This is a genomic window from Pelagimonas varians (assembly GCF_003208435.1).
Classification (GTDB): domain Bacteria; phylum Pseudomonadota; class Alphaproteobacteria; order Rhodobacterales; family Rhodobacteraceae; genus Pelagimonas; species Pelagimonas varians.
The window spans coordinates 1-109,549 of the sequence record NZ_QKMF01000017.1; the positions used below are offsets into that span (position 1 = coordinate 1).

Consider the following 109,549-nt stretch of genomic DNA (forward strand, 5'->3'; position numbering starts at 1 on the left):
ATCTGTTGCCGTGGCAATTGTGCCAATCCCGGTAACAACGGTGCCGCCTGCAGAGGAAGAAATCGTATAGGCATACGTCGCCCCGACTTCGGCATCCGCAAAGCTAAAGCTTGCTGTTGTCTGGTTTGCGACATTGATCAACAAATCGTCAAAAGACGCCGTATGGCCAGAAGGTGCCATAGTGTCCATTGTCAGACTGGCCGTTGCCTGGACCGCTGAGTTCGCCGCGTCATCTGTGACATCGGCGGTCAGTGACAAAGGTCCATCGCCTAGACCCGACAGATCGACGGTGACGGTCCAAATTCCGCCAGTGACGATTGCCGTCTGGTTTTGAGTGACCGGTGCGCCATCCGTTATCGCAATGGAAACCGTACGCCCGTCTTCCACACCACTGGCGGTGCCGGACACCACAACGGCAGATGCCTCGGCAGCATTAACCCTGTCATCGGTCGCCAAAGGTGTGTCGAACGCCAATGTCGGTGCTGTGGCATCCTTGGTGATCGTGTCAGTGACAGCTGTACTGATGTTGTCCAAAGCATCGGTCAGTGTCACAGACAGCGTCAATAGCCCGTCGTTCAGACCCGACAGATCAATGCCGTTTATCTGATCCGTACCGGTGGCAATACCGCCAGTACCCGTCACATCCGCACCACCTGCAGACGAGGAAATCGTATAGTCATAGGTTGCCCCAACTTCGGCACCAACGAAACTGAAGCTGGATGCAGACTGATTGGCCAAATTGATCACGCTGTCGTCAAAAACTGCGCCAAAGCCTACGGGAACTGTGGCATCCAGTGACAGGCTTTTGCTCGCTTGAACCGCCGGGTTTCCGGCAACATCCAACACATCTGCGGTCAACGACAGCGCCCCGTCGCCTAGACCTGACATATCAACGGTAACGCTCCAAATCCCGCCGGTGACTGTTGCGGTCTCGTTTTGTGTGGTCGGGGAGATATCGGTGATGGCAATGGAAACCGTCTGGCCATCTTCGACACCGCTGGCGGTGCCAGACACCACAACCGCAGGGGCCTCAGCCTGACTAATCAAGTCATCGGTTGCCAATGGCGTGTCAAAAACAAGAGAGGGCGCAACGGCATCTTTGGTGATTGTGTCCGTCACCGCGGTGCTGATATTGCCCTGCGGGTCGACCAGAACAACGGTCAAAGTCAACGTCCCATCAGCCAAAACCGACAGGTCAAGACCGCTGATTTGGTCTGCCGCTGTGGCGATTGCACCCGATCCAGTGACGTTGGTCCCGCCCCCAGAAGACGAAATCGTATAGGAATAGGATGCGCCCACTTCGGCAGCTGCAAAGCTGAAGCTGCCCGCGGTTTCATTCGCAACATTGATAACGCTGGCATCAAATGTGGCTGAGTGTCCCGTGGGCGCGACAACATCTTTTAACAGGCTGGCGGTGGCGTCCGCAGAGCGGTTGCCCGCATCGTCCCCAACACTTGCTGTCAAAGTCAATGCACCGTCGGCAAGCGCAGTCATGTCGATGTCCAAGGTCCATATGTCCCCGGAAACAGTGGCAGCGTAGGTTAGGCTAGTGGCCAGACTATCTACGATCGAAATGGTCACAGATTGGCCGTCTTCCGCGCCAGACGTCCGACCGGAAACGGTCACAGCCGCTTGCTCTGATGAGTTAACGATTTCATCCCCAGCAATTCCCGATGTGAAGGAAATCAGCGGTGCTTGCGTATCCTTGGTCACCGTATTGGTGACTGCCGGAGCGGCATTGCCCAAGGGATCGGTCAAAACAACCGAAAGCGTCAGAGTGCCGTCACCAAGACTGGAAACATCAAGCGAGCCAACCCATTGGGTTGCTGACGCAATAGTGCCACTTCCGGTCACATCTGTGCCGCCACCCGAAGATGAAATTGTATACGCATAGGTTGCGCCCACTTCGGCATCCGCAAAAGAGAAGCTGGCCACCAGTTCATTGGCAGAGCTGATCGCAGATGCGTCAAAGGCCACAGAATGGCCCGTTGGCGGTGTGGCGTCGATTGAAAACGCATGCGTGACCGGGCCTGCAGATGAGCCGTTGGCGTCAGATGTCGTGACAGAAAGGGTCGCCGCCCCGTCTGCCAACCCGCTCAAATCACTTGAGGTAGTCCACGCATCGCCGGACACTGTCGCAGAAAATGCATGTGAAACGGATGCACCATCGGTGATTTGAATACTGACGGTGCGGCCATTTTCAACCAATGAGGTTGTGCCAGCCAAAGTCACAGCACTAATTTCGGCGCCGGTGATAATGTTATCCGCAGTCAAAGGCGTGGTCAGCGTGATCGACGGGATTCTGAGACTCGCATTTGCGGTTCCGGAATTCCCGAGGCTGGACGTCAATTGGCCTGTGGTGTTCACCAAGGTTCCCGCAGAGGTCGCAGTTACATCCACCACAACGGTACAAACCTGCGATGCATTCACGGTGCCGCCCGAATAGCTCACACTTGAGCTGTTCGCTGTCGCCGTCAATGTCCCGCCCGAACACGTCGAGGAGGCATTTGGTGGCGTTGCAACAACCATACCTGCTGGCAGGTTATCCGAGACATTCAAGCCGGTTGCAGGCACCAATGCACCGGTGTTGTCGATCGTCAACGTCATAGCCATCGAACTATTCAGAGCCAGACTTGGCGATGCAAAGGACTTGGCAAACGTCGGCACGGGCGCAGCAGTAATTGCCAATGCCGCAGAGGACGTGCCGCTATCACCCAAAGAGGATGTCAGAGCCGAGGAGGTATTTGTTTGTCCTGACGCGGCGCTGGCCTGAACCGTCACTTCGACAGTACAGGACCCGCCAGCCGGCACGGTGCCGCCCGAATACGACAAGGATCCTGTCCCTGCGGCCGCTGTCAATGTGCCGCCCGTACAGGTTGTAGACGCATTGGGAACCGCCGCATTGAGCATCAAGGTTGGATAGCTGTTGCTAAAGCTCAAGGATGTGGCCGCGGCCGAAGACGCTGAATTGTCGATTGTAAAAGTAATTGTCGTTTCGCCGCCCTGCGCAATTGCATTGGGGTTTATGACCTGCGCAAACCCCGGCGCAGGCTCAACCGAGAAGCTGGCGGATGCCGCATCGTCCAAAGTCAAACCATTGCTGCTCAAGGCACTCGACGTGCTCGTATAACTGCCGGGGGTGGCCGAAGAGGGCACCTGAACCGTGACGTCGAAGGTGCACGACTGGCTTGCGGCCAGACTCGCGTTGGTCAGCGACAAGGTGCTTGTCCCCGAAAGAGATGATCCCGAACCGCAGACATCACTGACGGGCAAGCCACTGGCGACAAGTCCGCTGAGCGCGTCATTTAGATCATCGCTGAACTCTAGATCCGAGATCCCAGAGCCGCTATCCAAATTGGTGATGGTATAGGTCAGCGTAGTCGTGCCCGAGGCCCCAACCGCTGTTGGCGCAAAGGATTTCGCAAAACTCGCGGTAGCAGGTGCCAGAACTTCAAGACTTGCTGAAACAGCTGCGCCGGTAAGGGCTGTGCTGGCCGCAACCGTCTGCGCAGTCACAGTGGCAGTGCTACTTGTATATGTGGTTGGTGTTGTACTGGCGGGAACTTGCAATGTTGCGGTAAACGTACAACTCGCATTTGCCGCCAAACTACCATTTGACAGTTGCACAGTCCCTGTGCCGGACAACGTGCCGCCGCACGCAGATATCGGAAGGTCTGTCGCGGCCAATCCCGCAAACAGGTTGTCCACTTCGTCGGAAAACGTAATTGTATCAATCGCCTCGGACAATGTATTTGTAATTGTGTATTCGGCAACGGTTGCATCGCCAGCCTGTACCGGATCGGGCGCATAGCTCTTGGTGACAAGCAGATTGCCATCCTCGACATTCAATGTCGCTTTCAACGCCGGCAAAGAAACGGCGGCGCCGTCGAACTGTGCGGAAACTGCGCTTGAGGAAAAGAGATAATCGTCAACAGTCGGCGTCGCACCAACAGCCAGTTCAACATCAAACGTACAGATTCCACCTGCCGGAACCTCGAGCCCGGATGCAACAACTATCGAGCTCACACTTATAAACGATGACCCGGCTCCGCAGGTTACACCATTTACTGGAACAGTCGATACAGTAAGAGACGGGACTGCCGTAAAGCTCTCATTGAAACCCAATGCTGTAATAGTTGAGATGCCAGCAGTGTTGTCAAACGTGTAGCGAACAGTCAAAGGGTCGCCTGACGTGGCGACATAGGGATCTTGAAGGAATTCCTTTGACGTGACTAGAATCCCGCCCGCGAAAACAAAGATATCATCAGACACCGCAGGCGCTGTGGTCGCTTGGCCCCCGGCAGTTGCTGTCAAACCAGAAGTTGTGTTGGTGTAAGTTCCCGTTAAGGCCGAAGCCAAGTTAACCGTCACAAGGATATCACAGCTTTCGCCCGGCGCGATAGAACCGCCGCTGTAGCTTAGCGTGCTTGTTCCCGTCATCGTACCGTTACACTCATTGGTGGGCGTAGCGCTCCACACGGTACCGGTAAGAAAGGCGTTCAGATCATCGGTGAATGCGATATCAGTCGCAGTCGACACGGATTCAGCGGCACTTTCGACGGTAAACAGAATTTGGGTTTGCCCGAGCGCAGCGGCCTGATCATCAACGAAGGATTTGGTAAAGCTCAGGTTGGCACCGCCAAGAACCTGAAGCGTATCTGACGCCGTTGCCGATGCAATGGTGTTGCCATTTACGGTTGCCTCTACCTCGCCGGTACTTGAACTATAATCACCCGGCGCGGTTCCAGACGGAACCGTAGCTGTTACCGTCATTGTACAACTGGAGTTAGCCGCGACAGTCCCCCCCAAAAACGTCAACTCAACATCGAAATTGGGGTCCCCGAGACTGAACGTCCCGCCACATTGTGCCGAAAAGGCCACCGAAAGGCTGGCTGGGCTTGACAGATAATCAGTAAACGTGACCGAAGACGCCGCATCAACGGTATTTGGATTGGTCAAGACATATTCGATGGTGACCGGATCACCGGGAGCAACCGGATCATCGGTAAAGGTTTTGGTCAAGGTCACCGGAAGAAAACCGGATCCCAAGACCCTGATCGATGCACTGGCCGTGGATCCCGTATAAGACGCGCCATCCAACGTGCCGGTCAAGGCACTGGTGGTGTTGGTATAGCTGCTGTTTCCTGTCACACCAGATGGCAGGGCCACGTCGACCGAAAACTCACAGATATCGCCGGGGGCCAACGACCCGCCAGAAAAACTCAGGGTATCGGTGCCCGTGATCGAGGAACCGGGTCCGCATGGGTTTGACGGCAGCGACCCCGTAGCCACCGCACCGGTCAAAAATCCGTCCAGATCATCCGTAAACGCCAAATCTGTCGCCGAAACAGAGCGCGACGCGTTTTGCAGCCTGAACGTCAATTGAGCAGTGTCCCCTGCTGACGCTTGTGAAACCGCAAAGAATTTGTCGATTGCAACACCATCTGTGGGCAGGGATGGGACCGTCAGTTCATCGCGTAGCGTTGCAGACTGGCTTCCCGAACCGAATGAATCAAAATCAGTATCGATCAAATACGTTCCGCGATTCACGGCGCGCAAATCGAATACTATGGTACAGCTTGTTGCCAAGTTCCCGGCACTTCGGAGCCCAAAGCTTGTTCCACCGGGCACGGCAGTAAGCGTTCCGTCAATCGGTCCGTTGCACGTCGATGTGGCACCGCTTGGTGTGGCGATCACCAAACCATCGGGCAGCGTTGCGTTCAAATTGAAGCTATCAATGACGCTGCCAGGCCCCGTATAATTGTAGGTCATCCGCACCGTGTCGCCCGGTGTAGCCGTCGTCGATGACAGGCTGCTGGTGATCGTCACGCTGGCCGCCACAACTGTCAGATCGTCCGTCGCAGTGGTTCCGGTGCCGGCGTTGGATGTCAGGGCCGAAGTGGTAAGTGTATGAACGCCGACAGTGCTGGAACTGACCGGAATTTCAATTTCACAACGTTTACCGCTGCCAAGTTTGCCTTCCGCAAACGAAATCGAAGTAGCCCCCTCTGCTGCGCCCAGTGTTCCCGCGCAATCATTTGTGACATCACCCTTTGCGATCACCACAGAACTGGGCAAATTCACACTAAAGGCCAAATCATCGACTGGGACGGACCCGCCAGTCTCCTCGATCGCAAATGTCAGCGTCGAAATCGTATCCGGCAAAATATCATCCGGCGTGAACTCCGCCGTTAGTGTAGGCACAACCGCGCCTTGGGCAGTTGCTGAGGTTGCTAAAAATGGCAAGGAAAGCAGGGCACCTACAACAGACAAACGGCTCAATCGACGGATCATGTGAAATTCCAATGTCTCGTTCAAAGAATTTGTGGCTCAAAAAGCGGTCAAGCCACAGGTCGCCCAAATTACTTACGAAAAAGTGAAAAGCACAACTCTAAGGTTAACCCACGGTCACTTCACCAAAAAGTGTATCACTTTGGCACTAATGACCGGTTGCCACGTTGATTTAGTTCCGTTCGATTACGAACAGACTGCCAGTGCCTATTGGTCCATCCAGCGTTGTGGTCCCGCCATCGGGCCAACGTACAATTGCCCGCGCTGCCGATTTTTCGCGGCCCAAGCCAAAATGCGCTTGTGGCGCGTCAAAGCTCATAAAGCCGCCGCCAAGTTGCAATTCACGCGTTTGCTGGGTTCCGTCATCTGAAACAAGCGTGATATGGGCCCCGATCCCGTCGCGGTTGCCCGCCCGATCCACCAATTGAAACGCCAGTCCGGGAATTTGTGTATTGTTGCGATACACCATGAGCGGCCCATTCACCGGGTGTGTCACAATATCCAGATCACCGTCGCCATCCATATCAAACCGCGTTGCAGCGGCCGTCATCAAGTAATCTTCAAGCCCGAACGGGCCGGACGCCTCTTCGAAGCCACCCGTACCGGTGCTGTGGAAAAACAGGTTGGACGGAGACACTTCGTTCGGGACCCAAGTGCCGTTCACAATAAAGATATCCTGCCAGCCGTCGTGGTCAAAGTCGGCAATCTTGGTGTCCCAGCTCCAGCCGCCAACATCCAGCCCACGTTTGGCTGCGGTGTCCTGATAAGCCGCCCCATCCCATTCCAGCACCACATTTGACCGCAAGATTTGCTGGTGGGTTAGCTGGATTTCTTCGGCGGTTGGTTGGCGCGATGGCCTGAAATGCAGCGTGCAGTAAGCCTTGGGGATAGGCTGACTGGCCGGAATTAGATCACACAGCGATGCGTCGCGGCGTTGAATGGCCAGATCCTTGATCAACATCGCTTTGCATTCCGCCTGATAGCGGTCGGACAATGTCAGACAACGATCCGCATAAGTCGGGTCAAAACTGTTGCCGGATTTATACCACTCTTTGATGGCCATATTCTGTTCGCAGATGGCCTTGGCCGCACTGTCTTGAATCGCGTCACAGTATTTGTCCAGCCGCTGCATTTTCAGCTTTTGCGACACGCCCGAAGACCGGCCGGCAATTTGCGCCATATATAATGTCGGGCGGCCTTCGTTGAACAGATCCACCGATTTGACGGCCATCGTTGTGGTGGTGGTATGCGGGATCAGGCCTTCGGGTTCGGTGATCATGGTCATGCCGCCCTGCCCGTCCCCGAGATAGAAATAATCTGGGATGTCGAAATCATTGCCAACGATCAGGTCTTGATTGCCATCCATGTCGATGTCCGAAAACAAGATTGTCAGGGTCTCGCCGGGGATGCCGGGCAGATCAGTGTAATGACTGCCGTCCATTGTGCCGCCTTTGTTGAACACAATCCGGTTGCGCGATTCTTCACCCGGAATGCGCCGATACCAGCCCGCTGCCCAATTGCCCAAGGCAACATCCAAAAACCCGTCGCTGTCCAGATCGGCAAAGCTGAGCGCCAGCGCCAAGGGGCTGTCAGGGTTGTTGGCAGCCTGCCGCGGCGGCTCCGCGCCAAAGACCCCGTCCACATTGCGCCACCAGAAATTGCCATTCAGGTAGGTTGCCAGAAACAGGTCCGGCCAGCCGTCATTATCAATGTCAGTCAGAACCGCATTGAAAATATGCTGCTCCGCCAGCGCGCCCAAGTCCACCTCTTGGCGTTCAAACCGGCCGCTGCCGTCGTTCAGATACAGGTATAACCCCACCTCGGTCGAGGCGACGGCAAGGTCAATATCCCCGTCGCGGTCGAAATCGGCACTGGACAGGCTGCGGCCTTCCCAAAACGGCGGCCACATGTCCCGCATGGTGAATTCAACCGGCTTGTCGATGCCCAGCGTTGCGGCCTCTAATCGGGTGAACCCTGTATCAGCAGGGGCCGAAGGCGGCGCAAAGGGCACTGCAAAAACAGAAATCCGCTCAGCATCGTCGCTGGACACATGCAATGCCGGGTCCAACTCTGACGCCTGCGCGGCGCCCCACAAGGCGGGCTGGGTTTCCGTTTCGCCCAACAGCAATTCCAGCGCGCGTTTTGTTTGCCATTCGTGATAGGCGTGGGTTCCATACCCCGACGCAAAGCCCAAAACCGCAATCGACGCCGCCATCAACATGGCCGCCCGTATCCCCAAAGTCTGGTAGATAATAAAGAACGAATAGATCGAAAAACTGCCAAGCGTGAACAGCAAGGCCATGACATAACCGTGCGACAAACCTGAGGCAATCAGCGCCCCCGTCAGCACAACATCAAAGGCGATCGGCACCGGCAAGAACAACCCGACCATCGTCACCAGCGCCAAGATCCCGATGCCAAACCCAAGCCCGACAATCAAATCTTGCGGCAGCAGAACCCCGACCGCGGCACCCAGAAACCCGGCCAGCGCCATCAAGGGCACAGTCATCTTGACCAGATACCACAGGTTTTTCGCGTAGCCCGTGATCACACCCACAACCGCCGCGCCCAGCGTCTCGGGCTCTACCCCAAGTTCCTGAGCGGACCAAAGGGTTTGCTCCATCTGCGGCGCTTCAATTTCGGTTCGGGGCAACTGGCGGCAAATCAAAGGCACAACGATCAAAATCACAAACAGACTCAGCGCGATTTTTGTCACGGCCATGTAGAACGGCAGCAGACTGAACACCATCGACAAGACAATGATATTCAAGGTCGGAGAAGCCACCATCGCCGACAATGTCGTTTCGGCCCGCATCCCCGCAGAATACATGCCCCGACCAATCGGCGCGACACAATTGGCGCAGACCCCAAGCGGGGCCCCGATGGCCAACCCCAAAAATGAATTGGCAAAACCTCCGCGAAAACTGCGCTGCTGCAAATAGGACAATAGCGTCATGAATCCGGCGGCAAACAACAAGCCAAAGGTCATGCCCTTTTTGTTGGTATTGATCCAGTTCAGCGTCGAATAACCGATCTTTTCAACCACACCCATTGCTTCGGTCAGGGGGTATTTGGCCTCAAAACTCAGCGGATCTTCGAGCTGGATCGCCCCGGACATCAGCGCCTTTTCGTTCAGGGCCGGATAGCGCGATCCCGTCCAGAACAAGCCGGCCAGCACCACGACAATCAAGGCGGCCAAAAAGAACCGCTTCTGATAATGGGGCGCGATGACGTTCTGCATAGGTTCAACCTTTTCGCACGCAATGAATTCAATGTCCTAACACACGGACCATTGGCTTCATCCTGATAGACCAGTCATTCAATATTGGCAGTCATTCTAAACCGTGTTACCTGATAAATGAATACTTGAGGAGATGGCATTTGTACGAAGGCCGCCAAACCCCATGGTCGTTTTTTGACAAAATATATGTTGTCAGCTTACCGTCATCACTGGACCGCAGGGCTTATGTCGGCAGGCATCTGGCCGACCTTGGGATCGAAGGCTTCGTATATCATGATGCTTGCGGGCCCGATCACCCTGATGTCAAAAAAATTGTATCAGCTAATTTGGTGCATCAATACCCCCCGTGTTTTCGATGCGGCAAGCTGTCGTGCGGTCGCGCCGATTGCAACAATCAATTGATTGGCCCACAAGTCGCGGTCTTTGCCAGCTATCTGAACCTGTGGAAAACCATCGCCGCAACGCCGCAACGCGCTTTGGTTCTGGAAGACGACGTTCAAATTCATCCATGGTGGCCCAAAGTGCTCGACTTTTTGTCGAAGCAAGAGTCACAGGGCCGTATTGAATTCGCCCCGGACCAACCCCGATTGCTGCGACTTGGCTGGGGAATGAGCGCCGATCACGACGATACCGCCTGCCGCCTGGAGGACAAGCTGCGCATGTCCAATCCCGCCCATGCATTGACATCGGCCTACGCGCAGGCGCTGCTGGATCGGTTCGAAGGGGTCAATCATACAGCGGATGTTTTTATTCACCGCGACGCTCCAAAACCTGGCGAAGCGCTGACTGTGTTCCCTCCGATTGCGTCAGAACTCTCATGGTCTGATGGCCGCTTTTCATCACTGATCCACCCCAGAAACAGCCATGCCGCTTATCTTGAGGCCCAAGGCCAATCGCAAAAAGCATCCGCGTATCGAGACCTTGTGAAAACCCATATGACCCAAGTGGCACACACTTCAAAAGAGAACTGACCCAACGTGGCGAATTCCATTTTTATCAAATATTTTTCCGGCGACAAAAATGCCGGCGACTTGGCCAGCCCCTATCTGCTCGAAAAAATAAGCGGCCAGAAACCCACGCCGATCATCATGCAACAAGGATCGTCGCAGCAGCATTACATGGGCGTCGGGTCCACGCTAAGGCATGCGGATGAAAACACCGTTGTTTGGGGGACTGGCATAATGACACCCCTCATGCAGCCCCGTGCCGCACCGTTGAAATTCCTTGGCGTTCGCGGTCCTTTGACCCGGACCCGCCTTGCCGAACTGGGCTACAAGGACGTTCCCGTTATTGGCGACGGTGCTTTGACAATGCGCCAGTTCTACAACCCGCCAGCGACGCAAACCTATGACTTCGGGCTGATCCCCCACTACGTCGACGAACAAGAACCGTTCTGCGACGATGTCCGGCAACGCGGCGGGTCGGTGTTCTCGCCCCAGCAAGACCTTGAACCCTATCTCGATCAGCTGTTGCAATGCCGTGTGATCTTGTCTTCGTCTTTGCATGGTCTGATTTTCGCCCATGCCTACGGCGTTCCTTCGATCTGGGTCCCGCTCAGCAACCGTGTGGTCGGCGAGGGTTTCAAATTCAGGGATTACTATGCCTTTATGGGTGTCGATCAGCACGACATTCCCGTTTGGGATCCACAATCAGATTTCGCCAGCAATTTGGCCAAAGCGACCTGTCCCGACATTCCGGACATTAGCCGGCACGCCCCTGAGTTGCTATATTCCGATCTAAAAGCCCGCGACCATGTCTAAGCCGGCTGAGCAGCGATGGGATCAATTCGGAACCGATTACGACCAACCCGTTTTTGTTGGCAAACCCAAAGTATATATCATCGCCTCGTCCGGCCGGTCAGGTAGCCACCTGTTGGGGAATTTGCTATTCCAAACAGGGCAGCTGGGAAGCCCGCTGGAATACCTGCATCCAAAGCACAAGCTGCGCTGGCAAAAGGACCTGAATCAACCGGATATGCGCGGGACTTTGGAATGCCTCATGGCGCGGCGCAGCTCTGCGTCGGGGTGGTTCGGCATCAAAGCCCACTGGGGGCAGTTTTCGCAGGCCATCACCCAAGAACCCCTTTTGCCCTGGCTCGATGTGCAACGCTACATTCGGCTCAGCCGGACAGACCGGGTAGCCCAAGCTGTTTCAATGGAAATCGCGCGTCAAACCGGGGCCTGGATCAGCTGGCAAGACAGAAAGCAAGAACCGGTGTATGACCGCGATGCCATTGCATCCTCTATCCAGTCCCTAACCCAAGAAGATGAGGCATGGGACGCGCATTTTGAACAGGTCGGCGCGACACCTATTCGCGTCACCTACGAAAATCTAACTCATAACCCACACGCCACGGTTGCCTCAATCTGCCAAGACCTCGGCGTCTTGGCCCCGCAAAGCGCCGCGGACATGACAGCCGCCCCCAAGAAACAGGGCACAACGTTAAACGACGATTGGGTGCGCCGATTTCGAGCCGAGTAACCCAAGGCTCTCACCCATCAAAAAGCCCCCCGGAACATGCGCTCCGGGGGGCTTTGGAATGTCTCATACATACGACGAGGTCGGTTTAGAGGCAGTCACCCGCACCGGCCAAGGCAACCCATGCGCCCGATACGCGGGCACAAAGCGCACCAGAATCATCGTAATATATCATGCCATTACCCAATGAAACGACAGGGGCTGCGTCTTGTGGTTGAAGAACCATACCCCCTTCACGCGTAAACCGGAACTGAACACCAGACGTGTCAACTGCGCTAATTTTAAACGTATCGTTTGATGCGATCCCAGATTCCCATTTCACACCAGCCGCCGAATCGTGAAATCGAATATTCACAGCACCACTTCGTAATATGTGGATAGGAGCTTCTGGAGCAGAAGTGCCAAAGCCTACATCGTCGGTGTCTTCAATATATAGGGCATTTGTACTCGCGCCCGGCTCAATCCGGAACGGCAATGTGCTGCCATTGGAAACATCACGAATGAAAAAGTTCGTTTCATTGCTCGCCACATCAAAAGTCTGCGCGGCAAAGCCGCTGCTGCCGTCCTGCTCCAAACGCAAGGTGGGGGTGTTGCCGCTCTTTACATGTAGGTCAGCAACCGGAGAGTTCGTTCCGAATCCAACGTTACCACTGCTTGCAACAAACAGCGAATTTGCTGGCGCGCCACCTCGAATTTGGAACGGGGTAAGACCAGAGTCTATGTCTTGGACTGCAAATTTATTGTTCCCGCCATTGGCGGAATCGTTCACTTGAATTGTCCAGTCAGTTGTCGGGAAGCTGGCCGAATTTGATGTATCCGTGAAATTGATCCGCAGGTTGTTTTCTTTCAACCGAATGGTGTCAAAGCCAAAGCTTTCACCATTAACGCAGTCTTGCCCCACGCACAGGCTGCCATCGACGATTACATCATCGAGAAAAACCTGATCGGCTTGCGCGGCTACGGCCGAAAGACCCAGAACCGCAAGGCCCGCTGCCAGAGATTTGTTAACGACTTTTTTCATTTTTCTATTCCTTCCCATTAGGTGGGGGTGCCGTAGCGCGGCGACCTCTCCAAATTATTCTTCTTTAATGTCTTCGGGGGTAATGATTACGCCGCGCGACACAACAAATGATCCCGACAGATGGAACGGCAGAGCCTGTGACGTGGCAATTGATTCGCGGCCATTGTCGATCGGGTTTGCAATTTCGGCTGTTTCTTCAGTCGCTGCGTTAAGCTCGAAGCGATACACACCATCCAACACGCCGCCACGATCCAGCTCGTAGACAGGGGTTCCGGTTTGGGCAAATACCGTGTCAACTTTGCCGTTGGGCGCAGAGACAACCAGTGTGGCATTGGATAGGCCGGTCCAGTTTTCAAACCAGACCGCGTTCGAATTGTTCTGGGGAACCGGATCAACCGTGTTGGCCGCTGCAAAGCTTGCCAACCCCAGAAATGCGGTCAAAGTCGCTATTATTAAACGCATATGATTCTCCCTAAAATCGGCCCGACACATCCAAAGTTTGTGTTGCGAGCCCAAATAATGGACGCGCGCAAACGGATAGATCACGCGCATGTTAACTTAACGTTAGCGAGTTTTCGCCACCCTGTCACCCTGACACCTCTGATAGATTGGCGGTTTGACCTCTCCCGATCGGCCAAACCCGCGCGAAACAGTCGACCTGCCGCACCGCTGCGCTGGTGGTTTTGGGGCTGGTCCTTGCCAACAGCCGGTCTCATCGGACAGATTGGACTCACTGATTCGGCGATAGGAGGCGTTCAAATGTGCCAGGTATTTGCAGGCCAAAGTCCAGATGACTATCAGCCCGTCACCCGCCGGTTGCGGTTGAACGGCCAAAGCACGAGCATCCGTTTGGAACGCAGTTTTTGGGAAATCGTCGATACAATCGCGCAGGGCGAAGGCATGACCACCCCTGCCTTTGTGTCCAAACTCCACTCCGAGGTCTTGGAGCTGCGGGGCGAGGCACCGAATTTCACCTCGCTCTTGCGCTGTGCCTGTTTGATCCGGCTGGAACAAAACGCGGTCGCCAGTGCATCCGCAGGTGGTTCAATCGCCGCCGAATAGGCACCGGAAATAAAAATCACGCTGTAGTAACACGCTACTACCTAAAGCCCGGATTGGTCCGGCATCCTTACCAAACACGCAATGACTTGCGGTTTGAGAGGGAGGCATATGGCCAAATCAATACATTCGATGATCCGGGTTCTAAACGAAGACCGCTCGATCAGTTTCTACCAGACAGCCTTCGGCCTCAGCGTCGCCGACAGGCTGGATTTTGACAGTTTCACCTTGGTGTACCTGAGCAATCCGTCAACAGGGTTCGAGCTTGAACTGACAATCAACAAATCCCGAACCGAGCCGTATGACTTGGGCGATGGCTATGGCCATATGGCGTTTAGCGTCGATGATCTGGATGCGGAACATGCCCGTTTGATTGCCGCTGGCCTCGCCCCTCGCAAAATTGTCGATTTCAAACCCGGTGACCACGTCATCGCGCGGTTCTTCTTTATCCAAGACCCCGATGGCTACGAAATCGAGGTTCTGCAAAGGGCCGGACGCTACAAATAGAGACGCTACAAGTAAACGCCACCACAAAACACACTGAACTTTGGGAGGAGATCAGACCAATGCCACAGAAAAAATCAACCCTCACACGCCGCGAGCTGCTATTGCGCAGCGTCGCCGCAGGCGGTGCCTTTGTTGTCGGGGCCGGCTATGTCGCCGACAGCGATGCCGCTTGGGCGATGGAAGTTGAGCACCTGCAGCCCAAAACCATGGCGACCCTCATCCAGATGGCCCGCGATATTTATCCGCATGACCATCTGGCTGATGAATTCTATGCCGCCGCCGTCAAAGCCTATGACAGCGAAGACGCCAAAGACGCAATCGAGGCAGGCATCGCAGCCCTCAACGCCGCCGCAACCGGCAAGGGCTTTGGCAGCTACATCGACACCCAGTGGGAACGCGACCGCGTTGATATCCTGCGCGGCATGGAAAACAGCCCGTTTTTCCAAACCGTGCGCGGTGGATTGGTGACCGGTCTCTACAATCAAAAAGCGGTCTGGCCGCTGTTTGGCTACGAGGGCGAAAGCTTTTCCAAGGGCGGTTACATCGACCGCGGTTTTGACGACATCAACTGGATCTGAGGGAGGGCTGAACAATGGCTGCACCATTTGAACTGACCGACGACAGCGTTGTCGTCATTATTGGAACCGGCGCCGGTGGCGGCGTTCTGGCGAATGAACTGGCCCAAAAGGGCATCAGCGTTGTCGCGCTGGAAGCAGGCGGGCGCTATCTGCCCGAAGACTACATCAACGACGAATGGGAAAGTTTCGGCCAACTGGCTTGGCTTGACGCCCGTTCCACATCCGGCGACTGGCGCGTGGCCGACGATTTCTCGGGCCTGCCTGCATGGATCGTCAAGGCGGTTGGCGGCACAACAACCCATTGGGCGGGCGCATCCCTGCGCTTTCAGGACCATGAGTGGAAAGCGAAAACCAATTACGGAGACGTTCAGGGTGCCAACCTGCTCGACTGGCCCATCGATCCGCGCGAAATGGATGACTACTATACCAAGGCGGAAAACAAACTGGGTGTGACCCGAACCGGTGACCGCACCGGCCTGCCTGGCAACAACAACTTCAAGGTCTTCGAAGCCGGAGCCAAGGCGCTTGGCTATTCCGAAGTCCACACCGGCCGCATGGCGATCAATTCCACCGAAAACGATGATCGCATGGCCTGCCAGCAGACAGGGTTTTGCTTTCAGGGCTGTAAATGGGGGGCCAAATGGTCTGCCGCCTATACCGACATTCCGCGCGGCGAAGCCACTGGCAACCTTGAGGTCCGTGACCGGGCGCATGTCCTCAAAATTGAACATGATGACAGCGGCAAGGTCACCGGCGTTCTGTATGCCGATGCCGATGGCAACCAACACCTGCAAAAGGCGCGGATCATCTGCGTTGCAGGCAATTCCATCGAAAGCCCCCGACTGCTGCTCAATTCTGCGTCCTCGATGTTCCCTGACGGGCTGGCCAACAGCTCGGGTCAGGTTGGGCGCAACTACATGCGTCACATGACAGGGTCTGTCTATGCGGTCTTTGACAAGCCGGTGAAGATGTGGCGCGGCACCACGATGGCCGGCATTATTCAAGACGAGGCCCGCCACGATCCATCCCGCGGCTTTGTTGGCGGCTATGAGCTGGAAACACTGGCGCTGGGTCTGCCCTTTATGGCGGCCTTCCTTGATCCGGGTGGCTGGGGCCGTGAATTCACATCGGCACTGGACGGATATGAAAACATGGCCGGATTGTGGATTGTTGGCGAAGATATGCCGCAAGAAACCAACCGCATCACCCTTAACCACGATCTCAAAGACCAGTATGGCCTGCCCGCACCGAATGTGCATTTCGACGATCACCCCAATGATGTCGCCATGCGCAATCACGCCTATAAACAAGGTATGGCTGTCTATGAAGCCGTTGGCGCGACGCGGGTCTTCCCGACACCGCCCTATCCGTCGACCCACAACCTCGGAACCAACCGCATGTCGGAAAAGGCCCGCGATGGTGTTGTGAACAAACACGGGCAAACCCACGATATTGCCAATCTGTTCATCTCGGACGGATCGCAATTCACCACCGGCGCTGCTGAAAATCCGACCCTGACAATTGTGGCGCTGGCCATCCGTCAAGCCGATCACATCGCCGCCCAAATGGTCAACGGCACTTTGTAACGCTGCATGGACTGCAAAATACAAAACCCAAAGCGGGGGGCGGAAACGCCCCCCAAATGCGTTGCCAGCCCCCGATTGCTACACCACTTTGCGCCGAAAATACCGGCGCGCACCCATGTTCAGTGCTCAAAAGTGAACAGTAAATGCACAATTGTTGCATGAAGGCTGAACGCTGTATTTAATCGGGCTCGGGACGGGAGGACCAAATGAAGACCGAGATCAATCTTGCACGGCCAATGCTGGACGATCAGGGCGTTGTGGTGGATTCACTGCTGACGCCTGAAATCGCTGACAGTTGGCAGCGCTGCCTTGACCGCGGTCTTGATCCGACTTTGGCTTCTGACGATTGCGTTCTGACATTTGAAAGCTTCTACCAGCGCAAGCAGCGCGACGAACGTTTTCTGTCCCTTGCCCGCCCCGAAATGGAGCTGCTGTCCGGTCAGGTCGCTGGCCACAACTACCTGATTGCCTTTGGTGATGCAGATGGCGTTGTCTTGGATGTTCTCACCGACACGCAGGCCGAAGATTCGCAGATGGCGCAGGCCATCATTCCCGGATCCGTCTGGGACGAAGACCTGCGCGGCACAAACGCCCTTGGGCTTGTTGCCAAGCGGTACAAGCAGTTTGTTGTCTCCGGATCCGAACATTTCTTTGCCTCGAACAAGACGATTTCCTGCATTGCCGCGCCGATCTTTCGCAGCAATGGCAGCTTGGCTGGTGTACTCGATGTGACATCGCCGCTGTCGGATCGCGAACGCCACACCACATCCTTGGTCGGGCTGGCCGCGCAGAACATCTCTAACCGGTTGTTTATCGAAGACCACCGGCATGAATTGATCGTGCTGTGCCACCCGCGCCCCGAATATCTGGCCACCCAAAGCGCCGGTTTGCTGGCCTTTGACCAACACGGGCGCATGACCGGCGCAACCGCCAAAGCCCGCGATATTCTGCCCGATATCAGCGCACTTGTTGCGCCCTGCTTTAGCGACGTGTTTCAAAACGGCTACGATCGGGTGTTTGAAAGCATCCAGTCGGGTACGACCGTCCAACTGCGTGACCGGCGCGGATCAAACGTTTTTGTACAAGTGCGGCTGACACGCGGCCAAATGACCGGATTGCGCACGCCGCAGCAGCGCCGGTCCGTCGGCCTGCCCGCCGTCCATATGCAACCCGCCGCCCCGTCCAAGACCACAACGCAGATCACTGGGGATGATGTCCTGAACCAGCAAATCAAAATCAGCGCCGAAACCGCAGCCGCCCGCCTGCCTGTACGTGTGTGTGGGCGATCTGGCAGCGGCCTTAGCGAAACGGCCCGCGCCATTCATGCACACCTGCCCGACATGGATCACTGCATTGAAATTGACTGCTCCAGCGCGCAGGAAAACCCCTTGGAATTCCTGCTGCATGGGCAAGTATTGGGCAATGACGGGTTGATCAGCAATCCGCAAACCGGCTCCATGCTCGACACCGCCGGCAATGTCACGGTGATCCTCGACGGAATCGAAGGGCTGGGAAATCGCGCCTTGCCGGTGGTGAAACGGCTTTTGGCACAGCTTGATCGCAAGGCCCGCGACCAAAACGATCACAGCCGTTGGGCCTTGATCGTCACGGAACGCCATGCCCGAACCGAAGACTGCATCGCCAGTGACGGCAGTCCGGACTTCGACGATTTCTGGGGGCATTCCTTTTGCATTCCGCCGCTCAGCCAGCGCATGGATCTCAAGCCCGTCGCGCAAAGCATTCTGGCAGAGTTTTCCCCGAATGCCCGCTTTGGCGACGACGCCATTGATCTGATCCGCCAGATCGGCGATCCGCTGACATTCTACGCCATGCGCCGGTTGATCTTCCAACTGTCCCGGCGCAACAACAGCGGGGTGATCGATACCGCTAAAGTGCTGGAATTGCTTCCGCATTTGTCCAAGGACACCGCGACATGCCCGTCTTGCAAGGGTCACGTCACCCGCGAAGCCAACTGCCGCCGCATCCGCAAGACCGTGCGTGACTGCGACGGGAATATCAGTCTGGCCGCCCGCCAATTGGGGATCGCGCGCAACACCGTCTACAAACATACGCTCGACAAACAGACCGGACCGCCCACATGACCTAACGCCCTAATAAGGCGCAGCATTGCCGGCCAATCCGCCCGCTGACCCGAATTTCCAAGTTTTACCCCACCACCACCGCCCGGCCTCTGGCTGCGGCGACACGATTGGGCTGTGCAACGCGCCGCCAAATCCGCACACTATTCACGACTGAGGAGGAAACACCGTGAAAACTCTACTCTCCACACTCTCCGCAACGGCGCTTTGCGCTGGCGCGGCCTTTGCCCAAGGCGCTGACGTGCCCGACAACCTTGAAAAGCTGTCAAATTTCCAAAGCACAGGCACCACCGATTTCACCTACATCGAACAGACCGGCACCTTTGCTGACGGGATCAAAAAGACCCTTGAGAAAATCACACTGCCCGACGGTTTCAAGATCGAGCTCTATGCTGTTGTGCCAGACGCCCGCCATATCGCCGTTGGCTCGCAAGGCATCGTGACCTTTGTCGGCACCCGCAAAGACAAAGTCTGGTCCGTGACCGACCGCAACAAGGACCGCATCGCTGATGAGGTCAAGGATTTCGCCCCCTCGCTCACCTTTTCGATCCCCAATGGTCCGTGCTTTTCAAAGGACGGTTTCCTTTACATCGCCGAGCAGAACCGCGTCTTGCTCTTCCCTGCGGCGGAATATTTCTATGAAAGCCCCGATGTTGCGGCCTTCAATCTTGTGGCCAAGGGCGATCTGATCCCCGCCGAAGACGAAAGCTACAACCACACTGCCCGTGTGTGTAAAATCGGCCCCGACAACAAGATCTACATCTCGCTTGGTCAGCCGTTCAATGTTGCCCCCAAAGAAAAGCTTGAGGCTTACGCAGAATCGGGAATCGGCGGTATCATCCGTATGAACCTCGATGGCAGCGAACGCGAAGTGTACACATATGGCATTCGCAACTCGGTTGGGCATGATTTCCACCCTGAAACCGGCGAATTGTGGTTCACAGACAACCAGACTGATGGAATGGGCGACGACATTCCACCCGGTGAAATCAACCACCAGACCGAAATGGGCCAAAACTTTGGTCACCCGTGGTTTGGCGGCGGTGACACCCGCACCAATGAATACGCCGGCGAAGAAGTGCCGGATGATCTCGTCTTCCCAGCCGTCAACACCGTTGCCCATGCCGCCGATCTGGGCATGACCTTCTATTCCGGCAATATGTTCCCGGAAAAGTACCAGAATGCCATCTTCTCGGCGCAGCACGGATCGTGGAACCGCACAACGCCGGTTGGTGCCCGTGTAATGGTCACAACAATCGACGCCGACGGTAACGCCAGCATCGAACCCTTTGCCGAAGGCTGGATCGACGAAAACGGTGAATATCTTGGCCGTCCGGTTGATGTTGCCATGCTGCGCGACGGGTCTTTGCTGGTCTCTGACGACCTTGCCGGCGCTCTCTACCGTATCTCTTACGAGGGAACAAAATGAAGGTAGCAACACTTTTGATCTTGGGCGGAGTTTTCTCCGCCCAGATCGCCTCGGCCGAATTGGTCGGGGATCGCGCCAACGGCCGCAAAGTGGCCCGCCAATGCTCCACATGCCATGGCATCGACGGTTTGGCCAAACTGCCCATCGCCCCCCATATCGGAGGAGAGCCACAGGCCTATCTGGTCCACCAGCTGACCGCCTTTCGCGATGGCGACCGCTATCATGAAATGATGTCGGTTGTGGCCTCGGGGCTGGATGATCAATCGATCGCCGATGTCGCGGCATGGTACGCAGGGCACCACCCCAGCGCTGGCCTCAAAGCCGGCGTTGACCCTGAAAATGCACCGGACGCCTGTTCAGGTTGTCACGGTGTAAACGGTCTGGCCGAAATCGATGACGCGCCCAATCTGGCAGGCGAAACGGTGATGTATATCGACACCCAGCTCAAGGCCTTTCGCTTGGGCAAACGGCAGCACGAGATTATGTCGGATGTTGCCGCCGACCTGACCGATGATGAAATCCGCGCCTATGCCCAATGGTATTCTGACGCGTTTTTCACTGTTGAAACAGTCGACTAGCTCCTTAAACCTCTGGTTCCGGCGCGCAAATCGTCTCTCCCTCATTGCGCGTCGGCTCCTGCCCTCACTCTGAACCTTGATCGCCACTCAGCCCTTGCAAAATCGGGCAATCGGGCCGCATATCCCCTGCGCATTCCTTGGACAGATGGGTCAGCGTGGCGTGCATCGCCTGTAAATCCGAAATTTTCGCCTCGATCTCGGCCAGATGCTTTTGCGTGATGTCTTTGACTTCGGAACTGGCGCGGCTGTCGTCTTCGTACAGGGCCAGCAAGGCGCGGCAATCCACGATGGTGAACCCCAGCCCGCGGGCGCGCCCCAAAAACGTCAGCTTGTGTAAATCCGCCTCTCGGAACACCCGATAGCCGTTGCTGTCACGAATCGGAGTCGCCAGCCCGATATCTTCGTAATAGCGGATGGTTTTTGCAGGCAATCCAGTGCGTTTGGCCACTTCTCCGATGTTCATAACGCGTGCTCCTGTTTGCCCATTGCGGGCGCAACCCAGCGCAATCGCAGCGCGTTCGATAATACAAAAACGCTCGATAGCGCCATCGCCCCCGCCGCCAGAACCGGCGACAAAAGCACCCCAAAGGCGGGGTAAAGCGCACCCGCAGCCACAGGGATCAGCAAGCTGTTATAGCCAAAAGCCCAAAACAGGTTTTGCCGGATATTGCGCATGGTAAGGGCCGATATATCAAAGGCGTTGACCACAGCCGTCAGATCCCCCGACATCAAAACCACATCCGCCGATTCAATCGCAACATCGGTGCCGGTGCCGATCGCGATACCCACATCCGCCGAGGCCAAAGCAGGCGCATCGTTGATCCCGTCCCCGACAAAGGCCAGCGTTCCATGGCTGCGCAGATCCTCTAGCGCGGCAACCTTGCCGTCGGGCAAGACTTCGGCCACCACAATGTCGATGCCCAATTCTTGTGCAATGGCATCCGCCGTCCCTTGGTTGTCGCCCGTGATCATCGCCACTTTCAGGCCCAGCCCTTGCAGCGCTTTGATGGCTGCGGCGGACGTTGGCTTGACCGGGTCAGCCACGGCAATCACCGCTGCCAACCTGCCGTCAATCGCGGCATAAAGCGGCGTGCGCCCCTTACGCCCCAAAGCCTGCCCCTGCCCTTTCAAATCGCCCAAATCAACGCCCTCGCGGGTCATCAACCGGTCTGCACCGATCAAAACGCTGCGGCCTTCCACCTGTGCCGATACCCCATAGCCGGTGATTGACGTGAACCCGTCCACTTCCGCGCCGCCCAAACTCCGCTCCGCCGCCGCGCGGCAAATCGCCAAAGCAATCGGATGTTCCGACTTGGCCTCAACCGCCGCCACCAGCCGCAGCACCTCTGCCGCGTCAAAGCCCTCTGCCACCAGAAAATCGGTCAATTCGGGGCTGCCTTTGGTCAATGTACCGGTCTTGTCCAACGCGATCACCCGTGTGTCCTGCAACATCTGCAAGGCATCCCCCTTGCGGAACAGAACGCCCATTTCGGCGGCGCGGCCTGTGCCCACCATGATCGACGTCGGCGTCGCCAATCCCATGGCGCAGGGGCACGCGATGATCAAAACCGCAACGCCCGACACCAAGGCAAAGCTTAGCGCCGGATCTGGCCCGAACGCCAACCAAACCATAACCGTCAGCGCCGCCAGCCCCATGACAGCAGGCACAAACCACGCGGTGATTTTGTCCACCAGCCCTTGGATCGGCAGTTTCGCCCCCTGCGCCTGCTCGACCATGGCGATGATCTGCGCCAGCATCGTGTCCGACCCGACCTTGGTGGCGCGAAACGTCAGTGCGCCGGTGCCGTTCACCGTGGCCCCGACCACATCGGCTCCGGCGGTTTTTTGGGCGGGGACAGGTTCTCCGCTGATCATGCTTTCATCGACAAAAGACGCGCCGCTGATCACCGTACCATCCACCGCGATTTTCTCGCCCGGGCGGGTGTGCACCACATCACCTACTACGATTTCCTCGATCGGCAGTTCCAAAACCGCGCCGCCGCGTTCCACCCGCGCGGTTTTCGCCCCAAGCCCCACCAGCTTGCGGATCGCCGCGCCCGTCCGGCCCTTGGCCCGCGCCTCAAGCCAGCGGCCCAGCAAAATCAGCACCACAATCACCGCCGCCGCTTCGTAGTACACATGCGCCGTACCCTCAGGCAGCAGGTCGGGCGCAAAGGTCGCCACCAGCGAAAATCCGTAGGCCGCAGATGTGCCAAGCGCCACCAGCGAGTTCATATCCGGCGCGCCCTTGAACAGCAGCGGAAACCCCTTGGTATAGAACTGCAATCCGGGGCCAAACAGCACCAGCGTTGTCAGGACAAACTGCAAAATCAGGCTGTTTTGATGGCCAATGGTCTCCATCACCCAGACGTGCATCGGCGCAAACACATGACTGCCCATTTCAATCACAAACACCGGCAAGGCCAAAAGCGCCGCCAGCAGTGTCGCGCGGCCAAGACGGGTAATCTCGGCCTCTTTGCGGCTGGAATCATCCGTGTCCTCGGCCTGCTTCACTTTGGCCGGATAGCCCAATTCGGTAGCAATGCGCGCCAGATCCGCTGGCGTTGTCGCCCCTTCGGCATAGCGCACAGTCGCGGTTTCGGTTGCCAGATTAACCTGCGCATCCAACACGCCATCGCTGGCTTTCAGCTTGCGCTCGACCCGCCCGACGCAACTGGCACAGGTCATGCTGTCAACGCTCAGCGTCACCTCGGCCTGCCGCGCCGGATAACCGGCATCGGTCAACGCACTGACAAGCCCCGATAAATCGGCCGGCTTTTCAAAACTGACCTGCGCCCGTTCACTGGCCAAATTCACCGCCACATCCGTCACGCCTGCAACCGCCGCCAAAGCGCGCTCTGCCCGTCCGACACAGGACGCACAGTTCAAACCTTCGACCGCAAGGGTCACTGAATGGGCTTCGGACACGGTCTTCTCCACGAATCATCCTGGCTTTGACTTGGGGGTTCCAGTTAGGGGAAGGTCAAGACCAGACCCAAAGGTTTTCTGCAACTTTTTCTTTGGCTTGACCTTCCCCCACTGGAACCCCCACATCCAAATCGACCCCCACTAAGACACCTGAAAACGGGCCAAAAGGATTTCACCATGACCACTTTCAACGTCCCTGACATGAGCTGCGGCCACTGCACCGCCGCGATTGAAAAAGCCACGCTGGCGCAAGACAAAACCGCCGTTTTGACCTTTGATCTGGCGGGCCGCAAGGTTGAGATCACCAGCACCTTGGATGATGCGCAAATCGCCGGTATCCTGACCGCAGAAGGCTATCCAAACACGCCGTCACGCTAAAACAACCCGCGCTGATGGCCCGTAGGAGCACAAGCAATGACTTTCACCCGCCGCCACATCATGGCGCTATTGGCCGCCGTACCGTTTCAATCGCTGGCCACGCAAAGCACCGCCCAATCCAGCGATATCTGGTCGGCAACCGACAGCTACGCCGCCCTGTCCAAGGGTGACATTCGCATGCTGGATATCCGCACACCGCCGGAATGGGCTGAAACCGGCGTGGCCAAAGGCGCTTGGCCGGTGAACCTGCATGACAGGAGCTTTGGCAAACGGCTCTTCGCTGCCCAAGAACTGGCCCAAGGGCGCCCCGTAGCGCTGATTTGCGCAACCGGCGGCCGCACCGGCGGCGTGCTGGGGTATTTGCGGCAATCCGCCTTTGCTGGGTTCATTGACGTCTCCGAAGGCATGATGGGCTCGCCCGCTGGCCCCGGCTGGCTCAAATTGGGTCTGCCGATTGTCCCCGCGGCCGAAGCACTGGCCGCCCTGCCTGATGTGCTCCGCGCCTAAACCCCTCACTTGACGGATGGCCCCCTGCCCGCCCAGCACGGGGAACCGCGCGTTTTCTGGTTTCACATCCTGCACAATCTGCGTATTTTACCCGCCACAGCGCACCAAAATGGCTTTGCGGCTTTCCTCATCTCTGTTCTTTGCTAAAGAGGCAGTCAGCCAGCGTTAAAACTTGCACCAGAAAGAGAGTGTTCATGCCCCGCTATCGTTCCAGAACATCGACCCACGGCCGCAACATGGCAGGAGCCCGCAGCCTTTGGCGCGCAACCGGCATGGGCGATTCCGATTTTGGCAAACCGATTATTGCGATCGTGAACTCCTTTACCCAGTTTGTTCCCGGCCACGTCCACCTGAAGGATCTTGGCCAGATGGTAGCGCGCGAAGTCGAGGCCGCAGGCGGTGTTGCCAAGGAATTCAACACCATTGCGGTGGATGATGGCATTGCGATGGGCCATGACGGCATGCTTTATTCGCTGCCCTCGCGCGAAGTGATCGCAGATAGCGTCGAATATATGGTCAATGGTCACTGCGCCGATGCCATGGTGTGCATTTCCAACTGTGACAAGATCACGCCGGGCATGTTGATGGCCGCCATGCGCCTGAACATCCCGGTGATTTTCGTCTCTGGCGGTCCGATGGAAGCGGGCAAAATCGACATGGCCGATCTGGACATGGACAAAGTCGATCTGGTTGACGCCATGGTTGCAGCCGCCTCGGAAACCTACACGGACGAGCAAGTAAAACACATCGAAGAAAACGCCTGCCCGACCTGTGGCTCGTGTTCCGGCATGTTTACCGCGAATTCGATGAACTGCTTGGCCGAAGCCCTTGGTCTGGCCCTGCCGGGCAACGGATCCACCCTTGCTACCCATTCGGACCGCAAAAACCTGTTCCTTGAGGCAGGTCGCAAGATCGTCGACATCACCAAGCGCCACTACGAAGGCGAAGAGGCAGGTCTGCTGCCGCGCGAAATCGCCTCCTTCGAAGCTTTCCAAAACGCCATGTCGCTCGACATTGCCATGGGCGGCTCGACCAACACCGTGTTGCACCTGCTGGCCATCGCCCATGAAGGCGAAGTTGATTTCACCATGAGCCATATGGATGACCTCAGCCGTCAGGTGCCTTGCCTGTGCAAGGTCGCGCCAAACACCGAAAACGTCCACATGGAAGACATCCACCGCGCTGGTGGCATCTTCTCGATCCTCGGTGAACTGTCCCGCGCCAATCTGCTGCATCTTGACGTGCCAACCGTGCATTCCTCGACCTTGGGCGAAGCTATCGCCAAATGGGACATCAAAGTCGCCAACAACCCCGAAGCAGAAACCCTGTTCCGCGCGGCCCCCGGCGGCGTGCGCACCACACAGGCCTTTAGCCAAAGCAACCGCTACAAGGAACTGGACACAGACCGCGAAAACGGCGTCATCCGCTCCAAGGAACACGCCTTTAGCCAAGACGGCGGCCTTGCGGTTCTGTTCGGCAATATCGCTTTGGACGGCTGCATTGTGAAAACCGCAGGCGTCGATGCCTCGATCCTGAAATTCACCGGCACCGCCCATGTCTGCGAAAGCCAGGACGCCGCAGTCAGCGACATCCTGACAGGCAAGGTCAAAGCCGGCGATGTTGTTGTCATCCGCTACGAAGGTCCGCGCGGCGGTCCGGGCATGCAAGAAATGCTCTACCCGACGTCCTACCTGAAATCCAAAGGGCTTGGCAAAGACTGCGCCCTGCTGACCGATGGCCGTTTCTCGGGCGGCACCTCGGGTCTGTCGATTGGCCACGTCTCGCCAGAGGCCGCCGAAGGCGGCGCAATCGGTTTGGTACAAGACGGCGACAAGATCGAAATCGACATCCCGAACCGCACCATCAATCTGGTTGTCTCCGACGAAGAAATGGCCACGCGCCGCGCTGCGCAAGAGGCATCGGGTTGGAAGCCAGCCGCGCCGCGCAAGCGCAAGGTTTCGACTGCGCTCAAGGCTTACGGCCTGCTGGCCAGCAGCGCTGCCAAAGGCGCGGTTCGCGTCCTTCCGTAAACCAAAAAGGGCCGCCCGATGCACAGGGGCGGCCCTTTTTCTATCTGCGATCCGGCGCTATAGCCCGTCAAAGGCCCCCGGCTCCAATTCTTCCCAAAATGCAAATATCGCCTCGGCGTTCAGCGCCGACATCCAGCCATGGCTTTCAAAGTCATTGCGCAGCCCCGACGCGCCAAGTTGGTTTAAAAACAAACGTTTGACCGCATCACGCTGTGTCGGAGAGCGCCCCGCAACCAACTCTTGCACCCGCTTCAGTCGGGCGGCCCGTGCGCTCACTTCGGCGCGCGGCGGGGCCTCGGGGGGTCCGTCGCTGCCAAAATCATCGCGCAGCGCGGCGCTCAGATAGCGGGCCGGACTTTTGACACCGCCTTGGGCGTCCACAAAGTCGATCTTTTGCGCCACATGGTCCTCGCCATGCTGGCTGATCCATTGCCGCGCCAGACGGTCACTGACCCCCAAATCGCGCAGCCGCCCATAGACAAGCCCGCCCCGCACCCCTGCCCCGTCGTCAATGTTCATCATCGCCAGTTGCGGGTTGCGCTTGATCTTGAACCGGATGCCGCTGACGGCGCGGCCCATCTTGCGCACCTCCGGCTCGACCAGAATATCGCTGACCTTGTTGACCTCTGCCACCGCCGGTTTGATGATCTTGGCGTTCAGCTGTTTGTAGCTTTTGTAATAGTCGGACCCGTCGACGCCCATCAGCCGCCGGAACACATCCAGATCCCACCATCCGGTGCTGCCGGTGTTCACAAACCGAAAGCAGTTTTCATACAGCGCCAATGCGTGGCCGCCAGTAAACTGCCGCTGGATGTTCAGATTGATCAGCGCAAACACCTTGGGGTCATGCAGCTTTTCCGCCAGCGCCGGAGAATAGGCATATTCGCAAATCCCGTCGCTAAGTTTGGCAAAGCTCAGCAGCGCCGAGACGCCCCATTCCTGCCGCCCCTTGTCGTCCAGCATATCCCATTCCGCCACGGTTTCGGCCAGCCCGCGCAACGCGGTTTTCAGCGTTTCGGTGTCGTTGGAATTATAGCCGATCATCAGGCACAGCGTGCGCGCATCAATCCGGTGACTGCCCTGCGTGACCAGTGTGTCATAGGCGTTCAGCAACAGCACATTGCTCAGCTTGCGTTGCAGCAGCGACAGCTTTCCCGACACGTGAATCGCGGCGACGTTCTTTTTAACGCTGTCACGGCGCAGGGCACCGGTTAAGTTATCCTTGGGAATCGGGTCCATCAGCTGCTCGTTATTTTTTCACCATTATGGCATTTAAGGGACCTTGGAACAAGATGTGTGCAGGTTCCTTTAATGCAGCGAACGGCCCCCTGTATATGGGTCCCCTTGTCGCGAAAGGAACCCAAATACAGGAGGCATACCACACGCGATCAGGCCAAACACCGCTCGAACGCGGCCAGATCAGGGCTAGAACAGCTTGGAATAGGCTCTCCCGCGCTTTGGTACCGCCTCCCCCGCGAATCGGGGCCCTTTGTCCCGAATTCAGGTTCCATTGGTCCTGCATTCGGGTGCCTATGGCCCTGTATACGGGTCCCCATACCTATATAAGCCACTGATAGTTTGACTTTTTTGAACCACAAAGATTCTAAAGTCCTGAAAGACTCTCAACCTTTGTCGTGCCCTTTTTCTTTGGATTAGGATCAGAAGCGGTAAAAAACGCAGGATATCCACATCGCGATTCCCTTTTGCCCCACCATGTGCGATAGTTCCCCGCATATAACGCAGAATTGCGAACATCATGAGGAACGCATGAACTCCGCAGGCAAAACCCCTCCCCCGCCCTATTTCAACATCGACCCCAAGGCCGCCGCTGACAAGCTCTCCGAGCCTATCACCACAGCGCGATTCGCCAAAGCCGCCGCATTTGCCAACAAGGGCAGCACCGATTTGGCCAAGCGCGGGTATATGCCCGACGGCAAGAAACGCCTGCGCCGGTTTTCCACATGGGAAGTCTGCCGCTACCTGATCCCTGTCGCGCCCGCGCATTTCCGGCGGGTGTTGAAATCCCATCCCGATCTGCCTCAGGGCACTGGCGAAAGCGGATCAAAATGGTTCAGCCTCGAGGATGTTCTCAAGCTACGTGATCACTTCGCCTCCGAGGGGGTCAGCACCCGCGAATACCGCCCTTACCGCCCCGAAGGCGCGGCGGCCAAAACCGTGGCTGTGGCCAACTTCAAAGGCGGGGTTGGCAAAACCTCGACCTGTGCGCATCTGGCGATGTCTGCGGCGCTGGACGGTTACAAGGTTTTGGTGATTGATCTTGACAGTCAGGGGTCCATGACCTCGATCATGGGCGGCACTGTCACCGACGAATGGCAAACCGCCTTTCCACTTTTGGCCAAGCATTTCGCCACCCATATGCTGGCTGAAAACAAGGTTCGCGAAGCTGCTGGTCAGGCCCCCCTGCCCTTCGATGAAACCCTGACAGAGGCGTTGAATTTCGACGCCAAGCAAGTGATCCAATCCACCCATTGGCCCAATATCGATTTGATCGGCGCGCAGCTGAATCTTTATTGGGCGGAATTTCAGGTGCCGGTCTGGCGGATGCAATCGGGCAGCTGGCCGTTGTGGGACGCGCTGAACGGTTTCCTTGAATCCGAAGGTCTCTTGGATGAATACGACCTGATTTTTCTCGATACCCCCCCTGCCCTCGGCTATCTGACCATCAACGCCCTTTCTGCCGCTGACATCCTTTTGGTGCCGCTTGGCGCGTCCTTTTTGGAATTTGACAGCACGGGCCGGTTTTTTGACATGCTCTATTCCACTTTCGCCAGCATCGAAGACGGTGAAAACGCCATGCGCCGCCGTGAAGGGCTTGAGGAAGTGCGCTTTGAATGGGACGCCGTGCGCGCGCTGATCACCCGCTTTGATGCGGCTCAGCAGACCGATCTGGCCAATGTCATTCAGGCTTATTTCGGCGATTTCATGACAACCTACCGGCAGGATTTCACCGCCATGGTGGGGCAGGCGGGCGAACAGGTTTCCGGCATCTATGAGGCTGATTACCGCGAGTTCAACCGCGACACCTATGTGCGCGGACGCGAGGCGTTTGACCGCACATGGGCCGAGGTCAAAGAGCTGATTCTGGGGGCGTGGTGGCGCGATGTTAACATGCCGGACGATGCACAAAGGGAGGAGTAACCCATGGCCAAGCGTAGAAAACTAAGCGCACCCTCGACCGAAGATTTGACCCGCATGGAAGAGGAGTTTCGCCGCGAAACCTCCTCGGCCTCGGCGATGGCCCCGATTGCGCAGGTCGCGGCCGAGGCGGCGCGGTCGGTGCCGGTCACCGACCCCGATGTACGCGCCGAAAATGCCCGCAACGCGGTGTCGGCCAAGGTGCTTCGCGACAGCGAAGCCGCTGGCCTGTTGATCCGCGAAATCCCTTTGGAGCAGATCAATCCCGAGGACATGGTCCGCGATCGCGCGATGCTGGCCGAAGATGACATGATGGAGCTGCGCACCTCGATTGCTGCCAATGGCTTGCGCTTGCCGATCGAACTGTATGAGCTGGCTGAACCTGTTGGCGACTGCCGTTTCGGTATCCTGTCCGGGTATCGTCGGTTCAAGGCGGTCAGTGCCCTTTTGGCCCTGACGGCGGATGCGAAATACAGCACGATCAAATCCCTGATTCGTCAGCCCGGATCTGTGCCCGAAGCCTTTGCCGCTATGGTCGAAGAAAACGAAGTTCGTGCCGGTCTCAGCCCGTTTGAGCGCGGTCGTATTTCATCGTTGGCGGTGCAGATGGGGGTCTTTGCCAGCACCGAAGAAGCGGTGAATGCGATGTTCTCAGCTGCCTCCAAGGCGAAACGGTCCAAGATTCGCAGCTTTGCTCTCATTTTCGAAGAGCTTGGTGATTTGATGGCCTTCCCTGAAGCTCTGTCTGAAAAGCAGGGTTTGCGGTTGTCAGCGGCGCTTCGCGGTGGTGCTGAGGCGGCATTGCGTGACAATTTGGGCAGCGTCATCGTTGAGGAGGCTGAGGCAGAGTGGGCGGTGTTGGAGCCGCAAATTGCCAAGTTCGAAGACCTGTCACGCGATGTGAAACGCGGGGGGCGTCCGGCCAAAAAGCGGGTCGGAAGTGGCGCAACCGACGGGGTGAAAACATCGACCGGTTTTTCGATCAGGCGTGAGGAAGATAGCCGCGGTTATCTTATCCGTATTGGGGGTCGCAAGGTCGACCATGAGATGATCGACACGCTGATTCTGGAGCTTCAGCGTCTGCTGGAAGCCCCGAAATAGAGCGGGGGTTTCGCGGCGAAACCTCGGTTTATTTTAGCGGGCGGGTATCAATGTCAAAGTGCATCAGCACCGGGCGTTTGGCACTTTGTTCAGGCGCGCCAATCGGGACAGCAGCCCGAAGGGTGTCGCCGAAACCGGCATCTATCAGGGACTGAGCAAGAAAAGACCGACCGGCGGCGCGCATTACCGGCAGTTCGGTTTGGGCGAGGAAGCCGAAATCCTCGACCGCCATGTGGGTTTCAGCAGGGGTTATAAACAGCATCATCCTATCACGGCCAAAGCTGTCGGCTGTGATTCTGAGCAGCCCTTGTTTCAAGGTGTCGCCGGATTGCAGCCGCCCTTTGAACATATGCGTGATCGAATAATCACTGCCAATATATAGCAGGTTGAGATCGACGGGACCGTCATCTTGGTTGCGGGCGAGAATATGCACTTCGTCGCCGGGCACCAAGCGCGGCACGGGGATGGTTTCCAGCCTGTCCAGTCCGGGTGTGCCGGTCGTGCGAGTCTGCAATGTGACCTCGACGTCCAACCCGGTTGCATCTGCCGCACGGCCCAGTTTCAACAAGTTCTGAACTTTGCTGATGCGTGAAAACGTGTCGACCAGATCAAGGGCCAGCTGTTCATTTGACTTGTCGGTGGTTGTGATTGTCGGGCTTCGCATGATGTCCAAATCGCTGGCATACCCGCTACCGGCCAGAACCCGGATTTCGTTTCTGGCGCTGTCGATGGTCAACTGTAAATCAGCAGAGTCGGCGGGTGAGACAAAGACCACGCGCGGCGGCATTAAGCTTTGGGCGGCCGCAAAATCCAAGGCCTGCATGAGAGCGGCGCGGGCAGGGGTATCGCCGGCAGACCCCATTGGGGGGAGGGCGATGCTCATGGAAAAATTCACTGTCTCCTCAGTACGCCGAGCATAGCCCCCATTGGGGATATCGGAAGTTGTAATAGCGGGATGCCCATCCTCTTCTACTGCAATCAACGTCGACCCGAATGTATCAACCGTATCAACCGCCGCGATCCCGATGGCGCCGGAAATAGGATCGGTCGGGGCCGCCAATAGGGCCAGCCGTTCGCCAGGCTCCAACCGGTGCAACAGGCCAGCAGAAAGGGTGAGCGCGCCGCTATCAGAAACAGTGACGGGCCACTGTTGGATGCTGCTGGCACCGCCGGTATCAAAGACCGGAAGGTCAAGATCGCCTACAAACATCGGGGTCGATTGCGCCCGCCTTTCAGTGGCGTATTTTCGCAATATTTCCTGACCCAACTGGCGGTAGGAAATGCCGGAATTTGAAGCCAGAGTTTCAAACAGGGTATAGGTAAAAACACCTTGAGACCGACGGCCCGGTTTGCCGCGCGGTAGGCGCTTTTCCGGTGTGGATTCATTGGACTGGGCGGCGAAAAAGGCAATAAAATCGCCTTGATCGGGCAGGGTGCTTGGCGGGATGTCTATGGGCGCTTCGTCTTGGGCGCGCGGGTTGACGGAGCGGGTCAGAGTTACATGCGTGGCTTGGTCCAGCGCAGCGCGCGGCACGCCAAGCGCTGTAGGGTCCAGTTTGCGCATCCGCAGGTCTTCGCCGGCGTTTGCAGCGCGGGTCACGGTGCCGGAATGACAGCTGTCAAACACCGCCCAGACCGTGGCCCCTGTGGCGCGCAGCGTGCTTATCATCTGACCGATCTCATCGTCGATCAAGGCATTTTGCACGCTGCCCGCAGTGTCATTCCAAAGACCGATGTCAGAGGGCAAAAAGAGTTCGTCCAGCCCGTCCAGTTCGCTTTCGGGATCTTGCGCGGGGGCCTGCGTGCCGTGACCGGAAAAGTGCAGATAGACAAAATCATCGGGCTGAAGGCGGGTCGCCAAAACGGCCATTTCAGTGCGGATGTTCGCCAAAGTCGGTTCTTGGCCACCGGCGACACCATCAGCTAGAACGGTGATGTTTTCAGCGTCAAATGGAACCGCTGGATTTGTGGTCAAATAGCCGCGAACCAAATCGACATCATTGGCCGGGCCAACGAGCCAGAACCGTTCGTCCAGATTTGGATAGGTCGAGGCCCCGATTAGCAAAGCATGGTTTTCACGGGCAAAAACGGGTGTTGTGACAAGGGCGGCGGCGGTGACCCAGCCTGCTATAAAAGACAAAAAACGCATGGAAGGACTGTCCTCAATTGCTCATCAGGGAATAGCGGCCACTGCGGGCAGACTGGTTCACGACGGTGATTGAATAGGTGTCGTTTTGTTTGGGGTGCCAACCACAATAGGCCACCGCGCTGATGTCGGTGTCCGAGCACACCAGCCGTTTTTTCGCGTCATGGATCATCAGGTTCAGGTCAGTACCGGAAGCGCCTTCGACATAGATTTCAGCGTATTTTCCACCGGAAAAGGTGATCGAAGGGTAAACGTCGCGACCTTTGGCTTTGATTTTGACAATGGAATAAACCGGTCCGGTGGAAACGCCTTTGCTGCGGGCGGCTTTTATGTCTTCTGCCAGATCTTCCAGCGCCGGATCGCCAGCGATCAAGGGGGCGGCGGCAGCCAGCATCGCGTCGGCGTCCAGCAAGGGCAGGGCGGGGGCGACAGTGCCGCCCTCAGGGGCCAGGGTTCCGGCGGAGAGAGGAATGGATTTGCGCAGCTGCGCGGCGGCCAGAATATAGAGCGGCTCGGCCTCATCGACGCCCATTTGAAAAAGCGTAAAGGAGGTCTGGATCCGTTTCAAAGCCGGTTCCTGAGCGGCGGCCACAGTGCATAAACAACTGGCCAGAGCAGCAGAGAGAAGAACGGAAAAACGGGTCATGGCACGCTCCTGATCTAAACGATGTCTTCATAATTTGTGACAGCTGGGCGATTTTAGCAAGGAAACGCTGGTTTGTGCCGGAATATTCGAATGGGCGGGGGTGTCCGCAAAAGGCTTTGCGATTCAAAAACCTTGGCCTACAGTTGGGGCACGCCTTAATCTGTCTGAGGGTCGGCCTGTGCCATTGCGCTTCAATACCTTGAAAACGATCAGTTTTGCCCTGTTGGTTCTGGCGGGCTGCGCTGCGGTGAACGCCCCGATCAACGTGCCGAAAACAGACGGGTTAAATGCGCCGATTGTGCGGATCGATGCGGCGTCCCTTCCGCAAGACGACCTGTTCATCGGGTTGGCCTTTTCAGGGGGTGGAATGCGGGCTTCGGCCTTCGCGCACGGGATGATAGAGGCGCTGCAAGATATTGGAAAGACGCCGGAAAACCCCTATGGACTACTGCCACATGTGCGGCTGGTCACGGGGGTTTCTGGCGGGTCGGTGACGGCGGCGCATTTCGGATTGAACGGGCCAAAGGGGGTTGCGGGCTATCGCGAGCGGTATCTGGTAACCAACGCGGAAAAATACATGGCCAACAAGGCCTATAATCCAGTGACCTTGGCGCGGGGGCTGTCGGGCGGGGCCAATGGGCGTAAAACCTTTGGGCGCTACTTGGATGAAACCCTGTTTCACGGCGCAAGTTTCGGCGATTTGGCCCAGCGGTCTGATATTCTGACGTGGATCAATGCGGCAGATGTGGCCAGCGAAACCAGTTTTCTCTTCTCGCCGGAAACCTTTGATGCGCTGTGCAGCGATCTGGCGTCTTTGCCGGTGTCAGAGGCGGTTGCGGCTTCGGCGGCCTTTCCGCTGGTGTTTAGCCCGATTGTGCTGAAGGCGCATTCAGAGCGCTGCACCTACCAAGAGCCGGACTGGCTGACCGCCGCGCGGTATAATCCTGAATCTACGGCGACGATGAAGGCGCATGGCAAGGTTTTGGAAAACTATGCAGATGCGGAAAAAGTCAAATATGTCAAATTGTTGGACGGCGGAATTACCGATAATTTCGGTACAGTGGCGCTGGCAGTGGCACGGGCAAAATCGCAAAATCAATATGGCCCGCTAAGCGAAGAACAAGCAGTCCGGGTGCGCAATTTCCTGTTTCTGGTCGCCAATGCCGGCGTTGAAAAAGATCCGGCTTGGGCGAACCGCCAGCGCGGACCGGGGGGCGTGGGGCTGGGGCGGGCGATTGTGCAAAGCGCGATGAATTCGGCGACGCGCACGGCCTATGACGCCATGCGGCTGACGTTGGAAGATTGGCACGCCGATGTGGTCGATTACCGATGTGGCCTGCCCGCCGCGCGGGTTAAGGCGCTACGTGGAAGTCTGGCCGGATGGGACTGTCGGGACGTTAAAATGTTCGTTGGTGTTGCCTCGTTTGAGGAGCTGCCCGAAGAGATGCAGGCGGAGCTGAACACCATCCCCACGCGGTTAAAACTGAAGGTGGATCAGGTGGATCTGGCGATCGAAGCGGGCCGTATGGCGACGCGGATGAACCCTGAATTCAACGGGCTGATCCATGCGGCGGGGTTTGCGGCACCCGTGGGGGCGGCACAGGGCGGCACCCAGATCAAGCCGGTGCGGATTACGCCGGTTCGCAATTGACACCCAAAGCGGGGGAGGGGGCATGGGCCGAATTATCTACATTTTGGTGGCGCTGGCTCTGGCCTTGGCCCCTGTTTCCGGCGCGGCGAAAAACAAGGCGGCTGCCAATCCGGTCTTGGAGGCGTTTCAGGGGCTTATTCTTGATCCGGGTCGGGGGTTCACCGTCTCTCAGGCCCTTTTGGCCCGCAGTTTTGCGGCGCATTTGCACCAAGGGGATGCCCCGCTTGACCTAAAGGATTTGAATGCATTGGGGGCGGTGTACGATCCGGCGTCGGACACGCCTTTGACGGCGGGGATGGTGTATTATCATTTGGCCTATCCGCTGTCCTTGCTTCGGCAGTTGAACACGGGGGAGGCGGAAATCCTAGCCCGTGTGATCGAAGCGCGGATTCGCTGGCTGGCCGGTGATCGCGCCGCCGCCCGTATCCAGATCGAAGACCTGATTGTCCAGTTTGCAGCGGTTGGCGGGACCGAAGACCAGATGGTGTCTTTGTTGGCGGATGCGGCGGTTCTGGCATGGCGGGACGGGGATGCAGAGGCGGCGCAGGGCTATTTGATCCGCGCGCAGGCCTGCGGGCAAGCCAAATGCCCCAGCGATTTTGTCTTTGATTGGCTGACGTTGAATCGCAGCGCGGGCAAACAGGCATATGAGGGCTATAACTCTGATACGATGAAGGAAACTGCGCTGGATCACGCGGCAGACTTGGTGACCGCGCCAGAGGAAATGCAGGCCGATATCCGGCGTGAGGCAGATTTTGCGACCGGAGACTGGGCCGCGGCGTTGGCATGGGCGATGCAGGCGGCGCAAGCCCCGCAAACCCTGACATCCGCCGAACAAAGGCGAGTGCGATTGATCGCGGACCGGTTATTTCGGGAAAACGGCATGTCGCCGTATTTGATGGGCGGGGCCAGCGTTGCATCAGAAGTGGCGGGGTTGGTCGATGACAGCGGCGCTTTGTTGTCCCAAAAGCTGACGGATGGCGATGTGGCCTATATTGGCGATGCGCTTTGGGCGGGGTTGATTATCGAAAGCTGGCCGATTTTGCATCACTTGTATCAGGCCTCCGACCGGCCGGGGGATGCCCTTGTGGCGCAGGTGTTCAAGGCGCGTTTGGTTCTAAAGGATGGGGACGCGGCGCGGGCGCTGGAGATGTTCAGCGCTGTTTTGGCCGATGCCCGTGGGCAAGGGTTTTCAGACGCCCGTTTGCACGCGATTTTGATGGATCAATGGGCCGCAGCGGTCTTGGCAGGGGAGCCGGATGTTGCGGCGCAGGCACGGGCAGCAACCGCCGCCTGCCGCGTAGAAAAATGCGGTGCGGATATCACAGCGCGCCTTGCTGGCCGCTATCAGGTCTTGCCCAAAACCGTCTATCCAAGCAGCCTGCAAGGGACAAAACAAGCTGCGGCTGATGCATTTTTCCGCGAGGTGTTTCCCGGCGATTTCCTGAAGCTGGCGGATCTTTATAGCAACGGCGGATCTGAGCGTCGCCCGATGGACGGCGCGCGCAACCATATGACCGGATTCGCCTTTGCCGAACAGGTGCCGGACCTGCCGGTGGCCGATCTTGCACAGCGGGCAGAACGTGCGATGTCGGCCTTGATTCGTGCGGGGAAATACCGGCAGGCCTCGGACATCGGGGCGCGGACCGAAGCACGGGCCACGCAGGCCTTGGCGGTTGGCGATCTAAGCGCGTATTTCTATCAAAAATGGGCGCGGGCCAGTTTCCGGTTGGGCGATGCAGCGGCGCGGGCCTATTACCGGCGGGCGGTGGTTAAAATGCTGGCGGCACCGGAGCGGGACCTGCGGTGGTTCAATCAGGCCGAGGATTTGGCGCTGGACTTGCTGGACACCGGCTATGACGACAGCTTGCTGGCTTTGATTGACGGACGGGCGGATAAGGCAGACATGCGCGCGCGCGTGCTGTTTCGCCAAGGCAAGGCAGAGGAGGCCGCGCAGGTCTATCGCGGCTTTCGGTTGCGGGCCGAGGCGGAGTTGTCGGGTAAGAATTCAATCGATACCCCCGCGATCTACGCACAAAGTGCCAAACTGCGGGCGATTGCGGTGCAAGAGGCGCATTATCTGGCAGCGGCAGGCGATGTGCAGGGGGCGGATGCGATGCGCGCCTTGGGGCGGACAGCGGATTGGCCGACACCCTGGCCGGATCTGGACGCGCCAATGCCCGCTGGTTTGCAGGCGCGATTTACCCAAGAAACACAGGGATTTGGCGGAAGTATGGGCCTGATCCGCCCGATGTTCGAATTGCGGGATACCGGCAACTATCAGGGGGCTGCGGTCTGGATGCGCGATATGGCATGGGTGGCCCAAGGGGCCGACCAAAGCGGCAGCTATCTGGATGCGCAAACCTTGTGGCAGATGGCCTTTACCTTTGCGCGGGCGGGTGACATGGCGCGGGCTTTTGACCTGATGGACCGCGCCGCCCGAATTGCTGCAAGGCTATCGTTTGAAGGGGCGGGCGAAGGGACGTTGCAATTGCTCGAGCGCGATCGCTGGCGTTATTTGCTGTTTGTGGACATCGCGTGGGGGGCGGTGACGGGCAGGGTGCCAGAGCAAATGCTGGTGGTGTCGCGCTACTGATCAGCGCGCCGCACCGCCATCGCCCACCAGCACAAAGGGTGCCCAAGCCGAGGGGTGTGACAGGCCGGAATCGCGGGTTTGATCGCGGGGTCGGTCGATCAATTCCAGCATTGCATGGCGGAGCGCTTGGGATTTGCCCATTGCTGGATCGACTTGCAGACGGGCCAGCGTGCTCTGGGTCAAAATCGCGGCGACATCATCGCGCACCGGCCAATGCGACACCAAAATCGCGCGGGCACCTGCGAACAAAAAGGCGCGGGCGAGGCCGGACAGACCTTCGCCGCCCGGTGTGCCATCCCCCGCCGCTGTGTTGCAGGCCGACAAGATCACCCAATCGGCGTTTAGCTTTAGCTCTGACGCTTCGGAGGCCGTGAGCAACCCGTCATCAAGCGTGCTGGCAGTGTCTGGCGGTGATAAGGCCAAGGCGGGTTCCGCCAACCCTTTGATATCGCCAGTGATTAACCCGTGAGTGGCAAAAGAAATGATCGTCGCTTGCCCCAGTTCCGCCGATTTAACGGCGGTTTCTGTGGCATCTGCTCCGGTGAATATTGCGGCCTGACCGACTGGAAACAAGGCGGCAATGTCGCGCAATTCGCGGGCGGTTCCGGGCAGCGGGCTGAGCCTGCGCAGCGCATCTGTGAGCGTGGTTTGGCCCGCATCGGAAGGAGGTATCGCCCGCGAAAGCGCGGCGGGATCTGCGGGGAAATCGCCGCGAAAATCGGGGTTTCCAAAGCCGACAAAGCGGGCGGTTTGGCTGGATTCTTTGGCCATTCGAGACGCGGCGCGGATGCTGCCAAGGCTTGAGACGGCGGGCAAGGTGGTGAGGGCAAAGCGCCGGATCAGCCAAGCGGGCGGGCTGGCGGCGCCGGGCGGTTCGGTTTGCAGGACCGCCAAGGGCAAGCCGGCCAAAGCGCCATCCTTGACCACAAAGAGATGATCGGCATCCGCAAGGGCAGACATCACAGGTGCCAGCAAATCGGCAAACAGGGCATGGGCCTGCGCATCGTCAAAATTCGGGCCGCGCGGTGGCTCGGGGGCGGATAACGCGACAGCGGCGCGCACCGGCGCGGTTGGATCAAGGTCTTGGCGGAGCAGGCGAATGCGTTCAGACAGCTGCGCGGCAGTGATATCGGCGCGGTGCCACGCCTGCCCTTGATGCGACACGGCCCAGACATAGGTGGCAAAGGGCGCGCTGAGAAACATCACCAACCCTTCGTTCGGGGCCAATTGCGCGCGCAGGGCAGCGTATCCGATGGGTTTGGGATTGGCGAATTCGGCATATCCGGGGAATTGGGCGCGGATTTCGGCGTCCATATCCAGCAAGGTTTGGTCAAGGATTTCAAGCTGCTGGCGGTTGATACCGGCGTCTTGCGCGGCGTATTGGGATCGGGCGCGAGTCAGGTCTGCCTCAAGCTGTTGTTTTTGCCGGATCAGCAGGGCCAGCGGGCCATCGCCCTGTGCGGCGCGGGCCCCCATTTGGGCCACGGCGCGGGCGGCCTTGGTTGCCATGATCCATTGCGCGCCTTCAAAAGCCCGTTCAGCCATCAGCGTATTGCGGGCATCGGTCTGCGCGTGGACAGCTGTGCAGACGGCACAGGCCACCAGCAGGGCGGCGCGCATAAGGAAAAGTTTTACAGCCATCACGGCAAGCGCCTGACTTGAAAGGGGGTATGTACCAAAGTGAGACCTGCGGGTGCAGTATTGCACCGCGCAGGCCCGTGTTCAGGTCGGTGTTCAGGTCGGATTAGTAGCACGCGCCATTGCGGGCATAGATACACATGCGGCGCGCGCTTTCGGCGGTGACATCTTCGACGATGCCGGTCAGGGCGTCATCCCCTTCGGCGAGTTTCATCGCGGCTGCGGCCATGTCTTTTTGGGTTGTAAAACCGTCGCCGGGGGCTGCGGTCGGGCCATCAAGGGTGGCGCGCAAGCGCATAGCGGCGAGGATCAAAAGCGGCTCATCACGCGCGGTGCCAAGTGCCATCAGTTGTTCGGACATGGTGATTTGGGCCATCACCTGCGGGGTGAGATCGGCCTCTTCGGCGTGAACGGTCAAAGCCGAAGAGAGAGTCAAAACTCCCGCAATCAGTAATGTTTTCATGTGTATCTCTCCTCAAAATTAAGTCAGATAAAAAATTTTAGGCACAATTGTTCAACCTTTCAACAGTTTTGAAGGGCATGATGTTTGTGACAGGTTCGGCGTGTTGGCAGTGGGGCAGGGTGGTTAACGCCGGTGGTGCAAGATCGTGAAGGACCGGCGATGGCGGGCAAAATCCGGCCGGTCGGTGGTGCAATTTTGATCACGCTCTGATTTGCGCATCACCTTTTCTGCCAAAAGATAGGCGACAATGGCGACAAAGACGCCGCCTGCCATCTGGCCAATCAGTACGCCAGCCGCGCCCCAATATTGTGCGCCCAGATAGACAAATGGAATAATCCCCAGCGTGTTGCGCGCCCAGTTGATCCACGTGGAATAAAACGGGTGACCAAGGTTGTTGAACGACGCGTTGGCGACAAAAATGATACCGTTAAAGATCCAGGCAAGCGAGAGCGGGCCACAGAATAAAAAGATCAGATCGCGGGCGACGCCGGTGGCGTTGAACAGGTCCGCGATCCATTCGCGGGACAGGTAAAGCACGCCAACCACTGGAAAAACATAGATCACGATCAAGATCATTGACCGGTTGAAAGCTGTGCGGACTCGGTCATGGCGCTGCGCCCCGAAGTTTTGCCCGATGATCGGGCCGATAGCCCCTGACATGGCAAAGATCAGCGCAAAGGCGACCGGAGTCACCCGCCCGATGATTGCCATACCGGCGACGGCGGCCTCTCCGAATTCGGCGGCGGCGCGGGTGACATAGGCCCCGCCAATGGGCGTGGCGATATTGGCCAGCATCGCAGGCAGCGCAATGGCCGCGATGGGTTTGAGATCGTACCAGAGGTTCTTTGGCGACAGCGGTGCCAAGCCGCCATAACGGCGCACCAGATACCACAGCGCCACCGCAGCAATGGCAAGCCGCGCCGCAACCGAGGCCCAAGCCGCGCCGTCCAGACCCATATCCAGCCCGAAAATAAGGATCGGATCGAGGATGGCGTTGACGATACCGGCGCTCAGCGTGGCCATCATCGACAGTTTGGCTGCGCCGTGGCTGCGCAACGCCGCTGAGGCAACGATCCCAATCAGCAACAGTGGCATCGTTGGCACCAGAATTTGCAGGTAGGAGATCGCCAAGGCCTGCGCCCGGCCCGTGGCCCCCACCAGCGCGGTCATTTCGGCCAGATTTTGGTAGATCAGGGTCGCGACCCCGAGTGCAAAGACAAAACCGACCAGCAGTACATGGGTGAGCAATTCGCGCGCCCGTTCTGGCTCGTTTTCACCCAAAGCCTTGGCGACCAAGGCACCGCCCGCAATTCCCAACCCGATGGAAAGCGATGTGGTGACAAACAAGATGGTGCCCGCAAATCCAACGGCCGCGGCCAGTTCTTCGATCCCGAGCATCGAGATAAACAGCATGTCGACCAGATCGACGATGAACAACGCAATGAATCCAACTGCGGCTGTCAGGGACATGGTGATGATGTGGCCTGTCAAATCACCGCTTAAGAATTTGGCCTGCTCGTCGCTCATGCCTTGGGGCCTTTGGTGCCGCTTTTGGGTTCGGACATGATGGCCTGCATCTGCGCGGCCAGATCGGATTCCCAATCCTCCCGCATGTCGCGGATCGAGGCCAGATAGGTCTCGTTTTCCATGGCGGGGATATCGGGGTCATAGTGCTGGGCGACTTGCAGCATCGATTTTCGGTCCATCGCGTTGAAGGCATCAACCATGCGGGTGGCTTGCGATTGGGAATAGCCGAGCGCCTCGATCGAAGAACGGCCCATGCGCATCGAACTGTCATAGGTTTCGCGGATGATGTCGCGCGCCCCTGCGGCCCACAGATCATAGACATGGTTGCGGTCATGGGCGCGGGCCACGATGTGCAGATTGGGGTAGTGATGTTTGAGATATGTGACCAGTTCGGTCGTGCGGTCTTTGTCATCTATGGCGATCACAAACAGATCAGCCTGTGCGACACCGGCGGCATGGAGCAGATCGGGGCGGCAGGCGTCGCCGTAATAGGCTTTGACATCAAAGGCTTTGAGCATTTCAAGCTGGGCCGAGGAGAAATCAATCACCGTCGGGGCCATCCCGCAGCCGCGTAACATGCGGGCGATCAAACCGCCGACGCGGCCATGCCCGGCAATGATGATGTTGGACTGAACGTCGATGTCGTCCATTTCGCGGGCTTCGGAGTCGCTGAAGCGCGGCGCGACCACGCGGTCGAACAAGATAAACAGTGCAGGTGTGAGCAGCATCGACAGCGCCACAATCAACAGCAAGATTTGCGACAGATCGCCGGGGATCACACCATTGGTGACGGCGAAGGCCAGCAGGACAAAGCCGAATTCGCCAGCCTGCGCAAGCCCGAGCGTGAACAACCAACGGTCCGCGCCGCGCAGTTTAAAGATCACCGCCAGTGCATAAAGCACAGCGGATTTAACCAGTATGAGCCCGATGGTCAGCCCAAGGATCAGGGCAAAATTGTCGAACAGCAGGCCAAAGTTGATGGCGGCCCCGACGGTCATAAAGAACAGGCCCAAGAGCAGGCCTTTGAAGGGGTCGATGTCGCTTTCCAATTCGTGGCGATATTCGCTGTTGGCCAGTACGACCCCCGCCAAAAAGGTGCCAAGCGCAGGCGAGAGGCCAACCAGCGACATCAAAAGTGCAATGCCGATGACGATCATCAAAGCGGCGGCAATGAACAATTCACGCAGCTGGGCACCGGCGATAAAGCGGAAAATCGGTCCCGTCAGATGGGATCCGATGACAATCACCGCTGCAACTGCCGCAAGCGTGACCAATGCCACCCCCCAGCCCGGCAACCCGTCGACAAGGCTGAGCGACGCGCCATGGCCATCGTCTGAATGGGCGGCATGGGATAAGGCTTCGGTCAATTCGGGCAAGGCAAGCAGGGGAACAAGCGCCAGCATCGGGATGACGGCGATGTCTTGGAACAGCAGCACAGAAAAGCTCGATTGTCCGCCATCGCTGCGCATCAGACCTTTTTCACCTAGGGTTTGCAGCACAATCGCGGTGGACGACAGGGCCATCACAAGGCCAATCGCCAGCGCCACTGTCAAGGGTTGACCAAAAACCATGGCCGCCAGCATGACTGCAGCGGCGGTTAACCCGACCTGACCGCCGCCAAGCCCCAGCAGTTTCGCCCGCATCGCCCAAAGCATCTTTGGCTCAAGCTCAAGCCCGACCAAAAACAGCATCATCACCACGCCAAATTCAGCGAAATGCTGGATCGACACCACGTCGACATGCAGGGCGCTTAGGATGGGACTGATGGCAATGCCTGCGATCAAAAACCCGAGAACAGAGCCAAGGCCAAGCCGCGATGCTATGGGGACCGCAACGACGCCAGCGATCAAAAAGATAAATGCGGTCAATAGGATATCTGTCATGAAACGCCCCCAAGCGTTGCGCCACAGGCGGCGCGCTTGGCGCAAACATGCAAGAGAAATATACGAAAGACCAGAGGTGCAATGCAGTGCAGGCTTAGTGGACCGGCAGAATCCGCTGGGCAGACAGGACGGTTTCGCCCGCCTGTTTCACGATTTGGGCAATCTGTTCGAACTGTTTGGTCAGCGGGCTGGAGCGCCGCCAGATCAACCCGATGGTGCGGCTGGGCTGCGGCGCGGTAAAGGGTGTAATCGCCACTTGCGCCGAACGGGTTTCAACGCCAATTGCAATTTCGGGGATCAAGGTGACCCCAACGCCGGACCCGACCATTTGCACCAAGGTCGCCAGCGATGTGGCATCCAGCGTTTCGCGCGCGGTGCCGGGCTGGATTGCGCAAAACGACAGGGCTTGATCGCGAAAACAATGCCCCTCTTCGAGTAAAAGCAGTTTCATTTCCCGCAGGCTTTGACGGTTGGGCAGCGGCTTGTTTCCATCGGCAATCGGGCGCACCAGAACAAAGGCTTCGTCAAACAGCGGTGCTTCGATCAAAGACGGTTCCGAAATTGGCAGCGCCACAATGGCAGCGTCGATGCCCCCCCCCGTGAGTTCCTGAATCAGCGTCGGGGTCATGGTTTCCCGAATGTGCACATCAACGGCGGGCAGGGTTTGGGTCAATCCATGGATGACCTGCGGCAACAGGTAGGGCGCAATCGTCGGAATCACACCTAGCCGCAACTGCCCCGCCAGGGTTTCTTGCCCGGCGCGGGCCAGATCCCCCAGATCGTCAACGGATTTCAGGATGTCGCGGGCGCGGGTTTCCAAGTGGCGGCCCAAGGTTGTCAAAAGCACTTTGCGGGGCAGGCGTTCGAACAGCGGGCCGCCCAGATTTTCCTCAAGCTCTTTGATTTGAACGGACAGGGCTGGTTGCGAAACGGCGCAGGCCTCTGCGGCGCGCCCGAAATGGCCGTGACGGACAAGGGATTCAAAATAGCGAAGCTGTCGAATGGTGATATTTGTCATAGATATAAGTTATTGATGTACGCGAAAATTGCAAGTTTGCATTATTATGCAAGGTTCTACGCAAGCCGCTGGAATTATTGTCGCGCGTCAACTAACGTTGCAAGGCAAGGGTGTTTGCAGCGACGGCGACAAGGCGACGAAACGAAATAAGAGAAAGAAGACTGGTTTGGCGGATCCAAAAATTAAAAATATGGAGCAGTTTGCCACAGTCAGCGGGATTTCCCGGCCGACGCTGTCGAAATACTTCAATGATCCGGGCAGTGTCCGAAAATCATCGCGCAGCCGGATCGAAGCAGCGCTGGAGCGCTATGACTACCGCCCGAATATTTACGCAATGAACCAAAACCGGCGTTTGACCAAGAACATCGGCATCATGGTCCCCTATCTGGCTGACCCGTTTTTCGCAGAAATTGCCCGTAACATCGAAGCGCTGGTTCGGGGCGGTGGATACCGTCCTGTTTTGCTGGGCGCGCATGGCGATCCGGCACAAGAGATCGGCAACCTTGAAACCCTGCGGGCGATCAAACCGGCAGGTGTGTTGATGGCCCCCTTGGGCCGCATATCCGACCCCGAAGCGATCAGAGCCTTTGCTGAGGACGTGCCCACGGTGCTGTTCGACAACCAGATTGCCGACATCGGGGCGGCCTATGTCGGCCACGACAATGCGCAAGCGACGAAGATGATGTGCGATTACCTGTGCCGCACGGGCGAGCCGCCGGTGTTCTTTGAAATGCGCACCCCGTCAAACCCGAACGCCTTTCGCCGCAGAAACACCTATTGCGAGGTGATGGAAGCGTTGGGGCACAAACCGCATTTGGTGCAGGTTGACGGTGAAGGGTGGGATTTTGAGTCGATCGGCTTTCGCGGTTGCAAGTATGTGATTGAAAACGAATTGCTGCCGACCAACACTGTGCTGTGCAGCAATGACCGTTTGGCGATCGGCTTTTTGTCCGCGGCGTATGAGATGGGATTGCGTGTCGGGAACAGCCGCGGGTGTGATCTGCGCGTTGCGGGGCATGATAATCACCCCTATTCACGCTACACCTGCCCGACCTTGACCACCATTTCGCAAGACTATGGCGCAATCGCGCGGACGAGTGCCGAGGCTTTGATCGGGTTGATCGAGTCGGATTCGCCTAATGAAGCGCGAAACGTGACCTTGTTTGACGGCAATCTGCTGATGCGAGGGTCCGCGTAAGATTTTGTAAAGGCTGTATTAAAAATCAAACTTTACGCGGGTAAACAATAAATTTGCGTGATTGTGATTTTACTGTTAGCGCAGTGGGGCGATTGGGATGGTCCAACGCCTGGAGTTTTTGCAAACCTGCCTAGAAAGGACCGGCGATGATACTGTGTTGCGGCGAAGCCTTGATTGATATGATCCCAACGCCAACTTTGAGCGGCCCTGACGGGTTTGTGCCTCATTCCGGCGGCGCTGTGTTTAACACGGCCATCGCGCTTGGGCGGCTTGGCATCCCTTCGGGCATGCTGACGGGGCTGTCTCGGGATATGTTCGGACAGCAGTTGCAGCAGGATTTACAGGCGTCAAATGTAGACACGACCCATGTTGTCTATGCGGATCGCCCGTCGACGCTGGCCTTTGTAAAACTGACCAACGGCCATGCTGAATATACGTTTCTGGACGAAAACTCGGCTGGGCGGATGCTGCAATATGCAGATATGCCCGTGTTGGACGCAGCGGTTTCGGCGCTGTATTTCGGTGGGATTTCCTTGGCCTGCGAACCCGGCGCTGATGCCTATGCCGAACTGGTTGTCCAACATGGCAGTGACCGCGCGGTGATGATTGACCCCAACATTCGGCCGGGATTTATTCAGGACCCGGACCGCTATCGCGCCCGTTTGGCGCGGATGCTGGCGGTGTCGGATATTGTCAAAGTCTCGGACGAGGATCTGGATTGGATCTATCCGGGGTCTGCGCCGCTGGCGGACAAGGTTGCACAGCTGCGCGCGGCAGGTCCCAGCATTGTCATCATGACCAAAGGCCGTGACGGGGCCAGCGGCTGGTTGCCGGACGGCACAGAGGTGCAGGTCGCGGGCAAACTGGTTGAGGTTGTCGATACCGTTGGCGCGGGCGACACATTTAACGCCGGTGTTTTGGCAAAGCTGTCCGAGCTGGGCCAGCTGTCCAAACCGGCGCTTGGCAGCCTGTCACCCGATGCTTTGTCTCAGGCGTTGGCGCACGGGGCTGCCGTTGCAGCGGTGACGGTGTCGCGCGCAGGGGCCAATCCACCTTGGCGCAATGAGCTGACGGACTAAGCGTTACAACACATCGAGGGACGTCTTGACCCGGTCCATCACAATCGAGGTGTTGAACCGGCTGATGTTGGATTCGTCAAAGAAGTAGCGTTCGGTGAAGGATTCATATTCCTCGATGTCTTTGACCAACAAGATCAACAGAAAATCGGCCTCTCCTGTGGTGTAATAACATTGCTGCACACATTCGGCGTCGCGCATTTTGCGTTTGAAGGCATCCAGATGGGCGCGGCTTTCGCGTTCAAGGATCACCTCGGCGATGATGGTCATGCCGCGGCCCAGTTTGGTGGGCGACAGCACCGCAATTTCGCGTTCGATCACGCCGGTGTCACGCAGCTTTTTCAAACGCTTTTGCACAGCGGGCGGCGATAACCCCAGCTGCGCGCTGATGGCGTCGGCAGTCAGGCGGGCGTCGCGCTGCACCAGTTTCAAAATTGCGTGGTCTTTGTCATCCATGAGATGATTTTTGTCGCAAGATTCGCCTTTGGCAACGGATTTCGTAAGGGTTTGCGCATAATTAGACGCCCAATAGCGTGCAGAGCGGATTAGACTTGTCGAAATGACACCGTTATCGCCAAGGACCACGCATGCATCAGGCTTTTGCAACCGCCCAGATGATCCACGCAAAAGGATCACCCAAACCCGCCAAGGCAGCCTTTGATGTGCTGTCGCGCGATGATTTTGCCACGGCACGCACTGAAATCTCGGCTTGGGATGGGTATGCGCCAACGCCTTTGGTGTCTTTGGCAGGATTGGCGGCTGAAATCGGGGTGGCCCGACTGGATTACAAAGACGAAGGGCCACGATTTGGCTTGGGCAGTTTCAAGGCCTTGGGCGGATCCTATGCGGCGCTGCGGGTCTTACAACGCGAGCTGTCGGCGCGGCTGGAACGGCCTGTATCCCTAAGCGATATTCGCAGTGGTGCCCACGCCATGGATTGCGCGCAAATCACGCTGGTGTCGGCGACGGACGGCAACCATGGTCGATCCCTTGCCTGGGGATGCAAGCGATTTGGCGCGCCGTGCCGGATTTACATCCACGCCGAGGTTAGCAAAGGCCGCGAGGCAGCGATGCAAGCGTTGGGGGCCGAGGTGATCCGCATCTCCGGCGACTATGACGCGTCGGTGCATTTGACGAAACAAGAGGCCGAGGCCAATGGCTGGTTTGTGGTGTCTGACACCTCTTGGCCGGGATATTCCGAGCCGCCGCGCGATGTGATGGCGGGTTATGGTGTCATGACATCGGAGGTCTGCGAGGCTTTGGACCTGCCCCCAACGCATGTGTTTTTGCAAGGCGGCGTCGGTGGTTTGGCGGCAGCTGTCGCGGCGGGTTTGCGTCAGCATTACGGGGGCGATGCGCCGCGTGTCGTGATTGTTGAGCCGGACCGCGCCGCCTGTTTGTTGCAAAGCGCCCGCGCCGGGGCCGCGACCAATGTCGAAATCGCCGAAGAAACCATTATGGCGGGTCTGTCCTGTGGTGAGCCCTCTGAAATGGCGTGGCAAATTTTGACAGAGGAAGCGGCGGATTTTGTCACCATACCCGACGAGATTGTCGCCCCGACAGTGCGTTTACTGGCGCGCGGGGAATTTGGCGATCTGGAGGTCGAAGCAGGCGAAAGCGCGGTTGCCGGATTGGCCGCCGTGATTGCGGCGCGCCAAAACGCTGCAATGGCGGATGCATTGGGTTTGGACGGGCAATCGCGGGTTTTGTTGATTGGGTCTGAAGGTGTCACAGACCCTGATATTTTCAAAGCGATCATGGCAGGGGCGGATCATGTCTAACGCGCCGGTTCGCGGTTTCCAAACCTGCGAATTCGCAGGCCGGTTGGCGGCGGCGCAGGGGTTGATGCAGGCGCAGGGCTTGGCGGGTATGTTGCTGACGACCGAGGCCGAGTTGCGCTATTTCAGCGGGTTCCAGAGCTTGTTTTGGCAAAGCCCCGCGCGGCCGTGGTTCTTGTTCTTACCCAGCCAGGGCGCACCGGTTGCGGTAATTCCAGAGATCGGCGCGGCGCTGATGCGCGGCACTTGGGTTGAGGATATTCGCACTTGGGCTGCACCATGCCCCGAGGATGAGGGCATCAGCCTGCTGACGGATCTGCTGGCCCCTTATGCGCAAAGCGGTGCGCGTGTCGGGATGTTGAAAGGGCCGGAAACCATATTGCGGATGCCGTTGGGGGATTATGAACGCTTGCTGGCTGGCTTGCCCGACCTTGAGATCGTGGATGCGACCGCGATTGTGCGGCAGTTGCGCATGGTGAAATCCGAAGCCGAGATCGAAAAGCTGGCGCATATCTGCGCCATCGGATCGCGCAGCTTTGCGAAGATGCCCCAACTGGTGCACGAGGGCCTGCCGCTGGACGATTTGTTTCGGGAATTTCGCCGCGAAGCCTTGGCGCAGGGGGCGGATGATGTGCCTTATCTGGTCGGCGGCGCAGCGCAGGGCGGCTATGTCGATGTGATTTCGCCGCCGTCCAGTCGCGGCTTGCAGGCGGGCGATATTGTCATGCTGGACACCGGAGCAACATGGGACGGCTATTTTTGCGATTTCGACCGAAACTTTGCCATCGGACGGGCAGAGGATCTGCCGCGCCGCGCCTATGACACGCTTTGGCGCGCCACTGAGGCGGGGTTGCTGGCGGCCAAACCCGGTGCCCGTTGCTGCGATGTGTTCCATGCAATGCAATCGGTGATTGTTGAAATGGACAGCTCTGGCGGGGAAGTCGGGCGGCTGGGGCATGGATTGGGGATGCAGTTGACGGAATGGCCGTCGCATGCTGCATTCGATACCACCGAGATTGTCGAAAACATGGTGCTGACGTTGGAACCGTCGCTGAGCTACGGGGATGGCCGCATCATGGTGCATGAGGAGAACATCGTGATCCGCGCCACCGGCCCAGAGCTGTTGACCACCCGCGCCGCGCCTGAGTTGCCGGTGTTATGAAGCTGGCGTTTGACACAGACGGCGGTATCGGCACCCGTGCGACGCTGGGCGTGATTGTGCTGGAAACCGATGAAACGCTGGAGCCGGAATTCGCCAAGATGATGGCGATTGAAGGCACGGCGCTGTATCACAGCCGCATCCCGATGGTGTCCGAAGTCACCGCGCGGACGCTGGCCCGAATGGAGAGCGATCTGCCCGCAGCCGCAGGCCTGTTGCCGCCGTCGCTTGGGTTTGACGTGATCGGCTATGGCTGCACCTCGGCCTCGACTGTGATCGGGTCCGCACGCGTGGCCGCCGGAATCCAAGCGGTTTTTCCAGACGCGCAAGTGACAGATCCACTGGCTGCAATCATAGCTGCGGGCCGTGCATTGGGGGCGGTTCGGCTGGGGTTTATCACGCCCTATGTGCCGCAAGTTTCACAGCGGATGCGGGTGAAGCTGGAAGAATCGGGGTTCCAAATCAGCTGCCTCGGGTCATTCGAAGAAGGTGATGACCGCGTTGTCGCGCGGATCACCGAAACGGCGATTTGCGCTGCCGCGCGGCGGGTTGCGGCTGAAGCACCCTGTGATGCGCTGGTGATTTCTTGCACAAATCTACGTTGTTTGCAGGTGATCCCCCCGCTTGAGAAAGAGCTGAATTTACCCGTGATTTCAAGCAATCAGGCGCTTGCGTGGCACATGCAGCGCCTTGCCGGTATCCCCGATGTGCAGCCCCGATTTGGCCGGTTGTTTAGCACCGGATTGCCCGTATAACCCAGCCGCCGTTGCCAATTTTGAGGCGTATAACTTTGGTTTATGCGCCTCAACCTCAGGTTTGAAAGCCGCCAAACCATCCTTTGGCGGATAGCCTGCGCCGCCCTGTTCACGTCATTGCTGAAACATCGGTCATCCTTCGCCCTGTGCAGCACAGCTGCAAGGCGGGGTGCACGTTTTATGCACTGAAAGTGAGCTTTTGAGATGTTTCGCACAACGTTCTATGCCGTTGTCCTGTCCGGACTTGCAGTTCTGTCCTTGTCGAGTTTTGCCAAGGCTGATGAGCGGCATGTCACCCAATCGTGCGGCGCACCATCGCAAGCGACCTTCTTTGTCACGCGCGCTCAAACATGAGTGGTTGGCCCCTCCTGCTTCAACGGATCCACAGAAGGTCGCGATATGCACATACCCTTTTCCCCCGCCCGCAATCATGCCGAAGAAATCGCCAATGTTCGGGCGGGATTTGAGCCCGATGGAACGCAGATAATGCGCCCGATGCTACCTGCGGCATTGGCTTCGGGTTTGGGGTTAACATCGTTGCCGCTGGCGCAGATGGTGCGATACTTTTTGCTGGTTGCTGCGCTGGCCAGTGTTGCGCAGGGCGCGGCGGCCGAGAGTTTTGAACCCGTCGATCAGCGCGCGCTGAACATGATGCTGCGCAAGCAAGGTTCGGCAGCAGTGTTCGCCCACGCCTTTGAAGCCGGTGACGAATTGTCAGAGTTCCAGTTTAATGCCGGACACGGTGTGGGTGCCCAAATCGGTGAGGGACGCCGGTTTACGCGAATCCCGCGGGCTGACCTGAACGGACCGGGGGAATGGGCGTCGCATTTCCCGAAGCGCGAAGGCGGGGCCAATGCCACGTCCTGTGTGGCCTGCCACAATGTGCCCATCGCCAATGGTGCGGGGGATATTGCGCAAAACGTCGTGCTTGATCCGGCCCACAAGGGCGACCCCAAGTTGTATCTGGAACGCAATACGCTGCCGATTGTCGCGCTTGGCCCTGTGCAACGTGCCGCCGAAGAAATGAGCCTTGAGTTGAGCGCGCTGCGTGAAAAAGCAGTGATGTTGGCCTGCACAACCGGACGGGCCGAGGTGGCTTTGATCACCAAGGGCGTTGATTTTGGCAGCTTGGTTGCAACACGCACCGATATTGAACCTTGTAAGGGTGATTTGGACACCTCTGGCGTGACCGGCGTTGATGTGGATTTGGTGGTGCGGGCCTTTGGCTGGAAGGGCAATCACGCGACGATCCGCGGCTTTACCCGTGGGGCTTTGCACAATGAATTGGGCTTGCAGGCGGTTGAAACTGTCGGTGCGCAGGATGGTGACTTCGACGGAGTTACCGAAGAAATCACCGTAGGCGATTTGACGGCATTAACGATGTATATGGCGGCGTTGGAACGCCCGGTAAGCCGGATCGAACTGGCGGATCTGGGGCTGGATAACCTGACCGACGACGAGCGGGCAAAGATTGAACGCGGTACACAGGCCTTTGCCGAGGTCGGATGCACGAGCTGTCACAGGCCTACAATGACGCTGCAATCCAAGATGTTCAGCGAACCGTCACATACCCCGGGTTTCTTTGATGAGACATTTCCGGATGGATCCAACCCCGCGCGGCACAGCTTTCAGGGGGCTTCGGCGGTCACATTTGACATGACACGGGATCAACCAAACAATCGCATTCCCCAAGCGGACGGTGGGGTGGCGCTTTTGGGGGCATTGCCGGTGAATGCGGCAGGGGAACCGGTGTTGGCGTGGTTGTCGGATTTCAAACGGCACGACATGGGACCAGCGTTGGCTGATCCTGATGCACCTTTGGGCATCGGAGCGCAGATGTGGTTGACGCGGTCCCTTGCGGGTGTCGGATCAACGGGCCCGTGGTTGCATGACGGACGTGCCACGACCTTGAGCGACGCAATTCTGGCCCATGGCGGCGCGGGCCAGACCAGCGCCGATGGTTATGCGGCAGCACCGGACGAGGACCAAGAGGCGATCGTAGCCTATTTGGAAAATCTGGTGATTTATAAATACGAATAGTTGCAAAAGGTGGGGGTGCCTGCCGTGTTTGCACATGGTTTTTGGGTGGATACTCTGGTCCGGATTCCCATATGGTTGGAGCAGCCCATTTATGGTCCGAAAGGCCCGGGCAGAATATGAGGTTTGTAATGAGGCGTCTCATTCAGTTGGTTTTGGCAGTTGCCTTGGTGATCGGGTTCGCGGGTGCGGCACCCGCCCAAACCGTCAGTGATGAGTTGACGCAAACCCTGAACGCGCAAGGGTTCGAGGTGGTCTCAGCCCGTTACACGTGGTTGCGCCGTATCGTTGTCACGGCAACCGACGGCGAATATAGCCGCGAAATTCTGGTGGCACGCGGGGCTGGCGTTATTCTGGACGACAAGTGGAAACGGCTGGATGTGGCCGCACCGTATGAACGCAAAGGCGGGGCCCGCTCGCCCGCCCGCGGGCGTCCGTTCAATGGCGGTGGCGGTGATGGGCCGAATGGAGCCCCGCCGAGCGGTGTGCGTCTTGGTTTGGAACTTGGGCTACCGGGCCTGAAGCCCGGTCCCGATCCTGGCCCGGGGTCTGACCCGGATGACAATCCTCCGCCCGACAAAAGATGAGGCATCTGTGTACCCAAAGCCTAAGCCGCTTGTGATGGTGGTGATTTGAAAAAACCCAATCTACTTTTGTGGGGCGTCGTCGCCATTCAGGTGCTCTGTGCCGGAGCATTTGTGCTAAGTTTGGGGATGTCCGTACTGGGTTTGCAACGCAGCGCCGCCAGTTGGCAAATGCGTGAGGCGTTGGAAATTGCGGCCAGCATCGGGCTGATTTTCGGCGCGATTCTAGCGATATTTTCGGTGCTGCAGGCGCGTCGCTGCCAAGTCCAAGCGGAACAAGCGCTGAGATCTGCGGCAGGGGCCTTTGCGGTGACTGTCGATGAGAAATTTGCCATGTGGGCCCTGACCAAAGCCGAAAGCGATGTGGCTTGGCTGGTGATCAAGGGGTTTTCAACCCGCGAAACCGCCGAATTGCGCGGCACTTCCGAAGGCACGATCAAGTCTCAGTGTAATGCGATTTACCGCAAAGTGGGTGTCAAAGGGCGGGCACAATTGCTGTCGGTTCTTGTCGAAGATCTGCTATTGGACAAGCCAGAGCCGGTCTGAGCGGGCGACCGCCCAGACCGCTATGCATCAGGCGTCAACCGTGCTGACGACTTCGGCGAATTTGCTAAAGAACTTCGCCGCCAGTTTCTTGGCGGTGCTTTGGATCAAACGCGACCCAAGCTGCGCCAGTTTGCCCGAAATCTCGGCCTTGGCCGCATAGCTGAGCACGGTTTTCCCATCCACTTCGCGCAAAGTGACGTCTGCGCCGCCCTTGGCATTGCCAGCCGCGCCGCCATTGCCCTGACCCGTCAGTGAAAACGCATCCGGTGCGCCCGATGTGTCCAGCGTGACTTCGCCGCCGAATTTGGCTTTGACCGGTCCGACCTTTAGCACCACTTTGGCCTCAAGCTCGGTATCGGAATGTTTGATCAGCTCTTCGCAACCGGGGATGCACTGGCGCAGGACATCCGGATCGTTGAGGGCCTCGTAAACCTGTGTAAGCGGGGCATCGATGGTGATTTCGTCGTTCAGTTCCATTGCGGGGTCCTTTTAGCAGCAGGGAAATTTGACCGAGGCCAGAATATCGGCCTGTTCTTTGGTCAACGGTTTGTAAGCAAAGCGTTTCAGTAGGGTCTTCATCATGCGTTTCATTGCGGGTCTCCTGACTCCGGGGCTGGTTGGGCGTCGCGTTGGTGGCGGCGCCGTTCAGCGGTGAGTTGGGCCATGATCGACAGGGCGATCTCATCGGGGGTGACTGCGCCAATTGCCAAACCGGCGGGGGCCTGAACGCGGGCGATGTCAGCCTCGGCGATGCCGTCCTGGCGCAGTTTTTCCGACAGCGCGCTGAATTTGCGGCGACTGCCGACAAAAGCGATGAATGTGCATTCGGCAGCCAAGGCGGCCTTGAGGCTGGCTAAATCGTTTTTGCCTTGGGTCGCGATGACAATCATGCGGTTTGATCCGGATGACAAAGGCGGCGGCGCGCAATCGGGATTGCCGGACAGCACGGCCCACTGGAAATGGGCACCAAGCCCCATCAGCGATTGCGCAACCGGTGCATCGCCGTAGACCAGCAATTCCGGCATGGGGGTAACGAGTTCGATAAAGATGTCCATCGACCCTTTGGAGGGGCAGCCGTTGCGGGCAAAACGCACGCCTTCGACGTCGTCGCCGGGGGATATGCCGCGTTCGTCCAGCAGGTCTTGGGGGTGCAAGGATATGAATTGAGGGGCGTTTTCGGCCATGGCGCGTTTGGTTGCCCGCGCCAAGGCACCGCGCACGCAGCCCCCCCCGATCCAGCCCTGCAAGATGGTGCCATCGGCGTCTAGTAGCGCTTTGGCCCCCGGTTTCGCGGCGGTGGCCCCAAGGGTGCGGATCACCGTTGCGATGGCAAAGGGTTCGCCCTTGTCGCGCAAATGTTGTGCCAGATCGGCGATTTCCGGGTTGGTTAGCTCGGCCCGTATCATTGGCGTTTCAGCATCATAGGCGGGTCAGCTCCTCTTCAAGGGCGGCCAGATCGGCCAGACGATTGGCTGGTTTGAATAAATCAAGGTGGGGTAGGGCCGCGGACATGCCGCTGGCCACGGGCGCATAGCCATCCCAACCCTTCAGCGGGTTGAGCCAGATGATCTTGCAGCCGCGTTTTTTCAGGCGGGCCAGCGCGGTGCCGATCAACTCGGGGGTGTCGGTGTCATATCCGTCGGACAAGATCAAAACGACGGTGCGGCCATCGACAAACCGACGGGCATAGGTGCGGCTGAACTGATCCAGCGAGGCCCCGATTTTCGAACCGCCGCCAAAACCGTCGGCCAGAACGGACAGCCGGCCAAGGGCGCGCAGGGCATCTTTGTCACGCAAGGCTTCGGCAATGCGGACAAGGCGGGTGTGGAACAGATAGGCATCGGCGCTGTCGTCGGCACGCATCATTCCGGCGATAAAGGCCAGAAACACCTGCGCGTAGCTGGTCATTGATCCGGACACGTCACACAGGGTGACAATTTTCAAAGGCCGGTCGGGCCGCTGTTTGCGCGGCAGCTGCAAAGGTTCACCGCCAGTGGCAAGGCTTTGCCGGATCACCTTGCGGAAATGGATCTGGTCACCTTTGCGGGCCTGTTTGCGGCGGCGCGACCGGCGATCTCGCAGCGCAGCGCCCAAACGCTGGGCGATTTTTTGCGCCTCTGCGATGTCTTCGGGTTGCACCAGATCACGCAGGTCTTTTTTCATTTTGGCTTGGTGCAGGCTGGCCATCAAACGGCCCTCGCCGTCGGCCTCTGCCTCGCCGTCGCCACCATCCGGAGTCGAAGGCGCGCCGCTGCCACCATCCGCCTCTTGACCCTCGGCATTGCGGGAACTGTGGATGTGGTCCGATGCGGGGGTTTTGGCCGGAATGACCTTTTCGGCAACACGTCCGCCGTTCAGCCAGAATGCATTGAACAGGTCGTCAAAACGGCCGGTATCTTCGGCGCATCCACAGCAAACGGCGCGCAACGCGCTGCGGGCTGCGGCAGGATCGGCGGATTGCACATGGGTCAGGGCGGTCAGGCTCGCTTCGGCTTCGCCAACGCCGAGCCGCAAACCGTTTTCACGTAAATGCGCCATGAAACCGGCCATGCGGGCGGTCGGACCGGGGTCTTGAGCCGCGAATTTGGTAACGCGGCTCATGCGGCTTTGCCGGCAAGGCGCTGCGCAACTTCGGTGGTGATATTGGCGCGGTCGTTTTGGGTTTTCAGCAAAGTCGCCAGAGTCGCCTGCAAAACCACCGGATCATGGGTCAGATCGTTGATGCCAAGGCCGGACAAGGCGGCGGCAAAATCCAGCATTTCTGCGATGCCGGGTGTCTTTTCCAGATCTTCTTTGCGTAGGCTTTGCACAAAACCAACGATCTGCCCCGCAAGCTGCGCTTCGATACCGGCGCAGCGGGCCTTGAGAATGGCCAGCTCGGTGTTGCGGTCCGGATAGGCGACATGGGCGTACAGACATCGGCGACGCAGCGCATCCGAAAGGTCGCGGGTGCCATTTGCCGTCAATATGACGATGGGCCGCGAGGTGGCTGTAATCGTGCCCAACTCCGGCACGGTGATCTGGAAATCGGACAGGATTTCCAGCAAATAGGCCTCAAATTCCTCATCTGCGCGGTCGATTTCGTCGATCAACAGCACCGGTGGCACAGGCTGGCGGATCGCCTTGAGCAGCGGGCGTTCCAGCAAAAACTCTTCCGAGAAAATGCGGGTCTCAACGCTGCGGCCGGTTTCGCCGTCTTCGGCAGCGGCGCGGATCGACAGCAATTGCCGCTGGTAGTTCCATTCGTAAATCGCCTGCGCCGCGTCCAAGCCTTCGTAACACTGCAGCCGGATCAATTGGGTCTCACGAACCGCAGACAGCACTCGTGCCACTTCGGTTTTCCCGACCCCAGCCGCCCCTTCAAGAAGCAGCGGACGCCCAAGCGACAGCGCCAGATGAATGGCCATCGCCAGATCATCATCGGCAATATATCCCTGTTCCGCCATGGCGGTTTGCAGCATGTGATAGGTCACATCCGGCCCCTGTTTCTTCTGTCTAAAAATATCCCGGGGGTGGTCCGGAGGGGGTAGAACCCCCTCCGGTTTGTCGGGCCGGCAAAGCCGGTCCGACATCCCTCACTTAATCGTGCAGGCCCAGCCGGTTTGCGGTCTGCCAAATGCGCCAGTGGTCATGGGGCATGTTGGTGTGACGGTTTCCAAACGGCCGGAATGCATCTTGAACCGCATTCGAGAAACACGGCACACCGCCGACATGCGGGCTTTCGCCGACACCTTTAGCGCCGATCGGGTGATGCGGGCTGGGGGTGACAGTGAAATCGGTCTCGTAGTTCGGCACTTCCCAAGCGGTGGGCAAGAAGAAGTCCATCAAGGTTCCGGTTTTCACATTGCCGATGTCGTCATAGGCGATTTCCTGTCCCAAGGCGACGGCCAGCGCTTCGGTCAAACCGCCGTGGATCTGACCTTCGATGATCATCGGGTTGATCCGCGTGCCGCAGTCGTCCAACGCGTAAAAGCGGCGAATTTCCGGAACACCGGTGTCAACGTCAATGTCCATCACACAGACATAGGCCCCGAAAGGATAGGTCATATTGGGCGGATCGTAATAGCTGACCGCTTCCAGACCCGGCTCCAACCCCGGAATGGCCTGATTATAGGCGGCGTAGGCGATTTCCTTCATTGTCTTGAACTTTTCAGGTGCGCCTTTGACCACAAACCGGTCGATGTCGAATTCGACGTCGTCATCGTGGACCTCAAGCAAATAAGCCGCGATCATCTGTGCCTTGGCACGGATTTTGCGCCCTGCCATCGCCGTTGCCGCCCCTGCAACAGGCGTTGAGCGTGACCCGTAAGTGCCAAGCCCGTAGGGCGCGGTATCGGTGTCGCCTTCTTCGATGGTGATGCTGTCTGCCGAAATGCCGATTTCCGAGGCAAGGATTTGCGCAAAGGTTGTCGCGTGGCCCTGACCTTGGGAAATTGTGCCCAGACGCGCAATCGCAGACCCTGTGGGGTGGATGCGAATTTCGCAGCTGTCGAACATGCCCATGCCAAGGATGTCACAGTTTTTGACCGGACCGGCGCCGACGATTTCGGTAAAGAAGGTCAGACCAATGCCCATCAGCGTGCGGGTTTCACCGCGCTTGAACGCCTCGACCCGTTCGGCCTGTTCTTTGCGCAACCCGTCGTAATCAACGGCTTTGAGCGCCTTGTCCCAAGCGGTATGGTAGTCGCCGCTGTCATATTCCCAGCCCAAGGCGGCGGTGTAGGGGAACTGCTCTTTCTTGATAAAGTTGATGCGGCGCAGTTCGGCTGAATCCATTCCCAGCTCAATCGCAAGGACTTCGATCATCCGTTCGATGAAATACACCGCTTCGGTCACGCGGAAGGAGCAGCGATAGGAAACGCCGCCCGGGGCCTTGTTGGTGTAGACGCCATCAACCGCCAGATAAGCCACGGGGATGTCATAGGATCCTGTGCAAATATTCATGAAGCCGGCGGGGAATTTGGTCGGGTCCGCGCAGGCGTCAAAACCGCCGTGGTCAGCCGTGACGTGGCAATGCAGGCCGGTGATCTTGCCCTCTTTGGTGGCCGATATTTTGCCGGTCATATGGTAATCGCGGGCAAAGGCGGTGGACATCAGGTTTTCCATCCGGTCTTCGACCCATTTCACCGGAACTCCGGTGACGATCGAGGCAACGATGGAACAAACATAGCCGGGATAAACCCCGACTTTGTTGCCAAATCCGCCGCCGATATCGGGGGAAACAACACGGATGTTATGTTCTTCGATGCCGGACAAAAGCGAAGCCACGGTGCGCACCACATGCGGTGCCTGGAACGTGCCCCACAGGGTCAGCTTTCCGTTAACCTTGTCCATCGATGCGACCGAGCCGCAGGTTTCCAACGGGCAGGGGTGGGTGCGGTGGTAGTACATGCTTTCGGTTGCAACCACGTCGGCATTGTCGAGCACCTGATTGGTGCCGCTCTCGTCGCCTTGTTCCCATGTAAAGATATGGTTGTGATGCTTGCGCGGTCCATGCGCACCTTCGGTCTGGCCCTCAAGGTCTTCACGCAAAACCACATCGGATTTCAGCGATTCAAAGGGATCAGTGATGACCGGCAGCTCTTCGTATTCAACTTCGACCAATTCCACTGCATCGGCGGCGACGTAGCGGTCAGAGGCCACAACAAAAGCGACTTCCTGACCTTGGAACAGGACTTTGCCATCGGCCAGAACCATCTGTTTGTCACCCGCAAGGGTTGGCATCCAGTGCAGGTTCAACGGGCGCAGGTCGTCGGCGGTCAGGACGGCGACAACACCGGGCAGCGCTAGGGCGGCCTCTTTGTTGATCGAAACCACGCGGGCGTGGGCATAGGGCGAGCGGACAAAATCGCCGTGCAACATGCCGGGCAGTTTGATGTCATCGACATAGTTGCCTTTGCCTTGGGTGAAACGCGAATCTTCAACGCGTTTGCGCGAACAGCCCATGCCTTTTAGATTGGCGGAGCGTTCTTCGCGATCAGGGGTCATATCATTCATTCTGCGGCCTCCTTGGCGGAGTTAATTTCGCTTGCCGCAGCAAGGATGGATTTGACGATGTTCTGATAGCCGGTGCAGCGGCAGATATTGCCTGCCATTCCGAAACGGACTTCTTCTTCTGTGGGGGTCGGATTCTCTTCGAGCAGTTTTGTGGCGCGGGTGATCATACCCGGCGTGCAAAATCCGCACTGAAGACCGTGATGTTCCTTAAAGCTTTCTTGCAAGACATGCAGGGCGTCGGGTGATCCAATGCCTTCGATGGTGGTGATTTCGGCTCCGTTGGCTTGGGCGACAAACATTGTGCAGGATTTCACCGATTTGCCGTTCAGCGTGACGGTGCAGGCCCCGCAATGCGAGGTGTCGCAGCCGACGTGTGGGCCTGTGATGTTCAACTTTTCCCGCAGGGCGTAAATAAGCAGGTCGCGTGGTTCGGCCAGAAACTCTTTGTCCTCGCCGTTGACGGTCAGTTTGATGTGCATTTTGTCAGACATGTTGTTCCCCCCTTATGCCCGTGCTGTTGTTCGAGACCAGGCGCGCGTGATCGCGCGGCTGAGTGTGATGCCAGCGACATGGCGCTTGAAGGCAACCGGCCCGCGGTTGTCTTCGGACGGGTCAATATCGCCGAGCATCGCGGCCACGGCTGCTTTGATCGCGGTGTCGTCGCAAGCGGTGCCAACCAGCGCCGCACCCGCAGCTTCGGACCAGACCGGAACATCGCTTAGATTGGTCATGGCGATCGAGGCAGAGCCGACTTTGCCCGCATCAGACGTGATCTGAACGGCTGCTGCTGCGGTGGCGTAATCGCCAATCTTGCGCTTTTGCTTTTCATAGGCGTGGCCGCCGGCTGGGGCGTCAAATTCGATAGAGACAAGCACTTCGTCATCTGCGCGCAGGGTCATGTAGGCAGATTCGTAATAGTCGCGGGCTGCGATCATGCGTTCGCCATCGGGGCCAACCACTTTGATCTGCGCATCGAGGCATTGCATCAGGCCCGGCATATCGTTGCCCGGATCGCCGTTGGCCACATTGCCGCCGACGGTGCCCATGTAGCGCACCTGAGGGTCAGCGATTTGCAGCGCCGCTTCGCTCAAGATCGGTGCGGCATTCGAAAGACCGTCATTGTTGATCAGATCGTGCTGGGTGACCATGGCCCCCAAGGTGATGCGCCCGCCGTCAATCGTGATGGCATCAAGCCCGTCGATGGCTTGCAAATCGATCAAGTGCGGGACGTCTGCCATCCGCAGTTTCATCATTGGAATTAGGCTGTGACCGCCTGCCATAACACGGGCATCATCGCCGTGTTCTTGCAAAAGCGCGATGACGTCGCCCATGGTTTTGGGCCGATAATAATCGAACGCCGCTGGTATCATCTGTGTTCCTCCCCGGATCACCATGTAACTGGCTGTCGGTAGAGGCTGATGCATGGAGGGCCTGTCGTGCATCTGATTTTAACTGAAAAACGCGGGTTTGCGCACGAAATGCGCGTCTGGCTGCACGAAATGCGAAGGTGTCAGACGCCAAGCGCGTCGCGTACATCCTTCAGGCGGGACCGGCTGACCGGAACCTTTGCCAAGTTGGTCGTTTCAAAGTGGCACACGCCATTGTCTTTGAGTCGCTTGAAGCCGCTGACATGGGACGGGTTGATCAGATAGCTGCGATGGGTGCGGATAAAGGGGCCCGGTGCCAGACGCTTTTCCGCCTCTGATATGGACCAGACGCAAAACAGTTTGTCGGTGGCGGTATAGAGATAGGTGTAGTGCCCTTCGGCCCGAATAGCGACGACAGCGCCGGAATCTATGAAGGCTGTCCGGCCTTCATGCTCATAGGGGATTTGCTGGGCACCGTGGGGGGCAAGGGGGGCCGGTGGTTGTTCCGGCGCAGGGACTGGAACGGGAGCGGGCGGTTTGCCGGACGGAGCCAGCACCGTGACACCGGTCAGTAAAAACGCCCCGCATAGGACAAAGCTGCTAAGCACGACGCCGATCGCCATGACTTCGTTGCTGATCAGTGGGCCGACTTCGGATCGGACATCGACGGCAACGAAACTGGTGCCGCCGATGGCCACAAAATGCACGGCAAAGACCGCAAAACCAAAGAACAGCGTGCCGACAATGATATTGCGCTGGCTGCGCTTGCCATAAGCGATGGCAAAGGCGGCAACATTCAGCCCGCACGATGCAATGATCGCCAAGGTGATGCCTGCCGGAGTATACAGCGCCTGACACAGCTCCATGGCCGACATGCCAAGATAATGCATGGCCACAACGCCGAGGCCGACAATCACGCCGGACAAGACCAACGTGCCGCGGGTGCGTTTCCAGAAATGCAAAATCAACAAGGCGCAGCCGACCACAAGGATCGCAACCAACGCCGAAATTAGGGTGATCGCCGCGTCGTAGTAGAACAAGATCGGCAATTGCAGCCCCAACATGGCGACAAAATGCATCGACCAAATTCCGCCGCCAAGTGCGATAGACGCCAGTACAATCAGGATCTTACGTTGTGCTATCGGTCGGTCCGACAGGCCTTTGGTCAGCGACAGGCCAGTGAAACCTGCCATCATCGCCACCAGTAGCGAGGCAAAGACCAACATCGGGTTATGAGTGAAATCAAGGATCTGCATAAGCGATGCCTACCCTATCGTGCGACATTTTCGCAAGGTTTCTGACTGCGGTAACAGGCACAGGGGATCACAATCAGCCCTGCGCAAACGAGACCTTGTCCCAAAACGCTGATTTGCGGGGATATTGCGCCACCAATGCCCGCAGGAAACTGGTGTGATCGGGCAGGTCGCCATAGTCTGCGATCTCGGCGTCCAGCGCGGCGCAATCGGCCAACAGTTCGGCGGCTTGGGTGTAGGTGCGGCTGGCTCCGAGGTCCAATATTTCAAGGATCATCGCCCTTAGGATTAAGGTCGCCGCCAAAGGAAACCGGACCCGCAACGCATCGGCGGCGGGGGTTAAGACATCGCTGCGCTCGGCGTCCAGCTCATGGTGCCTGTTCAAAACAAGGGTGGCCGCGCCGGGCAGATCCGGCCAAGCGATCAGAAACGACAAGGCTCGCATGGCATCGGCATAGCCCAAGGCGTGATCGCGGGCGGCGTCTTCGGCTTCGACATCGTCAAAATCGGGCAAAAGCTTGAGGTGGGCGCGCAGATGGTCGGCGTCCAGTGTTTGCACAAAGCAGGTCCAGTGGTGTGCCTGTGCCTGTTCGGGCTGGCCCAAAGCCTGAAGACAGCGGATATAGGTTGCATCCCAAGCGCTGCGGCTTTGATCCAATTCATCTGGTGCCGCGTCTTTTAGGTACTGCAAAGCCTCTTGCGCGCGGTCCTTGTCGATCAGACGGGCCGCGATTTCGGCGGCGGTTTCAGGATGGCTGAGCGCAGCAGGTGAATATTGGGCGATCAAGGCATCGGTGTCCCCACTCGCCTGCGCGATTTGCTGGCGGATCTGCCGGATCAAACGCGCTTTCTTTTCGGCATGGTAATTGCCGGATTCGCTGCGCAGCGCCCGCAAAAAGGCAAGGGCTTCGTGATCCATCTCGGGATCTTGCAAGGGTTCGGCCTCATAGGCATCCACCTGCGCGGTCAGCCGGTCAAAACCAATGGAGCCCAAGGCGGGGGCCAGCGCCACAATCACGCCGTCAAATTCACCAAAGCCGTTGTCTGTGACCGCTTCCCAAACCCGATCGGCAAGCGCCTTGGGATCAGGCATCGCGTTTTCGGCGATCGGGCCGATATGCGATAACGCTGTGCCAAACACGTCAGAGATTTCGCCGCGGCTGTCATCTGTGCGGCTGTAGACCGATGGGACAAGTTCCAGAAACTGCCACAGCAGATCTAGCCCCAGCGCCGGATCTTCGGGGGCAATGCGGGCGGTGATCATATCGGCCTGCGTGTGCAAATCCTTGAAGAACGCCTTGCGCTTGCGCCAGCCGATGGTGCTTTTGGCGCGGCGCAGGGTCACCAGACGTTTGCGCACGTCGCGGCCCAATTCCTGCGCGCCCAGATTATGGCTCAGCTCAAGCCGCAGACGGCGTTTGATGTCAGCGCTGCCGGTGCTGACCTCGATCATCAGCTCGGCCAGTCGATCCGCGCCGAGGCGGGCAAGGTTTTCTGCGTTCAGGGTCTTTTTTGACATGCGCCGGACTTTGGCAGCGGGGCAGGGGGCGTTCAAGCACCCATTGGCAAAAAAAGCCGGTCTAGTTGGGGCTGGGTACGCCTTGGCGGATGGCGGCCGAGAAACCGGGAACCAACCCATGGGCTAGTGCACGCGGAGCGATCCGGCCCAATTCACGCAGCTGTTCCAGCGGGACGTCTGTGTTCACCGCCCCATGTTCATAGGCGTATTCGGGCAGATACCCATTGGCGATGACGCGCCAGTCAATGGGTTGGCCTGACCCAACCGCGCTCATGATTTGGAACACGACTGTGGTGCAGTTGGTGAACAGGGAATTGTACCATCGCGGCGTTTTTGCCAGATCAGTGGCATCTTGCACGTATTGTTCAAGGATGTTGCGGGCTGCTTCTGGAGTGACCTTTAGGCGGTACAAATGCACATCTTCGCCGCGCGCATTGCTGCGCAGCCCGACGACATCGCGTTCACTGGCCGCGAGAATGGACAGCGTGTTGGCCTTGAACATATCTGCAATCGGGGAAAACCCGCCGCCTTGGGCGCGGCGCACTTCTACGGACCAAGCCAGTTGATCGCCGTTTGCAAAGCCGAAACTGACGATCAGATGCGCCATGTATTGCGGTCCCCAATAGGACAAGAACACATCGGTGGTTTGCAACTGACTCAGGTCGTATTCGGTGTCGATCCAGTTTTCGGTATACTCTTCCGGGGTGGTCCAAACGAAGTCACGCAAATTGGAGAGACGCAGTTGGTCGCCGTCAATCACGCCGGTGACCTGCCGCGACACTTCGGGGGCCCATTGGCGGTCTGCGGGGGCAATCAAGGTGTTCCACCAGACCAGAACCACCGCCAAAACTGCGACAAAGCTGAAAAAACCCGCTGTCCAGCCGCGCCCCATCAGGCGCGGCACTGCACCTAGGGCGGCCAATATAACAATGCCTTGCAGGCCCATACGAAGCGGGTCCGCAACCTCAAGCCGGTAGCCGATGGCCAGAAATGCCCAAGCCGCAGCAACAGCCAGAGCAATGAGCAAACCTGCCCGCAGCAAAACCAATCCGAATTTCCGCACAATACCTACCCTTATTATAGCCAGTGCCGTTTCGGGCAGATTTGGCCGCAAATTCAATCCTGTGATCTATTGGAGCACAACGCGTATGGAAAGATCGTCCAGAATGTCTTGTAGACGGTTATTTCGACTGCCCCTGTCAAAGCGATCATTGTTGTTCAAGCCAAGCCCGATCAGTTTGACCACCTCGGGGGACCCTGAAAACTTGGAATGGTTCCCTGCTGATGAATCGTTGACTTCGGACAGATCAATCACATTGACGCCAAGTTCGGCCAGCTCGTCGGCATTGGCTGCGCCAACCCGTGGCACGCCACCGGCCAGCAATCGGGACATGTTCAAAACGCCATCATCGTCTGAAATCAAAACATACAGTTTCTTGCGCAGGTCGCCAATTCTGGAGATCTGGGTGCGAAACAAATCCATGTCGATGTCAGGAGACGCCAAAATAATGCCTTTCAGTTTCCCTGTGCGGTTCAATGTGCCCAGCAGGGCCATTTCGTTCAGCCCTTCCATGACCAGAAGGCCGCCCATGGAATAGCCGAACATGGTCACACCTTCGACATGGGTTTTGCCCAAAATGGTTTGGATGTCCGTCATTGCACTGCGCGCGATCAAGGCGCTGTTCAAATCGTAAACATACCGCCTCAGGCTGCCAGCCGAGGCCCAGTCGAACAGCACCGGAACGCCTTTATAGCCGCTGTCTTCGACAAATTGCGCCAGCCGCAGGACGGAATGGCTGGTGGTTGTATTATATCCAGAGACAAAGAACATGATCTCGCGCTCGCCCGGCGGGCGGCTGGCAAGTTCGGCGTTCACATCCCGAACAAAGGCGCTGTGCGCGTCGTAGCGCACCGGATCGACCACTGTAAATTCTTCTCGGGGATCGGGGGGCAATCGCATCGGGCGGTTCAGCTCTCCGGATACGTGATTGGGCGGGATCGAGACCGTCACCGCCGCCAGCCCCATCTCAATGGCGCGTTTTTCGGAAAAGAATGCGCCGGTGACTTCGGTTGGCTGCCGCGTCGTCATCAGGAATATTTTGTGCCTGGTGGCGTCTGTTACCGAGGCCGCCGGAATTTCGGGGTTGTCGATGCCAATCAACGGCGGCGGTTCGGCGCAAGACGTCAGAAGGAATACAAAAGCCACCCACAAACTGAAAAGCCGCGGGATGCGTGCAGTCGTTTGAACGACATGACAGCTCAAAGCCATATGAACGAGGCCCTTGTTCCGTGGCCAACCATATGTTCGGCCTTTTGTTGTGGCCACCCTAGCGGGCGGGCGTTGGCTGAACAACGGGTTAGAAAAAATGGCCCGCGCATTCCGGACGAGTTTGGGATTTAGGGCATCATCTACTTGCGCCTAGTGGATGTCTGCGACGGGGGAAATTTCGGCCAGCAGGGTGTCGCCGCACACAATAGCCACCGCGCCGTAGCGTCTGACCTGCGAAGGGTGTTCGAAGGTGACCTCAACCGGATCAATGACCTGCGCGGCCATACCCTCGGGGGGGGTGGCCATGAGGACAAGGCGCTGCGTCGGGATCGCCTTTCGGTCCAGCGGACCAAGTTCAAGGGTGACCTCATAACCGGGAGTTGGCAGAGTGATCTGGCCCGTGACATGTAGTTTGGGCCCGTCGGGGCCGGGCATCTTGTTGACCCAAGCCTGCCAATCCATGCTGTCGATGACGGGGCAGGGGGCGGTGGTATTGTCCGCCCGAACGGGTGTGGTGGCCCCAAAGAGGCAGAAGAGTCCGGCCATTGCAGACAAGGTACATTTTGAAACCATCACATCAGTCCTCTTATGTCGTCGAATGCTGGCAAAGCGCGCGTTTTGGCCCTTTGATCACGGACCTTTCACCGCCACGATCAAATCCATCACATTGGTGCCGGTTGGTCCGGTGATCAAAAGGCTATCCACCCCCGCCAGTGCGTCGCCGGCATTTGCCTGCGCGATGGCAGCGTCATGGCCTTGGTCGCGGTCATAGGTGTTGCCATCAACGACACCGCCTGCCGCTGCAGTTGGCCCGTCTGTTCCATCAGTTCCGCCCACCACAATCGCAATGTCGTCCTGACCGTGCAATTCACGTGCCAAAAGCAAAGCCAGCGCCTGATTCCGGCCTCCGTTGCCGGGGTTCTCCGGCAGGTTTACAACGGGCTCTCCGCCCCAGACGTAAACGCCGTTTTCACCGTTGCGTAGCTTTTCAGCCAAGGTTTTTGCCAGGTCTGAAATTTCGCCATACAGAGATTCTGCATTTTCAATCACCGGCAGGTTTTGCGCGGTAACTTCGTCAGCGACAGCTTGTCGGGATTGTTGATTGTTGGCGGCCACAAAGCTGTTGATTGAAAACGGCGGAGATGTTTGGGTGCCGACACTTCCGATGCCTGAGCCGATGACATTCGGATCATCCTTCAACACATCCGAAATGAAAATCACATCAACATGTGCACCTTTGAAATGAGACAATAGCCCGCCGGATTTTATCAAAGACAGCTTGCGCCGTGCGGCGTTGATTTCCTCGATTGTCCGGTCTTGGCTGATCATGTCTTGGTTGAGTGATTTTAGATCATCCAGCGTTATGCCGGGGGCAAGGACCTCAGCCAGAGACGACGCACCGCCCGAAATCAACAACATCAGCCGGTCTTCAGCGGTGAGGCCCGTCACAAAATCAAGCGCTTTGCGTCCCGCAATGAGCGAGTTTTCATCCGGGATCGGATGGGCCGCTTCGATGACCGAGGTCGTGGCGTTTGCGGCCAATTCCGGCGCGGTGTGATCGTATTTGGTTATGACAAGCGTAGGAATTTCGACTTCGAATTTTTCGAGCGCACCCAAGGCCATGGCCGAAGCTGCCTTGCCAATAGAGACAATCGCGCTTGGCGCGGTAAGCCCTTGAGTTTCAATGGCTTTACGCACCGAAAACGTACCGTTTGCGGCGTGGGTGCCAGCGTTCCATAGCGCAACGGCGCGTTGTTTCCGGTCGGCCCGATATGAGTTGCCCTGTGTCACGATGATCGCCTCCTGATACGTGACCGGTGTAATTAATCGGTCAAAACCGTTCAAGGGTCATTCCGTCCCTCTGAATAGTCGGTTTTAATGTACTTTTTCTTATTTTATCGATTTTATTGCAAAGCCTGAAAAGTTGACCTAGTGTAATTTCCGAGAATGGGAGGATTCTATGCATATGAACGTCAAAGGCCTGATCGCCGCCACGGTGCTAACTTTTGCAGGCGGCGCTGTCGCTGCTGAAGAGTTGCGGATCGGTACTGCTTCTTTGGGCGGTGCGTTTTACCCGATGGGGCAAAGCATTTCCAATGTGGTCAACAAATATGCCGGCAACGACATCACGATGGTGCCAATCGTAACCGGCGGATCGGTGCAAAACCCGAACCTGATTGCCCAGGGTGAAGCGGAAATCGCAATCACCAACAACAACCTCGCGACTTTGGCGCTGGCGGGCAAAGGCCCCTACAAGGCGGCCGGCCCGATTGAAATGAGCGCGGTAGCGGCGTTGCACCCAAGCGTGTTGCATATGATGGTGCTGGCCGACAGCGACATCCAGACCTTCGAAGACCTCAAGGGCAAACGTGTCGCGGTTGGCCCTGCCGGTGGCGGAACACTGGGTTTTGTGAACTTCTTGATGCCGCTGCATGGCATGAATATCGAAGACCTGACGCCCAGCTTTGTGTCCTATGCGGACGGTTTCAGCCAGCTGACCGACGGCACGGTTGATGCGGCTTTGGCACTGTCCGGATATCCGGCAGGTGCGGTGATGCAAGCCACCGTGGGCGCAGAGTTGCGGTTCATCGACTTCTCCGAAGGTATGTTGGAAAAAGCGCTTGAGACCAACTCGGCGTTTTCGGGCGTCGACATTGCGACGGATGTATACGGTACAGCCGAAGCCGGCAAAGTGATCGGTGTCAGCAACATGCTGGTTGCGCCAAATTCGCTGGATGCCGACACGGTTGAGCGGATCACGGCTGCGATTTTTGACAACCTTGCGGAATTGCAGGCTGAAAACGCCAACGCCCGCCAGATTGACCCGGCGATGTCGCAGCAACTGGCCATTCCGCTGCACCCCGGCGCGCAGGCGTATTTCAACCGCTAAAACTATGATCAAGGGGCCCTGAGTGGCCCCTTGCCCTTTTTTCTGGACTGGCTTTAAAAATGACATCGATATTTCGCCGGGTGACCTTGCAAAACGCTATTGTTTTGGCTGGATTTGCCCTTGGCTTTTACCACCTACTGGTTGTGTCGGGCGTGTTGTCCATTTCGACAATGCCTATGCGTGTTACACATGTGATGCTGGCCCTGTCGCTGTTGTTTGTGATCAAACCTGTGACCGAAGGGCTGGCAGGCACGCGGTGGAATGCGCTTATTTCATTGGTCTTTGTCATAGCTACGGTTGCGGCCAGCTTTTGGATGCTCAGCCGATGGAAGGCGATCGCCTTTAGCGGCGGCATCACCACAACGGGCGACTATATGGCCGGGTTGGTCTTGCTGATTGTGGTCTTTGAGGCGGCGCGGCGCGGCATTGGCACGATCCTTGCAGGCATCACTCTGGTTTTCTTTCTATATCCGTTTTTGGCCCCCCATTTGCCCGGAGTTCTGGAAGGGCGCGGCTCATCGCTTGAGCGGATCGTTTTGGTTTTGACCACCGATACCCAAGGGGTTTACGGCATCCCTGTCGGGGTTGCGGCGACCTATATTATCGTTTTCACCATCTTCGGAGCGCTGTTGTCCAACTTTGGCGCAGGCGATTTCTTTTTCGAACTTTCCGTGCGCTGCACCCGTGGGCTGCGCGCGGCCAGTGCTAAATCTGCGGTGCTGTTTTCGACCCTGATTGGCATGGTGTCGGGGTCGGCGGCTGGCAATGTTGCCGTCACCGGCACCGTCACCATCCCGATCATGAAACGCGAAGGCTATGCCCCGCACCAAGCCGCCGCCATTGAGGCCGTGGCATCTACTGGCGGGCAAATCATGCCGCCGGTGATGGGGGCGGCTGCCTTTATCATGGCTGAAATTGTCGGGGTTCCTTACACTGACATCATGCTGACCGCCTTGCTTCCGGCGCTGCTGTTCTTCGGCTCGGCCTTTGTTGTGGTGCATCTTCAGGCTGTGCGTTCAGGCATCGAGCCGACCACAGCCGCCCAAGAAGACACCCGTCCACTGTCCCAAGTCCTGTTGCAAGGCGGACCGTTCATCGCCGCCTTTGGCACGCTGATCACCATGATGTTGATGGGGTATTCCCCGTTCATGGCCTCGCTTTGGGCGATGGCGGCATTGATTTCGCTGGATGTGGTCTGGCGGCGCAAGCTGGACATGGTGTTCCTCAAGAAAGTTGCGACCAGCATTTCTGAAGGCGCGCGTAGCGTTGTCACGATTTCGGCGGCCTGTGCGGCGGCGGGGATTATTGCGGGGATTTTGGGGGTGACGGGCCTTGGCTCTAAAATTGCGACGCTGATTGACGTGGCTTCTGGCGGATATCTGTTTCTGGCGCTGTTTTTCACCATGATCACCTCGATCATCTTGGGGATGGGTCTGCCAACCACAGCGGCTTATCTGATCTTGGCGACGGTTGTGGCCCCGGCGCTTGTCCGGCTTGATGTGCCGGTTTTGACAGCGCATTTCTTTGTCTTCTACTACGGCTGCATTTCCACCATCACGCCGCCTGTTGCGCTGGCGTCTTATGTCGCGGGCGGGATTGCGGGCGCGAATATCAACAAGGTCGGGTGGACAGCGGCGAGCTATGCCGCGACCAGCTTTGTTCTGCCCTTTGCCTTTGTTTATGGCCCCGGCATCTTGATGCAAGGCACTTGGGCTGTGAATTTGGCCGCGATTGTCACCACTGCGCTGGGGATCGTCGCGATTGCGGCGGCGATCATCGGCTGCCTCACACGCCCGCTGACCCCGGTTTGGCGCGGTGTCTGCGCTGTCGCGGGGCTGTGTCTGTTGTTTCAGGACTGGACCAGTGCCCTGATCGGATTTGCCCTTTTTGCAGTGGTTGTCGCCTTTGAGCGCGCCATGCCGCACCCCTCTAACCAATAGGATCCCCATGCACAGAGAATTTCGTAGAGTTGTCACCGGACATGACGCCAATGGTGTGGCCATCGTCGAATCCGATCAAACAGCAACCCAGTACCTTGAACGGCCAAACCGGCCGGGCGTGCGTCTGACCAACTTCTGGCTCTCGGACGGCACACCGGCTGAATATGACGGTGCAACCGAAACATGCGAAGGTCCGTTCATTTTGCACCCGCCCAAGAACGGATCGGTTTTTCGTTGCGTCGAGTTTTTGCCCGAAGACCCCGAAGTCATGGCCAAACTGAGCAGTGAAGATGGCGCAGCGGCTTTTGCCGAAATGGGCGCTGGTGCGAACATCGTGCAAGGGGGGCGCCACCCGTGGATGCACCGCACCGATTCTGTTGACTACGCCATGGTAATCACCGGCGAAATCTGGATGGTGATGGATGAGGAAAAAGACGATGTTTTGCTAAAGGCTGGCGATGTTGTGGTTCAGCGCGGAACCAATCATGCATGGGCCAATCGCGGCACCGAAGCTTGCACCATGATGTTTGTCTTGGTCGACGGCGTCACAACCCGTGCGGCTGATCCTGAAAACGCCAAGGGTATTCCGCCGCGGCCCTAAGGCTTTGACAGCCAATCGTCCGCATTGGTTTCTCAGTGCGGGCGGTAGTGCGGACGTGCCCAGTTTGTTCTGGAAGTCTGATCCGGTTTATCTAACGATCAAAGACGCGACAAACCTGTGAATGTGATCAGACGCCGGATCGGCGCGGCCGGTGAGCAAGTCGACGGCTTTGTAGGCAAGTGGCTCGACCGGAACTGCGACCGTGGATATGCCGCGGCCGACCCATGTGTAGAAAGACGGGTCACCATATCCGATAAAGCTTAGATTTTCAGAGGGTTGCAAGCCGGTTTCCATCAAAGCACCTAGCGCACCATTTGATATTTCAAAACCGCCGCAGACCATCGCGGTGGCGCGTTTTTCGTTCAGGATCCGGCGGGCGTGGGTCTGCCCCATTTCCTTGGACGGCCCGCCAGTGCAAATCAACTCCGGGATTTCCGTCAGCTCGGTCCGTTTCAACCCTTCTCGAAATGCCGCGAGGCGCGAGCGGCCCGACGTCAATTCTTTGTCTGCGCCGATATAGGCGATACGTTGGTGCCCCTGTGCCGCAAGATGGGCGACGGCGTCGCGAATGGCAGGGCTGTCATCGACAAGGATCGTTGGCGTGGGGCGGCCGATATCCCGTTGCCTGATCAGCTGAATGACCGAGGTATCGCGCAGATGCAGAACGGATTTTTCCGACTTGCCGGGGGTGGGCACCATCACAACCCTCTGCACTTGGATCTGATGCAGTCTTTCAAGCGCCTTTTCTTCGTTGGCGATATTGTCGCCGGTCAGGTGAATGACCAGCTGGAGCGATTTTGCCTCGCACGCAAGGGCCATTGTGTTCGCAAATTGCGCGTAGAATTCATTGACGATATTGGGCAGCAGCAGGCCGATGATCTGGGTCTCGTCGCCGCGCATTGCCGAGGCGGCAGCATTCTTGACATATCCCAGTTCTCGCGCCCGCTGTTTCACCGCATCGCGCGTTGCCTTCATCACATTCGGATGATTCGATAGCGCACGGGAAACAGTCATATGCGATATGCCAAGATCCTTGGCGATGGACTTGATCGTGACGCGTTCGGACAAATTTAATCCTTCGTTTTGCGGGCTTTGTAGCGGAATATCCTAACGTTGTCTTGACAGGAATTTCAATGTCTGCGAATTTGTTCACGTGAACATTGCTTGGGAGGAGCAAATTGATGCCCGAATTGCACACCCGCTGCGCAGACCTGATCGAGGAGTTGGGGATCGCATCCAAGGGTGCCATCGAGGCCGTTACACCGCTGACAGGCGGCGTCGCGTCTGACATCGCACGTGTGGATCTGGCGGATCAGTCGTTGTGTGTGAAATTCGCCCTGCCCAAGCTGAAGGTTGCTGCGGATTGGCATGCGCCCGTGCACCGCAACGCTGCTGAATACGCATGGCTCGAAGTCGCCGCATCTGTGTGTCCAAACGCGTCCGTTCGCCTGTTTGGCCGGTCAGAACGGCAGCACGGTTTTGCGATGGAATTTCTGGATGGCACTGACGTCTATCTTTGGAAAACAGCCCTGTTGGCCGAGGCACCGGATCAGGGCGAGGCGGCCAAGGTTGGCGACATGCTGGGGCGAATCCACGCGGCTTCGGCTGAACGCGGGTTTGACCAAAGCGCCTTTCAGAACCGTGATGATTTTCGGGCGTTGCGGATCGAGCCCTACCTAACCTTTACGGCGCAGGCCCATCCGGCGCTTGTAGGAACGCTGAACGAGCTGGCCGGGATTTTATATAACAGCCAGCAAGTTTTGGTACATGGCGATGTCAGCCCGAAGAATATTTTGTTTCGACCTTCCGGTCCCGTGCTGTTGGATGCGGAATGCGCCACGATGGGGGATGCCTGCTTTGACCCGTCGTTTTGCCTGAACCATCTGGTGATCAAGGCGATCCACCTGCCGACATCGCGTGACCGATTGTTGGGTGATGTCGGCTTGTTTTGGGCGGCCTATAGCGCCCATGTCATGTGGGAACCCACCAACGATCTGGAGCAACGGATTTGCCGTCTTTTGCCTGCGCTGATGCTGGGGAGGGTCGATGGCAAATCGCCTGTTGAATATCTGAACGAACAAGGGCGTGCACAGGTGCGCCAGCTGGCAATGGGACTGGTTTCAAACCCGGCCACATCGCTCGCCTCTTTTGTCGCAAGACTGAACGATCATCTAAAGGAGCATGGCAAGTGACAGCTATTGCGTCAGTAAAAGGGCGGCGGGTCTGGGATTCGCGCGGCCACCCGACTGTCGAAGTCGACGTCGTATTGGAAAACGGTGTGTTGGGGCGGGCGATTGCGCCTGCTGGTGCATCGCGCGGAACCCGCGAGGCAATTGACTTGCGCGACGGCGGGAAACTGTTGCAAGGCAAGAATGTCGCCAAGGCGCTGGCCAGCGTCAACGGTCCCATCGCGAAAGCGCTGAAAGGCCGTGACGTAAACGATCAGGGGGCGGCGGATGCGGCCATCTTGGCCTTGGACGCATCTCCGTTCAAGGAAATGCTGGGCGGCAATGCAACTGTTGCAACGTCGCTGGCGATTTTGCACGCAGCGGCTGCGGACGCCCGAAAACCGCTTTGGCGGCATGTGGCCGATCAGTATGGCACCACACCATCGCTACCATTGCCGGAAATCCAGATTTTCGGGGGCGGTGCCCATGCAGGCCGCCGTGTGGACATCCAGGACTTTATGATCATGGTGCCCGGCGCGCGGGATTTCGACGAAGTGATGGAAATCACCAACGAAGTCTATTTTGCCGCCGGTGATATCATGGCGCAAAAGGGCAAGCTGGCCGGTGTTGCGGATGAGGGCGGCTGGTGGCCAATGTTCGACAGCAACGAAGAGGCGTTGGAAACGCTGGTCGCAGCGATTGAAAAAGCCGGTGAAGTGCCGGGCGAGCGCGTGGTGATTTCGCTCGACATCGCGGCCTCAGAATTCCGCAAGGACGGCGCTTACAATCTGGCATTGGAAGACCGCAAGATGGACAGCGCCGGTTTGATCGATTTGCTGGGCGGTTGGCTGGATGCCTACCCCATTGCCTCAATCGAAGACCCTGTCGGCGAAGACGACCGCGCAGGTATGATCGAATTTACGCGCCGCTTTGGCGACAAGGTTCAGATCATTGGTGACGATTATCTGGTGACCAATGCGCAACTGGTCCATGAAGCCGCAGCGCAGGGTGCCTGCAACGCGGTGTTGATCAAGGTGAATCAGGCCGGAACCGTCAGTGAAAGCATCGAGACATTCCATGCCGCCATCGCGCAGGGATGGGGGGCGATTGTGTCTGCCCGCTCGGGCGAAACCGAAGACAGCTCTATCAGCCATCTGTCGACCGGACTGGGCGGCGGACAACTGAAGGTCGGGTCGTTCACGCGGTCCGAGCGGATGGTGAAGTGGAACGAATGCCTGCGCATTCAAGATACGCTGGGGCGCGATGCCTTTGTCAAAGGTGCGTCGCTGGCGCGCACTTGGTGGGGCGCAAAACAAAAGGAAACCGCATGAAACTTGTTCGCTATGGCGACCGCTACGGTGCCAAGATCCCTTGTATTCTGGATGATGAAGGTCTTGCGCGCGATGCGTCATCAATTGCGCATGACTTTGGCCCGCGCACCCTGTCGGCAGATCTGCTTGATACATTGCGTGAAACCGACCCCAAGGCCCTGCCCCTTGCGAATATCGAGGGCATGCGCATGGCTCCGCCCGTGGCACAGCCTTTCAATATCTGGTGCATCGGGTTGAACTATTCTGATCACGCAGCCGAGGCCGGATTGCCTGTCCCGAACGAGCCGATCTTGTTCAACAAGTCTACCGCGACTTATTGCGGCCCGAATGACGACATCCTTTATAGTCCGAAAATGACCAAGTTGGATTGGGAAGTCGAACTGGGCATCGTGATCAGCAAGCCTGCCCTGAACATCCCCAAGGCCGAGGCGATGGATTATGTCGCGGGCTTTGTTGTGGTCAATGACCTGTCAGAACGGGCTTGGCAGATGGAACGTTCGGGCCAGTGGGTCAAAGGAAAATCGTTCCCGAATTTCTGTCCGACGGGCCCCTATCTGGTCACACCTGACGAAGTAGGGGATGTGCAGTCATTGGGCATGTGGCTCGATGTGAACGGCAAGAGGATGCAGACCGGCAACACCGGCACCATGATCTTCGATGTGGCGACTATCGTCAGCTATATGACTGAATTCACACGTCTTGAGCCGGGCGATCTGATTTGCACCGGTACGCCTCCGGGGGTTGGCGCGGGCATGAAGCCGCCTGTCTGGCTGAAACAGGGTGATGTGGTTTCACTGGGCATCGACGGTCTGGGGAAACAGACCCAAACCGTTGTTGATTTGTAAGGGACCGACATGAAGCTCAGATTGAAAAGCAGGAGCGGGTTTCTGTTGAAACGGGATAGCAGGTGTTTGACACAGGTACGCCTGCGAAAGCGGATCCAAACTGCCAAAAAGGTCGTGCAGACTACGGGGGGTGCCACGTGATTGTCACTAACACCCAACCGCTGGCCGGAAAAACGGCCGTCGTTACAGCCGCCGGACAGGGGATCGGACGTGCCATTGCTGACCGATTGGCCACTGACGGCGCTACTGTTCACGCCACCGATCTAAATGCAGATTTGCTCTTTGATTTTGAGGGTGGCCACACGGCGGCATTGGACGCAACAGACCAAGCCGCCGTTGACGCCTATTTCGATGCGCTTGGCCAGATTGATGTCTTGGTCCACGCCGTAGGCTATGTGCACCAAGGCACGATCGAAGAATGTACTGCCGCCGAATGGAAGCAGTCGGTGTCTATCACGCTGGACAGCGCATTTCATGTCTTGGGTGCCGCTGTTCCGCATATGAAAACCAATGGCGGCAGCGTCATCACAATTGCTTCTGTCGTTGGGTCAATCAAGGGGTTTCCGCGCCGCGCGGCCTATGGAGCCACAAAAGCAGGGGTCATCGGCCTGACAAAATCGGTTGCGGCGGATTACCTGACATACGGCATTCGCGCCAATGCGATCTGCCCCGGCACCGTGGACAGCCCCAGCTTGCGGCAGCGGATGGACGCGTTGGCTGAAACCTTGGGAAGCCGTGAAGAGGCCGAGGCGTTCTTTCTGGACCGCCAGCCCAGCGGACGGCTGGGGACACCCGAGGAAATCGCCGGACTGGCTGCCTATCTGGCCAATGACCAAAGCGCACTGATCACTGGTCAGGCGATCGCGATCGATGGTGGCATCATGATCTAGCCAAACACAGATGACAAAACCGGGGCCGTTTGCGCAAAAATGTTCACGTGAACGTACCGATTTTGAAGACCACACGAACCGTCAATTGGAGGAGATTTGACAATGAAACGAACAACGAAACTGGGAATTACCGTCGCAGCAATCGCCATCGCTGTATCAGGCGCGGCCCAAGCCGAACCCAAAACCAACGTCCTGCACCAATGGCATTCAGGTGCCAATGCGGATGCCATCAACAAGCTGGGAGACATGTATACCGCAGCCGGCGGGACGTGGAACCAGACCGCCGTTCCCGGCCATACGTCAAACACGATTGCCCGCCTGCGCGCTGACGTGATTTCCGGCACGCCGCCGTCCGCTGTTCAGCTAAAAGGGCCGGAAATTGGTGAATGGGCCAATACGGGGCTTACTGCAAACATGAATGATCTGGCGGCTTCCGAGGGCTGGGAAGATGTGGTTGCGCCAGAGCTGGTCAGCGTCATGCGTCCCGATGGCGAATGGGTTGCCGTCCCGATGAACATCCATCGCATTGACTGGATGTGGGCGTCCAAGTCCGCGATGGACACTGTGGGCGCAACCGGTCTGCCCAAGACGTGGCCTGAATTCAATGAAGTCGCTGAAAAGATGATGGCGGCTGGCATTATCCCTGTTGCTCACGGTGGTCAGGACTGGATTGACGGGACTTTGTTTGAGATCGTCGTGCAGGGCATTTCAACTGACCTCTTCCGCAAGGCGTTTGTCGAGCTGGATCTGGATGCGTTGCAAAGCGCGGAAATGCAATCCGCCTTTGACCAATTGCGGCTTATGGTCGGCTGGATGGACGAAGCCTTTCCCGGTCGCGGTTGGGAAGAACCTTTGAACATGATGGCGAAAGGCGAGGCCGGTTTTTATTTCCACGGCGACTGGGCTATCGGCACAATGAACGCCGCCGGCTATGAATACGGCAAGGACTATCTGTGTTCCGGTGCGCCGATGAACAGCGGTGAGCCCGGCTATATCTTGAACTCGGACAGTGTTGTTTTCTTCAAGCAAAACGACCCGGACTATGTTGAAGGTCAAAAACTGCTGGCCTCAACCATCATGACGCCGGAATTTCAAAAGGTCTTTAACGTTGCCAAAGGGTCAATTCCGGCCCGTATGGACGTTGAATTGGGGGATGATTTCAATCCTTGCCAGCATCTTAATATCAAGGATCTGAAGGCCGCGGCTGATGCCGGAACCGTCGTACGTTCCATGGCGCATAACATGGCCGTCCCAGAGAAGTTCCGCAAAGCGATGTTCACGGTGATTTCCGAATTCATCACATCCGACATGAGTTCCGAGGATGCTGCACGCCGAATGGCGGAGTCTGTGATCAACGAATACTGATCCAGCTTTGTCGGGCCGCCTTTCTCTTCTCACGGGCGGCCCACTTTCCCTTTGAATCCGGAGCATTCCATGTCTGAAACTGTTACAATTCCGTCGTTTGCACCCCGGCCCAAAAGCCGCGCGGCGCGACTGTCTCAACTGGTTCCGATTGCCGTTTTGTTGCCAACTATGGTGGCGACAGGGATATACATCTTCGTTTTTGTGCTGTGGAATATCTACCTGTCCGTCACCAATTCGTCGATCTTGCCTGTCTATGATTTTGCCGGTTTCGATGCCTATACCCGCTTGTGGCGCAATCCGCGCTGGACAACAGGCGTGTGGAACCTGGCCCTGTTCGGTGTGCTCTATATTGTGCTGTCGACCGTCGTTGGGATATTTTTGGCTATTTTGATGGATCAAAAGGTCAAAGGTGAGAACCTGCTACGGTCTATCTTCTTGTACCCGATTGCGATCTCGTTTGTTGTGACGGGCACCACGTGGCAATGGATTTTGAACCCGTCGACGGGGCTTCAGTCCTTTGTTCGCAATCTCGGTTGGGAAAGCTTTGAATTCAGCCTGATCACCGATCGGGATACCGCGATATATGCGGTTGTGATTGCTGGTATCTGGCACGCATCCGGCTTCGTTATGGTCATGGTTTTGGCGGCTTTGCGCGGCGTCGACACAGACATGGTGAAGGCAGGTCAGATCGATGGTGCGAGCATGGCCAAGATTTACCGCCGTATCATCTTGCCGACGATATGGCCGGTCCTGATTTCTGTTTTCATCATCCTTCTACAATTTGCGATCAAAACGTTTGATCTGGTGCTGGCATTGACCCACGGCGGGCCAGGCATTTCGACGACTTTCCCGGCAATGTTCGTGTACGACCGCCTGTTTGCTGCCGGTGAGCTGGCGCAGGGCGCCGCTGCTGCAGTCTGGATGCTGATTGGCCTGGTCGTTCTCTTTCTTCCCATACTTGCTTTGAATTGGGTGATCCGTCGCCAGAAGGGGGCTGTGAAATGACTGCCATCGACACTATTCCCAATCTAGATCGCAAGAAGCCATTGCGGCCATCTCAGGTGGTCGGGCGCATCGCACTCTATGCCACACTCATTGTGCTCGCGCTGTTTGTACTGATGCCCTTGGCCGTGATCATCCTGAACTCTGTCCGTTTTAACGATGACATTTTGCGCGAAAGCTTCATCGGGTGGCCGACGCGGTTGACGCTTGAAAACTGGGGGGTGGCTTGGGGCGAGGCCTGCATCAACGCAAGCTGTACCGGCGTGAAGCCCTATTTCTGGGCGTCCATTTTGATGGTTGTGCCTGCAACGGTCATTTCGACGGCCATCGGGTTGATAAATGGTTTCGCGCTGACCAAATGGAAAATGCCCTTTGCAGGCTTCATTTTTGTCGCCATCACAATCGGAGTCTTTCTGCCGCCTCAGGTCGTGCTTTTGCCATGGGCCATTGCGCTTGGCTGGTTGGGCCTGTCCAAGTCATTGGTAGGTTTGTCCTTGGTTCACATCATCCAAGGCACGTGTTTCACCACGTTGTTTTGCCGCAACTACCTGATCAATCTACCTGATGACCTGATCAAGGCGGCCCGGATCGACGGGGCCGGCTTCTTTCGCACGTTTTGGAAGATTGTTGTCCCTCTGTCGCCGCCAATCATAATCGTAACCATCATCTGGCAATTCACCTTCATCTGGAATGAATTCCTGTTCGCAATCACGTTCAGCTCGTCTGATTTCCGCCCGATTACAGCGGCCCTGATGAGCCTCAACGCCAATGACACCGGTGTCAGTGAATACGGGTTCGGTTCGGCGGCGGTTCTGATCGCCGCCATCCCCCCTCTTGTCATCTACTTTCTCGGCGGTCGCTATTTCGTCCGGGGCCTTACTCAAGGAGCTGTAAAATAATGGCCGCCCTCAATATTGAAAACGTCTGGAAGAAATATGGCAATGTCATCGCCTTGCGGGATGTGAATCTTGACATTCGCGATGGCGAATTCGTCGTGCTTGTTGGTCCATCCGGTTGCGGGAAATCGACGCTGTTGTCGATCATTGCAGGGTTGGAAGATACTTCGCACGGGACACTGACCTTGGGTGAGATCGACGTAACTGATCTGAGCCCCAAGGACCGCAATATCGCCTTGGTGTTTCAAAGCTACGCCCTTTATCCAACCATGACTGTGCGCCAAAACATCACCTTCGGGATGGAGAACCGCAAGGTTCCCAAGGCCGAGCAGGACAAAGCGGTCGCCGATGTGGCCAAGCTGTTGCAGATTGAACCTTTGTTGGATCGGAAACCCGGCCAGCTTTCGGGTGGTCAACGGCAAAGGGTTGCGATGGGCCGCGCCTTGGTGCGCGATCCGCAGTTGTTTTTGTTTGATGAACCGCTGTCGAACCTTGATGCGAAATTGCGGGTCGAAATGCGGACCGAGATGAAAAAGCTGCACAAGCGGCTTGGGCAAACCATCGTCTACGTAACCCACGATCAAGTTGAAGCGATGACGTTGTCGGACCGGATTGTCGTGATTAATGACGGCGTGGTGCAGCAGTTTGCCGACCCTGATACGATCTACCAGAAACCTGCGAATATGTTTGTCGCGGGCTTCATGGGATCGCCTTCGATGAATTTCATCGACGTTGAAGTGACAGGTCGGGCAAGGGCTATCACCGCCGTACATCGGGGCGACGGGGCGGATATCGACTTTCCGTTTGGTGCTACGCGTGAAGAACTGGCCCCCTATATCGGCAAAACGATTACCTTGGGTGTGCGTCCCGAACATTTTCGCCCGGCGGGCGAGGCGGGGCTTACACTGACGGTCAATGTGGATGTCGTCGAGCCGACGGGGCCGGATACGATGGTTGTCTTTTCGGTTGCGGGCAAGTCTTTGGTCGGGGTGTTGAACGCAAAATTCCGTCCCGAGGAAGACGATGACGTCACCTTGTCTTTGTCACTAGATGAGGCCTGCTTTTTCGACACAGAAGGCGTGCGTATTCGCGGGTTGGCGGAATGACGGAGTTTGCTTCCTATCCAAGCCTAACTGGAAGGCGCGCCTTTGTGACCGGCGGGGCGACGGGAATTGGCGCGGCCATTACCCGCAACTTGTGCCATCAGGGCACCGCCGTCTGCTTTCTCGATATTGACCATGAAAACGGTGAAGCGCTGGCCGAAGAAACCGGTGCACAGTTTGCGCATGTGGACGTGACGGACATCACGGCCTTGCAAGATGCGATCGGGGATTTTGGCGCAGTCGATATCCTTGTGAACAACGTTGCCAACGACACGCGCCATGACTGGCGCACTCTTACATCCGATGATTGGGATGCGCGTTTTGCGGTCAATCTGCGCCCGTCGTTCTTTGCAATCCAGTCGGTGGCCGATGGCATGATTGCGCGTGGACATGGCTCCATTATCAACATCGGGTCGATCTCGTGGAAGGTCAAACATGCCGCCATGCCTGCCTATACAACGGCCAAATCCGCGGCCCATGGATTAACCCGTTCGTTTGTCCGGATTTTGGGCCCTGCGGGTGTGCGGGTGAACACGGTAATGCCCGGTTGGGTTATGACAGAGCGCCAAAAAACCGAACATTTTGACCATGAAGGTGCAAAACAACTGGCGGCTGCGCAGCCCCTGCGCGGTTTGATTGCGCCCGAAGATGCAGCCGCGCTTGTCGCCTTTCTGGCTGCGGACGACAGCGCCATGTGTACGGGCCAAGAATTTACGATTGACGGTGGATGGACATGACCGGCGTCAAGATTGGAGAAAAGACATGAATAAACTAGACTTAAATGGCAAACGCGCGGTCATCACAGGCGGTGCGCGTGGTATGGGTTTTGCCTTTGCCAAACGATTTCTGGAAAGCGGTGCTTCAGTGGCGCTGTGGGACATTTCAGGCGATACTCTAGACACCGCGACAAAGGCGTTGTCATCCTTTGGGCAAGTGAGTTCCCAGGTGGTGAACGTTGCCGATTATGCCAGTGTCGAAGCGGGTGCCAAAGAGGCGGCTCAAGCATTGGGCGGGATTGATATTCTGGTCAATGCGGCCGGAATTGCCGGGGTAAATGTACCGCTGGACGAGTATCCGCTAGAAACGTGGACTGCGGTCATTGATGTGAATCTGAACGGTATTTTTCACACCTGCCGGGCGATTGTTCCCTATATGAAGCAGGGTGACTATGGCCGAATTGTCAATATTGCCTCGATGGCGGGCAAAGAGGGTAACCCCAATGCGTCCGCCTATTCGGTGTCCAAAGCGGGCGTAATCGGGCTAACCAAAAGTCTCGGAAAGGAGCTGGCGACCAGTGGCATCCGCGCCAATGTTATTTGCCCCGCTGTCATCAAAACCGAGATGCTGGATGACGTCACCGAAGAACAGATTGGCTACATGCTCGCCAAGATTCCAATGGGGCGCATGGGCACCGTCGATGAAATCTCTGCCATGGTTGGTTGGATGTGCTCCGAGGAATGCTCTTACTCAACAGGGGCGGTGTTTGACCTGTCGGGCGGCCGGGCAACCTATTGAACTGTCCGCGCATGCCTCCATTCCCGCTATGCGCTTGGGGGTGCCAGCATGTCATTTCACGCGGATCCGCGACAGCGACATTGATGTAATGAGGCAATGAGTACCGAAGCCGGGCGAGAGCGTGTGAGATTGAACCTAGCGTTGGCTTGGCTTCTTTGGGCAAAGCGAGGGCGATGATGGAAGCGCCTGGTCTTAAATCAGCAACGAATTCTTCTTAACATAATTCTCATTATTGGATCGGTTTGGCGCGCAAAAGACGTCACGGGTCATGTGTCTCACATGACCCGGCGACATGATTTGCAACAGCATGTCGCCGATCCGGTTGGTTCACGCGGACTTTGCGCCTTGTGTCGTGTCTTCGCCGTCATCGGGTGCATTCAGCGTTGCCCAAGTGTCGTCGAGCGGCGGCGATGGCGGTGTTTCGCAAGACCGCAGGTGAATGTTCACCTTGGCGATAAAGTTCGCCGAAATGGGTGCCGTCACAAATAGAAACGCCATAATCAGCAGTTCGTGCATCGAGAGTTCGCCCAGCACCATTGAGTGCGCCACCGAGGCCAGCAGAAGCGCGCCGATGCCAACGGTCCCGACTTTTGTCGGCGCATGCAGACGCGTCATGGAATCGTTGAACTTGAGCAGCCCGATCACACCGACAGCGACAAAACCCGACCCGATCAACAGCAAAATTGCAGTGGCATATGTTCCGATAATCTCAACGGTCATTCGATGATGTCCCCCCGCAAAATAAAGCGCGCCATCGCAACGGTTGAGACAAAGCCCAACATCGCGATCAGCAGCGATACCTCAAAGTAGATCTGCACGCCTTGTTTAATGCCCAAGACGACCACAAGCCCCAGCGCATTTATAACCATAGTATCAAGTGCCAGAATTCGGTCGCCGGATGTCGGGCCCATCACCAAACGGACCATCGACAAAAATTGCCCCAGCACCAGTGTGACAAACACAACCCCCAGCGCAATATCTAACAAACCCTGTGCTGCAATCATTGGAAAATCTCCTTCAAGCGGCGCTCGTAGCGGGTTTTGATATCGTCGACGATCCCGTCCGGATCATCTGTGTGCAGCACATGAACCAATAGGCTGTGGCCTTCGTCCGACAGGTCCGCAGACACTGTGCCCGGTGTAAGCGTGATGGTTCCGGCAAGAAGGGTAATCGCCTCTGGTTGGCGCAGATCCAACGGCACCACAACCCATGCCGGTTTCAGCTTGGAATTGGGAACGGAAATGACGATCCAGGCCACTTCAACGTTGGCGACCATAATGTCCCACATCACCATCAGCGAATAGCGCATCATTTTGCCTAAGTGAAAGGCCTTGGGCGTGTCCGGCCACCAAATCGAGGTGATGCGGGGAATAACGATCCCTAGGATTATACCGAACACGACCATTCCGGCGGAAAAGTCGTTTTGCAAAAGCATCCAGACCACAGCCAACAAAAGCGTCAGATACGGGTGCGGCAAAAGCCATTGAACTGCGCGCGCCATGTCAGTGATCCCCTTTCGGTGTGCTCAGTTTTCCGGGCGTTTCAACGACGGTGGAAATATAGGGTTCCGGCGTGAACAATTGCGCCGCGATGGTGCTGGTATAGCCATGCACTTGCCCTGCAAAGACCGTATGCGCCGCCAAAAGTGTGATCAAACCGCCCACGGCAACATAGGACAGAGGCGATGGGCTAGGCATCGGCTCTGTGCCGTCGGGGGCGGGTACGCTGTGTGCTTTCCAGAATAGAATGCTGCCCGCGCGGGCAAATCCCAAAATGCTGACCAAGCTTGAACTCAGCACAACCACCCAGATCCACACCATCAGATCGCTGTCATAAGCCGCATCAAGGATCAACAGTTTGCCCAAGAACCCGGACAATGGCGGCAAACCGGCCATCGCGATGGCTCCGACAAAAAACAGACCCGCTGTCAGTGCATTGCCAGACATCACCGGCTGTGCGGTCAGGTCTACATTGGCGCGGCTGCTGCGCACCAGATCAGAGATCAGGAACAGGGCGGCCCCGGCAAATGTCGAATGCACAATATAATAAAGCGCGGCGGCAATGCCCGCAGGTGTGAACAGCGCAATCGAAATCATCACCATGCCCATCGATCCGATGACGGCAAAGGCGACAAGACGATCCAGTTTTTTGGCTGCAAGCACACCGAGCATCCCCAGCGCCAGCGAAACCAAAGCTGCCGGCAAGAGCCAGACATCAAACAGGCCCGCCGTTGCCTCAAGCTGCGGCGAGAAGATCATGGTATACACGCGGATGATCGCATAGGCGCCAACCTTGGTCATGATCGCAAACAGCGCCGCCACCGGTGCAGGCGCTTCGGCATAGCTGGAGGGCAACCAAAAGTGCAGCGGCACGAGCGCGGCCTTGATCGCAAAGACCATCAAAAGCAGCACAGCGGCGACACGTATACCCACCGTTTCATCTGCGCCAATCAGGGCCACGCGGTTGGCAAGATCAGCCATATTCAGCGTGCCGGTTTCGGCATAGATCGACCCAAGCGCGAACAAGAACAGCGTCGAGCCGATCAGGTTGAACAAGACATATTGCACACCAGCCTTAAGCCGTTTGGTGCCGCCCGCGTGGATCATCAGGCCATAAGATGCGATCAACAAGACTTCGAAGAAGACAAACAGGTTGAAAAGGTCGCCGGTCAGAAAGGCGCCCATGATCCCCATCAGCTGAAACTGGAACAGCGCGTGAAAGTGCCAGCCGCGATTGTCCCAGCCCGATCCGATTGCATAAAGCAACACAAACAGCGCCAGAACCGCTGTGAGCAGGACCATCATCGTGGATAGTTTATCGCCCACCAGAACGATGCCAAAGGGCGCTGCCCAGTCGCCCATTTGATATAGGGTGATGGTGCCATCCGAGGCGTCCAGCGCCAGTGAGGCGGCAATCACGATCAGGGCCAAGACGCCAAAGACAGACAAAACACGTTGAATGCCAATGTGATACCGTGCCGACAGCACAATAAACGGCGCAACAAACGCGGGCAGAATAATCGGGGCTGCGATCCAATGGCTCATGATTGGCCCTCCGAGGTGCTTTGGTCCGTCTCGGGTTGGTCATCAACGTGGTCATCATCTGACCCAAGGAACGCCCCAAGGCCGATCATCACCACAACAGCGGTCATGCCAAAGGAAATCACGATGGCCGTCAGTACGAGCGCCTGTGGCAGCGGGTCGGTATAAACCTCCACCCCGTCACGCAAAATAGGCGGCGCACCAACGCTTAGACGGCCTGTGGTGAACAAAAAGACGTTCACCGCATAAGTCAGCAAGGACATGCCCAAAATCACCGGAAAAGTCCGCAAGCGCAGGACCAGATACAGACCTCCTGCGGTCAAGATGCCAATGGCGGTCGCAACAAGCAATTCCATGTTACACGGCCTCCTTTTCGGATGTCTCTTGCGGGTCTTCATCCCGCGACGGGTCAATATCCATCGGATGTTCGTTGCTTGGGCCGCTGGTCGCCTGCCGTGCAAGACGCGAGAAGCTTTCGAGCGACAGCATCACCGCACCGACCACAGCAAGGAAAACGCCAAGGTCAAACAGCGCCGCAGTGGCCAGTTCGAATTTGTAGAACGGCGGAATGCGGACATAGGTGAAGGCCGATGTCAGGAACGGTTTGCCAAAGAACCATGCCCCGATGCCGGTCAGCCCTGCGATCAGTACACCTGCCCCGATAACGCCGTGATAGGGATATTTCAACCGCGCCGAGGCCCAGCCAAAACCGCTGGCCATATATTGCATGACAACCGCAATCGACACAATCAAACCGGCGATAAACCCGCCGCCCGGATCATTGTGACCGCGCAAGAAGATGTAAAAGCCAACCATCAAAACCACAGGCATAATGCCCCGCGTCAGAACAACCATCATCATCGGATGTTCGTCCCCTGCGCGGCGATGGGTCGGTTTGCGGTTCAACAGGCGTGCACGCACCGGCCCATCTAACAAAGTTTCCGTCAGCGCATAGATCAACAAGGCCGCAATCCCGAGTACGATGATTTCGCCGTATGTGTCAAAGCCACGGAAATCGACAAGGATGACATTGACCACATTGGTGCCGCCGCCGCCTTTGTAGGAATTTGCCAGATGGAATTCGGAAATAGGCGTGGCGACTGCATCACGCAGCATGAAGTGGTAGGACAGCCCAAAGGCGGCAAGCCCGCCGATCACCGCAACACCGATGTCGCGCGCACGGCGCAAGGCCGAGCTTTCGATCGGAGTCTGATTGGGCAAGAAGTTCAGCGCCAGCAGCAGCAGGATAATCGTAACCACCTCGACGGTGAACTGCGTCATCGCCAGATCCGGCGCGCTAAAGAAGACAAAGCCAACCGAAACCATCAGGCCAACAATCCCGATCAGGATCAGTGACAAGAACCGGTTGCGATGCATGAACACCAAGCCAATGGTCGCAACCACCAACATCAACCATCCCGCAATCGGAACGGGCCCTGCGGGCAACATGTCACGGGTTTGGGGGGCAACCGTACCTGTTGTCCAAGCGTGGTAGCCAACCGCGACAATAACGACCGACCCGATCGCGGCATAGCGGGTAAACGCCCCGTTGTGCAGGGGCAAGATCAGCTTGCGCGCAAGGCCGACGGCGGCCGCAACAATGGCGTCGAAAATCACCTTGGCCTCGGGGCGCGGGGCCGCATCCCACAGCCGCAGCGCCGGTTTGAACAGCGCCAAGACCACCAGACCGCCAATCGTCGCGATGATTGACATATACAGCGCTGGCGTGAACCCGTGCCAGATTTTGAAATGCGCGTCCGGCACCTCGGCTGCGGTGCCCAATACCGACGCCGTGACCAATTTGACAAAGGGTTCGGCCACAAAAGGCGCGACACCGATCAAAACCACCAGCGATACAAGGATAGCAGGCGGCAGCCACAGGCCTGCACCCGGATCATGCGGTTTTGCGGGGTAGTCGTCGCGCACAGGTCCAAAGAAGACATGCCCGATAAGGCGGAAACAATAAGCTGCCGAGAACAACGCGCCAAATGTCGCCAAGCCGGGCACCAGCCAAGGCGTGTCGAACAAAACGGTATGGTGCGCTTCTTCCAGCATCATTTCCTTGGACAAGAAGCCATTGAGAAGCGGAATCCCCGCCATCGACAAGGCCGCCAAAGACGCAATGACAAAGGTCACCGGCATCAATTTGCGCAGCCCGCCCAACCGCCGGATGTCACGGGTGTGGGCTTCGTGGTCGATAATGCCGGCGGACATAAACAGCGCCGCTTTGAACGTCGCATGGTTGAGAATGTGAAACATCGCGGCCATCGCGCCAAAGGCGGTGCCGGTGCCCAACAGCATGGTAATCAGGCCCAAATGGCTGACGGTAGAAAAGGCCAGAAGCGCCTTGAGATCATGTTTGAACAACCCGATAACAGCGCCCAGAACCATCGTGATCAAACCAGCCGAGGTGACAATCATCACCCATTCCGGTGTGCCCGACAAAACCGGCCACATGCGCGCCATCAAAAAGATACCCGCTTTTACCATCGTGGCGGAATGCAGATAGGCCGAAACCGGCGTCGGGGCGGCCATCGCGTGCGGCAACCAGAAATGGAACGGAAATTGTGCTGATTTGGTGAAACATCCCAGCAGGATCAGGATCAAGGCAGGCACATACATCGGATCGGCCTGAATCAAGTCGCGCTGCTGTAAAATGACACTCAGGTCATAGCTGCCAACAATCTGGCCCAAGATCAGCATCCCACCGATCATTGCCAACCCGCCCATTCCGGTCACGGTCAAGGCCATACGCGCGCCTTGACGCCCTTCGGGCAGGTGTTTCCAATAGCCGATCAGCAAGAAGGAAGACAGTGAGGTCAATTCCCAGAAAACCAGCAAAAGCAATATGTTATCGCTAAGTACGATCCCGACCATCGCGCCTTGAAACAGCAACAGATAGGTAAAAAACTGCCCCATGTTGTCGTCGCGGCTCAGGTAGTGGCGCGCATAGGCTATAATCAAAAGCCCGATGCCCAAAATCAGCAAGGCAAAGAAAAAGCCCAGCCCGTCCAGCATCAGCGAAAAGTTAAGGCCCAGCAGCGGCATCCAATCGACCCGCGCCACAACCACTTCGCCGGCCAGAACAGACGGAAGATTTGTCAGCAAACCCAAAAAGGCCGCCAATGAAACGGTAAAAGTCACGCCAGCGGTTGCGGCCCGACCGGCGGAATTCATCAGACCAGGAAGCAGTGCGCCAAAGAACGGCAAAGCAACGATAAAGAAGAGGGACACGCGAACTCCTGATCTGTTGGTTTCTTATGTGCCTTAATGTCCGTTGATCCGGCAAAACCTCAAGGGCAAGCGGCGAATAAAATCGGCATCTGCGCGGATATTCCCCAAATTTTACCCTTTGGCGACCGATCTTGGTGGCAAAAGACCGTTTGCAGGCGGGAAATTTTGACTAAATATCTGCTTCAGGTTGAATTAGGTGGGCAGCGTTAATCGGTTCGGCTGCCATAAATTCGGTCGATATCCGGTTGTTCGGTCAGAACCATATGCACCCAAATATAGACGTGCTGAAAAAATGCCACGACCAGCGCGTTCCAAGAGCCAAAGAGCAGAGCAATGCCCCAGAGGCCCAAAAAGGCCAGCCCATACATGCCGTTATCCGTATATTTAAACATCCCTCGTTTGACAAAAGGCATGGCAATCACCGCATTGTCGAAATGGTCCGCCCCAAGGGCGCGGCGAATGGTGAAATATTTGACGACAGAATGCAGCGTCGCCACTGCCACCGCAACCAGCGCGATGCCCAGCCCGATTTCCGCCCCGCGAAAGCCGGTGATTGGCACCGTATCCAGCCAGCCAACGCATATGATCGTTAAGGGCCGCGCGATCAAAAGCGGCATGAAAACCACCGCCCACACGTGCAAGGCCCTCTCGTGAAACAGGCGGGTCATTGCACCTGTGTACAGCTCGAACCGGAAAACGATGGCGACAATCACTTGGTGCACAACGGCCAAAATGATCGAGACAACCGCCCAACCCCGGGCTGTCATTCCCAAGGCCGCCGGACCTGTCGGCAAGGCGATCAGCCAGTAAAAAGCCCCCGAGACCAAAAGGATAATCAGCCCCAGATGTAACAACTGACCTTTGAAGATCTCTCGGTAGGTCGCTTTGAATCGGATTTCTTCCAGCCGTCCCATGATGCCCCCCAGCTTGGTCGATGCGCCTTTGGGTGCGCCGCCACACAATAGCCCGCTTGGGGGTCTTTGGCATAGGATCTTTTCAGCGGGCCCAGATACACGAATTGAATTTGCCCATCCGCACCTTGCCGGTTTAGTTCTGCGCCAAAAGGCGGCGTAAATGCGTATCCGGGTTTGCGGTCCACTGCTGGCTGATGTCTGCCTCCACTGGGCCTGCAAAAACGGATGGCCCTGCTTGCCAGCCGCTGGATTGCGCCTGCGATGTGAGCAAACCACCGGCGCACAACATGCCCAGCACAATGGCACTGCTTAGCGGTAAAATCTGATTGCGGTTGGACATGGTCAGGGGCCTTTTTTGGAACGGACATGCCTTTCACGCATAGCAAGGAGTGTTTCCGTCGAAAAATTTCAGGCAGGAACGCAATTTGCCGCAGTCCCCGATCCAGCGGCGGCGACGCCGGTGGATATCCTGATAGGGTTGCCTTAAGAGGTCATCTGATATGGCGAGGTCCTGTTCCTCTGCCGATTTCTGCGTGCCTCATTGCGCCCCGCCCCAAGTGCTCCAATCAACCTGACTATTTCCCCAGACCCATTCCAAGGCATCGACCCTCTTATGACTGCGAACCTTTCCCGGGCCACGGGCCCGATTTCAACACACCATCCCAAAGCCTGCACAACCGCTGACGATTGGGTGAATTGGTTCTGGTCTGACTTTTTACCAGCTTGGAGCCTGCGGGCCCGTGATCCCGATGGCATTGGCTTTTTTGATGTGCTCGACATTGACGCGACCCCGCCGCAGCCCGACCGCAAAACCATTTTGGCCCAAGCGCGGCTGTTGTTCACATTTTCGCATCTGGCTTTGATGTCGGACAATCCGGCTTTTCACACGGCGGCGCGCGATGCCCGCGATGCCCTGCCCTTTTTTCGCAAGTCAACCGGTCTCTATTGCCGTGCTGTTGCCCGCGACGGAACGCTGGGACGCGACACCAAGGACCAGATCGCCACCAGCTACGACCAGTGTTTTGTGATCCTTGCCCTGTCGACTTGGGGGCGCCTACATCCGTCCGAAGACATAGCACCAGAGCTGGAGTCGAGCTGGGCTGCGATTGAAACGCACTTATTGGACGCCGACACCGGCCTGCTGCTGGAACACGACGCAGTGGCAGATCCAACGGACCCGTTGGCACCGAACCGCGCCCAAAACCCGCATATGCACCTGTATGAGGCATGCTTGCAGGCGTTTAACATGACCGGCCAGCCGGTTTGGTTGGAACGCGCTCAGGGCATGCGCGCCAAGGGGCTTGAGTACTTCTTTGACGCGGACAGCGGAACCATCACCGAATTCCTGTCTCCCGACCTGAAGACCCTACCAGACCGCGACGGCCTGCGCCGTGAAATCGGCCATCAGTGCGAATGGGCGTGGCTGTTGCTGCGCGAAGTCGATTTGGGAGGTGACCCCGCGATGCGCAACGTCGCTGAACGGCTTTTGGCCTTTGCTGACCAGCACGGCTTTGCCGCCGAGGGCGTGATGCAGGGGGCGGCTTTTGACGCGGTCTCGGCGGACGCCAGCTGGCGCGAAGATACGTTTTTGTTATGGCCGCAAACCGAAGTGCTGAAAACCTATGCTGTCAGGGCCTTTGATGAGGAACATGCCGACAGTGCCAAGGCATTGGTACAGTTGATTTTCCGGCAGTATTTCGGCGGCCAAAACGCCTTTATAAACCAGCTGGACACGCAAGGGAAACCGATCTGGCCAGAGGCGCTTAGCCGTTTGCATTATCATCTTGTGCTGGCTTTGACCGAAGGTGGCCAAGTGGGGCTTTGGCCAAATCCTAAATGACTTGGTGCAGCTTGTGGATTGACGCCACATGGCGGAATTGCACCGCAGAGGCATCTTTGACAGGCACTGCATAGAAACTAGTGCGTTTTGTCGGATTTTGGCGTATGCTTGCCCATAATAATGAGGCAAAGGGCGAAAACGCCCCGAAATTGTGAGCAGAGCATGACCTATCAAGCAATGCAAAACTTGGCTAACGCCAAGCGTTTACGGATTCCGACCGGCCTGTTTCGGTCTTTGCGCGGCCATGCATTGGGCCTGATGATCCTGACTTTGTCCCTCAGCTATGTGATGCCCGCAAATGCGCAGGTCTCTTTGAATTTGCGCGATGCGGACCTGCGCAACTTTGTCGAAATCGTATCAGAGGCCACAGGCCGCAGTTTTGTGCTCGACCCCGGCGTGCGGGGCACCGTCACAGTCTTGTCGCCGGACCAAATGTCGAATGACGATCTGTATCAGGTCTTCTTGTCAGTGCTTGAACTGAACCGCTTGACCATCGTGCAAGGCGCGGGCGCGGACCGAATTGTGCCGATGAATTCAGCACGTGAACTGTCATCAGGGCATACGGCCTTGCCCGGCACCTTTGAAACGCGGGTTATTCGTGTCCGTGACATCTCTCCCCAAGAGGTGATCGAAGTGGTTCGTCCGCTGCTGCCATCAGAGGCGATCATCTCGGCGGTTCCGAGATCGGATCGTCTGATTTTGTCGGATCGCAGCGCCAATATCGCCCGCATTACCAAGCTGATCGAGCAATTGGACAAACCCTCCAAATCCTCTCCGATCGAGATTTTGCGCCTGCGCAATGCCAATGCGTCTGACGTGATGCAAGTCATTCAGTCTATGGGGATTTTGGAAGACAGTTCTAACGTGAGCGTTGACCGCCGCTCCAATGCTTTGCTGATCTCCGGTTCCGAAGCCACCCGTCAACGGGTGCGGGTTTTGGTCCGTGAACTGGATACGCAGCGCGACACTGTGATTTCCCGCGCCATGCCGCTGAACTATGCTGATGCCTCCTCCATCGCCGAAGTGGTGATGCGCACCTTGAACACCGAAGATCCAACTGGAACACGGGCGGTCATTCGCATCGTACCAGAGCTGCAAACAAATTCCCTGTTGATTTCCGCGCCGCAGGAACGGATTGGCGAAATCGCCGATATGGTTCGGTATCTGGATCAACGGCCCAAGCAGGTCTTGGTCGAAGCCGTGATTTTCGAAATGTCCGTCGAAGGCCTGTCGGATTTGACCGTTCAATTCGGGGCCGTGCTGAATGACGCGCTGATCGGGGGCACACAGTTTGCTTTGCCGGGGCGGACCAGCCTGATCAACCTTGTTTCCGCTGTAAGCAACAACGAGACCGTGAATCTTGGTAATGGCGGTGTGTTGGGCGGCGCGACAAATTCCGGCGATAACGGATTTGTCGGCCTTTTGACCGCGATCACGTCAGTCAATTCGACCCGGCTTTTGTCGACACCCTCAATTTTGACCCTGAACAATCAAGAAGCTGAAATTGTGGTGGCCCAGAACGTGCCTTTTGTGACCGGCAGCTATGCTACGGTCGGCGAAAGCGCCGTTGAAAACCCGTTCCAGACCATTGAACGCCAAGACGTCGGCCTGACCCTGAATGTCACCCCGCAAATCAACGCCGACCGAACCGTGCGGCTGTTGATCAAGCAAGAAGTGTCGAACCTGACCAACACCAATTCAGCTGCCGGCGGTGAAATCACCAGACGCCGGTCTTTGTCGACAACGGCGCTGGTCAGCGATGGTGCCGTGATCATGCTGGGTGGATTGCTTGAAAACGGCAATGGCTCGGTGTCTCAGGCCGTTCCGGGCCTGTCCAAGATTCCACTGGTTGGCGGGTTGTTCAAAGGCAAAAACGCCGACAAATCCCAACGTGTTTTGCTGGTGTTGATGCGGCCCCAAGTGGTGACCAATGATGCTGAAGCGCGGCGCATCACCCGCGACGTGACAGGCAAAGCGCAAACTGCCAGCGCTTCCATTGCGCCGCTGGATGATGGAAGATACCCCAGAAGCCAAATCGGTGCGCTGCCTTTTGACGGCGCGGATCTGGACCAACCTTTTGATGCCGGGTTTATTGATGACGTTGCGCAACGCAGAAACTTCCCCCCTCTCCCGAGCCGACTCCGGTTTAACGGGAAATAGCGGGCCAACGGTTTTGCGCCTGCCCTTCGCCTTTGCCCAAGATCAGCAGATTGTTCTGACAGAAGGGCGTATTGTCCTTGGTCCAAAGGTCACGCAACTGGGCCTGCGCGAAGCGCAGCGCCGCATTGGCGGCAGCAAGATAGAAGTCGTCGAAGCGGATCAGATGGGCTTTGACACCGCGCTGTCGCAAGCCTACCGCGATAGCGACCGGCAGGGCGAAACCACCGGCGACGATATCAGTTTCGATCTCGAAGAGGCGGCCTTTGCCAGCCGGCAACGCGATCTTCTGGATGAACCGGGGGATGCCCCTGTGATCCAACTGGTGAACCAATTGCTACGCCGCGCAGTCCAAGACAGTGCCTCGGATTTGCATATTGAACCCCACGAAGGCGGACTGCGGGTGCGTATGCGCATTGATGGCGTGCTGCAACAGGTGCTTGACCGGCCTGATGTGCCCGTCAAACGCATCGTCTCGCGGCTTAAGGTCATGGCCGGATTAGACATTGCCGAAACACGCCTGCCGCAAGACGGGCGGATTCCACTGTCATTGGGCGGGCGGGTGATCGACACGCGCGTAAGCTCGCTTCCCGGACATTATGGCGAACGGATTGTCCTGCGGATCTTGGACCGGTCTTCGGGGTTAAGGCCCCTGATCGATCTGGGACTGTCCGAAGCCCAAGAATCCTTGCTGCGCCGGTTGGCGGCCTTTCCCAACGGCGTGATCCTTGCCACCGGCCCTACGGGTGCGGGTAAAACCACAACGCTGTATTCGCTTTTGCAGCTGGCAGACCGCGCGGCCCGCAACATCGTCACCGTCGAAGACCCGATAGAATATGATTTGCCCGGCGTGTCGCAATCGCAAATCAACTCGGAAATCGGCATGACCTTTGCCGCCGGACTGCGGGCCACATTGCGTCAAGATCCCGACGTTATTCTGGTCGGCGAAATTCGTGACGCCGAAACCGCCAGCACAGCCGCACAGGCCGCTTTGACCGGTCACTTGGTCTTTTCATCTTTGCACGCAAACAGTTCGGTTGGTGCCATCGTGCGTCTGCGAGACCTCGGGCTTGAAAACTTTCTCATCGCGGCGACCCTGCGCGGCGTGATCGCCCAGCGTTTGTTGCGCAAGCTGTGTCCGGATTGCCGGACCGCGCGGCCGATTCATGACGACGAAAAGCCGCTGTTTACACGGCACCGCATCGCCATTCCGACGGAATTGTTTGACGCCCAAGGCTGTGAGACCTGCGGCATGACCGGCCACGCAGGGCGCGTTGGTATTTTTGAGATCACCGAAGTTACCGAAAACCTGCGCGGCGCCATTGATCAGGGCGAAAGCGAAGCGGCCATCAAGAAACTGGCCCTCTCACCACATGACACCCTGACCGGACAGGGGCTGCAAGCCGTTGCCGACGGGCGTGTCAGCCTTGCCGAAGCCCTGCGCATTGTCGGGGATGTCACGTGAAGGCCTATAGCTACACGGCCTACACCGGTTCAGGCCGCAAAAAAACGGGCACCATCGTGGCCGAAACGCAGACACATGCAACCCAGCAATTGGCCACGCAAGATCTGTTTGTTTCCGATCTGACTGAGACCCGCGCAGCCGGTGCCAAGACCAAATCGGTTTTCGGTCCTCGCAGCCGCCGCCTCGGGCCGGATCTTCAAGCGGTGTTTACCCGCCAGATGGCCGTGATGCTGGGCGCTGAATTGCCGGTTGATGCGGCATTGGAGGCCGTGCGGACCGGTGGCCACCCCGCGCTGGAATCCGTGGCTGCCCGCACCCGCGCCGATTTGCTGGACGGCGGGTCGCTGTCTTGGGCGCTTGAAGAATCTGGCGCGGGGTTTCCCCCCTATTACTTTGCCTCGCTCAGAGCAGGCGAAGAGGCCGGAGAGCTGTCCACAGTCTTCTCCGAATTGGCGGACCATCTGGAAGAGTTGAACCTTGGCAAAGCGCAAATTGCGACGGCCTTGATCTATCCTGCTTTCGTCGCGGCGGTTTCCTTGCTGGTTTGCGGAATTTTGATGGTGAACGTTGCGCCCGAAATCGTGTCGATGTTCGAGATGACCGGCCGGGATCTGCCCCCCATTACGGTTGCCGTTCTCATGGTGTCGGATGCGATTATCGACAATTGGGTTGTGATCGCCATCGGGCTGTTTGCGCTGCTGTGTTTCGCTTTGGCGGTGCCTCGGGTGGAAAAACTGCGGCGGATACGTGATCGGGTGGTTTTGAAATTGCCGGTGCTTGGCCGGCTGGCCCGCATGTCCGAGGCGGTTCAATACATGCGCACTTTGGCGCTGGTGCTCGGGTCCCGACATGCCGTGCTGAGCGCTGTAGACAGTGCCGCCAGCGTGCTGACCGCCGAACAGTTCCAAACCGAGGGCCAAGCCGTTTCAACCGCTGTCCGGCAGGGTCAAAGCCTTGCTTCGGCGCTTGAGGAGCTGAGCTTTTTACCGCCCGTGGCACGGCAGTTGATTTCAGCCGGTGAAATCTCGGTCCGGCTGGCGCGGATGACAGATCGCGCCGCCGCATTGACCGAACACCGGTTGCTTACAGAACGAAAACGCATCGCAGCCCTGCTTGAACCGCTGCTGATGATGGTTGTAGGTGCGTTGGTTCTGGTGGTTGTTTTGGCGGTTCTTCTGCCGGTCTTCGATCTACAGGCTGTCGTCGCGGGATAGGTTATTCTGGAAAATCCAACAATTCGGGATCACCCCCAAAGCGGGACACCCAAACTCCGTCATCGTCAATTCTTGCAACTTCGATGTTCTCGGCCAGCATATCGCCGACGCGGACCAGTTGTTCGCCCGTTGGATGATGCACCATCGCCCAGGTTGACCGACCTGTTTGAACAAGTCCCTTAAGCGAATACCCCAGCGAGTCGATGGGTGGTTGCGGCGGCTTTGGCGGTTGCGGTTCTGCGACCGGTTCTGGCGGCGCAGGTTTGGGCGGTTGCGGCTCTCCAAACACCGACGGCCAATTGCGCGGCGCGCGGCGCGGGGGTTCGGGCGGCAGTTGATCAGGGGTTTGCGGCGCGGGGGCAAGGCTCGCTTCGCTATGCGACGATTGCCACGACAACCACAGCGCATGCCCCGTTTGGCCAGCAAACGCCAGCGCCACAATCGCCACTATCCAGCCAATCCAGCGCATCCGGCCCCTTCGATTTTCCACACCCGCGCCCAAGCATAGACGCAGTGAGCCAAAAAGGGTATACTGGTTGAAAATACGCAAAATAAACAAGCGTTAAAGAGAGCAAACATGCAGGTATTCCCGATGGCACGGGCCGGTTTGACCGGCTTGGCACTACTATTTGTTGCAAGCTGTGAAGGCATTGGTGTCGGCCACAGCAATTTCCAAGTTAAATACGCCGTGGCCCGCGACGCCTTGGAAAACGGAAATTATGAAGCAGCCAAGCGGCATTACATGAAATTGGTGACCGAAGCAGGCCCCTTAGCCCACCGGCTCCAACTGGAATATGCACATGCGGAATTGCGCAGCGGCGACTTTGGCCGCGCCGCCGCGATCTCGTCGTCGCTGGCGAATTCGCAAACTGGTGATGCACGCTCTGCGGCCCTTGCTGTTTATGGCACCGCGCAGCATGAACTGGGGCTGGAACTGCTCAGTCAAGGCCAGAAAAGTGCCGCAAAGACACACCTGACTTCAGCCCAGAAAGCCCTGTCCGAAGTGCTCAAATCCAATCCAGAAATGGACCCGATCGGATCTTTGGACAGCCGTGTCTCCAGCATTCAGGCGCGGCTGAAATCCTTGTAGATTAAAGCTGCTCTGCTTTGGCTTGTGCCATTTTCTGCGCTTCGGCAGTTTGCGCTGGTGTCATGCGATTGGCAAAAGCAAAATTCATGTTCAATGCAGGTTCAAACCCTGCCGATCCGGCCAGAACCAACCACATCTGACCCAGCACATAATCTTGGGGCACTGCCTGCCCGTTAAAATACATCAAACCCAAATTCGCCATCGCTGGCGGATAACCAGCTTCGGCCGAGGCCCGAAACAATCTGGCCGCCATCTGACTTTGTTCAAAACCGGGTTCTGCAGATGTCACAATCAACCAAGCCATCTGGAATTGCGCGACCGGATCGCCCGCTTGGGCCGCCACCTGCAAAAGCTGAATCGTGTCGTCATTCGCCTCAATGGGCATGAGCCGAGCGTCATAAACAGGTGCCACGGACGCCATTTCTGCTTTGCTACGCGCGGCGTCAATTGTCAGCTGATGCGCCATCGGTTCATCAACGTCCACACCAAAGCCGTTCTCATACATCACCGCCAGATTGCCTTTGGCCACTGCCAACCCTTGCTTGGCCGCCGCGTCAAACAATTCAAACGCGCGGGCGTAGTCTTGGTCAACACCTTCGCCGCGCACATACATCAAACCCAGATTGTTTTGCGCCTGCGCATCCCCTTGCTCTGCTGCCTGCGTGTAAATCCGCAAAGCTGCTGGTAAATCCTGTGGGACTCCCTGCCCGCCTTGCAACAAAACAGCCAAACTCACACCCGCCGCGCTTTCCCCCATGTCAAAGGCCTGTAGGTATTGTGCCGCCGCCAAACCCAAATCATCTTCGTTCTGCGCGGTTTTTTCCAAAACGGTTCCATATTCAAAGATGAACCGACTGTCCCCTGCATTGGCAGCGGTCTGCATCCAGTGCAGCGCTTTGGCGCGATCCTTGCGCACTCCGATACCAGAAAAATACATCTGACCCAGTCGATTGGCGGCTGTCATTTGGCCTTGGTTCGCGGCTTTTTCCATCCAACTCGCGGCCAAGGCAAAGTTTTGCAGCAGTCCCGAACCCTCTAACAGTTTCAGACCAAGAGCATATTGCGCGTTTGCGTCGCCCTGCTCTGCCATACTGGTGATTGTCGAAAGATCCGCGTCTCCCGCCACTGCCGTTTGCTGAGCCACGGCTGCCGGAGACGACAACATCAGGGCGCAAAGCAACGAAGCAAGTTTGGCGCGCATCGTCATTCATCCGCTCCGGCAGGGGATTTGGCCTGTTCAAAGAACGTTCGCGCCTCTGTTTGCGCTGTCGCGACCTGTTCGGCCGTCATCAAATCGCCCAAAACCGTCCGCTTTTCCGCAGCAGCGCTGTTGCCGCCCGCAGCCGCCACATTGATCCATTTATGAGCCTGAACATAGTCCTGCCCGACGCCTTGGCCGGTGATATACAGCAGGCCTAACTGATATTGCGCATTGGTATCGCCCGCCTCGGCGGCAGTGCTTAAAAATGCGGCAGCCTCCTCGTCCGAGCCCTCTTGGCTCAAAAGCCAAACTCCCATCGCGGTTTGCGCGGAACGGACTCCGGTATCGGCCTGCCTGCGCACCCAATCCAGCGCCGCGGTGTCCCCCTGTTCGGCCGCCGCCATAGCCCAGGGAATGCCGCGCTGCGGGGCCACAAGACCGTCCAGCTTGCCTTGACCCGCAAGCGCACCCAAATGCAGCGCCGCGTCTGTACTGCCGGCATCCAGCGCTTCGCGGTAAAAGGCCACCGCAGCAGGAATATCCACCTCTGCGCCGCCTTGCCCCTGTTCCAACATTGACCCAAGGCCAACCATAGCCACGGGCAAACCGTATTGTTCGGACTGACGGTACAACTGCAGGGCCAATGGCGCGTTGGCCTCCAGCACCTCGCCCGACAGGTATCCAGCCGCCAATTCTGCCATCGCCTCGGGGCTTCTGGCATTGGCAGCCTGTTGCAACCAACGCTGGGCTTCGGTGGCATTTTGTTCTGTGCCTTCGCCTTTTAGGTATTTTCGCCCGACGACCAGCTGGGCCGGCAAATAGCCCGCTTCGGCAGATCGGTACAGCCAGCTTAGGCCTTCGCTTTTGTTTTGGGGGACGCCCCGCCCCTGATCATAGGCATAGCCAAGGAAATATTGGGCTTCGGAATGGCCTTGCCCTGCAGCCTCTTGCAGCCAGCGCAATGATTGCGCGGCGTTGTCCGATCCCGTTTTTCGTTTGGCATAGATGCGGCTCAGCTCGAACTGCGCATTCGCCCTGCCATTTTCTGCGGCTGCCAGTAGCCAGTTCAGGGCCTCTTCGTCATCTTGAGGGACACCAATGCCCTTTTGAAACATCAAACCCAGATAGTACTGCGCCTCGCTATTGCCACGCGGTGCCACGAATTTTAGCAGTTTCGCGGCACGTTCAGGATCGCGCGCAGGGCCTCCTTCGGGCGGCGACAGCAGCATTCGAGCCAACAAAACAGAGGCATCGGATTGATTGGCCTCTATCGCCTTTTCCAGCCATTGCACCGCCGTTTCGACGTCCTTTGGCCCCCCAAGGCCTTGAAGTAAAACATACCCGTAACGATACATCGCAAAGGGTTTCTGTTCAGTCTCTGCCAATTGTTTCAAACCCTGACGGACCTGAACAAAATCCTGAGCCGCCCAAGCTTCTTCGATTTGTTCCATCCCGATGCCGGCGCCCGGTTTTGCGGACTCTCCTGATTCTTGAGCAACGGCAGAGCCGGGCAGCGCAAGCAAAGCAACAAGCAGGGCAGCCGAGACGTCGGTTTTCAAAAGGGGCATATGTTTCTCATTTCAAGCGGACAGAGCGTAAACGCATATAATCAATCGTCAGTGCACAAGCGTAAAGTGTCGCCCCATCGAATTCAAATAGGGATTTCTACTAGGATCATATCGCCGTGAGGTGCCGAAAAACCCAAATTACAATTGCCGCACAGCACAGCGCCGCACCAAATGGCAAACGGCGGGTTGCCCATGCCCCCTGCGCCCGCGCCCGCAAATGCACAACAAGACCGGCGGCCAAGGCCCCCAGCGATGCCATAAGCAGCAAGACCGGCACATCAAACGGGCCAGCAAATGCCCCAAGTCCGACCATCAGTTTGACATCGCCCATACCCAAGCCTTCGCGCCCCCGCAGCGCCTGATAGCCAATCCGCAAGGCCATAAAACTGCCGCTGCCAACCGCCGCGCCTGCCAATGCGCTAATCAATCCGATCTGCCCATGCTGCGCAGCCATCACGGCTGTGACCACTGCCAATGCGATATTCAGCGTGTCCGGCAGGCGAAACCAAAGCACATCCGCCGTCAACAGCCCCAGCAGAACCCATAAAAACAGCGCGTTTAGCCAGATCTCAAACGGATCACCACCAGCCGAGACCGCCATAAAAGCCAAACCCAGAGCCGCAATCTCAAGATACAAATGCCAACCCGCCAAAGCGGAATGGCAATACCGGCATTTTCCGCGCAGAGCGATGAAGCTGAGGATCGGGATCAAATCCAGTGGGCCAAGCTTTGCGTGGCAGGTGCGGCACGATGATCTTTTGCCCATCACGTCTTCGCTGCGCGGCAGCCTGTCGAGCAAGACCCCTAAGAACGAACCAATCGCAGGGGCGACAAGCAGGAGAAAAACAGACCAGAATATATCCTCAATCTGCACTCTAACCGGCCCGCTCAAGTGCAGCTGCCCACCAAGATCGTCTGGACATACCTTTTGACGCGTGAATAATGGCCCTCAATGTCCCTGCCCGATTGTTGCGTAGAAATTTCAACGAAAGCATCCCATGACCAATTTGGACCATCTTTGCATGCCCAAGACCAAGCAGCCACAAGATGACGGGTTTTCCCTGCTGGAATTGATGGTTGTCGTCGTGATTTTGTCGATTTTGGCGCTGGTTATTGTGCCACGGGTCATTGATCGCCCTGATCAAGCGCGCGCTGCACGGGCGCAATCCGACATTGCCGCAATCGTAAGCGCGATCAATCTCTACCGCTTGGACAACTTCCGCTACCCGACCAGCGAACAGGGACTTGCGGCGCTGGTGACCAAACCGGTCAGCGATCCGGCCCCGACAAACTGGGCGCAAAACGGCTATATGGACCGAAAACCGGTGGATCCTTGGGGGCAGGAATACAAATACCTGCAACCGGGTGTTCACGGCGATTTTGATGTCTTTTCATACGGGGCGGACGGTGTCGCAGGGGGCACAGGCGCGGATGCGGATATCGGATCGTGGACATTGCAGTAGCGCCAGACACCCGCTCTGATGCCGGCTTCACTCTGATCGAGCTTTTGGTCAGTGTCGCCATTATCTCTGTTTTGGCCGTTGGGGCCAGCCTTGCCTTGGGGCGGCAATCAGCCCCCCATTTCAGAGACTTGGCCCAGTTTCGCAGCAGCTTTGAAACCCAGAGCGCTATGGCGGTCGCTGGCCAACAAACCTTGGGCCTACATATCACGCGGCAAACCATCCGGTCCGCGGCCCTGCGCAACACGGGCTGGCAACCCACGTCGAAAGCGCGCGATTGGCGCGGGCCGGTGACGCTTTCGTCGCGGCCTGTTAATGGGCTTCCCGCGCCGCTGCCTGACATTGTGTTCCTGCCCACCGGTCAATCCGCCCCGTTTCGTATTTCCTTTGGCAGCGCGGCCCATTGCGTCAGCGACGGTTATGCGGGGCTGCAATGCAACACAGATTGACCCGCACACAACGCGCGCGGCGGCGAATGACACGCGGCATTACCTTGGTTGAACTGGCGGTGGCCATCCTCGTTTTGACTATTGGCACCCTTGCGGCCCTACAAGCGACCAATCAATCCCAGCGCGCGATTGGCGGAGAAACGCCCCGCCTGTTGGCCCAGATTGCAGCCCGCAATCGCGCCGAGGAGCTTCAATTGCTGGGCGCGCGGGCTTCATTGCCATCGCGCGTCACGCTCGGACCCTATTACTTCACGCTGACGGTCCAGAATGAAACCACCGAAGCGGGATTGGTGCAATCCACCGTGACCGCCCGCAGCAACAGCGGCGAAGGCGCGCAACTGGTTGTCTATCTAGCGCAAGGTTTTGGGCGATGAGCAAACCGCACCGGGATGCCGGGTTGACCTTGATTGAACTGGTCGTCGCCATGTCGATCTTTGCTTTGGTGGCTGTTATGGGGGCGCAGGCCCTGACGGGTATGATGCGCAATCAGGAATCCTTGACCGCCAAGGCTGACCAAAATGCGCGCTTGTCTCGCGCGGTATCGATGCTGCGGGCGGATTTGTCAGCCGCAATTCCGATGTCCTTTTACCCACCGGATCGCCAACCCCCGCAGTCCGCCATTCGCTTTCGCTCTGGCGTATTGTCGATTTCGGTGGCTGGCCGCCAAAGCTTTGAGAGCGAACGGACGGTCGGGTCCGGCTTTCAACGGGTTGAGTGGCGATTGCAAAACGGCACGCTCAGCCGCCACAGTTGGAGCACGCTCATCCCCGCACAAAACAGCGCTTTGCAGCAGGGGCAGGAGGTTCTAACCGGCGTGCGCGGACTATCCTTGCGTAGCTATGTCAATGGGCGCGGCTGGATCGATGGCCTCGGAATTGCAGCCCCCGTGACCACAACCGTCGGAGACGGCGATTCATCCGCAGGTGCACCCGAAGTCTACTCAAGCACCTTGCCGCAAGCGATTGAATTGAACTTTGACATTGACGGTCTTGGCCCCCTGACCGTGTTGGAGTCTTTTTGATGTCGGGCAATTTGAAATCAGGTCGTTCAAAGTCAGGCAGCGATGGTTTTGTCTTGGTCAACGCATTGGTGTTGGTGGCTGCCTTGGCTGCGGTTTCAGTCCTGCTTTTGTCACGATCCGAAGCTGGTCGCGCCAGATTGCTGTCCGGCGCGACTGCTGAACAAATAACGCTTAATCTTGATGGGTTTGACGCCTTGGCCGCCACCATTTTGTCGCGCGATCTGAACGCCACCGACCACAATGGCGAAGCTTGGGCCGAAGAAGTGCCAGCTGTCGATCTGGAACAAGGGCAGGTCAGCGGCCGAATTCAGGACTTGCAAGGCCGGTTTAACGTCAATTGGCTGGCGAATCCTGAAAATGTTCTGGCGCATGAAGCGTTTGATCGCCTGCTGAAAACTTTGGCCATCCCGCCACAAGCGGGCACCGCCATCCGGTCCTTTTTGCAACCCGGTGGCCCTACGGAACGTGCGGTTTGGCGCGCTCAAAACCCCGCGCTTGACCCTGTAGGGGGCGCTATTCTTTCGGTTGAGCAGCTCAGGGCCATCCCGTCCCTGACAACCCGCAGCTATGACACCTTGCGCCCGTTTATCACGGCCCTTCCGGGCGATGCCCTTTTGAATGTCAACACAGTCGAGCGCGAAGTTCTTTCTGCCTTTTTACCCCAATTGTCCCCCGCCGCGCTGTCGCGCATTCTGGCCGCGCGCAATATCCAGCCTTTCCCGTCCGCCGAGACCTTTCTGATCGCGGTTGGCCTTGGCGAGACCCTGGAAGAGAAAGAGGAGGGTGACGAAAGCGAACCTGATCCGGCTCTTTTGTCAGTGGATCAGATCTCGGTCGCGACGGATTGGTTTCATATTCAGGCCTCAACCCGCGTAGGAGATCTAACTGCCTCGCGTGACACGGTTTTGCATCGCAAGGGCCGCCCTCCGGTCGTTGAGACCTATTGGCACCAAACCCGCCGCCCATGAGTCGCAAAACACGGTAAGGGGCCATTGCACTTGACCGGCCCGACCGGCATTCTGACACCGCTGCATCACCAAACAGGAGACCCGTTTTGCGCCAATCTGCAACCCATCAAGATGAGGCGCAACTCTTTGTCAGGCAAGGGGACGGGGCAATAGCCACCAACCAAATCACATTGGTGTCCGGCAGCGCCGTCCCGATCGTGACGCTGGATTTGCCTGCCGGTTTGCGCGGCCAAGCGCGCGAAGGCGTCGCGCTGCGGCAACTGTCTGACCGATTAGGACTCAAACCCGATCAGATCTCGATGCGTCCTTGTACGCTGGGCTCGGACAAAACAGTGCAAGAGGCCTGGACCCGCGTTCTTGTCGCCGACAAAGACTGGCTTGGCAGTTTGGAATCTGTCGCTGGACGGGCCGTTTTGCCGGATTACCTATCCCTGCCCACCGCCGCCGATCTTTGGACAATTGCGCCGGTTGATTTGGACGGCGAAGCAGGTTTGATGGTACGCCTCGGCCCCGAAGACGGGTTTACCGCGCTCAATACATTGGCGTTTGTAGCACTTCGAAACGCACTGGCTGGGCAGCCGAAACCCAAAGCGCTGTTGACCCTTGGCGACATGCCCGGCGGTGTGACCAAACTGGCACAAGACAGCGGCATACCGGTTTTGACCAAGCCCGCCGACGCGGTTGGACTGGGGTTGGATGCCCCACGCCTGCTTGGCTTTGGTGAATTGCAGTTGGACTTGCGGAACAACCCGACCGCAGCCCGTGCCCGATTGACCCAAAAATTGCGCCCTTGGTTTTGGGCGTTTGTAGCGGCCTCTTTGGCGGCCGCCGTTTGGGCCGCCGGCGAATGGCAGCGCATGCAGCTCGCCCAAACTCAGACACGGGCATTGTCGGATCAAATCACCACCACGGTGGAAGATGTCTTTACAAACGGCGGCCCCGTGCTGGACGCCCGCGTGCAAGTTACCCGCGCCTTGTCCGCCATGCAGCAGGAAAACAGTGGCCCCGATCTGACGCTCGACCCACTGGATTTGGGAACGCAAGTCGCCCGAATTTTGCAAGCAGCCCAAGCCCAACCGGAGATGTTCCATTTCCGCACCGAAGACGGGCTAAGGATCATCGTTCAGCTGCCGGATTTCGCCGCCGTTGAAACGCTGGCCGAAGCCATTCGCGCCGAAGGATTAGACGTAAACCTGCAAGACACCCGTTCAGAAACCGGCATCGAAGGTGTTCGAGCCGATTTCACTGTCAGTGTGCAAAAGGAAGCAGGACAATGATTGGGAAACTTGTCGACCTTGCCTTGCGGCTGAGCAGGAGGGAACGCGTTTTGCTGGGTTTCATGGCCGGTATCGCTCTTCCAGCCGGAATAGGGTTTGGTGTGCTCTTACCGTTGCACGAAGCCCGACTATCAGCCGAAGCCACAGTTACGGAAACGGCCGCCTTGCAGCTTTGGGTGGCGGATAGGGCAGCAGAAGCCCGCGTTTTGACTGCCTCGCCTGCCGTTGTTGCCCAATCCTACGCCCCAATAGGCCTAAGCGGGTTGGAAGAAGGACTAAAATCCTCCAAATTGCGGTCTTCTTTGACCGAATTGGGGACCGAAACGGGTGGACTTGTGGTGCTAAGGTTTGACGACGTTGATTTCGTCCGAATGGCGACCTGGCTGACCTCCTCGCATCCCCATTGGGGTTATGAAATCAACAGCTACCGATTTGAAACCATCAACAAGCCCAGCCGTGTTTCCGCAAGGATTGAGCTGCAAGCCACTGAAAATTAACAAACACAATCGTTCGCGTCACAACAAAATGCCGCCCCGAATTCCATCGGGGCGGCATTTTGTTTAGCGATGGCCGGGATTAGAAGTCCAGCTTAACCCCATGTTCCACCACCACATTTGTCGTATCCGGCATGGACAGACGTGTGACAACCGCACCCAGATCACCGGCAAAGCGGCGTTCGCGAGAGAAGCTGAGACGGAAACGGTTCAAATCATCCATCCGTTCAAAATCAAACTCAAACCCATAGCTCAGGTTTTCGTTTGGATCATCAGTTGTGACCTCAAAGTTGATGCCCGCCCCGCATTCCGGATCAGTGCCATAAGATGAATATTCACAAGCGACACGCGGGGTGAGGCTGTACTCGGTCATCATTTGACCCAGCGAGCTTGCGCCTTTCTTGGTGCTCAGACCGGCAAATTCGATTTCAGCAAAGAAGCGCCCGCCGGTAAAGTCTGGCAAATCGATCGAGCCGGTATCCGTTTCGCCCAACTGGCGCGCGGTTACATCAGCATCACTGACCCACGCCTGCGCCACGTCCAAACCGACACGCGGACTAATGGAATAGGTCTCATAGTCCCGCTTGCCGCTTAGGGCGACACCGCCAAAAAGCGCTGCATAGTTGTAGCTGCCGGTGGCGTTGATGTCCCCTGCATCGGCGTCAAACGTCAGGTCATAGTTGTGAATACCCATCGCCGCTGAGGCGTAGTAATCCACAAACAAACCCGTGCCAGTTGCCTTGGCCCCATAGATCCCACCGTTCAGGCCATAGCCGTCGATGGTGCCTTCGGCTGTGCTGTCGACATTGTTGCGGCTGAAATACCCACCCCAGAAGAAACCCCGAAGGTCTTTGTCAGAGACGTATTTTTCCGACAGGCGCGACAGTTGCAACACTGCCTGTGTGCCTGTGTCTTCGGACCATGTCACCGAGAAGGAGCCATCGAGGATATTACGGCGTGTTGTTTGACAGTCGTAGTTTTCCCAGCCGAATTTACCCGTGGTCGACCCGTTGCCGTCTGTGATGTCCAAACTGCCATCCACATCCGGATCTGAAATCGTTCCGCATGGAGTGTCTTCTTGGCCATCGCGCAGACGCCCAAGGGCCCCTTTGGCGATACTGCTGAACTGACGCTGTTGTGTACGCACGGTTTCTTCCAGATCGTCCTTTAGAATCTCGGTCAATGGATCGCGGATTTGGTCAACCAGATCGTCCGCGACCATAACCTCGGCCAAGGCCAGACTATAGTTGTCAAAGTTGGCATCCGTTGAGGCAACCGCAACTGTCGGCTGACAGCTGTGCGTGCCCTCGACATCCTCATCGTCCCGCGCTTCGATTTTCAACCGCTGAGGAGACGCATAATTTGCTGCGGTGAAGGTCAGACTTGACGGTGAAACAGAACATTGACCGTCACCGGCAAAGTTCAGGACAACATCCGAGGTTGGTTGACCCAACAAGGAAAAGCCCATCGCCGCCGTGTCGCGTCCGTTTTCTGATGCCGTAAGGTCATCATTTGTAACCGCAATCCCGATGGAATCGTCATCGGTGATGCTGGCAGAACCCGCCAGATTGCTGGCCGTCGCGCTTAGGATTGTCGCATCATCCGCCGAGGTCACAGCCGTCAGAGTCAGGGTCGCAAGTTCCAGACCTTCGACCAACCCGTCCTCAAGCACATCCAGTTCAACATCAATTGTCATATTGCCGGCTGGAATGGTCAAAGACCCGCTGGCGGTCACATAGTCTGTGCCCTCAGTCGCGGTACCGCTCATGGAATAGGCCACCACGGTATCGAGTGTCGACAACCTGTCTTGTGCGATTGTGAAGGAGATGCTGTCGGTGACGCCGTCATTTGCTTCGGCACCGTTATCAGTCGCGCTGACGATCACTGCATTTTCCGCACATTGCGTCATCGGGATATTGTTCGCCAAAACGTTCGGGTCACCCGCTTCGATCACAAAGCTGCTGTAAAACACCGGGTTGGCACCCAGAGAACTGTCCGCCAATGAACCACTGTTGCCAAATTCCGTTGACCCCAACACAGCAGGGTTGGCGGGCAACAAACTGGTCACATCCAAAGTGCCTGACGACAACCGCGCCGTGCTGGCAAGACCTGAATCCGTTGGATACTGGTAGGTGACAGTATAAGTGCCAGGACGCTGGGCGAACCATTGGTAATACCCCGAGCTGCCATCTTGAACGATGTTGATGTCATTTGCGATACCGACCGAGCTGTTCGAGCCAGAGGGGCCGGAAATCGAGATCCCGCCACCCGACAAAATGCGCCCGTCGTCTTCGCAATAGAAGTACCCCGCCGGATCATAGTCCGCAGCATCAGCTACCCCGTCCCCATCGCGGTCAGCTGAACTGCTTTCGTAATCGTCCGAGACGCCATCGCCATCCGCATCTGCAGCGGCATTAGGGTCTGGTGTGCCAGTCAAATCCGCAGTGATAGTGATCGGAGCAGAGGCTTCGCTTGGGTTTTCTTGTGCATCTTGCGCCGCATTAACAAGCGCTTGGATTGTAATTTCGCCGTCGTGATCAGGCAAAACAGTCAAGGTGTAGTCAGTACCCGTGCCCAACAGTCCCGTGGCGCTTGCTCCGACAATGTCGAAACCCGCAACCTCGAGGTTAAACACCGGTTCGCTGAAAACCATAGTGACATCGAAAGCGTCGGAAATCGGGCCAGCCGGTCCGGTCAGCACCACTGTTGGAACTGATGTTTCCTTGATCTCTGTTGCGGTCACAGCGCTGGCAACGTTGCCAGCCGTATCGGTCAAGACTATCGATGCTGACACGGTGCCATCCGACAAACCGCTCAGATCAAACCCGGTCAATTGCTCGTCTTGAGCAAGGATCGTTCCGCTGGAAGAAAGCGGTGTCCCGCCGCCAGTTGAGCTGAGCGTGAGCGCATAGCCGCTGCCGACTTCCGCTCCGCTCAAGGTCAGATCAATGGCTGTTTGGTTGGCGAGATTCACCGGCGATTGATCAAAGGCAATTCCCTGCCCGCTTGGGGCGATGGTGTCCTTGGACAGGCTCAGGGTTGACTGGATCGCCGTATTACCGGCCGCATCCGCAACATCCGCCGTCACGGTCAAAGCCCCCTCGCTCAAAGAACTAAGATCAAACGCGGTTTTAAACAGGGATCCACCTACCGTGGCCGTTCCTGTCACAATCGCCGAGGAAGCATCCGTAATGATCAAGGTGACCAACTGCCCGTCTTCGACACCAGATGTCGTGCCGGAAATCGCAACCGACGCTTGTTCAGCGGCATTTACAACACCGTCACCGGCAACCGGGGAATCGAGGGCGACCAAAGGAACTTCGGCGTCTTTTTCCACGGTATCTGCGACCGAGACCGCCGCGTTTTCATAGTCATCGGTCAAAACAACCGACAAAGTCAGGGTTCCGTCGGCCAAGACCAACAAATCCAGACCGGTGACTTGATCTGTTGCCGTGGCAATTGTGCCAATCCCGGTAACAACGGTGCCGCCTGCAGAGGAAGAAATCGTATAGGCATACGTCGCCCCGACTTCGGCAT

93 protein-coding genes are annotated in these 109,549 nt (G+C 57.5%); 51 read left to right on the forward strand and 42 right to left on the reverse strand.

The window, feature by feature from the left end; all coding sequences use genetic code 11:
- Both C8N36_RS18500 and C8N36_RS18505 read right to left on the reverse strand, forming a co-directional pair.
- Positions 1-6,294 (reverse strand): DUF7933 domain-containing protein (locus tag C8N36_RS18500; protein ID WP_146227667.1); only part of this gene is annotated, 6,294 nt, incomplete at its 3' end.
- Between the two features lie 169 nt (positions 6,295-6,463).
- Positions 6,464-9,532 (reverse strand): FG-GAP-like repeat-containing protein, encoded by a 3,069-nt coding sequence (locus tag C8N36_RS18505; protein WP_097806331.1) that lies wholly within the window; start codon positions 9,530-9,532, stop codon positions 6,464-6,466.
- 140 nt (positions 9,533-9,672) lie between these two features.
- Between C8N36_RS18505 and C8N36_RS18510 the strand changes: the two genes are divergently transcribed.
- The 3 genes from C8N36_RS18510 to C8N36_RS18520 are packed head-to-tail and all read left to right on the forward strand — an operon-like array spanning position 9,673 to position 12,013.
- Positions 9,673-10,503 (forward strand): glycosyltransferase family 25 protein, encoded by an 831-nt coding sequence (locus C8N36_RS18510; RefSeq protein WP_170125919.1) that lies wholly within the window; start codon positions 9,673-9,675, stop codon positions 10,501-10,503.
- Between the two features lie 6 nt (positions 10,504-10,509).
- A complete protein-coding gene (locus tag C8N36_RS18515; protein ID WP_097806329.1) occupies positions 10,510-11,292 on the forward strand; it encodes a polysaccharide pyruvyl transferase family protein in 783 nt (260 codons plus the stop codon).
- Positions 11,285-12,013 (forward strand): Stf0 family sulfotransferase, encoded by a 729-nt coding sequence (locus tag C8N36_RS18520; RefSeq protein WP_097806328.1) that lies wholly within the window; start codon positions 11,285-11,287, stop codon positions 12,011-12,013. Before C8N36_RS18515 ends, C8N36_RS18520 begins: the two co-directional genes overlap by 8 nt.
- A gap of 85 nt (positions 12,014-12,098) precedes the next feature.
- Here the strand turns inward: C8N36_RS18520 and C8N36_RS18525 are convergent, their stop codons facing one another.
- Together C8N36_RS18525 and C8N36_RS18530 are read right to left on the reverse strand one after the other, a co-directional pair.
- Complete coding sequence (locus tag C8N36_RS18525) at positions 12,099-13,031, reverse strand: hypothetical protein (RefSeq protein WP_097806327.1); 933 nt, start codon at positions 13,029-13,031, stop codon at positions 12,099-12,101.
- Between the two features lie 54 nt (positions 13,032-13,085).
- Complete coding sequence (locus C8N36_RS18530; protein ID WP_097806326.1) at positions 13,086-13,493, reverse strand: hypothetical protein; 408 nt, start codon at positions 13,491-13,493, stop codon at positions 13,086-13,088.
- Between the two features lie 297 nt (positions 13,494-13,790).
- Here C8N36_RS18530 and C8N36_RS18535 point away from each other — a divergent pair, with 297 nt between their 5' ends.
- The 7 genes from C8N36_RS18535 to C8N36_RS18565 all read left to right on the forward strand — a co-directional run bounded on the left by C8N36_RS18535 (position 13,791) and on the right by C8N36_RS18565 (position 20,867).
- Positions 13,791-14,093 (forward strand): ribbon-helix-helix domain-containing protein, encoded by a 303-nt coding sequence (locus tag C8N36_RS18535; RefSeq protein ID WP_097806325.1) that lies wholly within the window; start codon positions 13,791-13,793, stop codon positions 14,091-14,093.
- Positions 14,094-14,201: 108 nt separating this feature from the next.
- Positions 14,202-14,597, forward strand: coding sequence for a VOC family protein (locus tag C8N36_RS18540; RefSeq protein ID WP_097806324.1), 396 nt, complete (start codon positions 14,202-14,204; stop codon positions 14,595-14,597).
- 59 nt (positions 14,598-14,656) lie between these two features.
- A complete protein-coding gene (locus C8N36_RS18545; RefSeq protein ID WP_097806323.1) occupies positions 14,657-15,175 on the forward strand; it encodes a Twin-arginine translocation pathway signal in 519 nt (172 codons plus the stop codon).
- Positions 15,176-15,189: 14 nt separating this feature from the next.
- Positions 15,190-16,761: a GMC family oxidoreductase gene (locus tag C8N36_RS18550; protein ID WP_097806322.1), complete on the forward strand. Its 1,572-nt coding sequence runs from the start codon at positions 15,190-15,192 to the stop codon at positions 16,759-16,761.
- Positions 16,762-16,967: 206 nt separating this feature from the next.
- Positions 16,968-18,863 (forward strand): sigma-54-dependent Fis family transcriptional regulator, encoded by a 1,896-nt coding sequence (locus C8N36_RS18555; RefSeq protein WP_097806321.1) that lies wholly within the window; start codon positions 16,968-16,970, stop codon positions 18,861-18,863.
- Positions 18,864-19,029: 166 nt separating this feature from the next.
- The gene (locus C8N36_RS18560) at positions 19,030-20,289 is read left to right on the forward strand and encodes a PQQ-dependent sugar dehydrogenase (RefSeq protein WP_097806320.1); all 1,260 of its coding nucleotides are present in this window, start codon (positions 19,030-19,032) and stop codon (positions 20,287-20,289) included.
- A complete protein-coding gene (locus C8N36_RS18565; protein WP_097806319.1) occupies positions 20,286-20,867 on the forward strand; it encodes a c-type cytochrome in 582 nt (193 codons plus the stop codon). Before C8N36_RS18560 ends, C8N36_RS18565 begins: the two co-directional genes overlap by 4 nt.
- A gap of 64 nt (positions 20,868-20,931) precedes the next feature.
- Here the strand turns inward: C8N36_RS18565 and cueR are convergent, their stop codons facing one another.
- Together cueR and C8N36_RS18575 are read right to left on the reverse strand one after the other, a co-directional pair.
- Complete coding sequence (gene cueR / locus C8N36_RS18570; protein ID WP_097806318.1) at positions 20,932-21,330, reverse strand: Cu(I)-responsive transcriptional regulator; 399 nt, start codon at positions 21,328-21,330, stop codon at positions 20,932-20,934.
- The gene (locus C8N36_RS18575) at positions 21,327-23,807 is read right to left on the reverse strand and encodes a heavy metal translocating P-type ATPase (RefSeq protein ID WP_425451803.1); all 2,481 of its coding nucleotides are present in this window, start codon (positions 23,805-23,807) and stop codon (positions 21,327-21,329) included. The genes cueR and C8N36_RS18575 overlap by 4 nt, the downstream gene beginning before the upstream one ends.
- 165 nt (positions 23,808-23,972) lie before the next feature.
- Here C8N36_RS18575 and C8N36_RS18580 point away from each other — a divergent pair, with 165 nt between their 5' ends.
- From C8N36_RS18580 to ilvD, 3 genes are all read left to right on the forward strand, one after another.
- The gene (locus tag C8N36_RS18580) at positions 23,973-24,173 is read left to right on the forward strand and encodes a heavy-metal-associated domain-containing protein (RefSeq protein ID WP_097806317.1); all 201 of its coding nucleotides are present in this window, start codon (positions 23,973-23,975) and stop codon (positions 24,171-24,173) included.
- Between the two features lie 36 nt (positions 24,174-24,209).
- Entirely contained in the window at positions 24,210-24,680 is a 471-nt protein-coding gene (locus C8N36_RS18585) for a rhodanese-like domain-containing protein (protein ID WP_097806316.1), read from the forward strand.
- Positions 24,681-24,874: 194 nt separating this feature from the next.
- Positions 24,875-26,710, forward strand: coding sequence for a dihydroxy-acid dehydratase (gene ilvD / locus C8N36_RS18590; protein WP_097806315.1), 1,836 nt, complete (start codon positions 24,875-24,877; stop codon positions 26,708-26,710).
- A 57-nt stretch (positions 26,711-26,767) separates the two neighbouring features.
- Here ilvD and C8N36_RS18595 read toward each other — a convergent pair whose 3' ends face one another.
- Positions 26,768-27,949: a replication initiation protein gene (locus tag C8N36_RS18595; RefSeq protein ID WP_097806314.1), complete on the reverse strand. Its 1,182-nt coding sequence runs from the start codon at positions 27,947-27,949 to the stop codon at positions 26,768-26,770.
- A 528-nt stretch (positions 27,950-28,477) separates the two neighbouring features.
- Between C8N36_RS18595 and C8N36_RS18605 the strand changes: the two genes are divergently transcribed.
- Together C8N36_RS18605 and C8N36_RS18610 are read left to right on the forward strand one after the other, a co-directional pair.
- On the forward strand, positions 28,478-29,869 hold the full coding sequence (locus C8N36_RS18605; protein ID WP_097806312.1) for an AAA family ATPase: 1,392 nt from the start codon (positions 28,478-28,480) through the stop codon (positions 29,867-29,869).
- A gap of 3 nt (positions 29,870-29,872) precedes the next feature.
- Positions 29,873-30,967: a ParB/RepB/Spo0J family partition protein gene (locus C8N36_RS18610; RefSeq protein WP_097806311.1), complete on the forward strand. Its 1,095-nt coding sequence runs from the start codon at positions 29,873-29,875 to the stop codon at positions 30,965-30,967.
- Between the two features lie 28 nt (positions 30,968-30,995).
- Here C8N36_RS18610 and C8N36_RS18615 read toward each other — a convergent pair whose 3' ends face one another.
- Positions 30,996-33,116 carry a caspase family protein gene (locus C8N36_RS18615; RefSeq protein WP_097806310.1) on the reverse strand — a complete coding sequence of 707 codons (2,121 nt, stop codon included), beginning with the start codon at positions 33,114-33,116 and terminating at the stop codon, positions 30,996-30,998.
- Between the two features lie 13 nt (positions 33,117-33,129).
- Positions 33,130-33,759, reverse strand: coding sequence for a hypothetical protein (locus C8N36_RS18620; protein WP_097806309.1), 630 nt, complete (start codon positions 33,757-33,759; stop codon positions 33,130-33,132).
- A 178-nt stretch (positions 33,760-33,937) separates the two neighbouring features.
- On the opposite strand from C8N36_RS18620, the gene C8N36_RS18625 reads away from it, so the two are divergent.
- Both C8N36_RS18625 and C8N36_RS18630 read left to right on the forward strand, forming a co-directional pair.
- Positions 33,938-35,410, forward strand: coding sequence for a patatin-like phospholipase family protein (locus C8N36_RS18625; protein ID WP_141468197.1), 1,473 nt, complete (start codon positions 33,938-33,940; stop codon positions 35,408-35,410).
- Between the two features lie 22 nt (positions 35,411-35,432).
- On the forward strand, positions 35,433-38,006 hold the full coding sequence (locus C8N36_RS18630) for a hypothetical protein (protein ID WP_110767960.1): 2,574 nt from the start codon (positions 35,433-35,435) through the stop codon (positions 38,004-38,006).
- Here C8N36_RS18630 and C8N36_RS18635 read toward each other — a convergent pair whose 3' ends face one another.
- The 5 genes from C8N36_RS18635 to C8N36_RS18655 form a co-directional block, all read right to left on the reverse strand.
- Positions 38,007-39,647: a CHAT domain-containing protein gene (locus tag C8N36_RS18635; protein WP_097806382.1), complete on the reverse strand. Its 1,641-nt coding sequence runs from the start codon at positions 39,645-39,647 to the stop codon at positions 38,007-38,009.
- Positions 39,648-39,750: 103 nt separating this feature from the next.
- Positions 39,751-40,107, reverse strand: coding sequence for a hypothetical protein (locus tag C8N36_RS18640; RefSeq protein ID WP_097806381.1), 357 nt, complete (start codon positions 40,105-40,107; stop codon positions 39,751-39,753).
- Between the two features lie 123 nt (positions 40,108-40,230).
- Positions 40,231-41,634, reverse strand: a complete 1,404-nt coding sequence (locus C8N36_RS18645) for an MATE family efflux transporter (protein ID WP_097806380.1) — start codon at positions 41,632-41,634, stop codon at positions 40,231-40,233.
- On the reverse strand, positions 41,631-43,517 hold the full coding sequence (locus C8N36_RS18650) for a cation:proton antiporter domain-containing protein (RefSeq protein ID WP_097806397.1): 1,887 nt from the start codon (positions 43,515-43,517) through the stop codon (positions 41,631-41,633). The genes C8N36_RS18645 and C8N36_RS18650 overlap by 4 nt, the downstream gene beginning before the upstream one ends.
- 94 nt (positions 43,518-43,611) lie before the next feature.
- Complete coding sequence (locus C8N36_RS18655; protein ID WP_097806379.1) at positions 43,612-44,535, reverse strand: LysR substrate-binding domain-containing protein; 924 nt, start codon at positions 44,533-44,535, stop codon at positions 43,612-43,614.
- Positions 44,536-44,701: 166 nt separating this feature from the next.
- On the opposite strand from C8N36_RS18655, the gene C8N36_RS18660 reads away from it, so the two are divergent.
- Positions 44,702-45,733, forward strand: a complete 1,032-nt coding sequence (locus tag C8N36_RS18660; protein WP_097806396.1) for a LacI family DNA-binding transcriptional regulator — start codon at positions 44,702-44,704, stop codon at positions 45,731-45,733.
- A 146-nt stretch (positions 45,734-45,879) separates the two neighbouring features.
- Positions 45,880-46,812, forward strand: coding sequence for a carbohydrate kinase family protein (locus C8N36_RS18665; RefSeq protein WP_097806378.1), 933 nt, complete (start codon positions 45,880-45,882; stop codon positions 46,810-46,812).
- 3 nt (positions 46,813-46,815) lie between these two features.
- Here the strand turns inward: C8N36_RS18665 and C8N36_RS18670 are convergent, their stop codons facing one another.
- The gene (locus C8N36_RS18670; RefSeq protein WP_097806395.1) at positions 46,816-47,265 is read right to left on the reverse strand and encodes an Lrp/AsnC family transcriptional regulator; all 450 of its coding nucleotides are present in this window, start codon (positions 47,263-47,265) and stop codon (positions 46,816-46,818) included.
- A gap of 131 nt (positions 47,266-47,396) precedes the next feature.
- Between C8N36_RS18670 and C8N36_RS18675 the strand changes: the two genes are divergently transcribed.
- The 7 genes from C8N36_RS18675 to C8N36_RS18700 all read left to right on the forward strand — a co-directional run bounded on the left by C8N36_RS18675 (position 47,397) and on the right by C8N36_RS18700 (position 53,668).
- Positions 47,397-48,590, forward strand: coding sequence for a diaminopropionate ammonia-lyase (locus C8N36_RS18675; protein WP_097806377.1), 1,194 nt, complete (start codon positions 47,397-47,399; stop codon positions 48,588-48,590).
- Positions 48,583-49,749 (forward strand): M24 family metallopeptidase, encoded by a 1,167-nt coding sequence (locus C8N36_RS18680; protein ID WP_097806376.1) that lies wholly within the window; start codon positions 48,583-48,585, stop codon positions 49,747-49,749. Before C8N36_RS18675 ends, C8N36_RS18680 begins: the two co-directional genes overlap by 8 nt.
- A complete protein-coding gene (locus C8N36_RS18685) occupies positions 49,746-50,501 on the forward strand; it encodes a maleate cis-trans isomerase family protein (protein WP_097806375.1) in 756 nt (251 codons plus the stop codon). The genes C8N36_RS18680 and C8N36_RS18685 overlap by 4 nt, the downstream gene beginning before the upstream one ends.
- Positions 50,502-50,705: 204 nt before the next feature.
- Positions 50,706-50,855: a hypothetical protein gene (locus C8N36_RS24270; protein ID WP_170125920.1), complete on the forward strand. Its 150-nt coding sequence runs from the start codon at positions 50,706-50,708 to the stop codon at positions 50,853-50,855.
- 45 nt (positions 50,856-50,900) lie between these two features.
- Positions 50,901-52,541: a di-heme oxidoredictase family protein gene (locus C8N36_RS18690; protein ID WP_141468207.1), complete on the forward strand. Its 1,641-nt coding sequence runs from the start codon at positions 50,901-50,903 to the stop codon at positions 52,539-52,541.
- 128 nt (positions 52,542-52,669) lie between these two features.
- On the forward strand, positions 52,670-53,125 hold the full coding sequence (locus C8N36_RS18695; protein ID WP_097806373.1) for a hypothetical protein: 456 nt from the start codon (positions 52,670-52,672) through the stop codon (positions 53,123-53,125).
- Positions 53,126-53,170: 45 nt separating this feature from the next.
- A complete protein-coding gene (locus tag C8N36_RS18700; RefSeq protein ID WP_245910970.1) occupies positions 53,171-53,668 on the forward strand; it encodes a helix-turn-helix transcriptional regulator in 498 nt (165 codons plus the stop codon).
- Between the two features lie 27 nt (positions 53,669-53,695).
- Here the strand turns inward: C8N36_RS18700 and C8N36_RS18705 are convergent, their stop codons facing one another.
- From C8N36_RS18705 to C8N36_RS18765, 13 genes are all read right to left on the reverse strand, one after another.
- Positions 53,696-54,145: an SRPBCC family protein gene (locus tag C8N36_RS18705; RefSeq protein WP_097806371.1), complete on the reverse strand. Its 450-nt coding sequence runs from the start codon at positions 54,143-54,145 to the stop codon at positions 53,696-53,698.
- 110 nt (positions 54,146-54,255) lie between these two features.
- Positions 54,256-55,074: an XdhC family protein gene (locus tag C8N36_RS18710; protein ID WP_097806370.1), complete on the reverse strand. Its 819-nt coding sequence runs from the start codon at positions 55,072-55,074 to the stop codon at positions 54,256-54,258.
- Between the two features lie 13 nt (positions 55,075-55,087).
- Positions 55,088-56,269, reverse strand: a complete 1,182-nt coding sequence (locus tag C8N36_RS18715) for a vWA domain-containing protein (RefSeq protein ID WP_097806369.1) — start codon at positions 56,267-56,269, stop codon at positions 55,088-55,090.
- Positions 56,266-57,129, reverse strand: a complete 864-nt coding sequence (locus C8N36_RS18720; RefSeq protein ID WP_097806394.1) for an AAA family ATPase — start codon at positions 57,127-57,129, stop codon at positions 56,266-56,268. Before C8N36_RS18720 ends, C8N36_RS18715 begins: the two co-directional genes overlap by 4 nt.
- A 118-nt stretch (positions 57,130-57,247) precedes the next feature.
- Complete coding sequence (locus tag C8N36_RS18725) at positions 57,248-59,665, reverse strand: aerobic carbon-monoxide dehydrogenase large subunit (RefSeq protein WP_097806368.1); 2,418 nt, start codon at positions 59,663-59,665, stop codon at positions 57,248-57,250.
- A complete protein-coding gene (locus tag C8N36_RS18730) occupies positions 59,662-60,156 on the reverse strand; it encodes a (2Fe-2S)-binding protein (RefSeq protein WP_097806367.1) in 495 nt (164 codons plus the stop codon). Before C8N36_RS18730 ends, C8N36_RS18725 begins: the two co-directional genes overlap by 4 nt.
- Positions 60,157-60,168: 12 nt before the next feature.
- Positions 60,169-61,035: an FAD binding domain-containing protein gene (locus tag C8N36_RS18735; RefSeq protein ID WP_097806393.1), complete on the reverse strand. Its 867-nt coding sequence runs from the start codon at positions 61,033-61,035 to the stop codon at positions 60,169-60,171.
- 140 nt (positions 61,036-61,175) lie between these two features.
- Positions 61,176-62,288 (reverse strand): MHYT domain-containing protein, encoded by a 1,113-nt coding sequence (locus C8N36_RS18740; protein WP_097806366.1) that lies wholly within the window; start codon positions 62,286-62,288, stop codon positions 61,176-61,178.
- 73 nt (positions 62,289-62,361) lie between these two features.
- Positions 62,362-63,804: a DUF6880 family protein gene (locus C8N36_RS18745; protein ID WP_097806365.1), complete on the reverse strand. Its 1,443-nt coding sequence runs from the start codon at positions 63,802-63,804 to the stop codon at positions 62,362-62,364.
- Positions 63,805-63,865: 61 nt separating this feature from the next.
- Positions 63,866-64,867: an Lnb N-terminal periplasmic domain-containing protein gene (locus C8N36_RS18750; protein ID WP_245910974.1), complete on the reverse strand. Its 1,002-nt coding sequence runs from the start codon at positions 64,865-64,867 to the stop codon at positions 63,866-63,868.
- Between the two features lie 66 nt (positions 64,868-64,933).
- The gene (locus C8N36_RS18755) at positions 64,934-65,893 is read right to left on the reverse strand and encodes an alpha/beta hydrolase (RefSeq protein ID WP_245910976.1); all 960 of its coding nucleotides are present in this window, start codon (positions 65,891-65,893) and stop codon (positions 64,934-64,936) included.
- 330 nt (positions 65,894-66,223) lie between these two features.
- Complete coding sequence (locus C8N36_RS18760) at positions 66,224-66,649, reverse strand: hypothetical protein (protein ID WP_170125921.1); 426 nt, start codon at positions 66,647-66,649, stop codon at positions 66,224-66,226.
- A 54-nt stretch (positions 66,650-66,703) separates the two neighbouring features.
- Positions 66,704-67,918, reverse strand: a complete 1,215-nt coding sequence (locus C8N36_RS18765; protein ID WP_245910977.1) for a DUF4147 domain-containing protein — start codon at positions 67,916-67,918, stop codon at positions 66,704-66,706.
- Positions 67,919-68,033: 115 nt separating this feature from the next.
- Between C8N36_RS18765 and C8N36_RS18770 the strand changes: the two genes are divergently transcribed.
- From C8N36_RS18770 to C8N36_RS18780, 3 genes are read left to right on the forward strand one after another with little or no spacing between them, the layout of a single operon-like run.
- A complete protein-coding gene (locus C8N36_RS18770; RefSeq protein ID WP_211318262.1) occupies positions 68,034-68,963 on the forward strand; it encodes a TAXI family TRAP transporter solute-binding subunit in 930 nt (309 codons plus the stop codon).
- A gap of 59 nt (positions 68,964-69,022) precedes the next feature.
- Positions 69,023-70,903, forward strand: a complete 1,881-nt coding sequence (locus C8N36_RS18775) for a TRAP transporter permease (protein WP_097806363.1) — start codon at positions 69,023-69,025, stop codon at positions 70,901-70,903.
- 7 nt (positions 70,904-70,910) lie between these two features.
- Positions 70,911-71,504, forward strand: coding sequence for a cupin domain-containing protein (locus C8N36_RS18780; RefSeq protein WP_110767962.1), 594 nt, complete (start codon positions 70,911-70,913; stop codon positions 71,502-71,504).
- A gap of 87 nt (positions 71,505-71,591) precedes the next feature.
- Here the strand turns inward: C8N36_RS18780 and C8N36_RS18785 are convergent, their stop codons facing one another.
- The gene (locus C8N36_RS18785) at positions 71,592-72,572 is read right to left on the reverse strand and encodes a LacI family DNA-binding transcriptional regulator (protein WP_097806362.1); all 981 of its coding nucleotides are present in this window, start codon (positions 72,570-72,572) and stop codon (positions 71,592-71,594) included.
- A 113-nt stretch (positions 72,573-72,685) separates the two neighbouring features.
- Here C8N36_RS18785 and C8N36_RS18790 point away from each other — a divergent pair, with 113 nt between their 5' ends.
- From C8N36_RS18790 to C8N36_RS18835, 10 genes are all read left to right on the forward strand, one after another.
- On the forward strand, positions 72,686-73,696 hold the full coding sequence (locus C8N36_RS18790) for a phosphotransferase family protein (protein ID WP_097806361.1): 1,011 nt from the start codon (positions 72,686-72,688) through the stop codon (positions 73,694-73,696).
- Entirely contained in the window at positions 73,693-75,003 is a 1,311-nt protein-coding gene (eno, locus tag C8N36_RS18795) for a phosphopyruvate hydratase (protein WP_097806360.1), read from the forward strand. Before C8N36_RS18790 ends, eno begins: the two co-directional genes overlap by 4 nt.
- A complete protein-coding gene (locus tag C8N36_RS18800) occupies positions 75,000-75,848 on the forward strand; it encodes a fumarylacetoacetate hydrolase family protein (protein WP_097806388.1) in 849 nt (282 codons plus the stop codon). Before eno ends, C8N36_RS18800 begins: the two co-directional genes overlap by 4 nt.
- 137 nt (positions 75,849-75,985) lie before the next feature.
- Positions 75,986-76,738 (forward strand): SDR family oxidoreductase, encoded by a 753-nt coding sequence (locus C8N36_RS18805; RefSeq protein WP_245910979.1) that lies wholly within the window; start codon positions 75,986-75,988, stop codon positions 76,736-76,738.
- 102 nt (positions 76,739-76,840) lie between these two features.
- Entirely contained in the window at positions 76,841-78,103 is a 1,263-nt protein-coding gene (locus C8N36_RS18810) for an ABC transporter substrate-binding protein (RefSeq protein WP_097806359.1), read from the forward strand.
- A 69-nt stretch (positions 78,104-78,172) separates the two neighbouring features.
- The gene (locus C8N36_RS18815; protein WP_097806358.1) at positions 78,173-79,108 is read left to right on the forward strand and encodes a carbohydrate ABC transporter permease; all 936 of its coding nucleotides are present in this window, start codon (positions 78,173-78,175) and stop codon (positions 79,106-79,108) included.
- Positions 79,105-80,004: a carbohydrate ABC transporter permease gene (locus tag C8N36_RS18820; protein ID WP_097806357.1), complete on the forward strand. Its 900-nt coding sequence runs from the start codon at positions 79,105-79,107 to the stop codon at positions 80,002-80,004. Before C8N36_RS18815 ends, C8N36_RS18820 begins: the two co-directional genes overlap by 4 nt.
- On the forward strand, positions 80,004-81,107 hold the full coding sequence (locus C8N36_RS18825; protein ID WP_097806356.1) for an ABC transporter ATP-binding protein: 1,104 nt from the start codon (positions 80,004-80,006) through the stop codon (positions 81,105-81,107). The genes C8N36_RS18820 and C8N36_RS18825 overlap by 1 nt, the downstream gene beginning before the upstream one ends.
- Positions 81,104-81,841 (forward strand): SDR family NAD(P)-dependent oxidoreductase, encoded by a 738-nt coding sequence (locus C8N36_RS18830; RefSeq protein ID WP_097806355.1) that lies wholly within the window; start codon positions 81,104-81,106, stop codon positions 81,839-81,841. Before C8N36_RS18825 ends, C8N36_RS18830 begins: the two co-directional genes overlap by 4 nt.
- Before the next feature lie 25 nt (positions 81,842-81,866).
- On the forward strand, positions 81,867-82,619 hold the full coding sequence (locus C8N36_RS18835) for an SDR family NAD(P)-dependent oxidoreductase (protein WP_097806354.1): 753 nt from the start codon (positions 81,867-81,869) through the stop codon (positions 82,617-82,619).
- Between the two features lie 327 nt (positions 82,620-82,946).
- Here C8N36_RS18835 and C8N36_RS18840 read toward each other — a convergent pair whose 3' ends face one another.
- The 8 genes from C8N36_RS18840 to C8N36_RS18875 form a co-directional block, all read right to left on the reverse strand.
- The gene (locus tag C8N36_RS18840; RefSeq protein ID WP_097806353.1) at positions 82,947-83,339 is read right to left on the reverse strand and encodes a cation:proton antiporter; all 393 of its coding nucleotides are present in this window, start codon (positions 83,337-83,339) and stop codon (positions 82,947-82,949) included.
- Positions 83,336-83,623 (reverse strand): K+/H+ antiporter subunit F, encoded by a 288-nt coding sequence (locus C8N36_RS18845; RefSeq protein ID WP_097806352.1) that lies wholly within the window; start codon positions 83,621-83,623, stop codon positions 83,336-83,338. Before C8N36_RS18845 ends, C8N36_RS18840 begins: the two co-directional genes overlap by 4 nt.
- A complete protein-coding gene (locus C8N36_RS18850) occupies positions 83,620-84,120 on the reverse strand; it encodes a Na+/H+ antiporter subunit E (RefSeq protein ID WP_097806351.1) in 501 nt (166 codons plus the stop codon). The genes C8N36_RS18845 and C8N36_RS18850 overlap by 4 nt, the downstream gene beginning before the upstream one ends.
- A 1-nt stretch (position 84,121) precedes the next feature.
- Complete coding sequence (locus C8N36_RS18855; protein ID WP_097806350.1) at positions 84,122-85,663, reverse strand: monovalent cation/H+ antiporter subunit D; 1,542 nt, start codon at positions 85,661-85,663, stop codon at positions 84,122-84,124.
- Positions 85,660-86,016 carry a Na+/H+ antiporter subunit C gene (locus C8N36_RS18860; protein ID WP_097806349.1) on the reverse strand — a complete coding sequence of 119 codons (357 nt, stop codon included), beginning with the start codon at positions 86,014-86,016 and terminating at the stop codon, positions 85,660-85,662. Before C8N36_RS18860 ends, C8N36_RS18855 begins: the two co-directional genes overlap by 4 nt.
- A 1-nt stretch (position 86,017) precedes the next feature.
- A complete protein-coding gene (locus C8N36_RS18865; protein ID WP_097806348.1) occupies positions 86,018-88,894 on the reverse strand; it encodes a monovalent cation/H+ antiporter subunit A in 2,877 nt (958 codons plus the stop codon).
- A 206-nt stretch (positions 88,895-89,100) separates the two neighbouring features.
- Complete coding sequence (locus C8N36_RS18870; RefSeq protein ID WP_141468203.1) at positions 89,101-89,808, reverse strand: methyltransferase; 708 nt, start codon at positions 89,806-89,808, stop codon at positions 89,101-89,103.
- A 133-nt stretch (positions 89,809-89,941) separates the two neighbouring features.
- Positions 89,942-90,148 (reverse strand): hypothetical protein, encoded by a 207-nt coding sequence (locus tag C8N36_RS18875; protein WP_097806346.1) that lies wholly within the window; start codon positions 90,146-90,148, stop codon positions 89,942-89,944.
- Positions 90,149-90,421: 273 nt separating this feature from the next.
- On the opposite strand from C8N36_RS18875, the gene C8N36_RS18880 reads away from it, so the two are divergent.
- The 4 genes from C8N36_RS18880 (at position 90,422) to C8N36_RS18895 (ending at position 96,484) form a co-directional block, all read left to right on the forward strand.
- Positions 90,422-91,648 (forward strand): AGE family epimerase/isomerase, encoded by a 1,227-nt coding sequence (locus tag C8N36_RS18880; protein WP_097806345.1) that lies wholly within the window; start codon positions 90,422-90,424, stop codon positions 91,646-91,648.
- A 162-nt stretch (positions 91,649-91,810) separates the two neighbouring features.
- Positions 91,811-93,808 carry a secretin N-terminal domain-containing protein gene (locus C8N36_RS18885; RefSeq protein WP_245910982.1) on the forward strand — a complete coding sequence of 666 codons (1,998 nt, stop codon included), beginning with the start codon at positions 91,811-91,813 and terminating at the stop codon, positions 93,806-93,808.
- Between the two features lie 13 nt (positions 93,809-93,821).
- Positions 93,822-95,270, forward strand: coding sequence for a GspE/PulE family protein (locus C8N36_RS18890; protein ID WP_245910984.1), 1,449 nt, complete (start codon positions 93,822-93,824; stop codon positions 95,268-95,270).
- Positions 95,267-96,484 carry a type II secretion system F family protein gene (locus C8N36_RS18895; RefSeq protein WP_245910986.1) on the forward strand — a complete coding sequence of 406 codons (1,218 nt, stop codon included), beginning with the start codon at positions 95,267-95,269 and terminating at the stop codon, positions 96,482-96,484. The genes C8N36_RS18890 and C8N36_RS18895 overlap by 4 nt, the downstream gene beginning before the upstream one ends.
- A gap of 1 nt (position 96,485) precedes the next feature.
- Here the strand turns inward: C8N36_RS18895 and C8N36_RS18900 are convergent, their stop codons facing one another.
- Complete coding sequence (locus tag C8N36_RS18900; RefSeq protein ID WP_097806343.1) at positions 96,486-96,953, reverse strand: type II secretion system protein N; 468 nt, start codon at positions 96,951-96,953, stop codon at positions 96,486-96,488.
- A 108-nt stretch (positions 96,954-97,061) separates the two neighbouring features.
- Here C8N36_RS18900 and C8N36_RS18905 point away from each other — a divergent pair, with 108 nt between their 5' ends.
- On the forward strand, positions 97,062-97,574 hold the full coding sequence (locus C8N36_RS18905) for an outer membrane protein assembly factor BamD (RefSeq protein WP_141468201.1): 513 nt from the start codon (positions 97,062-97,064) through the stop codon (positions 97,572-97,574).
- A 1-nt stretch (position 97,575) separates the two neighbouring features.
- Here C8N36_RS18905 and C8N36_RS18910 read toward each other — a convergent pair whose 3' ends face one another.
- The 3 genes from C8N36_RS18910 to C8N36_RS18920 all read right to left on the reverse strand — a co-directional run bounded on the left by C8N36_RS18910 (position 97,576) and on the right by C8N36_RS18920 (position 101,217).
- Positions 97,576-98,781, reverse strand: coding sequence for an SEL1-like repeat protein (locus tag C8N36_RS18910; protein WP_097806341.1), 1,206 nt, complete (start codon positions 98,779-98,781; stop codon positions 97,576-97,578).
- The gene (locus C8N36_RS18915; protein WP_097806340.1) at positions 98,778-100,343 is read right to left on the reverse strand and encodes a tetratricopeptide repeat protein; all 1,566 of its coding nucleotides are present in this window, start codon (positions 100,341-100,343) and stop codon (positions 98,778-98,780) included. The genes C8N36_RS18910 and C8N36_RS18915 overlap by 4 nt, the downstream gene beginning before the upstream one ends.
- Before the next feature lie 106 nt (positions 100,344-100,449).
- Complete coding sequence (locus C8N36_RS18920; RefSeq protein WP_141468199.1) at positions 100,450-101,217, reverse strand: prepilin peptidase; 768 nt, start codon at positions 101,215-101,217, stop codon at positions 100,450-100,452.
- Between the two features lie 148 nt (positions 101,218-101,365).
- On the opposite strand from C8N36_RS18920, the gene gspG reads away from it, so the two are divergent.
- From gspG to gspM, 7 genes are all read left to right on the forward strand, one after another.
- Positions 101,366-101,806: a type II secretion system major pseudopilin GspG gene (gene gspG, locus C8N36_RS18925; protein ID WP_097806384.1), complete on the forward strand. Its 441-nt coding sequence runs from the start codon at positions 101,366-101,368 to the stop codon at positions 101,804-101,806.
- Positions 101,791-102,252, forward strand: coding sequence for a prepilin-type N-terminal cleavage/methylation domain-containing protein (locus tag C8N36_RS18930; protein ID WP_170125922.1), 462 nt, complete (start codon positions 101,791-101,793; stop codon positions 102,250-102,252). Before gspG ends, C8N36_RS18930 begins: the two co-directional genes overlap by 16 nt.
- A 26-nt stretch (positions 102,253-102,278) precedes the next feature.
- Entirely contained in the window at positions 102,279-102,626 is a 348-nt protein-coding gene (locus tag C8N36_RS18935) for a type IV pilus modification PilV family protein (RefSeq protein ID WP_170125923.1), read from the forward strand.
- The gene (locus C8N36_RS18940; RefSeq protein ID WP_097806336.1) at positions 102,623-103,273 is read left to right on the forward strand and encodes a type II secretion system protein GspJ; all 651 of its coding nucleotides are present in this window, start codon (positions 102,623-102,625) and stop codon (positions 103,271-103,273) included. The genes C8N36_RS18935 and C8N36_RS18940 overlap by 4 nt, the downstream gene beginning before the upstream one ends.
- Complete coding sequence (gene gspK / locus C8N36_RS18945; protein ID WP_097806335.1) at positions 103,273-104,241, forward strand: type II secretion system minor pseudopilin GspK; 969 nt, start codon at positions 103,273-103,275, stop codon at positions 104,239-104,241. Before C8N36_RS18940 ends, gspK begins: the two co-directional genes overlap by 1 nt.
- Positions 104,242-104,327: 86 nt before the next feature.
- Complete coding sequence (gene gspL, locus C8N36_RS18950; RefSeq protein WP_097806334.1) at positions 104,328-105,518, forward strand: type II secretion system protein GspL; 1,191 nt, start codon at positions 104,328-104,330, stop codon at positions 105,516-105,518.
- The gene (gene gspM, locus C8N36_RS18955; protein ID WP_097806333.1) at positions 105,515-106,015 is read left to right on the forward strand and encodes a type II secretion system protein GspM; all 501 of its coding nucleotides are present in this window, start codon (positions 105,515-105,517) and stop codon (positions 106,013-106,015) included. Before gspL ends, gspM begins: the two co-directional genes overlap by 4 nt.
- A 79-nt stretch (positions 106,016-106,094) precedes the next feature.
- On the opposite strand, the gene C8N36_RS18960 is transcribed toward gspM, so the two are convergent.
- Positions 106,095-109,549 (reverse strand): Calx-beta domain-containing protein (locus C8N36_RS18960; RefSeq protein WP_146227669.1); only part of this gene is annotated, 3,455 nt, incomplete at its 5' end.

Excerpts from the sequence above, each read along its gene's own strand:
- C8N36_RS18505 (WP_097806331.1), bottom strand. The coding sequence starts at position 9,532 with ATGCAGAACGTCATCGCGCCCCATTATCAGAAGCGGTTCTTTTTGGCC.
- C8N36_RS18520 (WP_097806328.1), top strand. The coding sequence starts at position 11,285 with ATGTCTAAGCCGGCTGAGCAGCGATGGGATCAATTCGGAACCGATTAC.
- C8N36_RS18525 (WP_097806327.1), bottom strand. The coding sequence starts at position 13,031 with ATGAAAAAAGTCGTTAACAAATCTCTGGCAGCGGGCCTTGCGGTTCTG.
- C8N36_RS18530 (WP_097806326.1), bottom strand. The coding sequence starts at position 13,493 with ATGCGTTTAATAATAGCGACTTTGACCGCATTTCTGGGGTTGGCAAGC.
- C8N36_RS18535 (WP_097806325.1), top strand. The coding sequence starts at position 13,791 with ATGTGCCAGGTATTTGCAGGCCAAAGTCCAGATGACTATCAGCCCGTC.
- C8N36_RS18540 (WP_097806324.1), top strand. The coding sequence starts at position 14,202 with ATGGCCAAATCAATACATTCGATGATCCGGGTTCTAAACGAAGACCGC.
- C8N36_RS18545 (WP_097806323.1), top strand. The coding sequence starts at position 14,657 with ATGCCACAGAAAAAATCAACCCTCACACGCCGCGAGCTGCTATTGCGC.
- C8N36_RS18550 (WP_097806322.1), top strand. The coding sequence starts at position 15,190 with ATGGCTGCACCATTTGAACTGACCGACGACAGCGTTGTCGTCATTATT.
- C8N36_RS18555 (WP_097806321.1), top strand. The coding sequence starts at position 16,968 with ATGAAGACCGAGATCAATCTTGCACGGCCAATGCTGGACGATCAGGGC.
- C8N36_RS18565 (WP_097806319.1), top strand. The coding sequence starts at position 20,286 with ATGAAGGTAGCAACACTTTTGATCTTGGGCGGAGTTTTCTCCGCCCAG.
- cueR (WP_097806318.1), bottom strand. The coding sequence starts at position 21,330 with ATGAACATCGGAGAAGTGGCCAAACGCACTGGATTGCCTGCAAAAACC.
- C8N36_RS18580 (WP_097806317.1), top strand. The coding sequence starts at position 23,973 with ATGACCACTTTCAACGTCCCTGACATGAGCTGCGGCCACTGCACCGCC.
- C8N36_RS18585 (WP_097806316.1), top strand. The coding sequence starts at position 24,210 with ATGACTTTCACCCGCCGCCACATCATGGCGCTATTGGCCGCCGTACCG.
- ilvD (WP_097806315.1), top strand. The coding sequence starts at position 24,875 with ATGCCCCGCTATCGTTCCAGAACATCGACCCACGGCCGCAACATGGCA.
- C8N36_RS18595 (WP_097806314.1), bottom strand. The coding sequence starts at position 27,949 with ATGGACCCGATTCCCAAGGATAACTTAACCGGTGCCCTGCGCCGTGAC.
- C8N36_RS18605 (WP_097806312.1), top strand. The coding sequence starts at position 28,478 with ATGAACTCCGCAGGCAAAACCCCTCCCCCGCCCTATTTCAACATCGAC.
- C8N36_RS18610 (WP_097806311.1), top strand. The coding sequence starts at position 29,873 with ATGGCCAAGCGTAGAAAACTAAGCGCACCCTCGACCGAAGATTTGACC.
- C8N36_RS18615 (WP_097806310.1), bottom strand. The coding sequence starts at position 33,116 with ATGCGTTTTTTGTCTTTTATAGCAGGCTGGGTCACCGCCGCCGCCCTT.
- C8N36_RS18620 (WP_097806309.1), bottom strand. The coding sequence starts at position 33,759 with ATGACCCGTTTTTCCGTTCTTCTCTCTGCTGCTCTGGCCAGTTGTTTA.
- C8N36_RS18630 (WP_110767960.1), top strand. The coding sequence starts at position 35,433 with ATGGGCCGAATTATCTACATTTTGGTGGCGCTGGCTCTGGCCTTGGCC.
- C8N36_RS18635 (WP_097806382.1), bottom strand. The coding sequence starts at position 39,647 with ATGGCTGTAAAACTTTTCCTTATGCGCGCCGCCCTGCTGGTGGCCTGT.
- C8N36_RS18640 (WP_097806381.1), bottom strand. The coding sequence starts at position 40,107 with ATGAAAACATTACTGATTGCGGGAGTTTTGACTCTCTCTTCGGCTTTG.
- C8N36_RS18645 (WP_097806380.1), bottom strand. The coding sequence starts at position 41,634 with ATGAGCGACGAGCAGGCCAAATTCTTAAGCGGTGATTTGACAGGCCAC.
- C8N36_RS18650 (WP_097806397.1), bottom strand. The coding sequence starts at position 43,517 with ATGACAGATATCCTATTGACCGCATTTATCTTTTTGATCGCTGGCGTC.
- C8N36_RS18655 (WP_097806379.1), bottom strand. The coding sequence starts at position 44,535 with ATGACAAATATCACCATTCGACAGCTTCGCTATTTTGAATCCCTTGTC.
- C8N36_RS18665 (WP_097806378.1), top strand. The coding sequence starts at position 45,880 with ATGATACTGTGTTGCGGCGAAGCCTTGATTGATATGATCCCAACGCCA.
- C8N36_RS18670 (WP_097806395.1), bottom strand. The coding sequence starts at position 47,265 with ATGGATGACAAAGACCACGCAATTTTGAAACTGGTGCAGCGCGACGCC.
- C8N36_RS18675 (WP_097806377.1), top strand. The coding sequence starts at position 47,397 with ATGCATCAGGCTTTTGCAACCGCCCAGATGATCCACGCAAAAGGATCA.
- C8N36_RS18680 (WP_097806376.1), top strand. The coding sequence starts at position 48,583 with ATGTCTAACGCGCCGGTTCGCGGTTTCCAAACCTGCGAATTCGCAGGC.
- C8N36_RS18685 (WP_097806375.1), top strand. The coding sequence starts at position 49,746 with ATGAAGCTGGCGTTTGACACAGACGGCGGTATCGGCACCCGTGCGACG.
- C8N36_RS24270 (WP_170125920.1), top strand. The coding sequence starts at position 50,706 with ATGTTTCGCACAACGTTCTATGCCGTTGTCCTGTCCGGACTTGCAGTT.
- C8N36_RS18690 (WP_141468207.1), top strand. The coding sequence starts at position 50,901 with ATGCACATACCCTTTTCCCCCGCCCGCAATCATGCCGAAGAAATCGCC.
- C8N36_RS18695 (WP_097806373.1), top strand. The coding sequence starts at position 52,670 with ATGAGGCGTCTCATTCAGTTGGTTTTGGCAGTTGCCTTGGTGATCGGG.
- C8N36_RS18705 (WP_097806371.1), bottom strand. The coding sequence starts at position 54,145 with ATGGAACTGAACGACGAAATCACCATCGATGCCCCGCTTACACAGGTT.
- C8N36_RS18710 (WP_097806370.1), bottom strand. The coding sequence starts at position 55,074 with ATGATACGGGCCGAGCTAACCAACCCGGAAATCGCCGATCTGGCACAA.
- C8N36_RS18715 (WP_097806369.1), bottom strand. The coding sequence starts at position 56,269 with ATGAGCCGCGTTACCAAATTCGCGGCTCAAGACCCCGGTCCGACCGCC.
- C8N36_RS18720 (WP_097806394.1), bottom strand. The coding sequence starts at position 57,129 with ATGCTGCAAACCGCCATGGCGGAACAGGGATATATTGCCGATGATGAT.
- C8N36_RS18725 (WP_097806368.1), bottom strand. The coding sequence starts at position 59,665 with ATGAATGATATGACCCCTGATCGCGAAGAACGCTCCGCCAATCTAAAA.
- C8N36_RS18730 (WP_097806367.1), bottom strand. The coding sequence starts at position 60,156 with ATGTCTGACAAAATGCACATCAAACTGACCGTCAACGGCGAGGACAAA.
- C8N36_RS18735 (WP_097806393.1), bottom strand. The coding sequence starts at position 61,035 with ATGATACCAGCGGCGTTCGATTATTATCGGCCCAAAACCATGGGCGAC.
- C8N36_RS18740 (WP_097806366.1), bottom strand. The coding sequence starts at position 62,288 with ATGCAGATCCTTGATTTCACTCATAACCCGATGTTGGTCTTTGCCTCG.
- C8N36_RS18745 (WP_097806365.1), bottom strand. The coding sequence starts at position 63,804 with ATGTCAAAAAAGACCCTGAACGCAGAAAACCTTGCCCGCCTCGGCGCG.
- C8N36_RS18755 (WP_245910976.1), bottom strand. The coding sequence starts at position 65,893 with ATGACGACGCGGCAGCCAACCGAAGTCACCGGCGCATTCTTTTCCGAA.
- C8N36_RS18770 (WP_211318262.1), top strand. The coding sequence starts at position 68,034 with ATGCATATGAACGTCAAAGGCCTGATCGCCGCCACGGTGCTAACTTTT.
- C8N36_RS18775 (WP_097806363.1), top strand. The coding sequence starts at position 69,023 with ATGACATCGATATTTCGCCGGGTGACCTTGCAAAACGCTATTGTTTTG.
- C8N36_RS18780 (WP_110767962.1), top strand. The coding sequence starts at position 70,911 with ATGCACAGAGAATTTCGTAGAGTTGTCACCGGACATGACGCCAATGGT.
- C8N36_RS18790 (WP_097806361.1), top strand. The coding sequence starts at position 72,686 with ATGCCCGAATTGCACACCCGCTGCGCAGACCTGATCGAGGAGTTGGGG.
- C8N36_RS18800 (WP_097806388.1), top strand. The coding sequence starts at position 75,000 with ATGAAACTTGTTCGCTATGGCGACCGCTACGGTGCCAAGATCCCTTGT.
- C8N36_RS18810 (WP_097806359.1), top strand. The coding sequence starts at position 76,841 with ATGAAACGAACAACGAAACTGGGAATTACCGTCGCAGCAATCGCCATC.
- C8N36_RS18815 (WP_097806358.1), top strand. The coding sequence starts at position 78,173 with ATGTCTGAAACTGTTACAATTCCGTCGTTTGCACCCCGGCCCAAAAGC.
- C8N36_RS18820 (WP_097806357.1), top strand. The coding sequence starts at position 79,105 with ATGACTGCCATCGACACTATTCCCAATCTAGATCGCAAGAAGCCATTG.
- C8N36_RS18825 (WP_097806356.1), top strand. The coding sequence starts at position 80,004 with ATGGCCGCCCTCAATATTGAAAACGTCTGGAAGAAATATGGCAATGTC.
- C8N36_RS18830 (WP_097806355.1), top strand. The coding sequence starts at position 81,104 with ATGACGGAGTTTGCTTCCTATCCAAGCCTAACTGGAAGGCGCGCCTTT.
- C8N36_RS18835 (WP_097806354.1), top strand. The coding sequence starts at position 81,867 with ATGAATAAACTAGACTTAAATGGCAAACGCGCGGTCATCACAGGCGGT.
- C8N36_RS18840 (WP_097806353.1), bottom strand. The coding sequence starts at position 83,339 with ATGACCGTTGAGATTATCGGAACATATGCCACTGCAATTTTGCTGTTG.
- C8N36_RS18845 (WP_097806352.1), bottom strand. The coding sequence starts at position 83,623 with ATGATTGCAGCACAGGGTTTGTTAGATATTGCGCTGGGGGTTGTGTTT.
- C8N36_RS18850 (WP_097806351.1), bottom strand. The coding sequence starts at position 84,120 with ATGGCGCGCGCAGTTCAATGGCTTTTGCCGCACCCGTATCTGACGCTT.
- C8N36_RS18855 (WP_097806350.1), bottom strand. The coding sequence starts at position 85,663 with ATGAGCCATTGGATCGCAGCCCCGATTATTCTGCCCGCGTTTGTTGCG.
- C8N36_RS18860 (WP_097806349.1), bottom strand. The coding sequence starts at position 86,016 with ATGGAATTGCTTGTTGCGACCGCCATTGGCATCTTGACCGCAGGAGGT.
- C8N36_RS18870 (WP_141468203.1), bottom strand. The coding sequence starts at position 89,808 with ATGGGACGGCTGGAAGAAATCCGATTCAAAGCGACCTACCGAGAGATC.
- C8N36_RS18875 (WP_097806346.1), bottom strand. The coding sequence starts at position 90,148 with ATGTCCAACCGCAATCAGATTTTACCGCTAAGCAGTGCCATTGTGCTG.
- C8N36_RS18880 (WP_097806345.1), top strand. The coding sequence starts at position 90,422 with ATGACTGCGAACCTTTCCCGGGCCACGGGCCCGATTTCAACACACCAT.
- C8N36_RS18885 (WP_245910982.1), top strand. The coding sequence starts at position 91,811 with ATGACCTATCAAGCAATGCAAAACTTGGCTAACGCCAAGCGTTTACGG.
- C8N36_RS18900 (WP_097806343.1), bottom strand. The coding sequence starts at position 96,953 with ATGCGCTGGATTGGCTGGATAGTGGCGATTGTGGCGCTGGCGTTTGCT.
- C8N36_RS18905 (WP_141468201.1), top strand. The coding sequence starts at position 97,062 with ATGCAGGTATTCCCGATGGCACGGGCCGGTTTGACCGGCTTGGCACTA.
- C8N36_RS18910 (WP_097806341.1), bottom strand. The coding sequence starts at position 98,781 with ATGACGATGCGCGCCAAACTTGCTTCGTTGCTTTGCGCCCTGATGTTG.
- C8N36_RS18915 (WP_097806340.1), bottom strand. The coding sequence starts at position 100,343 with ATGCCCCTTTTGAAAACCGACGTCTCGGCTGCCCTGCTTGTTGCTTTG.
- gspG (WP_097806384.1), top strand. The coding sequence starts at position 101,366 with ATGCCCAAGACCAAGCAGCCACAAGATGACGGGTTTTCCCTGCTGGAA.
- C8N36_RS18935 (WP_170125923.1), top strand. The coding sequence starts at position 102,279 with ATGACACGCGGCATTACCTTGGTTGAACTGGCGGTGGCCATCCTCGTT.
- C8N36_RS18940 (WP_097806336.1), top strand. The coding sequence starts at position 102,623 with ATGAGCAAACCGCACCGGGATGCCGGGTTGACCTTGATTGAACTGGTC.
- gspK (WP_097806335.1), top strand. The coding sequence starts at position 103,273 with ATGTCGGGCAATTTGAAATCAGGTCGTTCAAAGTCAGGCAGCGATGGT.
- gspM (WP_097806333.1), top strand. The coding sequence starts at position 105,515 with ATGATTGGGAAACTTGTCGACCTTGCCTTGCGGCTGAGCAGGAGGGAA.